The organism is Streptomyces sp. NPDC001594 (genome assembly GCF_042893675.1).
In the GTDB taxonomy this organism is placed as follows: Bacteria; Actinomycetota; Actinomycetes; order Streptomycetales; family Streptomycetaceae; genus Streptomyces.
In genome coordinates, this window is the sequence record NZ_JBIAVB010000027.1 from 1 (window position 1) to 85,186 (window position 85,186).

Annotated in this window: 81 protein-coding genes, 3 pseudogenes and 1 riboswitch; of the genes and pseudogenes, 46 read left to right on the forward strand and 38 right to left on the reverse strand. The window is 72.8% G+C overall.

All coding sequences use genetic code 11. The features are described from left to right. The first annotated feature begins 423 nt into the window (after positions 1-423). Positions 424-951, forward strand: a complete 528-nt coding sequence (locus ACFY0O_RS35575) for a heme-binding protein (RefSeq protein WP_388954710.1) — start codon at positions 424-426, stop codon at positions 949-951. A gap of 10 nt (positions 952-961) precedes the next feature. After that, positions 962-2,377, forward strand: a complete 1,416-nt coding sequence (locus tag ACFY0O_RS35580; RefSeq protein ID WP_388954713.1) for a M1 family metallopeptidase — start codon at positions 962-964, stop codon at positions 2,375-2,377. Here ACFY0O_RS35580 and ACFY0O_RS35585 read toward each other — a convergent pair. Both ACFY0O_RS35585 and ACFY0O_RS35590 read right to left on the reverse strand, forming a co-directional pair. Next, positions 2,374-2,883 (reverse strand): GNAT family N-acetyltransferase, encoded by a 510-nt coding sequence (locus ACFY0O_RS35585; protein WP_358895942.1) that lies wholly within the window; start codon positions 2,881-2,883, stop codon positions 2,374-2,376. The two genes, ACFY0O_RS35580 and ACFY0O_RS35585, sit on opposite strands and share 4 nt — an antisense overlap. A 92-nt stretch (positions 2,884-2,975) precedes the next feature. Continuing rightward, a complete protein-coding gene (locus tag ACFY0O_RS35590) occupies positions 2,976-3,551 on the reverse strand; it encodes a TerD family protein (RefSeq protein WP_045952052.1) in 576 nt (191 codons plus the stop codon). Between the two features lie 174 nt (positions 3,552-3,725). Here ACFY0O_RS35590 and arfB point away from each other — a divergent pair, with 174 nt between their 5' ends. Next, positions 3,726-4,151 (forward strand): alternative ribosome rescue aminoacyl-tRNA hydrolase ArfB, encoded by a 426-nt coding sequence (gene arfB, locus ACFY0O_RS35595; RefSeq protein ID WP_358895944.1) that lies wholly within the window; start codon positions 3,726-3,728, stop codon positions 4,149-4,151. A gap of 56 nt (positions 4,152-4,207) precedes the next feature. Here the strand turns inward: arfB and ACFY0O_RS35600 are convergent, their stop codons facing one another. Beyond that, complete coding sequence (locus tag ACFY0O_RS35600) at positions 4,208-4,789, reverse strand: flavin reductase family protein (protein ID WP_388954717.1); 582 nt, start codon at positions 4,787-4,789, stop codon at positions 4,208-4,210. A gap of 302 nt (positions 4,790-5,091) precedes the next feature. Here ACFY0O_RS35600 and cdgB point away from each other — a divergent pair, with 302 nt between their 5' ends. Both cdgB and ACFY0O_RS35610 read left to right on the forward strand, forming a co-directional pair. Beyond that, positions 5,092-6,825, forward strand: a complete 1,734-nt coding sequence (gene cdgB, locus ACFY0O_RS35605; RefSeq protein ID WP_388954719.1) for a diguanylate cyclase CdgB — start codon at positions 5,092-5,094, stop codon at positions 6,823-6,825. A gap of 68 nt (positions 6,826-6,893) precedes the next feature. Then, on the forward strand, positions 6,894-7,913 hold the full coding sequence (locus ACFY0O_RS35610) for a CBM35 domain-containing protein (protein ID WP_388954721.1): 1,020 nt from the start codon (positions 6,894-6,896) through the stop codon (positions 7,911-7,913). On the opposite strand, the gene ACFY0O_RS35615 is transcribed toward ACFY0O_RS35610, so the two are convergent. The 3 genes from ACFY0O_RS35615 to ACFY0O_RS35625 all read right to left on the reverse strand — a co-directional run bounded on the left by ACFY0O_RS35615 (position 7,914) and on the right by ACFY0O_RS35625 (position 11,055). Next, positions 7,914-8,840 (reverse strand): 1-phosphofructokinase family hexose kinase, encoded by a 927-nt coding sequence (locus ACFY0O_RS35615; protein ID WP_388954723.1) that lies wholly within the window; start codon positions 8,838-8,840, stop codon positions 7,914-7,916. A 104-nt stretch (positions 8,841-8,944) separates the two neighbouring features. Next, entirely contained in the window at positions 8,945-10,096 is a 1,152-nt protein-coding gene (nagA, locus tag ACFY0O_RS35620) for an N-acetylglucosamine-6-phosphate deacetylase (RefSeq protein WP_388954725.1), read from the reverse strand. Beyond that, positions 10,096-11,055 (reverse strand): ROK family protein, encoded by a 960-nt coding sequence (locus ACFY0O_RS35625; RefSeq protein WP_388954876.1) that lies wholly within the window; start codon positions 11,053-11,055, stop codon positions 10,096-10,098. The genes nagA and ACFY0O_RS35625 overlap by 1 nt, the downstream gene beginning before the upstream one ends. A gap of 284 nt (positions 11,056-11,339) precedes the next feature. Between ACFY0O_RS35625 and ACFY0O_RS35630 the strand changes: the two genes are divergently transcribed. The 4 genes and pseudogenes from ACFY0O_RS35630 to ACFY0O_RS35645 all read left to right on the forward strand — a co-directional run. Next, positions 11,340-12,581 carry an extracellular solute-binding protein gene (locus tag ACFY0O_RS35630; protein WP_388954879.1) on the forward strand — a complete coding sequence of 414 codons (1,242 nt, stop codon included), beginning with the start codon at positions 11,340-11,342 and terminating at the stop codon, positions 12,579-12,581. A 192-nt stretch (positions 12,582-12,773) separates the two neighbouring features. Continuing rightward, positions 12,774-13,013, forward strand: coding sequence for a DUF3263 domain-containing protein (locus tag ACFY0O_RS35635; RefSeq protein WP_388954882.1), 240 nt, complete (start codon positions 12,774-12,776; stop codon positions 13,011-13,013). A gap of 56 nt (positions 13,014-13,069) precedes the next feature. Continuing rightward, positions 13,070-13,924 (forward strand): trehalose-phosphatase, encoded by an 855-nt coding sequence (otsB, locus tag ACFY0O_RS35640; RefSeq protein WP_388954727.1) that lies wholly within the window; start codon positions 13,070-13,072, stop codon positions 13,922-13,924. Between the two features lie 49 nt (positions 13,925-13,973). Further along, positions 13,974-14,129: pseudogene (locus ACFY0O_RS35645) on the forward strand (transcriptional regulator); the annotation flags it as partial. A gap of 257 nt (positions 14,130-14,386) precedes the next feature. Here the strand turns inward: ACFY0O_RS35645 and ACFY0O_RS35650 are convergent. Together ACFY0O_RS35650 and ACFY0O_RS35655 are read right to left on the reverse strand one after the other, a co-directional pair. Further along, on the reverse strand, positions 14,387-15,847 hold the full coding sequence (locus ACFY0O_RS35650; RefSeq protein WP_388954730.1) for a trehalose-6-phosphate synthase: 1,461 nt from the start codon (positions 15,845-15,847) through the stop codon (positions 14,387-14,389). A gap of 115 nt (positions 15,848-15,962) precedes the next feature. Next, positions 15,963-16,913 (reverse strand): glucosyl-3-phosphoglycerate synthase, encoded by a 951-nt coding sequence (locus ACFY0O_RS35655; protein ID WP_388954732.1) that lies wholly within the window; start codon positions 16,911-16,913, stop codon positions 15,963-15,965. A 203-nt stretch (positions 16,914-17,116) separates the two neighbouring features. Further along, positions 17,117-17,255: riboswitch (SAM riboswitch) on the forward strand. On the opposite strand from ACFY0O_RS35655, the gene thrC reads away from it, so the two are divergent. From thrC to groL, 4 genes are all read left to right on the forward strand, one after another. Beyond that, on the forward strand, positions 17,249-18,574 hold the full coding sequence (gene thrC, locus ACFY0O_RS35660; RefSeq protein ID WP_388954735.1) for a threonine synthase: 1,326 nt from the start codon (positions 17,249-17,251) through the stop codon (positions 18,572-18,574). Its footprint overlaps the riboswitch before it by 7 nt. A gap of 36 nt (positions 18,575-18,610) precedes the next feature. Beyond that, positions 18,611-18,889 carry a ubiquitin-like small modifier protein 1 gene (locus tag ACFY0O_RS35665; protein ID WP_045950714.1) on the forward strand — a complete coding sequence of 93 codons (279 nt, stop codon included), beginning with the start codon at positions 18,611-18,613 and terminating at the stop codon, positions 18,887-18,889. Positions 18,890-19,283: 394 nt separating this feature from the next. After that, positions 19,284-19,490 (forward strand): cold-shock protein, encoded by a 207-nt coding sequence (locus tag ACFY0O_RS35670; protein ID WP_008743607.1) that lies wholly within the window; start codon positions 19,284-19,286, stop codon positions 19,488-19,490. A 354-nt stretch (positions 19,491-19,844) separates the two neighbouring features. Next, the gene (gene groL, locus ACFY0O_RS35675; protein WP_045950713.1) at positions 19,845-21,464 is read left to right on the forward strand and encodes a chaperonin GroEL; all 1,620 of its coding nucleotides are present in this window, start codon (positions 19,845-19,847) and stop codon (positions 21,462-21,464) included. A 78-nt stretch (positions 21,465-21,542) separates the two neighbouring features. Here the strand turns inward: groL and ACFY0O_RS35680 are convergent, their stop codons facing one another. After that, positions 21,543-22,121, reverse strand: coding sequence for a Uma2 family endonuclease (locus tag ACFY0O_RS35680; RefSeq protein ID WP_388954738.1), 579 nt, complete (start codon positions 22,119-22,121; stop codon positions 21,543-21,545). A gap of 59 nt (positions 22,122-22,180) precedes the next feature. Next, positions 22,181-23,113, reverse strand: coding sequence for a hypothetical protein (locus tag ACFY0O_RS35685; RefSeq protein ID WP_388954741.1), 933 nt, complete (start codon positions 23,111-23,113; stop codon positions 22,181-22,183). A gap of 258 nt (positions 23,114-23,371) precedes the next feature. Here ACFY0O_RS35685 and ACFY0O_RS35690 point away from each other — a divergent pair, with 258 nt between their 5' ends. Genes ACFY0O_RS35690 through ACFY0O_RS35700 form a run of 3 tightly spaced genes read left to right on the forward strand, consistent with a single transcriptional unit; the run spans position 23,372 to position 25,816 of the window. Next, entirely contained in the window at positions 23,372-23,986 is a 615-nt protein-coding gene (locus ACFY0O_RS35690) for a phosphoribosylanthranilate isomerase (RefSeq protein WP_388954744.1), read from the forward strand. Between the two features lie 55 nt (positions 23,987-24,041). After that, the gene (locus ACFY0O_RS35695; protein WP_388954747.1) at positions 24,042-24,782 is read left to right on the forward strand and encodes a beta-glucanase; all 741 of its coding nucleotides are present in this window, start codon (positions 24,042-24,044) and stop codon (positions 24,780-24,782) included. Positions 24,783-24,832: 50 nt separating this feature from the next. Next, a complete protein-coding gene (locus ACFY0O_RS35700; protein WP_388954750.1) occupies positions 24,833-25,816 on the forward strand; it encodes a hypothetical protein in 984 nt (327 codons plus the stop codon). A 7-nt stretch (positions 25,817-25,823) separates the two neighbouring features. On the opposite strand, the gene ACFY0O_RS35705 is transcribed toward ACFY0O_RS35700, so the two are convergent. Both ACFY0O_RS35705 and ACFY0O_RS35710 read right to left on the reverse strand, forming a co-directional pair. Beyond that, positions 25,824-26,078: a DUF397 domain-containing protein gene (locus tag ACFY0O_RS35705; protein ID WP_388954753.1), complete on the reverse strand. Its 255-nt coding sequence runs from the start codon at positions 26,076-26,078 to the stop codon at positions 25,824-25,826. Next, a complete protein-coding gene (locus tag ACFY0O_RS35710) occupies positions 26,062-26,895 on the reverse strand; it encodes a Scr1 family TA system antitoxin-like transcriptional regulator (RefSeq protein WP_388954756.1) in 834 nt (277 codons plus the stop codon). The genes ACFY0O_RS35705 and ACFY0O_RS35710 overlap by 17 nt, the downstream gene beginning before the upstream one ends. Before the next feature lie 115 nt (positions 26,896-27,010). Between ACFY0O_RS35710 and ACFY0O_RS35715 the strand changes: the two genes are divergently transcribed. Then, a complete protein-coding gene (locus ACFY0O_RS35715; RefSeq protein WP_358895965.1) occupies positions 27,011-27,229 on the forward strand; it encodes a hypothetical protein in 219 nt (72 codons plus the stop codon). Then, positions 27,226-27,891, forward strand: coding sequence for a hypothetical protein (locus tag ACFY0O_RS35720; RefSeq protein WP_388954759.1), 666 nt, complete (start codon positions 27,226-27,228; stop codon positions 27,889-27,891). The genes ACFY0O_RS35715 and ACFY0O_RS35720 overlap by 4 nt, the downstream gene beginning before the upstream one ends. Positions 27,892-27,948: 57 nt before the next feature. Here the strand turns inward: ACFY0O_RS35720 and ACFY0O_RS35725 are convergent, their stop codons facing one another. Continuing rightward, the gene (locus tag ACFY0O_RS35725; protein WP_388954761.1) at positions 27,949-28,149 is read right to left on the reverse strand and encodes a hypothetical protein; all 201 of its coding nucleotides are present in this window, start codon (positions 28,147-28,149) and stop codon (positions 27,949-27,951) included. A 137-nt stretch (positions 28,150-28,286) separates the two neighbouring features. On the opposite strand from ACFY0O_RS35725, the gene ACFY0O_RS35730 reads away from it, so the two are divergent. Next, the gene (locus ACFY0O_RS35730; protein ID WP_388954763.1) at positions 28,287-29,687 is read left to right on the forward strand and encodes a hypothetical protein; all 1,401 of its coding nucleotides are present in this window, start codon (positions 28,287-28,289) and stop codon (positions 29,685-29,687) included. A gap of 25 nt (positions 29,688-29,712) precedes the next feature. Here ACFY0O_RS35730 and ACFY0O_RS35735 read toward each other — a convergent pair whose 3' ends face one another. Then, a complete protein-coding gene (locus ACFY0O_RS35735) occupies positions 29,713-31,206 on the reverse strand; it encodes a PTS transporter subunit EIIC (RefSeq protein ID WP_388954765.1) in 1,494 nt (497 codons plus the stop codon). Positions 31,207-31,233: 27 nt separating this feature from the next. Then, positions 31,234-32,157, reverse strand: coding sequence for an N-acetylmuramic acid 6-phosphate etherase (murQ, locus tag ACFY0O_RS35740; protein WP_388954768.1), 924 nt, complete (start codon positions 32,155-32,157; stop codon positions 31,234-31,236). Between the two features lie 208 nt (positions 32,158-32,365). On the opposite strand from murQ, the gene ACFY0O_RS35745 reads away from it, so the two are divergent. After that, positions 32,366-32,743 carry a hypothetical protein gene (locus ACFY0O_RS35745; RefSeq protein ID WP_388954771.1) on the forward strand — a complete coding sequence of 126 codons (378 nt, stop codon included), beginning with the start codon at positions 32,366-32,368 and terminating at the stop codon, positions 32,741-32,743. 7 nt (positions 32,744-32,750) lie between these two features. Beyond that, positions 32,751-33,023, forward strand: a complete 273-nt coding sequence (locus ACFY0O_RS35750; protein ID WP_388954774.1) for a DUF4031 domain-containing protein — start codon at positions 32,751-32,753, stop codon at positions 33,021-33,023. Here the strand turns inward: ACFY0O_RS35750 and ACFY0O_RS35755 are convergent. Next, positions 33,020-34,243: a Cmx/CmrA family chloramphenicol efflux MFS transporter gene (locus ACFY0O_RS35755; protein WP_388954885.1), complete on the reverse strand. Its 1,224-nt coding sequence runs from the start codon at positions 34,241-34,243 to the stop codon at positions 33,020-33,022. The genes ACFY0O_RS35750 and ACFY0O_RS35755 overlap by 4 nt on opposite strands. An 88-nt stretch (positions 34,244-34,331) precedes the next feature. Then, entirely contained in the window at positions 34,332-35,018 is a 687-nt protein-coding gene (locus tag ACFY0O_RS35760; RefSeq protein ID WP_388954777.1) for a hypothetical protein, read from the reverse strand. A 109-nt stretch (positions 35,019-35,127) separates the two neighbouring features. Between ACFY0O_RS35760 and ACFY0O_RS35765 the strand changes: the two genes are divergently transcribed. After that, the gene (locus tag ACFY0O_RS35765; protein WP_388954780.1) at positions 35,128-35,820 is read left to right on the forward strand and encodes a copper homeostasis protein CutC; all 693 of its coding nucleotides are present in this window, start codon (positions 35,128-35,130) and stop codon (positions 35,818-35,820) included. 189 nt (positions 35,821-36,009) lie between these two features. Here the strand turns inward: ACFY0O_RS35765 and ACFY0O_RS35770 are convergent, their stop codons facing one another. Continuing rightward, complete coding sequence (locus ACFY0O_RS35770) at positions 36,010-38,085, reverse strand: HelD family protein (RefSeq protein WP_388954783.1); 2,076 nt, start codon at positions 38,083-38,085, stop codon at positions 36,010-36,012. A gap of 313 nt (positions 38,086-38,398) precedes the next feature. Between ACFY0O_RS35770 and ACFY0O_RS35775 the strand changes: the two genes are divergently transcribed. After that, entirely contained in the window at positions 38,399-38,584 is a 186-nt protein-coding gene (locus ACFY0O_RS35775) for a hypothetical protein (protein ID WP_388954786.1), read from the forward strand. A 66-nt stretch (positions 38,585-38,650) separates the two neighbouring features. Beyond that, positions 38,651-39,550, forward strand: coding sequence for a glycosyltransferase 87 family protein (locus tag ACFY0O_RS35780; protein ID WP_388954789.1), 900 nt, complete (start codon positions 38,651-38,653; stop codon positions 39,548-39,550). On the opposite strand, the gene ACFY0O_RS35785 is transcribed toward ACFY0O_RS35780, so the two are convergent. The 3 genes from ACFY0O_RS35785 to ACFY0O_RS35795 all read right to left on the reverse strand — a co-directional run bounded on the left by ACFY0O_RS35785 (position 39,516) and on the right by ACFY0O_RS35795 (position 44,292). Further along, complete coding sequence (locus ACFY0O_RS35785; RefSeq protein WP_358895981.1) at positions 39,516-41,159, reverse strand: DNA repair helicase XPB; 1,644 nt, start codon at positions 41,157-41,159, stop codon at positions 39,516-39,518. The two genes, ACFY0O_RS35780 and ACFY0O_RS35785, sit on opposite strands and share 35 nt — an antisense overlap. A 104-nt stretch (positions 41,160-41,263) precedes the next feature. Then, a complete protein-coding gene (locus tag ACFY0O_RS35790) occupies positions 41,264-41,866 on the reverse strand; it encodes a DUF4291 domain-containing protein (RefSeq protein WP_388954793.1) in 603 nt (200 codons plus the stop codon). Between the two features lie 47 nt (positions 41,867-41,913). Next, positions 41,914-44,292 carry a helicase C-terminal domain-containing protein gene (locus ACFY0O_RS35795; protein WP_388954887.1) on the reverse strand — a complete coding sequence of 793 codons (2,379 nt, stop codon included), beginning with the start codon at positions 44,290-44,292 and terminating at the stop codon, positions 41,914-41,916. A gap of 233 nt (positions 44,293-44,525) precedes the next feature. Here ACFY0O_RS35795 and ACFY0O_RS35800 point away from each other — a divergent pair, with 233 nt between their 5' ends. Together ACFY0O_RS35800 and ACFY0O_RS35805 are read left to right on the forward strand one after the other, a co-directional pair. Beyond that, complete coding sequence (locus tag ACFY0O_RS35800) at positions 44,526-45,476, forward strand: hypothetical protein (protein WP_388954796.1); 951 nt, start codon at positions 44,526-44,528, stop codon at positions 45,474-45,476. Positions 45,477-45,702: 226 nt separating this feature from the next. Beyond that, positions 45,703-46,338 (forward strand): HAD family hydrolase, encoded by a 636-nt coding sequence (locus ACFY0O_RS35805; RefSeq protein WP_358895984.1) that lies wholly within the window; start codon positions 45,703-45,705, stop codon positions 46,336-46,338. A gap of 21 nt (positions 46,339-46,359) precedes the next feature. On the opposite strand, the gene ACFY0O_RS35810 is transcribed toward ACFY0O_RS35805, so the two are convergent. Next, positions 46,360-46,614: a hypothetical protein gene (locus tag ACFY0O_RS35810; RefSeq protein WP_079429079.1), complete on the reverse strand. Its 255-nt coding sequence runs from the start codon at positions 46,612-46,614 to the stop codon at positions 46,360-46,362. Between the two features lie 177 nt (positions 46,615-46,791). On the opposite strand from ACFY0O_RS35810, the gene ACFY0O_RS35815 reads away from it, so the two are divergent. Continuing rightward, a complete protein-coding gene (locus ACFY0O_RS35815) occupies positions 46,792-47,175 on the forward strand; it encodes a cold-shock protein (protein WP_388954800.1) in 384 nt (127 codons plus the stop codon). Between the two features lie 81 nt (positions 47,176-47,256). Here ACFY0O_RS35815 and ACFY0O_RS35820 read toward each other — a convergent pair whose 3' ends face one another. The 4 genes from ACFY0O_RS35820 to ACFY0O_RS35835 all read right to left on the reverse strand — a co-directional run bounded on the left by ACFY0O_RS35820 (position 47,257) and on the right by ACFY0O_RS35835 (position 50,873). Next, positions 47,257-48,126 carry a 1,4-dihydroxy-6-naphthoate synthase gene (locus ACFY0O_RS35820; protein ID WP_388954803.1) on the reverse strand — a complete coding sequence of 290 codons (870 nt, stop codon included), beginning with the start codon at positions 48,124-48,126 and terminating at the stop codon, positions 47,257-47,259. After that, positions 48,110-48,838, reverse strand: coding sequence for a futalosine hydrolase (locus ACFY0O_RS35825; protein WP_388954806.1), 729 nt, complete (start codon positions 48,836-48,838; stop codon positions 48,110-48,112). The genes ACFY0O_RS35820 and ACFY0O_RS35825 overlap by 17 nt, the downstream gene beginning before the upstream one ends. 20 nt (positions 48,839-48,858) lie before the next feature. Continuing rightward, positions 48,859-49,356, reverse strand: a complete 498-nt coding sequence (locus ACFY0O_RS35830) for a DUF2771 domain-containing protein (protein ID WP_388954809.1) — start codon at positions 49,354-49,356, stop codon at positions 48,859-48,861. A 140-nt stretch (positions 49,357-49,496) separates the two neighbouring features. Next, complete coding sequence (locus ACFY0O_RS35835) at positions 49,497-50,873, reverse strand: MFS transporter (protein WP_388954889.1); 1,377 nt, start codon at positions 50,871-50,873, stop codon at positions 49,497-49,499. A 359-nt stretch (positions 50,874-51,232) separates the two neighbouring features. Here ACFY0O_RS35835 and ACFY0O_RS35840 point away from each other — a divergent pair, with 359 nt between their 5' ends. From ACFY0O_RS35840 to ACFY0O_RS35850, 3 genes are all read left to right on the forward strand, one after another. Continuing rightward, the gene (locus ACFY0O_RS35840; protein WP_388954811.1) at positions 51,233-52,156 is read left to right on the forward strand and encodes a DUF3027 domain-containing protein; all 924 of its coding nucleotides are present in this window, start codon (positions 51,233-51,235) and stop codon (positions 52,154-52,156) included. A gap of 67 nt (positions 52,157-52,223) precedes the next feature. Next, entirely contained in the window at positions 52,224-52,430 is a 207-nt protein-coding gene (locus ACFY0O_RS35845; protein ID WP_388954892.1) for a hypothetical protein, read from the forward strand. 131 nt (positions 52,431-52,561) lie between these two features. Beyond that, positions 52,562-54,097 (forward strand): SPFH domain-containing protein, encoded by a 1,536-nt coding sequence (locus ACFY0O_RS35850; protein ID WP_388954814.1) that lies wholly within the window; start codon positions 52,562-52,564, stop codon positions 54,095-54,097. A gap of 256 nt (positions 54,098-54,353) precedes the next feature. On the opposite strand, the gene ACFY0O_RS35855 is transcribed toward ACFY0O_RS35850, so the two are convergent. Further along, the gene (locus ACFY0O_RS35855) at positions 54,354-55,388 is read right to left on the reverse strand and encodes a WD40 repeat domain-containing protein (protein WP_388954816.1); all 1,035 of its coding nucleotides are present in this window, start codon (positions 55,386-55,388) and stop codon (positions 54,354-54,356) included. 107 nt (positions 55,389-55,495) lie between these two features. On the opposite strand from ACFY0O_RS35855, the gene ACFY0O_RS35860 reads away from it, so the two are divergent. From ACFY0O_RS35860 to ACFY0O_RS35875, 4 genes and pseudogenes are all read left to right on the forward strand, one after another. Continuing rightward, on the forward strand, positions 55,496-56,194 hold the full coding sequence (locus ACFY0O_RS35860; protein WP_388954819.1) for a GDSL-type esterase/lipase family protein: 699 nt from the start codon (positions 55,496-55,498) through the stop codon (positions 56,192-56,194). Between the two features lie 59 nt (positions 56,195-56,253). Continuing rightward, positions 56,254-56,403 (forward strand): annotated as a pseudogene (locus ACFY0O_RS35865) (aldo/keto reductase); the annotation flags it as partial. 211 nt (positions 56,404-56,614) lie between these two features. Continuing rightward, positions 56,615-56,812, forward strand: a pseudogene (locus ACFY0O_RS35870) (ATP-binding protein); the annotation flags it as partial. Positions 56,813-56,863: 51 nt separating this feature from the next. Continuing rightward, a complete protein-coding gene (locus ACFY0O_RS35875) occupies positions 56,864-58,093 on the forward strand; it encodes an ATP-dependent endonuclease (protein ID WP_388954895.1) in 1,230 nt (409 codons plus the stop codon). Positions 58,094-58,171: 78 nt separating this feature from the next. On the opposite strand, the gene ACFY0O_RS35880 is transcribed toward ACFY0O_RS35875, so the two are convergent. Continuing rightward, on the reverse strand, positions 58,172-59,161 hold the full coding sequence (locus tag ACFY0O_RS35880) for an aldo/keto reductase (protein ID WP_388954822.1): 990 nt from the start codon (positions 59,159-59,161) through the stop codon (positions 58,172-58,174). A 168-nt stretch (positions 59,162-59,329) separates the two neighbouring features. Here ACFY0O_RS35880 and ACFY0O_RS35885 point away from each other — a divergent pair, with 168 nt between their 5' ends. The 5 genes from ACFY0O_RS35885 (at position 59,330) to ACFY0O_RS35905 (ending at position 61,958) form a co-directional block, all read left to right on the forward strand. Continuing rightward, positions 59,330-59,536, forward strand: coding sequence for a hypothetical protein (locus tag ACFY0O_RS35885; RefSeq protein WP_388954825.1), 207 nt, complete (start codon positions 59,330-59,332; stop codon positions 59,534-59,536). Next, positions 59,520-60,032, forward strand: coding sequence for a DUF6879 family protein (locus ACFY0O_RS35890; RefSeq protein WP_388954828.1), 513 nt, complete (start codon positions 59,520-59,522; stop codon positions 60,030-60,032). Before ACFY0O_RS35885 ends, ACFY0O_RS35890 begins: the two co-directional genes overlap by 17 nt. Further along, a complete protein-coding gene (locus tag ACFY0O_RS35895) occupies positions 60,029-60,862 on the forward strand; it encodes a helix-turn-helix domain-containing protein (protein ID WP_388954831.1) in 834 nt (277 codons plus the stop codon). The genes ACFY0O_RS35890 and ACFY0O_RS35895 overlap by 4 nt, the downstream gene beginning before the upstream one ends. A 298-nt stretch (positions 60,863-61,160) precedes the next feature. After that, on the forward strand, positions 61,161-61,382 hold the full coding sequence (locus ACFY0O_RS35900) for a hypothetical protein (protein WP_373916381.1): 222 nt from the start codon (positions 61,161-61,163) through the stop codon (positions 61,380-61,382). 114 nt (positions 61,383-61,496) lie between these two features. Continuing rightward, positions 61,497-61,958, forward strand: a complete 462-nt coding sequence (locus tag ACFY0O_RS35905; protein WP_388954898.1) for a DUF2199 domain-containing protein — start codon at positions 61,497-61,499, stop codon at positions 61,956-61,958. A gap of 1,142 nt (positions 61,959-63,100) precedes the next feature. Here the strand turns inward: ACFY0O_RS35905 and ACFY0O_RS35910 are convergent. Beyond that, on the reverse strand, positions 63,101-64,750 hold the full coding sequence (locus ACFY0O_RS35910) for a recombinase family protein (RefSeq protein WP_388954834.1): 1,650 nt from the start codon (positions 64,748-64,750) through the stop codon (positions 63,101-63,103). 71 nt (positions 64,751-64,821) lie between these two features. On the opposite strand from ACFY0O_RS35910, the gene ACFY0O_RS35915 reads away from it, so the two are divergent. Together ACFY0O_RS35915 and ACFY0O_RS35920 are read left to right on the forward strand one after the other, a co-directional pair. Then, positions 64,822-65,685: an aldo/keto reductase gene (locus ACFY0O_RS35915; protein ID WP_388954837.1), complete on the forward strand. Its 864-nt coding sequence runs from the start codon at positions 64,822-64,824 to the stop codon at positions 65,683-65,685. Between the two features lie 182 nt (positions 65,686-65,867). Next, positions 65,868-66,839, forward strand: a complete 972-nt coding sequence (locus tag ACFY0O_RS35920; RefSeq protein ID WP_388954840.1) for an MmcQ/YjbR family DNA-binding protein — start codon at positions 65,868-65,870, stop codon at positions 66,837-66,839. Positions 66,840-66,897: 58 nt separating this feature from the next. On the opposite strand, the gene ACFY0O_RS35925 is transcribed toward ACFY0O_RS35920, so the two are convergent. The 4 genes from ACFY0O_RS35925 to ACFY0O_RS35940 all read right to left on the reverse strand — a co-directional run bounded on the left by ACFY0O_RS35925 (position 66,898) and on the right by ACFY0O_RS35940 (position 71,286). Further along, positions 66,898-67,632 (reverse strand): hypothetical protein, encoded by a 735-nt coding sequence (locus ACFY0O_RS35925; protein WP_388954843.1) that lies wholly within the window; start codon positions 67,630-67,632, stop codon positions 66,898-66,900. Between the two features lie 139 nt (positions 67,633-67,771). Next, positions 67,772-68,332 (reverse strand): RNA 2',3'-cyclic phosphodiesterase, encoded by a 561-nt coding sequence (thpR, locus tag ACFY0O_RS35930; protein WP_388954846.1) that lies wholly within the window; start codon positions 68,330-68,332, stop codon positions 67,772-67,774. Positions 68,333-68,369: 37 nt separating this feature from the next. Beyond that, complete coding sequence (locus ACFY0O_RS35935; protein WP_388954849.1) at positions 68,370-70,823, reverse strand: HAD-IC family P-type ATPase; 2,454 nt, start codon at positions 70,821-70,823, stop codon at positions 68,370-68,372. Positions 70,824-70,974: 151 nt separating this feature from the next. Further along, on the reverse strand, positions 70,975-71,286 hold the full coding sequence (locus ACFY0O_RS35940) for a DUF2530 domain-containing protein (protein ID WP_388954851.1): 312 nt from the start codon (positions 71,284-71,286) through the stop codon (positions 70,975-70,977). 139 nt (positions 71,287-71,425) lie between these two features. Between ACFY0O_RS35940 and ACFY0O_RS35945 the strand changes: the two genes are divergently transcribed. Then, positions 71,426-72,853 (forward strand): NCS2 family permease, encoded by a 1,428-nt coding sequence (locus tag ACFY0O_RS35945; protein WP_388954854.1) that lies wholly within the window; start codon positions 71,426-71,428, stop codon positions 72,851-72,853. On the opposite strand, the gene ACFY0O_RS35950 is transcribed toward ACFY0O_RS35945, so the two are convergent. Beyond that, positions 72,846-73,028: a hypothetical protein gene (locus tag ACFY0O_RS35950; RefSeq protein ID WP_007265601.1), complete on the reverse strand. Its 183-nt coding sequence runs from the start codon at positions 73,026-73,028 to the stop codon at positions 72,846-72,848. The two genes, ACFY0O_RS35945 and ACFY0O_RS35950, sit on opposite strands and share 8 nt — an antisense overlap. 157 nt (positions 73,029-73,185) lie before the next feature. Between ACFY0O_RS35950 and ACFY0O_RS35955 the strand changes: the two genes are divergently transcribed. After that, positions 73,186-73,623, forward strand: coding sequence for a MarR family winged helix-turn-helix transcriptional regulator (locus tag ACFY0O_RS35955; RefSeq protein ID WP_042820695.1), 438 nt, complete (start codon positions 73,186-73,188; stop codon positions 73,621-73,623). 25 nt (positions 73,624-73,648) lie between these two features. Continuing rightward, positions 73,649-75,010, forward strand: coding sequence for an MFS transporter (locus ACFY0O_RS35960; protein WP_388954858.1), 1,362 nt, complete (start codon positions 73,649-73,651; stop codon positions 75,008-75,010). A 29-nt stretch (positions 75,011-75,039) separates the two neighbouring features. Here ACFY0O_RS35960 and ACFY0O_RS35965 read toward each other — a convergent pair whose 3' ends face one another. From ACFY0O_RS35965 to serC, 4 genes are all read right to left on the reverse strand, one after another. Beyond that, on the reverse strand, positions 75,040-78,135 hold the full coding sequence (locus tag ACFY0O_RS35965; protein ID WP_388954900.1) for a sacsin N-terminal ATP-binding-like domain-containing protein: 3,096 nt from the start codon (positions 78,133-78,135) through the stop codon (positions 75,040-75,042). A gap of 94 nt (positions 78,136-78,229) precedes the next feature. Further along, a complete protein-coding gene (locus tag ACFY0O_RS35970; protein WP_388954861.1) occupies positions 78,230-78,853 on the reverse strand; it encodes a class F sortase in 624 nt (207 codons plus the stop codon). Beyond that, entirely contained in the window at positions 78,846-79,643 is a 798-nt protein-coding gene (locus tag ACFY0O_RS35975; RefSeq protein WP_388954864.1) for a hypothetical protein, read from the reverse strand. Before ACFY0O_RS35975 ends, ACFY0O_RS35970 begins: the two co-directional genes overlap by 8 nt. Before the next feature lie 290 nt (positions 79,644-79,933). Continuing rightward, positions 79,934-81,052, reverse strand: coding sequence for a phosphoserine transaminase (gene serC / locus ACFY0O_RS35980; protein WP_388954867.1), 1,119 nt, complete (start codon positions 81,050-81,052; stop codon positions 79,934-79,936). A gap of 96 nt (positions 81,053-81,148) precedes the next feature. Between serC and ACFY0O_RS35985 the strand changes: the two genes are divergently transcribed. Beyond that, positions 81,149-83,935, forward strand: coding sequence for an FAD-binding and (Fe-S)-binding domain-containing protein (locus ACFY0O_RS35985; RefSeq protein ID WP_388954870.1), 2,787 nt, complete (start codon positions 81,149-81,151; stop codon positions 83,933-83,935). Between the two features lie 47 nt (positions 83,936-83,982). Further along, positions 83,983-84,939, forward strand: a complete 957-nt coding sequence (locus tag ACFY0O_RS35990) for a DMT family transporter (RefSeq protein WP_388954873.1) — start codon at positions 83,983-83,985, stop codon at positions 84,937-84,939. The last annotated feature ends 247 nt before the right edge of the window (positions 84,940-85,186 follow it).

The window sequence follows — 85,186 nt, forward strand, 5'->3', positions numbered from 1 at the left end:
GGGGGTGCCGGGGGGCTTTGCCCGGGCGGGGGGGGGGGGGGGGGGGGGGGGGGCGGGGGGGGGGGGGGTGGCCGGGGCGGGGGGGTGGGGGGGGCCCTGGGGGCGGGGGGGGGGGCCGGGGTGGGGTGTCGTCCGGGGCGGGCTTCGATGTTCGGCGCTCCGGGCCGGGTCGGAGTGGTCCGGCGGTGCATGGCGCCGAAGTCATCTCGTTTTGGCCCCGGACGACACCCCACCCCGTCCCCGCCCCCGGCCGGGGGGCCGGGAAGGCCCACGAAACCGGGCGGCTGGCCCTGCCGCATCGGCCGATCGGATGACTCCCGGGTCAACCGGTGTGGTCGGTGGGACGAGCCGGTACGGGGACGGGGTGGGGTGGGGGTGGCGGTGATGGTTGGAGGGAGCCAGTCGAGACCACCAGGAGCAGTGATGAACACCCGTACCCGCGTCCTCACCGGTACCGCCCTCGCCGTCGTTCTCGGCGCCGGGACCTTCGGGGCCGTCAGCGCGAGCGCCACCCCTGCCAAGAAGGACGAGGTCAAGAGCGACAACTTCACCACCTCGACCCACCTGACCGTCGACGCCGCCGCACGCGCCGCGCAGGCCGCGCTGAAGGCCGCCGAGAAGGAGAACCAGAAGGTCACGGTCGCCGTGGTGGACCGCAACGGCAACACCATCGTCACCCTGCGCGGTGACGGTGCGGGCCCGCAGTCGTACGAGTCCGCCCAGCGCAAGGCCTTCACCGCCGTGTCCTGGAACGCCCCGACCTCGGTGCTGGCCGGCCGGCTCGCGCAGGCCCCGAACCTGAAGGACATCCCGGGCACCCTGTTCCTCGCGGGCGGTACCCCGGTGCAGGCCGGCGGTGCGCCCGTCGCCGGTATCGGTGTGGCCGGTGCGCCGAGCGGTGACCTGGACGAGAAGTTCGCCAAGGCCGGTGTCGAGGCCCTGGACAAGTAACCTCGGGCGTGTGGAACTCCGCACGCTCGGCCGCCTCGCCGCCCCCGCCCTCGCCGTCCTGATCGCCCTCACCGCGGGGTGCACGGGGGCGACGGTGCAGGGGCGGCCTGGTGCGTCGGGGCTGCGGGATCCGTATTTTCCGCGGGCGGGCAACGGCGGGTACCAGGTCGAGCACTACGCGCTGGACCTGACGTACGACCCGGCCGGCGGGGAGCTGCGGGGGACGGCGTTGATCACGGCGCGGGCCGAGCAGGGGCTCAGTTCGTTCAACCTCGACTTCAGCGGGATGAAGGTCGAGGGCGTGGACGTGCAGGGTGCGGCGGCGCGCTACAACCGCAGCGGCAACGAGCTGACGGTGCGTCCGGCGAAGGACCTGCGCAAGGGCGAGGTCTTCCGGACCAGGGTCGACTACGGCGGCCGGCCGAAGGCGCTGGTCGATCCGGACGGTTCCAAGGAGGGCTGGATCACGGCCGAGGGCGGGGCCGCGGTCGGTGTCGGCGAGCCGGTGGGGTCGATGGGCTGGTTCCCGGGCAACCACCATCCCAGTGACAAGGCCGCGTACGACGTCACGGTGACCGTTCCGGCCGGGTACGAGGCCGTGTCGAACGGGGAGTTGCTCTCCCGGCGGGACGTCGGGGGCGGGCGGACCGCGTTCGCTTGGCGGAGTGCGGAGCCGATGGCGAGCTATCTGGCGACGGTCGCCGTGGGGAAGTTCAAGGTGACGACCGGGCGGACCGCTTCGGGGGTGTCGGTCTACCAGGCCGTGTCGCCGGGGGAGGAGGAGGCGTCCCGTGCGGTGCTGGCGCGGGTGCCGGAGATGGTGGAGTGGGGGAGTGCGAGGTTCGGGCCGTATCCGTTCGGGACGGTCGGGTCGATCGTGATGCCGGCGCGGTCGCTGGGGTACGCGCTGGAGACGCAGACGAAGCCGGTGTACCCGGGTGCGCCCGACGAGGAGCTGGTGCTGCACGAGCTGGCGCACCAGTGGTTCGGGGATTCGGTGTCGCCGAAGTCCTGGAAGGACATGTGGCTGAACGAGGGGTTCGCCACGTACGCGGAGTGGTTGTGGGCGGAGTCCCACGGGGGTGTGAGCGCGCAGCGGCGGTTCGAGGCGTTCGTGGCCGGGGACACGTCGGTCGACGCTCATGCCGGTGCCGACTGGGCGGCTTTTCCGCCGGCTTCGCCGCCGGGTGCGGAGCACATTTCCGATGAACCGGTCTATTACCGGGGTGCGATGGTGCTGCACCGGATCCGGCAGGAGGTGGGGGACGAGAAGTTCTTCGACCTGCTGCGGGGGTGGGCCGCCGATCACCGCTACGGGAACGTGAGCACGGCCGACTTCACCGCGTACGCGCAGCGGCGTACGGGTGTGGATCTGAAGAAGGTGTGGGACGTCTGGCTTTACGGGGACGCCCGGCCGAAGGGCTAGAGGGGTTTGCGCATCACCAGGCAGGGGCGGCCGTGTTCGCGGTCGTGGGCGTGGCGCAGTGCGGTGTAGCCCTGGGCCTGCCAGAAGGCGAGGGCCGGGGTGTTGTCCTCCAGGACGGCGAGGCGTACGGCGGTGCGCCCCGCGGTGCGGAACCTGTCCTCGACGAGACGGGTGAGGGTGCGGCCGTGGCCCTCGCGGTGTGCGGTGGCGTCGATGAGGAGCAGTCCGATCCACGGGTCGGGGTCGGCGGGGTCGGGGTGGTGGGCGAGGGTGGCGGCGAGGCCGACGAGGCGGCCGGCGGAGCGGGCGAGGAGGACCTCGGCGCCGTCGGGGGCGAGTTCGTCGGCGAGGGCGGTGGCGACCTGTTCGACGGTGATGCGCGTCGGGTCGGGGAAGTCGCCGCTCAACTCGAAGAAGGCGCGGTTGGTCGCGTAGAGGGCGGCGATCTCGGTGAGGACGGGGCCGGGGAGGGCGCCGTCGACGGGGGTGAGGGGCTGGAGGATCACCCGTGGAACGGTAGCGAAGGCGGGCGCGGGCCCTTCCCCGGGACGGCTGGGGAAGGGGCCGCGCGGTGCCCTTGGGCCCTGGGGCCCCTGGGTCAGACGTTGACGCCGAAGTCCTGGGCGATGCCCGTGAGGCCGGAGGCGTAGCCCTGGCCGACGGCACGGAACTTCCACTCGGCGCCGTTGCGGTAGAGCTCGCCGAAGACCATGGCGGTCTCGGTCGCGGCGTCCTCGGAGAGGTCGTAGCGGGCGATCTCGGCGCCGCCGGCCTGGTTGACGACGCGGATGTACGCGTTGCGGACCTGGCCGAAGTTCTGGCTGCGGGAGTCGGCGTCGTAGATGGAGACCGGGAAGACGATCTTGTCGACGCTGGCGGGCAGGCCGGCGAGGTTGACCTTGATGGACTCGTCGTCGCCGGAGCCCTCGCCGGTGCGGTTGTCGCCGGTGTGGACGATGGTCTGGTCCGGGGTGGACTTGTTGTTGAAGAAGACGAAGTGGCCGTCGGAGACGACCTTGCCCGTCGCGTCCACGGCGATGGCGGAGGCGTCGAGGTCGAAGTCGACACCGGTCGTCGTGCGGACGTCCCAGCCGAGGCCGACCGTGACGGCGCTGAGGCCGGGGGCCTCCTTCGAGAGCGAGATGTTGCCGCCCTTGGACAGGCTTACTGCCATGTGACTGGTGTCCTTCCTCGACGTTCCGGGTGCTCGGTCCCGATGTGGGGCCAAGCTACCGCTGCCCTTCATAACGCGGGGAGGGGGCGTGGAGGTTCCAGGGGGGTTCCGCGGGGGTGCCCGGGGCGGGAAATGAGGGTGACGGGGGCGGGGCGGGGGCGGATCATAGGGGGCATGCCTGGTCCCTATGTCATCCGCGGTGCGGTCGTGCTCCCCGAGGCGGAGCTCGCCTGGCGGTTCTCGCGTTCCTCCGGGCCGGGCGGGCAGCACGTGAACACCTCGGACTCGCGGGTGGAGCTGCTGTTCGACGTGGCGGCGACGAAGGCGCTGCCGCAGGTGTGGAAGGACCGCGCGCTGGAGCGGCTCGCCGGGCGGCTGGTGGACGGGGTGCTGACGGTGCGGGCGTCCGAGCACCGGTCGCAGTACCGCAACCGGGAGATGGCGCTGGTGCGGATGGCGGCGGTGCTGGCGGAGGCGACGGCGGCCCCGCCGAAGGTCCGCCGGGCGACGCGGATCCCGCGCGGGATCAACGAGCGGCGGCTGCGGGAGAAGAAGGCGCGCGGCGAGACGAAGCGGGGGCGCAGCTCCCGCGACTGGTAGGCCCGCCCCGCGCCCGTCCCCGCGCCAGCCCCCGCCCCCGCCCCCGTCCCCGCGCCCTACGGCCGCAGGTGGCGGTAGCGGCCGCGGAAGTACGTCAGGGGCTCGGCGTCCGGCGACGGGAACGAGGCCGTCAGGACGTGGCCGATGACCAGCGTGTGGTCGCCCGCCGGGACCCGGGAGCGGGTACGGCACTCCAGGGTGGCCAGGGCCCCCGAGAGCAGCGGGGCCCCCGAGGCGGCGCCGCGTTCGTGCGGGAGGTCGGCGAACAGGAGCCGGTCGCTGATCCGGCCCTTCATCGAGAAGCGGCTCGCGACCTGGAGCTGGCTGTCCGCGAGGACGGAAACCGCCCACAGGGGCTGCTCGGCCAGCAGGTCGTCCATCCGGGAGCCCTCGCGGACGCTGACCAGGACCAGCGGCGGGTCCAGGGACACCGACATGAAGGCGGTGGCGGTCATGCCCACGTCCTCGCCGCGCGGCCCGCCGGCGGTCAGGGGCGGTTCGTGGGCGGTGATCAGGCACACGCCCGCCGCCAGCCGGGACATGGCGGCGCGGAACTCGTCGTTGCTCACCCCCTCAGGATGGGGGGAGAGGGACGCGTCCGGGGCGTAGGGCTGGGGTGCGGGGGTCGTCTTCGGCACGTACCGCACGCTAGTGCGGTCCCCCCGCGCCGCGCATCGGACGCTGGTCCGAGCCGTGTCCCCGCCGTAGGGCCTAGGCCCGGCGTATCGTTTGCGCGAGGGAAGGAGGGGGAAGGTCCTCCGTCCTCAACGCGCCTACGCCACCGCAGTATTCATCTCATGTGACTTGAGTCACAGAGGGCAAGATTTGTTGACCCTGTGTACCTGCCGCACAGCTCACTGTGATTCAGTGGACGGGACACCGCAACGAAACGCCGATGACAAACCTGGAGTTGCTGTCGAGGTCTCGGGGAGAGCGAGCAATGGAGACCGAGTCGGAGCCGTACGTCCGTCTTGCGACCCTGCGGCAGCTGCACCAGGTGGTGGCCGAGCTCAACACGGCCCGGAGCCTGGCGGACACTCTGCAGACCGTCGTGGACGGCATCGTGCGCGGACTCGGCTACGAGCTCGCCTGCGTCAACCTCGTACGCCCTGACGGGGATCTCGTCGTCGCCGCCTTCGCCGGCGACCCCGCCGCCGAAGCCCTGATCACCGGCCGCGTCGGCTCCCGCGCCGCCTGGGAGCGCCGCCTGACCATGGGCGCGGACTGGGACGGCCTGCGCTTCATCCCGCACACCGAGGGCTGGGTCCTGCTGGAGGACGACGTCCCCCAGTGGCACACGGACGGACCCGATCCGCGCTTCGAGGACGAGTGGCACCCCGAGGACCGGCTCTACGCCCCCATGTATGCGACGGGCGGGGAACTCCTGGGTGTCATTTCGGTGGACAGACCGCGCAACGGCCGCCGCCCCGGCGCCTGGGGCCGCGAGGCGCTCCAGATGTACGCCTTCCAGGCGGCCATTGCGATCAGCAACGCGCGCCTGCGCGCGAACATGCAGCGGGCCCTGGTCCGGCTGGAGCGCGAGCAGCAGGCGCTGCGGGCCAGCGAAGAGTCGTTCCGGCAGGCCTTCGAGTACGCCCCCAGCGGCATGGCCATCGCCGAGATGGGCGGCGACCAGCACGGCCGGCTGCTGCGCACCAACGACGCCCTGTGCCGGCTGCTCGGGCGGCCCGCCTCCGTCCTGCGCCGCTACTCCTTCTCCGACCTCGTCCACCCCGAGGACATCGGGACGCTGCTGCGCACCTCCGCCGAGGGCGGCCGGGCCGAGCTGCGGCTGGGGCGGCGTGACGGCACGTACGTGTGGGTGAGCCTGCGCAACTCCGTCGTGGCCGACGCCGCCGACGGGCCCCGGTTCCTGCTGACCCACGTCGAGGACATCGAGGAGCGCAAGCGGCACGAGCTCCAGCTCGCGCACCGCGCCAGCCACGACTCCCTCACCGGCCTGCCCAACAGCGCCGAGCTGCGTGCCCGCCTCGGCGCCCGGCTGTGCCGGCGGCCCCAGTCGGTGCGGGCCGGGGCGGTGGAGGCCCTCGACGCGGCCTTCGAGGGCCGGCCGGAGGGCGTCGGCGCGGGCGTCGGCCCCGGCGAGCACGGCTACGACGGCTACACCGCGCCCGCCGCCACCGCGGGACCGGGCCCGGGGCCGGGGCCCGGCGGCGAGGGCTTCGACTTCCCCGGCGGCTTCCCGGGGCAGCCCGAGGGCCCGTACGACCACCACGTGCACACGGCGGCGCCCGCCTCGGACATCGACGACGGCACCAAGGGGCTCGCGGTCCTCTTCTGCGACCTCGACGGCTTCAAGTCGATCAACGACCGGTTCGGGCACCACACGGGCGACGCCGTCCTGATCGAGGTGGCCCGCCGGCTGACCACGGGCGTCCGGGACGGGGACACGGTGGCCCGGCTCGGCGGGGACGAGTTCGTCGTCCTCGCCGACGGCCTGGGCGCGGCCGACGCCGCCGATCTCGCCGTCCGGCTGCGCAACGCGATCATCCCGCCGATCCGGGTGGACGGGCGGGCCGTGCGCGTCGGGGCGAGTTTCGGCATCGGCTGGGCCAGCTGCGGGATGTCCGCGGACGAGGTGCTGCGCTCCGCCGACCAGCGGATGTACATCGAGAAGAGGTCCCGCTCCAAGGCCCACCGCCGGGCCGGGTGATCGGATCGGCCACCCGTGTGCGCACGTGTTCGGGGTAGGCTCCCGTGGGTCGAAAGGAGTGACCTGCGATGACGACGCCCGCGAACAACGGCCCGCACGGTGGGGCGAACCAGCCCGAGGACGACGACCCGTTCGGCTACCTCTACGCGGACGGCCAGGCCGCCGGAGCCACCCCGCCCGGTCAGGGCGGCGGATACGGCTACCCCGGCCCCGCGGGCGGAGGGCAGCCCGGCGCGCAGCCCGGGGTCCCCCGGACCTCGTACAACCAGGTGCGCACGGTCGGCGAGCGGACGTACGGCGGCCAGCGCGGCGCCGTCCCCCAGCAGCAGCCCCCGCAGGCCTACCAGGCCCAGTACCAGGCCCCCGAGGCCCTCCAGGCCAACGGCTACGGGGTCCCGCAGCAGCCGTCGCCGCCGCAGACGCAGCAGATGAGCCCCGGAGGCGGCCGTGGCCGCGGCAACGGCGGCGGCTCCAGCCGCAAGGGCGTGCTGATCGCGGCGGTCGCCGTGGTGGCCGCGGTCGGCATCGGCATCGGCGCGGCCGTCGTCTTCGGCAAGGACGACGACAAGGGCAAGAAGAACCAGTCCTCCGCGTCCCAGCAGCCGGTCCCGCCGAAGGGCGGCCAGCCCTCGGGCGACACGGGCGGCTCGCCGGAGCCCTCGAAGACCCCGCTGCCCAAGGGCGAGGCCGCCGGTGCCGGCATGGCCCTGACCGGTGGCGCGACCCTGCAGAACACGGTGCAGGGCGCCAAGAGCTCGGGCGGCCAGTACGTCGGCAACTTCAACCAGGCCGGCGCGGCGCTGACCTGGACGCTGGACGTGCCGTCGGCGGCCACCTACAAGCTGAAGATCAGCTACGCGGTGCCGGGCAAGCCCGCGAGCACCACGCTGACCGTCAACGGCGAGCAGCAGAGCCGCCCGATAAACATGAACAACTTCTCCAACGCCAAGCCGGGCGAGTGGGACAAGTGGACCTACACCCACTCCAACGTGGAGCTGAAGAAGGGCACGAACACCGTCAAGATCTCCTGCGAGACGGGCAACCAGTGCGAGATCATCATCGACCAGCTCTGGCTGGAGCCGCTGTAGCTAGGCCGCCGGGACGGCCGTGACCCGCACCGACCCCCGTACCTCCGCGTAGGTGCGGGGGTCGAACTCTCCGGCCGTCGGGGCGTGGACGGTCGCCGTCGACAGGGCCACCGCGCGGGTGAGGCGGTCCGGCCAGGGGAGGTCCTCCGCCAGGGCGGACAGCAGGCCCGCCACCGCCGAGTCGCCCGCGCCCGTCGGGTTGCCGCGCAGGGTGCGGGGCGGGGTGGCCTGCCAGGTGCCGTCCGGGGTGGCGGCCAGGAGGCCCTCGGGGCCCAGGGAGGTGACCACCGCGTGGGCGCCCCGGCGGCGGGCGTCGCGGGTGGCGGGGAGCGGGTCGCGCGAGCCCGTCAGCTCGGCGAGCTCCGCCGCGTTCGGCTTGATGATCTCCGGCCGGGCGGCGACGCCCCGGCGCAGGGCCTCGCCGCTGGTGTCGAGGAGCACGGGGGCGCCGGCCGCGCGGGCGGCCCGGACCAGGGTCGCGTACGCCCCGACCGGCACGCCCGGCGGCAGGCTCCCGCACAGGGCCACCGCGCGGGCACCGGCGGCGAGTTCGGTGTAGCGGGTGAGGAAGGCCGACCATTCGGCGGCCGAGATCTGCGGGCCGGGTTCGTTGAACTGGGTGGTGTCGCCGGTGCTCTCGTCGACGACCGCCAGGGTGCGGCGGGTGGTGCCGGCGCAGGGGACCAGGGCGTCCACCACGCCGGGGGACCCGGCGAGGAGGTCCCGTACGACCGCGCCGGCCGGGCCGCCCGCGAAGCCCGTCGCCGTCACCTCGTGGCCGAGCGCGGCGAGCACCCGGGCCACGTTCAGCCCCTTGCCGCCGGCGCGTTCGGTGACGGCGGTCACCCGGTGGGAGGTGTGCGGCAGCAGTCGCGGCACCCGGTGGGTGACGTCGAGCGCGGTGTTGAGCGTCACGGTGAGGATCATGGCCAGCCCCGGTCTTGGTGTGTGCCGGGATCATGCCAAATGGAGGGCGGCCAGCCCAGTCCTCCGGGCCGGACGCCTCGTGCCGTCGTGGCCGAAAGGCCGGTTCAGCCCAGCGGGCTGACGATCCATTCGCCCCGTCGCATGACGCCCTTGACGTCGAACTCCGCATCCAGGACCACCAGGTCGGCGTACTTGCCGGGCTCCAGCGAGCCCACCTCGTCGTACAGGCCCAGCAGCTTCGCCGGGTTGGCGGAGATCGCCTGCACCACGGACTCGACGGGCAGCCGGTCGACGGTCACCGACCGCTTGAAGGCGGTGTCGAGGGTGAGGGTGGAGCCGGCGATGGAGCCGCCCTCCACGAGCCGGGCGACGCCGCCCTTGACCTCCACCTCCAGCGGGCCCAGGTGATAGGTGCCGTCCCCGAACCCGGCCGCGTCCATCGCGTCGGTGATCAGCGCGACGCGGTCGGCGCCCGCGTGGTGGAAGGCCAGCTCCAGCATCGCCGGGTGCAGGTGGGTGCCGTCGTTGATCAGCTCGACGGTGACCCGCTCGTCCTCCAGCAGCGCCGCGATCGGGCCCGGGGCGCGGTGCTCCAGGCCGGGCATCGCGTTGTACAGGTGGGTGGCGACGGTCGCACCCGCCTCGATGGCCTGGACCGTCTGGTCGTAGGTGGAGTCGGTGTGGCCGACGGCCGCGATGACGCCGTGTTCGGCGAGCAGGCGCACGGAGTCCAGGCCGCCCGGCAGCTCGGTGGCGAGGGTGACCATGCGGGCGGCGCCGTGCGCGGCGTCGACCAGCTTGCGGACCTCGGCCGGGTCGGGGTCGCGCAGCAGGTCCTCCTTGTGCGCGCCCTTGCGGCAGGGGTTGATGAACGGGCCCTCGAAGTGGACGCCGGCGATCTCGCCCTGCTGGGTGAGTTCGGCGAGCAGCGCCGCCCGGCGGGCCAGTTCGTCGAGGTCGCCGGTGACGGTGGAGGCGACGAGGGTGGTGGTGCCGTGCTCGCGGTGGGTGCGGACGCCGGTGAGGACCTCCTCGGCGGTGCCGGAGGTGAAGGAGGCGCCGCCGCCGCCGTGGTTGTGCATGTCCACGAAGCCGGGGACGATCCAGTGGCCGGAGAGGTCCACGCGTGCGGTGTCCTCGTGGGCGCTGCCGGCGATCCGGGCGCCCTCGACGATGACGCGGCCGCCCGCGACGATCCCGGTGGGCAGCACCACCCTGGCGCCGGAGAGAACGGTGCTCTGTGCGCGTCCGGACATCAGGCAGGTACCTCCGTGGCGAGTAGGTCCCAGGCGAGCAGCCCTGCGCCCAGGCATCCGGCGGTGTCCCCGAGGGCGGCCGGAACGATCTCGGGCAGCCGCTGGAACGTCACGCGTTCCCCGACGGCGGTCCGCAGTGGTGTGAACAGGGTTTCCCCGGCCTCGGCGAGCCCGCCGCCGATGATCAGCGTGCTCGGGTCCAGCAGCGTGACGGCGGTGACCAGCCCGTCGGCGAGGGCGCCGATCGCGGCCTGCCAGACCTCCTCGGCCCGGGCGTCGCCGGACTCCACGGCCTTGGCGCAGTCGGCGGCGTCGGCCTCGGGGTCGCCGGAGGCGGCCGCCCAGGCGCGCGAGACGGCGGAGGCGGAGGCGAGGGTCTCCAGGCAGCCGTACTGGCCGCAGCCGCAGGCGGGGCCGCCGGGGCGGACCACGATGTGGCCGATCTCCCCGGCGTAGCCGTGGGCGCCGGCCTCGATTCGGCCGGCGATGCCGATGGCGCCGGCGATGCCCGTGCCGAGGGGGACGAACAGGAAGCGGTCGGCGCCGCGGCCGGCGCCGATGCGGCCCTCGGCGAGCCCGCCCGTGCGGACGTCGTGGCCCAGGGCCACCGGGATGCCGCCCAGGCGTGCGGCGAGCAGCTCCCGCAGGGGTACGTCGCGCCAGCCCAGGTTCGCCGCGTACACGGCGGTGCCGCGCTCGGCGTCGACGATGCCGGGGACCGCGACGCCGGCGGCCGAGGCGGCTGTGCCGAAGCGGTCCCGGCCGAGGTCGAGGAGCTCGGCCGCGAAGTCCAGGATCGTCTCGACGACGGCGTCGGCGCCCCGCTCGCGGCCGGTGGCGCGGCGCGCCTCGTGCAGCAGGGTGCCTCCCCCAGCTACCGCTGGGTGGTGCCCCCAGTCGGCGATGAGGGCGGCCTTCATCCCGGTGCCGCCCACATCGAGGGCGATGACGTGTTTCACGGGTTTCACAGAAGACAGTCTCGCGTGCTCGAAGGGGAAAGGTCTAGTCCATTGGGCGGGATTGTTGAGCGGCCATACAAATCCGGAAGGCGTCCGCGGGCCCCGCTACGAGACGGTTTGGAAACAGTCCGCGCGTGAGGCCGTTCCGGATGTGGAGGAGCCGCCAAAGTGGTGTAGACCTTACGTGGATCGTACGTACAACCTGGGGTGGATCGAGAACTGTGAAGGGCCGTTACCAGAGGCTGGCCGCGACCGGCGCCGCACTGCTGCTCACCGGAGCGGCGCTGACCGGCTGTGGAGCCGTGCCGGGCCTCTCCGGGAACAACGAGGTGACCCTCCGGGTCGTGGCGGCCGACTACGGCGACAATCCGCAGAACTCCTCCACCGGCTACTGGAAGAACCTCGCCACCGCCTTCGAGAAGGACAACCCCGGCGTCAAGGTCGAGGTCAGCGTCTACTCGTGGTCGGAGGTCGACGCCAAGGTCGCCGCGATGGTCAAGGCCGGCAAGGCCCCCGACATCGCCCAGATCGGCGCCTACGCCGACTACGCCGAGGCCGGCAAGCTCTACACCGCCGACGAGCTGCTCTCCGTCAAGACCGAGGCCGACTTCCTCGCCCCGCTCGCCGACGCCGGCAAGGTCCGCCGCGTCCAGTACGGCATGCCCTTCGTCGCCAGCACGCGGCTGCTCTTCTACAACACCAAGCTCCTCGGCGACGCCGGGATCATCCCCAAGGACGGCTCGACCCCCTGGCAGCCCAAGAGCTGGGCCGAGGTCGAGGCGGCGGCGAAGAAGCTCAAGGGCGCGGGCGTCCCCACCCCCTTCGCCCTGCCGCTGGGCCGCGAGGAGGCCCAGGCCGAGACGATGATGTGGCTGCTCTCCGGCGGAGGCGGCTACACCGACAACGAAGAGGCCTACGCGATCGACTCCCCGGAGAACGTCAAGACCTTCGAGTTCCTCCGCGACCGCATGGTCGGCCAGGGCCTCACCGGCCCCGTCGAACCGGGCAAGCTCGACCGCCAGGCCGCCTTCGACGCCTTCACGCGCGGCGAGGTCGGCATGCTCAACGGCCACCCGACGCTGCTGAAGCAGGCCGCCGGGAAGGGCGTGAAGTTCGGCATGGTCGCCATGCCGACCGCCGACGGCACCGACCACTCCACCATGGGCGTCGCGGACTGGGTCATGGCCTTCAAGAACGGGCACAGGAAGGAGGCCGGCAAGTTCCTCGACCAGCTGTACTCGGCGAAGAACGTGACCACCTTCACCAGCCAGTACGACCTCCTGCCCGTCACCACCAGCGGCTACCGCGCCATGGAGTCCGCGCCCGGCGGCCAGGCCACCCAGCTGCGCACCTTCCTCACCGCCCTCCCGAACTCCCGCCTCTACCCGGCGGGCAAGAAGTCCTGGGCCGGGGTCAGCGAGGACATCAAGCAGAACATCGGCAAGGCGGTCCAGCCGGGCGGCCAGCCGGCGAAGGTCCTGGAACAGATAGCGGACTCGGCCCGCAAGGCGGACGGCGAGAAGTAGCCCGCCGGGGCCGTCCGGCCCCGCACCGGACCGGGTGCTGTCGGCGGGGCCGGTTAGTGTGGCGGTATGACGGACGGCGGCCAGACGGGTGAGACGGGCGGGGCGGCGGAGCAGCCGCCCGAGGCCCGCCTGACCGACGCGGAGGCCCGCCTGACCGACGCGGAGGCCCGCCTGACCGACGCGGAGGCCCGCCTGAGCGATGCCGAGGCCCGCCTGAGCGATGCCGAGGCCGCCGTGCTCGCCTACGAGGGCCGCAGCTGGCCCGGCCCCGGCGCCAAGGAGCGCGCGATACGCGAGGGGCTCGGCCTGAGCCCCGTGCGCTACTACCAGCTCCTCAACGCCCTCATGGACGACCCCCGCGCCCTCGCCCACGCCCCCGGCACCGTCAACCGCCTCCGCCGCATCCGCGAGGCCCAGCGGGCCCGGCGGTAGACCCCCGGCGGAGGGGGTCTGGGCGGCGTGGCCGCGACGCCGGTAGGGTCGTCGGCATGGGGAGCCATCCGCACCAGCCGCCGATGCCCGTGCCCGCCACCGCCGCCGGACGCGAGGGACTCGAAGCCCTCCTCCGCGACCCCGGCAGAGCCGTCGTCGCCCTCGACTTCGACGGCACCCTCGCCGACATCGTCCCCGACCCCGACCAGGCCCGCGCGCACCCCGACACCGTCCCCGCGCTGGCCGCACTCGCCCCGCGGGTGGAGGCCGTGGCCGTGGTCACCGGCCGCCCGGCCGGGGTCGCCGTCCGCTACGGGGGCTTCGCCGGGGTCCCCGGCCTGGAGCACCTCGTCGTCCTCGGCCACTACGGGGCCGAGCGGTGGGACGCCGTCACCGGCGTCGTGCACGCCCCCGCCCCACACCCCGGCGTGGCGGCGGTACGGGCCGAGCTGCCAGGCTTCCTCGACGCCATCGGGGCGTGGCGCGGGACCTGGATCGAGGAGAAGGGCCGGGCCCTCGCCGTCCACACCCGCCGGGCCGAGGACCCCGAGGCGGCGTTCGAGGCCCTGCGCGAACCCCTCGCGGAGCTCGCCGCCCGCCACGGCCTGATCGTCGAGCCGGGGCGCGCCGTCCTGGAACTGCGCCCGCCGGGGATGGACAAGGGCGTCGCACTGACCGAGTTCCTCCGGGAACGGGACGCGGGGCCGGTCCTGTACGCGGGCGACGACCTGGGCGACCTCGCGGCGTACTCGGCGGTCGAGAAGCGCCGGGCGGAGGGCCTCCCGGGCCTCCTGCTGTGCAGCGGCTCGGCGGAAGTCCCGGAACTCGCGGCCCGCGCCGACCTGGTCCTCCCGGGCCCGGGCGCGGTGGCGGCGTTCCTGGCCCGCCTGGCGGAGGAGCTGCGCGGCTAGGGGGCCGGGGGCCGCTGTTCCCCGCCGGGGGCTGGCGCGCGGCTGCTGGGGAGCGGTGAAGGAGTTGGAGAGGCTGCGCAAGGTGGCGCCGGGGTGGATGCGCTATCACACCTTGGCCGTGGCGATCGTGTCGGACCTCTGGGCCGGCCCGAACCATCCGCCAGGCCTGAGGCAGTTGGCAGACGTCCTGAGCGTGGCCAACTAAGCGCGCAAGAGTGGGATGTTGCGTCCCCGTAGTCGCCTGCTCACTGACGGGAACCACGTCCCGCACCGACTGCTCCGTCGCCGCCCCGACCATCGCCCCGTCCCGGTCAGCTGCTCGCCACCGCCCGGCGGGAACCGCCCCCCGCCCACCGCCCCGCACCCAGGGAGGCGGGTGGGCAGGCGCCGGGCGGCCGGGACGCCTCGCGGAGGAGATGGCGGGCCCGCGCCCCCGGCGGCGTCCAGTGCCCCGGCCCCGCTTTACTCCCCCAGCGCCTCCAGCTGGGCCGTGAACCAGCTCGTCGGGGGGAGGGCCGTGGCGGCTGCCGCCAGGCGCTTCGTGCGTGCCGCGCGTTCCTCCCCCGGCATCGTCAGGGCCGCGTGCAGGGCCTCGGCCGTCGCCGTGACGTCGTACGGGTTGACCGTCAGGGCGTCCAGGCGGAGCTCCTCGTACGCCCCCGCCCCCGTCGACAGGACCAGGACGCAACCCGCCTCCGACACCACCGGGATCTCCTTGGCGACCAGGTTCATGCCGTCCCGCACCGGGTTGATCAGCGCCACGTCCGCCATCCGGTACGCCGCCAGGGAGCGGGCGAAGTCGTCCTGGACGGAGAGGAGGACCGGCTGCCAGTCCTCCGTCCCGAACTCGGCGTTGATCTCCTCCGCGAGCGCGGCGACCGACGCCGTGTAGGTGCGGTAGACCTCCAGGTCCTGGCGGGACGGGTAGGCCGACGCCAGGTGGACCACCCGGCCGCGCCACTCCGGGTGGGCGGTCAGCAGCTCCCGGTAGGCGAGGAGGCCCCGGAGGATGTTCTTCGACAGCTCCGTGCGGTCCACCCGGACGATCGTCTTCCGATCCCCCACCTCCGCCCGCAGCGCGGCCAGCTTCTCGTCGACCTCCGGCCGGTGGGCCAGGGCGCGCAGGTCGTCTCCGTCCACACCCAGGGGATACTGGCCGACCCCGGTGAAGCGCGTCTCCCCGTACCGGCCGTCTTCCGTCAGCCTGCGGTGGTGCACCCCGCCCTGGTGCTCCTCGCGGGGGACGAAGCCGTCCGCGACCCCGTGCACGTCGTCCACCGTGGCGCAGCTGATGAAGGCGGCGGCCCACGCCGCCGTGTGGAAGCCCAGCTGGTCGGCGCCGAGCATGCCCCACACCAGCCGGCTGCGGATGTCGTCCGGGAGCATGTGCAGCACGTCGGGGGAGGCCCACGGGGTGTGCGTGAAGTGCGCGATCCGCAGGTCGGGGCGCAGCTCCCGCAGGGCCCCCGGGACCAGGGCCAGGTGGTAGTCCTGGACGAGGACGCGGGCGCCCGGCGCGGCCTCCTCGGCCAGGGCTTCGGCGAAGGCCTGGTTGTAGGCGGTGTACGAGTCCCAGCGCCGCCGGAACTCCGCGTCGAAGACGGGCTCGCGGGGGACGTCGTAGAGGTGGTGGTGGGTGAACCAGAGCACCGAGTTCGCGATGCCGTTGTACGCGTCGTCGTACACCGCCGGGTCGATGTCCAGCATCCGCACGCCCGGCTCGGAGATCCCCCGCCGGACCGCTTCGCGGTCGGCGTCGGAGAGGGCCGCGCAGATCCACAGGGCCTCCGGCTGCGCCGCGAGCGCCGCGGACAGGCCGGAGACGAGACCGCCCCCGCCGCGCCGGGCGCTGAGGCTGCCGTCGGCGGCGAGGGCGTACGAGAGCGGGCCGCGGTTGGCGGCGACGAGTACCTGAGAAGCCATGTCGCGAACCTAGCCCGGCGCCTCCTCGCTCAAACGTCCGGGAAATGCCCGATTCGTCACGTGCTGGTCAAGCCGCAGCCCGCCCTCAGCCCAGCCGCAGCCCGTCCGCGGACGCTCACGCCACGCGCCGGACCGCGTACTCCCCTATCTCCAGCATCGGCGGCCGCTCCTCCGTGTCCACGGAGTGGCTGCGCGGAACGAACCCGTCCGGCCCCCTCTCGAACTGGATGAGCTCCGGCCGTACGAGATGGCCGCGCGAGAGCCGCAGCTGCGCGGTGCGGTAGATCGCGGCGGCCATCCGGCCCAGTGCCTGCCCGCTCTGGTGCTTGTGCAGCCGGACCCCGACGTCGACCTGGGCCATCGCGTCGAGTCCGACGGTGTGCAGGGCGTCGACGAGCAGGCCGAGCTCGACCCCGTACCCGACGGGGAAGGGGAGACGTTCCAGCAGGGAGCGGCGTACGGCGTACTCGCCGCCCAGGGGCTGGACGAAGCCGGCCAGCTGCGGCCAGTGGAGGTTGAGCAGCGGGCGGGCCACCAGCTCGGTGACGCGGCCGCCCTGGCCGGGCGCGTCCCCCAGCGGGCGGTCGTACATGGCCTTGACGAACTGCACCTGCGGGTCGGTGAGCAGCGGGCCGACGATGCCGGAGACGAACGCGGACGAGAAGTCGCGCAGGTCGGCGTCGACGAAGCAGACGATCTCGCCGGTGGTGGCCAGCAGCGAGCGCCACAGCACCTCGCCCTTGCCGCGCACGGCGGGCAGCCGGGGCAGGATCTCGTCGCGGTGCACCACCCGGGCGCCGGCCTTGGCCGCGACCTCGGCGGTCCGGTCGGTGGACCCGGAGTCCACGACGACCAGCTCGTCGACCAGCGGCACCGGCAGGCCCTCGATCAGGTCGCGCCGGATCACCCGCACGATCTCCCCGACCGTGGCTTCCTCGTCGAGGGCCGGCAGCACCACGCTCACGGTGGTCCCGGCCGCCCGTTTGCGCTCGAGGAGCTGGTCGAGCGGTCGGTCGGCGGCGGACCAGGAGCGGTCGGCCAGCCAGCGCTCCACCTCATCCAGCACTCTCAGCACTCCCTGGCTACTCGGCGGCGGCATCAGACCCGGCGGTTTTCGGCCGAATCGTGATCCATCTCGCGGTTCGGACGGCTGTCTCAACCCACCGCCCCTTCGGTTACAGTCTTGAACAACGCGAAGGTCCACCGCATGCCGGGGGCCTCGCGACAAACGCACCGGCGCGCCTTCGAGCGCGTGTGCCGGTGCCATACCGCTCATCCAGAGGGGCAGAGGGACACGGCCCGTTGAAGCCCCGGCAACCCTCCAGTCGGTTCTCGCTCGCGCGGGGCCCCGGCTAGGGAAGGTGCCAATTCCGTCTCATGGCGAAGTGCGCCATGGGGAAGATGAGGAGAAAGGGCCTCGCCATCATGGCTGCACAGTCTGTCGCCACCTCTGCCGCTCCGGGATCCGAGACCGCCGGGTCCGTCGACCTCGGCCCCGCCACCGGCCTTTCCTGTCGTGAGTGCGGCACCCGTTTCGAGCTCGGCCCCATCTTCGCCTGCGTCGAGTGTTTCGGTCCGCTGGAGGTGGCGTACGAGCTGCCCGCCGGTGACCCGGAGGCCCTGCGCGCGGCGATCGAGGCCGGCCCGAACAACATCTGGCGGTACGCGCCGCTGCTGCCCGTCCCCGCCGACGTGGCCTCCAAGCCGAGCCTGAACCCGGGCTTCACCAAGCTCGTGGACGCGCAGAACCTGGCCAAGGAGCTGGGCGTCACCGGCAAGCTCTACGTCAAGGACGACTCCGGCAACCCGACGCACTCCTTCAAGGACCGCGTCGTGGCCATCGCCGTCGAGGCCGCCCGCGCGTTCGGCTACACCACCCTCTCCTGCTCCTCCACCGGCAACCTGGCCGGCGCCGTCGGCGCCGCGGCCGCCCGCGCCGGCTTCCGGTCCTGCGTCTTCATCCCGCACGACCTGGAGCAGGGCAAGGTCGTCATGGCCGGTGTCTACGGTGGCGACCTGGTCGGCATCGAGGGCAACTACGACGACGTGAACCGCTTCTGCTCCGAGCTCATCGGCGACCCGCTGGGCGAGGGCTGGGGCTTCGTCAACGTCAACCTGCGCCCGTACTACGGCGAGGGCTCCAAGACGCTCGCCTACGAGATCTGCGAGCAGCTCGGCTGGCAGCTGCCCGACCAGCTCGTCATCCCGATCGCGTCCGGTTCGCAGCTCACGAAGATCGACAAGGGTCTGCAGGAGCTGATCAAGCTCGGCCTGGTCGAGGACAAGCCGTACAGGATCTTCGGCGCCCAGGCCGAGGGCTGCTCCCCGGTGTCCACGGCCTTCAAGGCCGGCCACGACGTGGTGCGCCCGCAGAAGCCGAACACGATCGCCAAGTCCCTGGCCATCGGCAACCCGGCGGACGGCCCGTACGTGCTCGACATCGCCCGCCGCACCGGCGGCTTCGTCGAGGACGTCGACGACGAGCAGGTCGTCGAGGCGATCCGGATCCTGGCGCAGACCGAGGGCATCTTCGCCGAGACCGCGGGCGGCGTGACCGTCGGCGTGACGAAGAAGCTCATCGAGAACGGGGTCCTGGACCCCTCGCTGACCACCGTGGTCCTGAACACCGGTGACGGCCTCAAGACCCTGGAGGCGGTGGCCGGCACCGGCCAGACCGCCACCATCCGCCCGAGCCTGGACGCGTTCCGCGCCGCCGGCCTGGCCTGACCCTTCCCTCGCACTACACGGAAAGGCGGTAGCGCCATGAGCGTCAACGTCCGCATCCCCACCATCCTGCGCACCTACACCGGCGGCGCCGCCGAGGTCCCGGCCGAGGGCGCGACCCTGGCCGAGGTGATCGACTCCCTGGAGGCGAACCACCCGGGCATCGCCGCGCGCGTCCTGGACGACCAGGGCAAGCTGCGCCGCTTCGTGAACGTCTACGTCAACGACGACGACGTGCGCTTCGAGGGCGGCCTGCAGACGGCGACGCCGGACGGCGCGGGCGTCTCGATCATCCCCGCCGTCGCCGGCGGCTGCTGAGCCGTCGCGCGCCCGGAAGTAATCAGAATTGCCCCCTCCGCTAGAAGCGGAGGGGGCAATTCTGCTTGATTGGGCGCGGTAGAGTTGGGGAAGTCCCCTCCGCTGTTCTTGCCCGCCGCATATGAACGGGCTGTATGAGGGTTGACATTGAGTCAACATGCGTGCGCCTTTTGGGGCATTGGTGCGGTTCGTCTGGCCCGACTTGCCCAGGAATACGCCAACTTTTCAGCCCATTTCCACGTTTGCGCGTGTCCAGATTTCTCGTCGGAATGACCTGTTGCAGACAGCAGCGGTGCGGATACATTCAGCCCCGGTCGAGGCGTTCCGGCGCAAGTTCTGACCCGGGTCCGCGAAGTGCGGACCTGCGCAAGGGCCAGTAATAGGGGAGTTAGGCATGGCTCAGGGCACCGTCAAGTGGTTCAACGCGGAGAAGGGCTACGGCTTCATCGCGGTCGACGGTGGCGCGGATGTGTTCGTCCACTACAGCGCCATCCAGATGGACGGGTACCGCACCCTTGAAGAGGGTCAGCGGGTCGAGTTCGAGATCTCGCAGGGCCAGAAGGGTCCGCAGGCTGACATGGTCAAGCTCGCGGCCGGCTGAGTCGAAGCGCGATCGGCCACCGACGCACGCACCAACACGTGAGGGGCCCCCATCCCGGCCGGGATGCGGGCCCCTCACGTATGTCCCGGACCGGTACGGCGCGCACGCCGGCCCGGCATGTCTCGAAGCCGCTTGCACTCGTGGGGGCCGAGTGCTAATCATTGGCGTTAGCACTCTCCGGGTGAGAGTGCTACAAGACGAGGACCGGGCCGGTGAGGCCCGCAGGGTCCGGCGGGAAGGAACCGCCGGGTCGGCAGGCCGTCCGTCGCGGGCGCGGGCGCGGTCCGGAGCAATCCACCCTCCCCTGACGCTTGGCGGCGTGGGGGGAACCCCAGTCCTGGAGGACCACTTCAGATGGCCAAGATCATTTCGTTCAACGAGGAGGCCCGGCGCGGTCTCGAGCGTGGCATGAACCAGCTCGCCGACGCCGTCAAGGTCACCCTTGGCCCCAAGGGTCGCAACGTCGTCCTTGAGAAGAAGTGGGGTGCGCCCACGATCACCAACGACGGCGTCTCCATCGCCAAGGAGATCGAGCTCGAGGACCCGTACGAGAAGATCGGCGCCGAGCTGGTCAAGGAAGTCGCCAAGAAGACGGACGACGTCGCCGGCGACGGTACGACCACCGCCACCGTCCTTGCCCAGGCGCTCGTCCGCGAGGGTCTGCGCAACGTGGCCGCCGGTGCCAACCCGATGGCCCTCAAGCGTGGTATCGAGAAGGCCGTCGAGGCCGTCTCCGCCGCCCTGCTCGCCCAGGCCAAGGATGTCGAGACCAAGGAGCAGATCGCTTCCACGGCCTCCATCTCCGCCGCCGACACCCAGATCGGCGAGCTCATCGCCGAGGCCATGGACAAGGTCGGCAAGGAAGGCGTCATCACCGTCGAGGAGTCCCAGACCTTCGGTCTGGAGCTGGAGCTCACCGAGGGCATGCGCTTCGACAAGGGCTACATCTCGGCGTACTTCGCCACCGACATGGAGCGTATGGAGGCGTCCCTCGACGACCCGTACATCCTGATCGTCAACTCCAAGATCGGCTCGGTCAAGGACCTGCTGCCGCTCCTGGAGAAGGTCATGCAGTCCGGCAAGCCGCTGCTGATCATCGCCGAGGACGTCGAGGGCGAGGCCCTGTCGACCCTGGTCGTCAACAAGATCCGCGGCACCTTCAAGTCCGTCGCCGTCAAGGCCCCGGGCTTCGGCGACCGCCGCAAGGCCATGCTCGGCGACATCGCCATCCTCACGGGCGGCACGGTCATCTCCGAGGAGGTCGGCCTCAAGCTGGAGAACGCCGGTCTCGACCTGCTCGGCCGCGCCCGCAAGGTCGTCATCACCAAGGACGAGACCACCATCGTCGACGGTGCCGGTGACAGCGACCAGGTCCAGGGCCGCGTCAACCAGATCCGCGCCGAGATCGAGAACTCCGACTCGGACTACGACCGCGAGAAGCTCCAGGAGCGCCTCGCGAAGCTGGCCGGCGGCGTGGCCGTCATCAAGGCCGGCGCCGCGACCGAGGTCGAGCTCAAGGAGCGCAAGCACCGCATCGAGGACGCCGTTCGCAACGCGAAGGCGGCCGTCGAGGAGGGCATCGTCGCCGGCGGTGGCGTGGCCCTGCTGCAGGCCTCCTCGGTCTTCGAGAAGCTGGAGCTCACCGGTGACGAGGCGACCGGCGCCAACGCCGTGAAGCTCGCGCTGGAGGCCCCGCTGAAGCAGATCGCCGTCAACGGTGGTCTCGAGGGCGGCGTCGTCGTGGAGAAGGTGCGCAACCTGGCCGTCGGCCACGGTCTGAACGCCGCCACGGGCGAGTACGTCGACATGATCGCCGAGGGCATCATCGACCCGGCGAAGGTCACGCGCTCCGCGCTGCAGAACGCCGCGTCCATCGCCGCGCTGTTCCTGACCACCGAGGCCGTCATCGCCGACAAGCCGGAGAAGGCCGCCGCCGCTCCGGGCGGCATGCCGGGCGGTGACATGGACTTCTGATCGGCCCCGCGCTGATCGGCTGTTCTCGAACGAGGGCGGCACCCCTTCCTTGCGGAGGGGGTGCCGCCCTCGGGCGTTTCAGTGGGCGTAGTCCTTGAGCTCCTCGGTGGTGAGCGGGAACCCGACCGGCTCGGGGAGTGCGAGGGTTCCGCCGTATGGGCAGGAATCCTGCTGGCGGTAGTGTCCGCCTTCCGGCTCGCTGTAGACGGTGAGGGTGTCGCTGTCACGGTCGATCAACAGGAACACGGGAATGCCCGCCTGTGCGTATCCCTCGTGCTTCTCCTGCCTGTCGCGGGCCTCGGTGTCGTGGTCGTGCGACGTGACCTCGACGGCCATCAGGACCCCTGCGGGATCGGACCACTCGCCGTGGCCGGCGAAGTGCCGCTGCGGGGCGAGCACGCCATCGGGCCGGGCGCGGCCGTTGCGGTACTGCTCGGTGCGGAGCCCGCGCTCGCGGTACAAGCGCAGGTCGGGGCGGTGCGCCATGCACTGGTCCGCGACCCACATGATGATCTCGTCGTGGTCGCCGTCAGGCACCGGCTTGACCTCCAGCCTTCCGTTGATGAATTCGAGCGTGACGGTCTCGGGTGCGCGGCTTGCCAGCGTCTCGAAGTCCTTCAGGGACATCTGGGCGTGTGCGGCGGTGCTGGGGGTCATGGCGTCGCCTCCTCGACACCATGGTGCCCGGGTTCGGCGGCGGCGGAGCGGGGGACTGGTCATCGGCGGTTCCCTTCGCGGACGCGGGCCGCGTGGGCGCGGACCTCGGCCGGGGTGAGGGTCGGGGTGAAGACGGGTGGGCGGGGGCTTTGCGGGCGGCAGGCGCGGCAGCGGCCCTCGGTGAAGGCGGTGGGCGGGCCGGGCGCGCGGCATTCGGTGCATTCGGCGCGGACCGGGGGCGTCGCCGGGGCCGGGGCGGGCGGTGCGGCGGGGAGCTTGGCCTCCAGGCGCTTGCGGAGCAGGGCCGCCGGGTGATGGACCACGGGCGGCAGCCCGGCGGTGAGGGCGAGCCGGATGCGGTCGGGGGTGATGCCCCGGTCCAGCCAGGGCACGAGGAGCGGGGCCAGGGCCGTGCAGTCGGCCTTGGAGAGCGCGAGGGCGGGGGCGACGCGGCCGAGCGAGGCGAGGATGCCGTAGGCGGCGGGGCCGGGGTTGGGGCGGGGGTCAGGGGCAGGCCCGGGGCCGGGGGCGGCTGGGGGCGGTGGCTGTGACGGGGCCGGGGTGTGTGGTGGGGGCGGGGGTGCCTGGGGGAGTGGTGGTGGGGCGGTCGGTGCGGGGGAATCCCTCTGGGTGAACCGGGCCCACCAGGCGCCGTCGCGGGCGGTGCGGGAGAAGTAGGTACGGGTGACCCACCGGGTGGCCTCCCCGGGCAGCCGCTGCCGTACGCGGTGCAGGTGCCCGGCGGTGGCCAGCCGGTTGAGGGCGGTGCGCAGTGCGCACTGGCCCCCCAGGGGCAGGACCGCCGCGAGGGTCTTCACGCTGATGTCGGCGCCGTCCGGCAGCCGGTCGAGGTACCCGGCGACGGCCGCCTCCCGGGCCGGGAGGTGCGCGAAGTCGCGGGCGGTGCGGGGCGCTTGCTCCGGGGCGGCGATTTTTCCGTAGCCGGGCTTGGCGAGGGGGTGCGGGGCAGCACTAAGCTGGCTGGCATCCATGGGGATCGTTGTGTCCGATCTCGTTTGGTCAGGCCCTCGTTCGGTGTTGGCGCACCGGCGGGGGCCGAATTCGTTTCCAGCCGCAAGGTAGGGCCTGTTAGCCCTGTGTGGCAAGCCGGTCACGGATCGTCATCTGGCCTGGTATGGCCGCCGGTTGGGGAGGGTGGTGGGTGGTGGGCTCCGCCCACCACCCATTCCACAGACAAAGCGCTCGGACCCTCGGGGCTTGAGCCCCGGGCGGGGTGGTTGACTGGCCGTATGAGCGACGGGAAGAGCGTTTTCGTCAAGATCTGCGGGCTGAAGACGCCTGAGGACGTCGATGTGGCGGTGGAGGCGGGGGCCGACGCCGTCGGGTTCGTCCTCGCCCCGAACAGCCCCCGTACCCTCACCGCCGATCTGGCGCGCGAGCTCGGGGCTCGGGTGCCGGACGGGGTGCTCACCGTCGGGGTGTTCCGGAAGCAGCCGCTGGAGGAAGTGCGCCGGCTCGCGGAGGAGAGCGGCGTACGCGGCGTACAGCTGCACGGTGACGAGCCCGCCGCGTACTACGACGCGCTGCGCGCGCCCGGCCGCACCCTGCTGCGCGCCACCGCCGAGCACGTCGCGCGCTGCGGCGAGTACGGGGAGGACCTGCTGCTGATCGACGCCCCCGACCCCGGCTCCGGCAAGCCCTGGAACTGGGGATCGGCGCAGTTCACCGCCCCTGAAGGGCGCTGGCTGCTGGCCGGGGGGCTGGGTCCCGGCAATGTGGGGGAGGCCGTCGCCGCGACCGGCGCCTGGGGTGTGGACGTCTCCAGCGGGGTCGAGCGGGAGCGCGGCGTGAAGTCCCCCGAGCTGATCCGGGCCTTCATCGAGGCCGCCCGCGCGATCGTATGATTACTCTGAGTGAGAAAGGAGGGGTGTCGGGCCGCACAGTGGGCAGGACACCCTCATGGAATCGGACCACTCCGGATGGCTGCGCCGCCTGACCGGCCGCCTCCTCCCCACGGCGGGCGGCGGGGGCCGGCCGGTGTTCACGCCGCGCGGCGCCCCCGTCCTCACCGCCGACTTCACCTCCACCGCCCAATGGGTGGCGGGCCGCTCCTGGGCCTATCCCGACGGCGGCCCGGTCAACCCGGGCGACAACAAGCTCGACCACCTCACCGCCGACCCCGCCTACAGCCGTGGCGGCACCTTCCGCGCCACCCGCCGCCCCGACGGGAACTGGGACACCGGGCTGCTCACCACCGAGGGCAGCGACCAGGGCTTCATGGTCCGCACCGGTGACGTCCTGGAGGCCCGCGTCCGGCTGCCCACCGAGACGGGCGCCTGGCCCGCGATCTGGACCTGGCGGGACGGCGGCCAGGAGATCGACGTCTTCGAGTACCACCCCGACAACCCGGACCTCCTCGAACTCTCCAACCACGTCCGCGAGGCCCACCGCTACTACCGCGACCCGTCCGTCCGCCCCGGCGCCTGGATCGACCTCAGGGTCGAGTTCGGTAAGCGGTCCGTCGTCTGGTGGGTGGGCGGCACCCGCGCCTTCTCCGACGGGCGGGGCGTGGGACGCGGCTGGCGCGCGTACCTCATCGTCAACCTGTCCGTGTCCGCCGGCAGGTACCACCCGGCGCCGGGCCCGGAGCAGACGGAGATGTCGTACGAGGTGTCGGAGCTGCGGGTCTACCGGCCCTGAGCCCCGGTCTCCCCGGGCGGTGATCGGCGGGGCGGCCGATAATGGGTCGCGTGGACTCGCTCCGCAGGTCGAGCAAGGCGAAGGCGGCCCTGGCGTTCTGGCCCTTCGGCGTACGGGCGGCCGTGCTGCTGGTCCCCGTACTGCTGGTCGTGCTGGCGGGGGCCTGGGGTGCCGCGCGGAACGCGCTGGGCCTGGGGGCCGTGTCGCCGGGGTGGGTGCTGGCCGTCATCGTCGGCCTGAGCGTGCTGCCCGTCCTGCTGGTGGTGCTCAGCGGGGTCGCGTCGAGCGGCGTCGATCCCGGCAGCGTCAAGGCCTCCCTCACGGCGGCGGCCGGGACCCGGCGCGGGCCGGCCGTCCCCCGCAACCTGGCCTCCGACCGGGCCGTGGCCCCGCTGCGGGGGCTGCGCGGCGCCGAGGTGGTGGTCGTGGACCTGGAGGACGGCCACGCCTGGTGGGAGCACCGGTTGTTGCTGCTGTGCGCGGCGGCCGCCCGGCTCGGCCGGCCCCCGGTCGTCGTCTTCACCGCCCAGCGCCAGGGCAGGCCGGGCCAGTTCATCGGCTGGGCCCGCCCGTCCGACCTCCTCGAACGCCTCCAGGACGCCGACCCTGCCTTGCGCAAGGCGTACCTGGAGGCTTCCGGCCAGGCCGCGGGGGTGCGGATGGCCGAGGCGTCGGGGCCGGGGCCGGCGGCGCGGCTGATGAAGGAGCTCGGCCTGGAGGGCATGCGCGACCTGACCCACCCGCCACCGCGCGAGACCCTCAGCCCGTTCCTGGAGGAACAGCTGCTGGCCCGTGCGGTGAGCGGGTTCGACGCCCTGCCCCACGAGCTCGACGTCCCCCAGCTGGAGCAGCTGTTCACCCCGGTCCTACACACGCGGGCGCTGGAGCGCACGGACGGGGACGCGGCCTGGCTGCGCGCGGCCCTGCTGGACGAGGGCGACTACATCGCCTTCACCGACGCGGGCCGCTACACGGGGATCCTGCCGGGCCCCGCCGTCGCCAGGGTCGCCCTACTGGCGCTGCTGCCGCCTTGAGGGCCCGTCAGAGCGCCGCGATGAAGGTCCCCCAGGCCGATGCGCGGAACACGAGGTGCGGGCCGCCCGGGACCTTGGAGTCCCGGACGGGGACGAGGTCGGTGTGGGCGTCGCACACCTCGACGCAGTCCCCGCCGCTGGCTCCGCTGTAGGTGGACTTGCGCCAGGTGGCCATCTCGACGCAGTCGCCGCCACTGCCGCCGCTGTAGCTGGACTTGTGCCAGGCAGCCGTCGCGAGGTCGTACTCAAGCATGCTGGTCATGTTCGTAATCCTCCGCGACCGACTCGATCAAGGCCAGGGACTTACGCGGTGGGAGCGCGTTGGCCATGAGCTGATCGTAGGTCAGGGCGTGGTCGGCGACAGTGGCCGGATCGTCCAACAGCTGGCCTGTTCCCATGGCTTGGATGTAGGCGAGTGGGGGCGCGTCCTCGAACGACATCAGCTTGAGGGAGCCCTCCATGGCGGCGTGCATGCCCGCGCTGAACGGGAGTACCTGAACGATGATCCGGCGCCTGCGGATCAGGGCGGCGATGTGGCGTAGCACCTCGGCCACCACCGCCTTGCTGTCGCCCGCACGACGCAGGACCGTCTCGTCAAGGACGCACCACAACATGGGCGTTGTTGGGTCGGCGAGTACCGCTGCGCGGTCCAGCCGGTTGGCGACCAGCTCATCGATGTCCGACTCCGGCGCCGTCGGAAGCCCGGCGCGGAACATCTCTCGCGCGTAGGCCTCAGTCTGGAGCAGCCCAGGGATCAGCTGGGGCGCGTACTCCCGGATGGCCAGGGCCTCCGCTTCCGCCTCGGCGGCCTCCACGAAGTGGTCGGGGTACTTGGACTTGCCCTGCTTCGCGCAGTTGCGGGCGAAGAAGCCGTTGGTCCCCAGGATCCCGTCTATCGACGCGGCGAGTTCGGGGGTGATGCGGCGCGTGCCCGCCTCCATCTGGCCGACGTACGAGCCGCTGACGAACAGCTTCTCGCCGAGGCCGGCCTGGCTCATGGCGGCGCGTTCGCGGGCTACGCGGAGTTCGGCGCCCAGGAGGGCGCGGGGTGAGGCGGGGTCGAGGTTCTTTCCTGGCATGGCAACTCCCGGTCCAACATCTGCGGTTGATGCGGTGGCCCACCTTGAAGGCTAGCGGGGGTGTCGCCACGCTGTGTAGGGGAGATGAATACTCAGAGTAGAAAGGTGACATGTCATGGTGCTCACGCCCCAGGAGCGGATGCGGGCGGCCGAGGAGGCCGTGCGGCAGTTGAAGGAGTCCCTCGCCGGGGTCGGCGTCACCTTCCCCTCGCTGGACGTGGACGGCGTCTCGGCGGCCGGGTCGTACGGGCTGCCGCTGGTGGACCTCGGCCGCTGCAACCTGGACACCGCGCTCCGGCTGGCCGCCGTCCTGCACGAGCGGACGGGCGCGTGAGCGAGGCGGTGGACGCGGCGCAGTTCGCGTTCGAGCTGGGGTGGCGGCTGCGCGGGCTGGACGCGGCCGTGGGCGGCGGCTGGCGGCGCAAGGGGGCGGGGCTTTGCGTACGGGTGTGGCGGGACGGGGACGCCGGGCCGTGGACCGCCGTCGGGGACGACGGGGAGCGGCGCGAGGCGCGGACGGCCGGGACGGCGGACGAGGCGACCGCGCTCGTGCACGAGGCCTTCGGGCTCACGGCCTGGCGGCCGCAGCCGCCCGCGCCGCCGGGGTGGCACCGGTTCACGCTGGTCCACAGGCCTGTGGGCGAGTGCCCGGCGCCCGACGACCCGCGCTACGCGGGGCTGCGGGCGCGGCCGCCCGAGGGGTGCGTTCCCGAGGAGGCCGCCGGGTGCTTCGCGCTGCGCTGCGAGCGGCCGGGGGCGCGGCTGCTGGACGCGGTCGCCGCGACCTGCGCGGAGGTCGGGGAGGGGTACGGGCTGCTGATGGCGGACCTCGCCGTCGCGCGGGTGGAGGAGTGGGCGGCGGACGGCGCGGACGGCTGGGGCGCGGAGGCCGTCGGCCAGCTGCTCCTGATGGCGGCCGAGCGGGGGCCGAAGCTGGGCTACTCGGTGGAGGACCTGGTCCGCTTCCTGCGGACCGTCGCCGGGCCGGTCCGGTGAGGGCGAGGGGCGACGGGCGCGGGAGCGAGCGGGACGCCGTGCCGGGCCGAGGCGTACTCAGCTGGTGATGCGTTCGCCGTCGTGCTCGCCGCCGACGCAGTTCCACACGCCGGTCGCGGAGTCGTACTGCAGCCTTCCCTGTGTGGCCTCGCACGTCGGTCCCGGGACGGCCGGTAGGGCGGCCTGCGCGACGGGGACTGCGGCGCCGAGGGCGGCCAGGACGAGGGCGGCGGCGAGGGCGAGGATTCGGGCACGCATGGGAGCTCCTGCGGGGGGCGAGTGACACCAACACGTCAACACCAGCCTCCCTCTGCGGCGCGTCGTGCGCACCCTCGGGGGGCGCACAAGGGGGCGCACGAGGGGCGCCGCCCGCGGTAGAGCGGCAGGCTGGTGTTATGGCCAGCACGCCCGAGATCACCGTGAGGGCGCCTGATGACCTGGGCTTCCGCCAGGTTTGGGTAGGCGGCAAGCGCGTGGGCAAGGCCCGGTCCCTCAAGGAACTCCGAAGAATCCTGGACCGTGTCGGGGTGGAACCGGGACACGAGATCAACTGGCGCGGCGGGGACATCGATGCCTGGCCGGATGAGGCCTGGTTGCGACGGGGCCTGTGCCTCTTCGTGGCCGTCGGCCTCCTCGCGACGGCCGTGCCGCTCTTCCAGATCGGAATATCGGACAGCGGCTCCGCGGTGACGTACGGGGGGCGCATCGCGGGACTCAGCGTCCTTGTCGTGGCCTTGGTGGAGGTGGTGGCCGTGGTGGCCGCCGTCGACTACTGGGGAAATCGGCGGTGGCATTACTCGGGGGTGGTCGTTCTGGTCGGAGTCGTGATCACCCTCCTCTGCAGTGCAACCCTCCTTTTGCTGCAGATCGGCGAGCGGTTCACCCGTTACACCGTGATCGGTATGGCGCTCGGTACCTGGTCTCTGCTGGCACTGCTCGGACTTTTCGAATGCGGGGCGTGGAGGGGGCTCCGCATTCCCAGGAAAATCGCGATCGGGGTGGTCGTCTCCATCCTTCTCGCCAGCGCCAATCTGGCGTATGCGCAGATCTATGTCCCCTGGGTGATGACGCCGCTGATCCAGAGCGGGGCCGAGTTCAAGGAGCCGAGCATGGCCAAGGGGGCGGAAAAGGTGTACGTGACGGTCCATCTGTACGTGAAGAACGCCGGTCAGGTGCCCGTCTACGTCCTCGGCAGCATCTACTGGATCCATGGCGTGGCTGCGAGCAAGAAGGCCGACAGCGGGCCTCCCCGAAGCGAGCTGATCTATGCCGGCGACTTCGTCGAGCCGGTCGGCCGGGTGCTGAATCCAGGGGAAGACGTCACCCAGGACGCGGTCATCGAGATACCGGGTACCGATCCTCGTAAATATGACGCGATCAGGGCCCGGACCGAGGTGTACGTGATCAGGAAGGACAGAATGAAGTTGCCCTCGGCCTACGTGCGTTCCAGGACGGGTGAGAAGGAGCTCAGGAAGGACTACCAGAAGGGGGATCCCGCCCCCGCCAAGTACAGGTACCAGTCCGGGATATCGAACAGCAGCGAAATCCTGAACGTGACCCGCGGCCCGCAGCGCGTCACCCTGTGGCGGGTGGGCGGTGAGAATCCGCTCGTCGTCGTGGACGTGTCGCCGCCGGACAAGCGGCTCGTGTACGACCCCCGCAATCCCATCGCGAACGAAGAGGCCAGTGAGCGGTACGGTCTCTCGCAGGTGCGCGGCGCCGTGGCGGAGATGCCCTACCGGGAGCTCCTGGAAAAGGCCGGCGCCACCGAGAAGGGCGCGAGCCCGGTCCGGTGACTCAGGCGCGCACCCGTCGAGGCCGTCAGGTCAAGGCCGGTTCCGTCGTGGGTCCCGGGTGGGCCGTGGGCGTGGGCTGTGGGTCGGCGTTCAGCTCGTCCAGCATCCGGCGGGTGAAGCCGAAGAAGTACGTGGCCGCGAAACCCGTCAGGTAGCCCGTCAGCAGGCCGCCCGCGTACACGGCGAGGGTCGCGGCCGGTCCGGCGGTGCCGTCCAGCAGCGGGAACAGGGCCCAGCCCGAGGGGCCGATGGCGGTGGCGCCGAAGGCCATGCCCAGCTGGTTGAACAGGCCGATGAACGCCCCGCCCGCCGCGCCGCCCGCGCAGGCGGTGACGAAGGGGCGGCCCAGCGGCAGCGAGACCCCGTAGATCAGCGGCTCGCCGACGCCGAGGAGCCCGGCCGGGAGCGCGGACCTGATGGTGGCGCGCAGCGAGAGGTTGTGCGGGAGGCGGCAGTAGACGGCCAGGGCCGCGCCGACCTGGCCCGCGCCGGCCATCGCGAGGATCGGCAGCAGGACGGTGTGCCCGGACTGCTGGATGAGGGTGGTGTGGAGGGGGATCAGGGCCTGGTGCAGGCCGAGCATCACCAGGGGGAGGAACAGCCCGCCCATGACCAGGCCGGCGACGGCGCCGCCGGTGGCCAGCAGTCGGTCGGCGAGGGTGCCGATGCCGGTGGAGAGGGCGCCCGCGACGGTCATCAGGCCGTAGAGGGTGACCAGGCCGGGGACGAGCACGGTGAGGGTGGGGGTGAGCAGCACGTCCAGGGCCTGGGGGACCCGGCGGCGGCACCACCGTTCGACGCGGACCGCGAGGAGGGCGGCGGCGAGGGCGCCGAGGACCCCGCCCTGGCCGGGGGAGAGGTGCTGCCCGAAGGCGTCGACCTTGGCGACGCCGGGGAAGACGACGACGGCGGCGACGGCCCCGCCGAGGACGGGCGTGCCGCCGAACTCCTTGGCGGTGTTGTGGCCGACGAACACGGCGATCAGGGACATGAACCCGGAGCCGATCGCGGCCAGCGCCGGCACCAGGGCGGGGAACGCGCCGAGGTTGGCGAGGAGCCCGCCGAGGCCGGCGACGATCCCGCATCCGATGAGGGCGGGGATCAGCGGGACGAAGACGTTCGCGATCCGGCGCAGGAACCGCTTGAACGGGGTGGCGTTGCGGGCCGTGCGGGCGTCCTTCAGGGCCGCGCCCCGGGCGGCGAGCTCCTGAGCGGTGACGGGCGGCCGTGCGGGCGGAGCCGTACGCCCTTCGGCGACGAGGGCCTCGAACGCGGGGGTGACCCGGGCGACGGCGCCCGGCCCGAGCACGATCTGGCAGGTGGCCTCGTCCTCGACCAGGCCGAGGACGCCGGGGACGGCGCGCAGGGCGGGGACGTCGACGAGGGTGCGGTCGTGCAGGCCGAGCCGCAGGCGGGTCATGCAGTGCGCGACGGAGCCGATGTTGTCCGGGCCGCCGACCAGCGGCAGGATGGCGGCGGCGGTGGCGCGGTTTTTGTCGCGGTTCTCGTCAGGGGACATGCGGTCGCCTTGTGGTGTGTGGGGGGATCAGCGGGCGGCGGCGAGGGCCTCGCGCAGGTGGCCGTGCGCGGCGGTGAGCAGGGTGGCGGCGGTGGGGCCGTCGACTCCGCCGAGGAGGACCAGGATCGCGTTCTTGACCTCGCCGCCGGTGGCGGTGAGCGCGGCCTCGATCTCTGCGTCGGGTGCGCCGGTGGCCAGGGCGACGATGCGGCGGGAGCGGGCGCGCAGCTTCTCGTTGGTGGCGCGGACGTCGACCATGAGGTTCCCGTACGTCTTGCCGAGGCGGATCATGGTGACCGTCGAGATCAGGTTCAGTACGAGCTTCTGCGCGGTGCCGGCCTTCAGCCGGGTGGAGCCGGTGAGCAGCTCGGGGCCGACGACCACCTCGATGCCGTGCGCGGCGGCGGCGGCGAGGGCGGAGCCGGCGTTGCAGGAGAGCCCGACGGTGAGGGCGCCGCGGCTGCGGGCGAAGGTGACGGCGCCGATCGCGTACGGGGTGCGGCCGGAGGCGGAGACGCCGATGACGGTGTCTTCGGCGGTCAGGGCGAGGGCGGCGAGGTCCTCGGCGGCCAGCTCGGCCGAGTCCTCGGCGCCCTCGACGGCCTGGAGCATGGCGCCGGGGCCGCCCGCGATCAGGCCGACGACCTGGGCGGGGTCGGTGTTGAAGGTGGGCGGGCATTCGCTGGCGTCGAGGACGCCGAGCCGGCCGGCGGTGCCGGCGCCCGCGTAGACGAGCCGGCCGCCGCGGGCCATCCGTGCGGCGACGGCGTCGACGACGGCGGCGATGGGCTCCAGCTGCGCGGCGACGGCGGTGGGGACGGTGGCGTCCTCGGCGTTCATCAGCCGGGCGATCTCGAGGGTGGGGAGCCGGTCGATGTCCGCCAGCTCGGGGCGGAAGGCCTCGGTGGTGAGGGTGTCGAGCTGGGCGCGGAGGTCGGCGTACGCGGTCATGGCGGGCTCCTGCGGGCGGTGGCTCTGCGTGGTTCCGGGGTGGCTGGCTCTGGGGTGCTCTGGGGTCGTTCCGTGCCGGTTTCGGCGGGGCCGGGGCTTTCCGGTGTCAGCCATGGTGGCACCGGGAGGGGACCGGGGGCGGTGCGCCGGGCCGGGCGCGGCAGGCACACCCTCCCCTTTTGCGGGGGTGAGGGGTCAGAATGAGCCCATGGACCACGCGACCCCCCTGGAACAGGCGCTGCATGTCGCCCGTGCTCTGGTTCTCGCCGATCTCGCCGCCGGTGAGGTCGCCGATGCCGATGTCGTCTCCCTCGTCGAGGACTCGGTCACGCACCGCCGGTGGTGGGTGGAGCAGTGGCCGGAGGGGGTCAACTATCTCTCCGGACTCGTCGCGCAGGACGTGAAGGACGCCCTGCTGGAGAAGTACGGGCGCTGGCCGCTGTGCCCGGTGTGCGAGCACGGGGAGCCGCACGCGCTGGACGTGGAGCCGGAGCTGGGCCCCGATCCGCACTGGGTGTGCACGGAGGCCGGGGTGAGGGTGGCGGCGGTGGGCGGTCTCGGCCCCGTCTTCCATCCGGGCCGGTGAGCCGCCCGTGACGGTGTACATAGACCCGCCGGTCTGGCCGGGACACGGGCGCCTGTGGTCGCACATGGTCAGCGACGTCTCGTACGAGGAGCTGCACGCCTTCGCGGCCGGCATCGGCTGCCCGCCGCGCGCTTTCGAACGGGACCACTACGACGTGCCGTCGCACCGGTACGCGGACGCGGTGGGCGCGGGGGCGGTGGAGATCGGCAGCAAGGAGCTGGTCCGGCGGCTCACGGAGGCGGGCCTGCGGCGCCCGAAGGGCCGCCCGGCGGCGTCCTAGCGGGGGCTGGACGTGGCTTCGGCCGCGCGCGGGTCGGCGGTCGAACCGGTCACCAGACGGGTCGCGTGGGCCCGCGTGCGGCGGTCGATGCGTAGGGCGAGCAGGGTCAGGGCGATGGCGGTGAGGGTCATGGCCGCGCCCGCCCAGGCGGTGGCGGCGTAGCCGTGGCCGGCGTCGATGACCGTGCCGCCGAGCCAGGGGCCGCCCGTGTTGCCGAGGTTGAACGCGGCGGTGGTGGTGGCCGCGGCGAGGGTGGGGGCGGTGCCGGCGACGTTGAACATGCGGGCGTTGAGCGCCGGGGCGGTGAAGAACGCCGAGACGCCGAGCAGGAAGGACAGGGCCACGGCCGCCAGCTGCACGGAGGCCAGCAGGGCGAGGGCCGTGAGGAAGGCGGTGGAGGCGGTGATGCCCCAGATCATCACCGTGAAGAGGCGGCCGTCGGCGATCCGGCCGCCGACGGTGGTGCCGACCAGCGCGCCGACGCCGAAGAGGGCGAGGACCCACGGCACCCACGCCGAGCCCAGTCCGGCCGTGTCGGTGAGCAGCGGGGACAGGTAGCTGAAGGCGCAGAACACGCCGCCCGCGGCGAGCGCGGTGACGGCGACGGCCAGCCACACCTGGCGGTCCGCGTAGATGCCCAGCTCGCGGCGCAGGCGCGGCCGCTCGGTGGGCAGCGGGATCTTCGGGATGAGGACGAGGATCCCGGCGAGGGCTACGGCGGAGGCGGCGCCGACCGACCAGAACGCCGAGCGCCAGCCGAACTGCTCGCCGAGGAAGGCGCCGGCGGGGACGCCGAGGACGTTGGCGATGGAAAGGCCGCCGATCATGACGGACATGGCGCGGGCCCGCTGGTCGGTGCGGACCATGGCGATGGCGACGGCCGCGCCGACCGCCCAGAAGCCGGCGCAGGCGAGGGCCGAGACCACGCGGGAGGCGAAGAGGAACCCGTACGAGGGGGCCAGCGCGCCCGCGACCTGACCGAGGCCGAAGAGGCTGATGAGGGCGACGAGGGTGGTGCGGCGCGGGAGGCGCAGGGTGGCGACGGCCAGCAGCGGGGCCCCGATGACCATGCCGATCGCGAAGGCGGATATCAGCAGGCCGGCCCGCGGGATGGAGACGTGCATGTCCTCGGCGATGGGCGGCAGGAGCCCGGACAGCATGAACTCGCTGGTGCCGAGCGCGAAGACGGACAGGCCGAGGACGTAGACGGCGACGGGCATGCGGGAGGGGGCGTTCGCTGAGGTCGGGGGCATGTCTTTGACGAACCGGGGCGGGCCGGGCGGAATTCCCCGGCGGCGGGGGCGTCCGTCAGGTCCCGGGGCGCGGGTCTCGGGTCGGGGTGGTGAGCTCGGCCAGTTCCGTGGCCAGGTTGCGGCGGGCGGGGGCCTCCCAGTGGGCGGCGCCGTAGGGGGTGCGGAAGAGGCGGGGCAGGTCGAGGAGCTGGCGCAGGACGGCGGCCCGGCCGGTGCGGAAGGCCTCGTCGGGGACGAAGGCGTACTCGGCGCGGACGGCGGCGGCGTAGGCGGCGTAGGCGTCGGGGTTGCCGGGGTCGCCCGCGAGGACGGCGAGGTCGGCGTCGCAGAGGGCCTCGCCGTTGGTGTCGCCGGGGGCGGGGTCGTGGGTGACGGTCAGCCGGACCAGGCGGGCCACCTCGGCGGTGCGGGCGGGGCCGACGCCGAGTTCGGGGAGGGCGCGTTCGGCGAGGGCGGCGCTGCGCTCCTCGTTCTCGGAGCGGTCGGGGCGGTAGACGGCGTCGTGGAACCAGGCGGCGAGCTCGACGGCGGTGGGGTCGGCGGCGTGCGGGGCGAGCACGTCGACGCGTGCGAGGACGTCGGCGAGGTGGGCGGTGGTGTGGTAGCGGCGCTGGGGCTCCGCCCAGGCGGCGAGGAGGCGGTCGGCGTACGGGGCGGGGTCCTGGTCGGCGCCCGCCGCGGCGGCGGTGGCGGCCCAGCGGCGGCGCAGGGCGGCGGTGTCGTCGTCCGTGTGGGTGTCCATGCGGACATTGTGGGGGTGGCGTGATCGTGCTGGTGGTGGGTGGGTCGGGGACCGTACCCTTGATATTGGACTAGACCTATTTTCCCTATGTTCCGAAGGATGGGATCACATGAGCAACCGTGCGCTCCTGGAGGTGATCGCCCTCGACGCGGAGGACGCGGTCGCCGCCCAGGCGGGTGGGGCGGACCGACTCGAACTGGTCACCGACATGGCGGCCGACGGGCTCACCCCGTCGCGCGAGACCTTCGCGGCGATCAGGGCGGCGGTCGACATCCCGCTGCGCGTGATGCTCCGTCTGACGGACGGGTTCGCGGCGGGTGACGTCGCCGGGCTGGCCAGGGCGGCGCGGGAGCTGCGGGCGGAGGGGGCGGAGGAGTTCGTCCTCGGCTTCCTCCACCCGGACGGCCGCCCCGACCTGGCGGCGGTCGAGGCCGTCCTGGCGGAGCTCGACGGCTGCCGTTGGACCTTCCACCGCGCGATCGACCGCGCGGCGGACCGGGACGGGCTGCGCAAGGCGCTGGCCGACCTGCCGGGGCTGGACACGTACCTGACGGCCGGCGCGGCGGCCGGGGTCCCGGACGGGCTGGGCGTCCTGATCGCGGAAGCCGCGGCGGGCCGGCGCGGCGAGCCGGGGTACGGGCCGCGGATCCTGGTCGGGGGAGGGCTGACGCTGTCGCACGTACCGGTGCTGCGGGAGGCGGGCATCGACGGCTTCCACATCGGCGGCGCGGCCCGTCCCTCCGGGTGGGCCCGCCCGGTCTCCGCGGCGGCCGTCGCGGAGTGGCGGGCGGCGCTGGGGTAGGCGGGGGCCTGCGGGTGCCGGGTGCGGGTGCCGCTGCGCGGAGCCTGTCCCCGCCCCGCCCCTTCTCCGTTTCTCCCCCAGCTACCGCTGGGAGGTGCCCCCAGGGGCTCCGCCCCAGACCCCGCGCCTCAAACGCCGGCGGGGCTGGCATTTCGCGCAGCGAAATCCAGACCTCGCCCCGCGCAGCGGCTACGCCAGGGCCTCCGGCAAGGGGGTGGCGTGGAGGGCCGTGAGGCCTGAGACGGCTCGGGTGAGGCAGACGTACAGGCGCCGCAGCCCCGTGCGTTCGTCCGGCTCGCCGTCCACGACCGCCGCCGGCTCGTCCAGCACGACGTAGTCGTACTCCAGGCCCTTGGCGAGGGACGCCGGAACCAGCGTGAGCCGGGACTCGGCCGTCGTCTCCTCGCCGGGCGACAGGTACGCCAGCCCCGCCGCCCCCAGCGCCTCCGCCAGCACCGGGATCCGCGCGTCGGCCGCGATCAGCCCGACCGAGCCCTCGTGCGCGAGGAAGTCCCGGCAGGCGCCGATCACGTCCGCCACCAGCTCGTCCGGGGCCGACGCGGACACCGTCAGCGAACCGGGCGTCTCACGCACCGACGACACCGCCGCCAGCCCCGGCGCGATCTCCGGCAGCAGCCGCGACGCGTACGCGATCACCTCGCGCGGTACGCGGAAGCCCGCCGTCAGCTCCTCCAGCACCGCCTCCGGCTTCCCCAGGTGCCCCAGCGCCTCCGCCCAGCTGCGCGTGGCCCACGGGGTGGTGCCCTGCGCGAGGTCGCCGAGGACCGTCGCCGAGCCCGTCGTGCAGCGCCGACCCACCGCCCGGTACTGCATCGGCGACAGGTCCTGCGCCTCGTCGACGACGACGTGCCCGAGCGAGTGCGTCCGCTCCACCAGGTCCGCCGCCTCGTCGATCAGCACCAGGTCCGCCGCCGACCACTTCGCCGACTTCACGCTCCGGTACGGCTTCTGCCACAGCAGCAGCTTCTGCTCGTCCTCCGAGAGCACCCCCTCGGCGTGCTCCGCCAGGAACTCCGGGTCGGACAGGAGGCGCAGGACCAGCTTCGCCGGTTCGACCGCCGGCCAGACCGCCTTGACCGCCGCCTTCACCGCCGCGTTGCGCGCCACCGCGTCCTGCACCCGGTCGTCGGGCGCCTCGCCCGCCTGCTCCATGCGCACGAGGACGGCGTGCGCGATCCGCTGCGGCAGCGCGTCGCGCGCGGCGCCGTAGCGGATGTCGCGGTTCTGGAGCTCGGTGACGATCTCCTCCAGCTCGTACGCCGGCACCCGCCAGCGGCGCGAACCGCGGACCACCATCAGCGGCTCGGCGGGCGCGCTGACGTGGGAGCGGACCGCGCGGCGCAGCACCTCCGCCATCCGGGCGTCGCCCTTGACCACGGCCGTCGCGGCGGCGTCGGTGCCGCGCACCTCCAGGCCGGGCCGGGCGACGAGGTCGTCGACGGTGGCCTGCTGGACCTCCAGCTCGCCCAGGGCCGGCAGGACCTGCTCGATGTAGTGCAGGAAGGAACGGTTCGGCCCGATGACGAGCGTGCCGGTGCGGGCGAGCCGCTCGCGGTGCGCGTACAGCAGGTACGCGACCCGGTGCAGGCCGACGGCGGTCTTCCCGGTGCCGGGACCGCCCTGGACGCACACCGAGCCGGACAGGCCGGCGCGGACGATCTCGTCCTGCTCCGGCTGGATCGTGGCCACGATGTCGCGCATCGGACCGACGCGGGGGCGCTCGATCTCCTGCTGGAGCAGCTTGCTGACGGCGGCCGCCTCGCCGGGGTCGGAGAGGTGCTCGTCCTCGTAGGCGGTGAGGTCGCCGCCGGTGTATCCGAAGCGGCGGCGCAGGGCGACGTCCTGCGGGTCGGCCTTCGAGGCGCGGTAGAACGGCTGGGAGACGGGCGCGCGCCAGTCGATGACCATCGGGTCGCCGTCGGCGTCGTGGACGTGGCGGCGGCCGATGTAGAACTGCTCGCCGCCCGCGCCCTCGGCGAGGTCGGCGCCCGGGGCGTGGAGGTAGTCGAGGCGGCCGAAGAACAGCGGGGTGTGGGAGAGGTCGGCCAGGGCCTTGATGCGGTCGTCGATCTGCGCCTGGAGGACGACGGCGTTGACCCAGTTCGCGGTGACGTCGCGGATGTCGAGGGCCTCGACGTCCTCGCGCATCGCGCGCAGGGCGGCGCGGGAGGCGGCCAGGTGGGCCCGCTCACGGCCGAGGAGGCCGGCGGTGTCGGGGGTGGTGTCGGGGGCGTGCGCGGGCACGGGACTGCCTCCAGCGGCTTTCGGTGCGGAACAGAAACCCACCGGTTTCCGGCCGGCGGGCGGCTCTCCCCGGTACGGCGGCGGGAGGCGGCAAGAGCGGAGATTCTAGTCAGCGGGCGGCGGGTGGCGCGAATGGATTTACGGGACGAAGGTCCCGGGCCGCCGGTACCCCCGAACGGGTGTCATACCCGGGAGTGTCAGACCTTCGGCAGAGCCCTAGGGGAAGCCATGGGACGTGAGGAGGAGCCGGGGGCCGCTGAGGTTGGCTCTCCAGACCGATGTGCGGGGCGGCGGGAAAACGCACCATGGATCCATGAGCACCGCAACCTCCACCCCGATCGAGGGCGGCCGCCCCAGCGGCGCCACCGCCACCGCCTCCCACCACCCCCGCCACCGCGTCGGCGGCGCCCTGCGCGCCGTGAGGGTCTTCGCGGCCGCCGTCGTGAGCGTCGCCGTCCTCGGCGAGTACTCCGAGGACGCGGGCGTCATACGCCGCTGACCTGCGGTCACGCGCGTGTGGCCGGATCCCGGCGGGGGTCCGTGCTGATCCACTAGGGTCTCGCGCGTGACCCGCAGCCCCGCTCCCGACCGCTCGCCGTCGCCCTTCGCCGGCATGCTGGTCACCGGGGCGCTCCTCGCCCTCGGCGTCCTGTGCGTGGCCCTGCGGGTCCCGACCGCCGACGCCCTCCTCAGCGGGTTCTCCGCCGCCGACTGGCACCCGCCCGCCGGCTATCCGCCCTTCGCCGCGATCCTGTTCACGCCCGCCGCCTGGCTGCCGGCCGGCGTGCTGAAGGCCGTCCTCGTCCTCGGGAACGGCGGCCTGCTCGCCCTGCTGGTCCTGCTCTCCTGCCGGCTCGCGGGAGTACGGGCCCGGCCGGGCGCCGTCCTGGCCGCCACCATCGCCGGGCTGTGGCTGGAGCCGCTGTTCCAGAGCCCGCTGCCCGGCCAGATCAACCTGGCCCTGGCCTGCCTGGCCCTGTGGGACCTGGGCCGGCCGCGCGCCGCCCTCGGCAAGGGCTTCGCGCTGGGCACCGCCGCCGGGATCACCCTGACCCCGGCGGTGCTCATGCCGTACCTGCTGCTCACCGGGCGGGTCCGGGCCGGGCTGACCGCCCTGGCCGGCTTCACCGGCACCGCCCTGCTCGGCGCCCTCGTCCTCCCGGAGGCCTCCGCCCACTTCTGGGCCCACCACCCGCCCACGGCCGACGGGGCCCCGCTGCTGCACTGGCGGCACCTGTGGGTGTGGGCAGCCCCGCCGCTCACCGCCCTCGCGGCGAGGACGGCGGCCGCCCTCCGGCGCCGGCGCCACCGCCACCGCACGACGGCGGCCCCGAACCCCGCGCCGATCCCCGCGCCGATCCCCGCTCCGATCCCCGCCCCGAGACCGCCCCTGGGGCGGGAGACGGCGGCGGAGGAGGACGGCGCCCCGGTCAGTCGCCCGCGAGCAGCTCGTCGGCGTCCATGATCCGGTAGGCGTAGCCCTGCTCCGCCAGGAAGCGCTGGCGGTGGGCGGCGAAGTCCTGGTCGATCGTGTCGCGCGCCACGACCGAGTAGAACCGCGCCTCGTGCCCGTCCGCCTTCGGCCGCAGCACCCGGCCCAGGCGCTGCGCCTCCTCCTGCCGGGACCCGAAGGTGCCCGACACCTGGATGGCGACGGTGGCCTCGGGCAGGTCGATGGAGAAGTTCGCGACCTTCGAGACGACCAGCACGTTGATCTCGCCCTCACGGAAGGCGTCGAAGAGCTTCTCGCGCTGCGCGTTGGAGGTCTCGCCCTTGATGACGGGCGCGTCCAGGTGCTCGCCCAGCTCGTCCAGCTGGTCGATGTACTGCCCGATGACCAGCGTCTGCTCGCCCCGGTGCTTGCGCACCAGCGCCTCGGTGACCTTCCGCTTCGTCGCGGTCGTCGCGCAGAAGCGGTACTTCTCCTCCGTCTCGGCCGTCGCGTACGCCAGCCGCTCCGACTCGGTCAGGTTCACCCGCACCTCGACGCAGTCCGCCGGGGCGATGTAGCCCTGCGCCTCGATCTCCTTCCACGGGGCGTCGAACCGCTTCGGCCCGATCAGCGAGAACACGTCCGACTCCCGGCCGTCCTCCCGCACCAGCGTCGCCGTCAGCCCGAGGCGGCGGCGGGCCTGGAGGTCGGCGGTGAACTTGAAGACGGGCGCCGGCAGCAGGTGCACCTCGTCGTAGAGGATCAGCCCCCAGTCCCGCGAGTCGAACAGCTCCAGGTGCGGATAGACGCCCTTCCGCTTCGTGGTCAGGACCTGGTAGGTGGCGATGGTGACGGGCCGGATCTCCTTGCGCGTCCCCGAGTACTCGCCGATCTCCTCCTCCGTCAGCGAGGTCCGCTTCACCAGCTCGTGCTTCCACTGCCGCGCCGAGACCGTGTTCGTCACCAGGATCAGCGTGGTCGCCTTGGCCTTCGCCATCGCCCCGGCACCGACCAGCGTCTTCCCGGCCCCGCAGGGCAGCACGACCACGCCCGACCCGCCGTGCCAGAACCCCTCCACGGCCTGCGCCTGGTACGGGCGCAGCGCCCAGCCGTTCTCCTCCAGCTCGATCGGGTGCGCCTCGCCGTCCACGTACCCGGCGAGGTCCTCGGCCGGCCAGCCCAGCTTGAGCAGCGTCTGCTTGATCTGCCCGCGCTCCGACGGGTGCACCGCCACCGTGTCGGCGTCGAGCCGCGCCCCGACCAGCGGCGCGATCCGCTTCGACCGCAGGATCTCCTCCAGCACGGGCCGGTCCGTGCTGGTCAGCACCAGCCCGTGGACGGGGTGCTTGGAGAGGGTCAGCCGCCCGTAGCGGGCCATCGTCTCGGCCACGTCGACGAGCAGCGCGTGCGGGACGGGATAGCGGGAGAACTCCACGAGCGCGTCCACGACCTGCTCGGCGTCGTGCCCGGCGGCCCGCGCGTTCCACAGCCCCAGCGGGGTGATCCGGTACGTGTGGATGTGCTCGGGGGCCCGCTCCAGCTCGGCGAAGGGTGCGATGGCCCGGCGGGCGGCACCGGCGAGCTCGTGGTCGACCTCCAGGAGGAGAGTTTTGTCGCTCTGGACGATGAGAGGCCCGTTCACGCCTGTCCCTTTCCGGCGGGGTGGCGGCCGCCCGGGCGCGGGCGGCCAAACCTCCAGTCTGCCGCATCCCGCCGCGGGTGTGGGCGTCCTGCCGGGCCGTTCGGCTACGCGCCCAGGTGGGGCAGCGGGCCCGACGGGTACGGGGTCTCCACCGGGAGCAGGGCGCGGGCCGCGTCCGTGTCGCCGGCGCGCAGCAGGCCGTGGATCTCGCGGGCCAGCGGGGTGACGTCGCGGATCGAGACCGTCCACTCGTCGGCGTAAGCCCGCGACGCCGGGCCCGACAGGCCCAGCTGGAGGGAGCGGTGGGGCAGCGGGTTCAGGCCGAGGTCGCGCTCCGGGTCCCACTGGACGCGGACCGGGGAGCGGGACAGGGTCTTCTTCCAGTCCGCGCGGTCGGTGTGCACGCGCGGCACGTAGTGCGACAGGCAGGCCCGCGCCAGGGCCCCGTCGAAGCCCTCGCGGCTGATCTCGACGGCCAGCACGGTCTCCTGGCCCTCCTTCGTGGCCCAGCCGCAGCGGTACATCATCCACAGGAACGACGGCTTGATCCACGTCATCCGCTCCCGGTTCCAGGCCGGCGGGAAGCGGCCGTCGCGGGCCGCCGGGAGGCCCAGGGCGGGGGAGTACGCCTGGTACACCGTCACGGTGGTGGCGGTGTGCGCGGCGCGGATCTGGCGGGTGGGGACGGGGTCCGGGACTTCCTGCATCGGCCCAGGGTGCGGGCCGCGCACCCGGGCCCGCCAGGCATTTTCGGCTACACCTGGTCCTCCGCCAGTTCCGCCACCCCCGTGATCCGGTGCAGGGGGTACGTGCGCACCTCGTCCGCCGTGTGGTCGTAGCCGGTGACGAAGCCGCCCTCCACCCGCACGGGTGCGATGACCCGCTGGCTCGCCGCGCCCTCGGCGTTGACGTACCCGATCCACACCGCCGACCCGGTCAGCGCCGCCGCCTGCACCGTCGCCAGGGTCTCCGCCGCGCTGGTGCGCGGCAGTTCGCCCGGCCCCGGGGCGGCCGACTGCCCGGCCGGCTCCTTGCGGACCGCCGTCGCCGCCAGGTCACCCGCCCGGACCGCCCGGACGGCCGCGCCCAGCAGCGTCGCGTCCGGCACGGGCGGCCCGTCCGGCACCGGCACCGGCGCCGTGCGCTCCGGGGTGCGGTACGCGGCCGCCCGCGCCACCAGCACGTCGCCCGTACGGGACTCCGCCGCCGGGGCATAGCCCATCGCCCGCAGCCCGTCGAGCAGCGCCCCCGGCTCCGCCTGCGCCGCCAGCACCGTCGGCGCGAGCCGGCGCAGCCCCAGGCCCGCCGAACGCTTGTCGGCCAGGATCTCGCCCAGCATGGCGTCGTCGTCGCAGCGCACGTACGAGGAGGCCGCGCCGACCCGCAGGTGCCCGTGCCGCCGCGCCACGTCGTCGATCAGGTACGCCAGCGGCTGCGGGACCGGGGTGCGGCTGTGCTCGGCGAGGAAGGCGTGCAGGTCGGAGGCGGTCTGGCCGGAGTCCAGGGCCCGGCGCACCGAACCCGGAGTGAACCGGTAGACCGTCGCCCCGCCCTTGGACTCCACGTCCGCCAGCACCGCCAGCACGTCGCCCAGCGGCCGCCGCAGCGGACCCGGCGCCACCGCCGTCAGGTCCGCCTGGAGCAGGACGTGGTCCACCGGCTCCGGCAGCAGCGGCGCCAGCAGCGGCGCCGGGTCGCGGCCCTCCAGCAGGGCCCGGCCGAACACGCTGAGCGCGCCCCGGCCGGTGACGCCCAGCACCTCCGCGTCGTGCAGGGTCCAGTGCGCGAGCCGGGCGCGCAGGTCGCTCGTGCCGCGCTCGGGCCGCTCCCACGCGAGCCGCTCCAGCAGCGCGTCCGGGTCGGGGGAGCCGCCCTCGGGCAGCGCGGCGAGGAGTTCGAGGACCCGGCGGCGCACCTCGGGCGCGGGCGAACGGTCCAGGTCGGGGCCGAGCACCGACAGGGTGCGGCCCTTGGCGTCCTGCTCGCCGACCAGCCCCGGCGTGCGGGTGGCGGCCAGCCAGGCCGAGGCCAGCGCCGACCAGCGTGCGGCGGGCGGCAGTTCGCGCCAGTCGTCGAAGGCGGGGGTGGGCGCGTACCGCTCGTCGGCCGCGCCGTCACTGGCCACCAGCCCGGCCGCGTAGGCGAGTTCGATCCAGAACGCCGCCGCCTGCTCGGTGGTGTCCAGCGTCGACGCCGCCCGCTTCAGGTCGCGCACGGCCAGCCCGCCCGCCCGCAGCACCAGCGGACCGGCGTGCTCCCAGGACTTCACCAGCTCCTCGACGGTGGCCAGCGCCGCCAGCGCCTGCCCGGCGGCGTTCGCGTCCACAAGCTGTGGACGGTGCTCGCGGTGCGCGCCGACCGGCGGCGCGACCGGCGCCGTCTCCCGGTGCGCGAGCCCGCCCCGCAGGTGCAGCGCCACCTCGCGCGGCAGCACGACCGTCCGCGCCGAGGCCGGCAGCAGCAGCCCCCGGTCCCGCAGCCAGCGCACGGGCGGCGCCGGGTTCGGCGTCACCTCCCCGTACGGCGGCCCCCACACCAGGCGCCCCAGCACCTGGTGCGCCTCCGCCGGGGCCTCGTCCAGCAGCGCCGACATCCGCTCCGGGTCGGTGAACAGCCCGGTCAGGGCCGCCACCGCCGAGACGGGGTCGTGGGTCGGGGGCAGCCCCACGGCCGCCACGATCTCCTGGACCCGGGTCGGCGACATCCCCGCCGTGGCCTCCGCGACGGTCGGCCCCAGCCCCGTCGGGGAGGGCCGCTGCGCCGAGGGGGCGAGCAGCTCCCGGGCGGTGCGGACCAGGCGCAGCCGGTCGTCGTCCCCCCACACCAGCGCCTGGTCGCGCAGGGTCCCCAGAGCCCGGGGGAGGGCGTCGCGGGCCGCCCGGCCCTCGGCGTCCCCGCCACCGGTCCCGGTCAGCAGCTCCTCCAGCACCGGGTACGGGCACGGGTCGGGGGCCACCGCGAGGGCCTCCGCCGTCTGCAGGGCGAACCGGTCGAGGCGGTCCAGCGCCCGCACGACGGAGGCCCGGGTACCGGCGCGGGTGGCCAGCTGCGTGATGTCGCCGGGCACCGGGTTCAGCAGGTCGGGGCGGGCGTGCAGCAGCGCGGCGAGCGCCGCGTCGTCCCGGCCGCGCAGCGCCTCCGCGAGGGAGCGGGGCGGGGTGGGGGCGCCGGTGCCGGGCGGAGCTTCCGTCGTGGCGTGCGCGGTGCCCCGCTGCGTGTGCGTCGCGGCGCTTCCCTGCGGACTTCCCTCGGGCACGGTGCTCGCCTCCTGGTCACGTCGGCCGGTCGTCGGCCGGTCCCCATCCGGGCAACGGTATCCGCTGCGCCGACGGCCGCTCCACGCCCGCACGCGCTACCTTCTGGGGCGTGGGGATCGAGAGCGACCATCTGGTCTACGAATACCTGAGCCGGGTCGGGGACTTGGCGCAGCAGCGGCAGCTGTCGTCGGGGGACCGGATGCGGCTCGTGTCGGGGCTGCGCGACGAGATCGACCGGCGGCGCGCCCGCTTCGACCCGGAGACCCCGGAGGCGGTGCGGGCCGTCCTGCGGCGCCTCGGCACGCCGGAGGAGGTGCTGGACGCGGTGGCCGCCACCGCCGACCCCGTCCCCCCGGCCGCCGTCGCCCCGGTCTCGGTACCGCGCCAGCGCGGCAACCGCCGCCGTCCGGGGGTGAAGCGGGCCGCCCCTTCCGGTGTTCCCGAGCCGCGGAACGTGCCGCCGCACCTGGCGGGGCTGGACGAGCTGGGCGGCCCGTCCGCGGACCACGGCGAACCCGACTGGTGGCGGCTCCCGGCCGCCGGGCGCGGGCCGCAGGTCGAGGGCTTCGCGGGCGGCATCGAGATCCCCGAGCTGCTGGGGCGCGCCGAGGAGGACCCCGCGCCCGAAGCCGCCCCGCCGGCCGCGCCGGGCGGCCTGCTGGCGTACCTCCGGCAGCGCGGGAAGAGCTCGCAGCCGCCGGCCGCGGAGGGGGCCGCGGGGGCGCGCCCGCGCCCGCACGGCTTCCTCCTGCTGGCGGCGCTGCTGCTGGCCGCGGGGGCGCTGACGGGGTACTGGCCGCTGCTCGGGGCGGGCGCGGTGGTGGCGTACGTGTCCCGGGTGCTCGGTCCGCAGGAGCGCAAGTGGGTGATCCTGGGCGTGCCCGCCGCGGTCTTCACCGCGGCGATGCTGTGGCTGTGGGGCCGCGCCACGGGCCGCTGGGGCGACCCCCTCCCGCAGACGCAGCTGGGCCCGGCCTTCCAGTCCATGTGGCCCACCCTGGCCCGCACAGCGAGCGCCACCCTGGCGGCGTACCTGGGCTGGCGCAGCAGGCGCAGGTAGGGGGGCGGGGCGGGGGAGGGCGGGGTCCCGGCCTCCCCCGCCCGGCCTGCCGGACCGGTTCCGCCCGAGGGAAGGCGGCTGCTTCCCGCCCCTCCCCACCCTCCGCACGGCGAAGGCTTGGTCTAAAAATGGGGCAAGAGCTGACATTCCGCCAAATAACGTTATCCGATAAGCCAACCTCCGCTTAGCCTCACGTGGTTCGCTGGAGTCTCGGCACAATGGCGCTATGACCTCCCACATCCCCCCACAGCTCACCGTCGGGTTCGACCTCGACATGACGCTCATCGACTCCCGCCCCGGCATCCACGCCGCCTGGTCGGCGCTCGCCGCGAAGACCGGGGCGTTCATCGACGCCGACCTGGCCATCACGCGTCTCGGGCCCCCGCTGGAGGAGGAGCTGGCGTACTGGTTCCCCGAGGAGCAGATCCCCGCGATGCGGGACCTCTACCGGGAGATGTACCCCGACCACGCCATCGAGCCGACGCCCGCGATGGCCGGGGCCCGTGAGGCCGTCAAGGCCGTCCAGGCGCTCGGCGGGCGGGCCATCGTGGTGACGGCGAAGAACGAGCCCAACGCCCGCCAGCACCTCGAGCACCTCGGGATAGAGGCCGACGCCGTCATCGGGTGGCTCTGGGCCGAGGGCAAGGCCAAGGCGCTGCGCGAGTACGGCGCGCAGGTCTACGTCGGCGACCACATCGGCGACGTGCGCGGCGCCCGGACGGCCGGGGCGGTGTCGGTGGCGGTGGCGACCGGGCCGTGCGCGGCGGAGGAGCTGCGCGAGGCCGGGGCCGACGTGGTGCTGGACGACCTCACCGCGCTGCCGCAGTGGCTGGCGGAGTTCGCCCGCACCCTCTCGGCCTGAGGAGGCGTCAGGCGTCAGGCGTCAGGCGGCCTGGGACGCCCGGGCCGCCCGGCGCTGGGCCGCCGCCGAGCGGAGCACGCCGGCGGCGGAGATCGCGAAGCCGACGCCCATGAGCATGCACACCGCCCACGCGTACGACGGGAACGGGTCGGTGCCCAGGAACAGCGGGGCGATCGTCACGAGGGTCGCCACGGCGCCCACGATGAAGACGATGCCGCCGGCCTTGACCAGCCCGTCGCCGGGGCGTGCTTCGTCGGGGTGAGGAGTAACAGTCACCCCACCAGGGTAGTTCCCTGGCCGAAGCGGTCCAGCGCGAAGGACCGGGGAACGTCTTGCCACCCGTTTCAGGACCATTAGCCTGGAGGAGGCGGGTCGAAGGACCCGCTGTACTGCTATCCGGAGCCGTTCACCTCGGCAAACCGGACCCGACGAGCACAAGGACAGAGGACGGACGTGCCTACCGGCAAGGTCAAGTGGTTCAACAGCGAGAAGGGCTTCGGCTTTCTCTCCCGAGACGACGGCGGAGACGTCTTCGTGCACTCGTCGGTGCTCCCCGATGGGGTCGAGGCGCTCAAGCCCGGGCAGCGCGTGGAGTTCGGTGTCGTCGCGGGGCAGCGCGGTGACCAGGCGCTTTCGGTGGTCGTGCTGGAGCCGACGCCGTCCGTGGCGGCCGCGCAGCGGCGCAAGCCCGACGAGCTCGCCTCGATCGTGCAGGACCTGACGACCCTGCTGGAGAACATCACCCCGATGCTCGAGCGCGGCCGCTACCCCGACAAGGTGCACGGCGCGAAGATCGCCGGCCTGCTGCGGGCGGTGGCCGACCAGCTGGACGTCTGATCGTCGGATCGTTTCCTCACGCGTAGCCCGGTGCCCCGCCGCTCGTCCGAGCCGCGGGGCGCCGTCGTGTGCGGGGAGCGCCTACGGGAAGCTCAGCGCGTCCGGGGCGATGGCCGGCACCAGGCCTTCGGCAGCGGCCCTGGTCAGCAGCCCGCGCACGGCCGCGTAGCCGGCGTCGCCCAGGTCGGCGGTGAACTCGTTCACGTACAGCCCGATGTGCTGGTCGGCGACCTTCGGGTCCAGTTCCTGCGCGTGCGCCCGTACGTAGGGCCGGGAGGCCTCGGGGTCCTCCCAGGCCATCCGCACCGACGTACGGGCCGCCTCGGCCAGCGCGCGCAGGGTGTCGGCGCCCAGGGACCGCTTGGCGATGATCGCGCCGAGCGGGATCGGCAGGCCGGTGGTGGACTCCCAGTGCTCGCCCATGTCGGCCAGGCAGTGCAGCCCGTACTCCTGATAGGTGAACCGGGCCTCGTGGATGACGAGCCCGGCGTCGACCCGGCCGTCGCGCACCGCCGGCATGATCTCGTGGAAGGGCAGCACGACGACCTCGCCGACCCCGGCGGGCAGCACGTCCGCCGCCCACAGCCGGAACAGCAGGTACGCGGTGGAGCGCTCGCTCGGTACCGCGACCGTCCTGCCCGTCAGGTCCAGGCCGGGCTCGCGGGTGAGGACGAGGGGGCCGCAGCCGCGTCCCAGGGCGCCGCCGCAGGGCAGCAGGGCGTACTCCTCCAGCACCCACGGCAGTACCGCGTACGACACCTTCAGCACGTCCAGCTCGCCGCGCTCGGCCATGCCGTTGGTGACGTCGATGTCGGCGAAGGTCACGTCGAGGGCGGGCGCCCCCGGGACGCGGCCGTGCGCCCACGCGTCGAAGACGAAGGTGTCGTTCGGGCAGGGGGAATAGGCGATGTCGAGCGTGCTCAGGGGGGTGTGGTCAGCGGTCGCGGTCATGGCGTTCTCCCCAGGTGACGAGTACGGGTCCCAGCGCGCGGAACCCGTCGGCGAGGGCGGCCAGCGCGTCCCCGATCCGCCAGGCGGCCCGGTCGCGCGGCCCGACGGCGTTGGACACGGCGCGGATCTCCAGCACCGGCAGCCCGTGCGCGGCGGCCGCCTCCGCCACCCCGAAGCCCTCCATGGCCTCGGCGCCGGCGAGCGGGTGCCGGGCGGCGAGCTCGGCGGCGCGGGCGGCGCTGCCGGTGACGGTGGAGACGGTGAGGACGGGCGCGAGCAGCGCCCCGGTGGCCTCGGCGGCCCGGGCGGCCAGCTCGGCGGGCGGAAGGTGCACGCTGCGGCCGAAGCCGAGCTCCTGCACGGGGACGAAGCCGTCGGGGGTCTCGGCCCCCAGGTCGGCGGCGACGAGCGCGTCGGCGACCACGAGCGAGCCGGGCGGGGCGGCGGGCGCGAACCCGCCGCCGATGCCGGCGGAGATGACGAGCGAGTAGTCGGCCAGCGCGAGGGCGGTGGCCGTGGCGGCCGCGGCGGAGGCCGGGCCGACCCCGCCGACGAGCACGTCGGCGGCGAGGCCGGGCAGGTCCCGGCGGGTGATGAGGTACCCCCCGGGCAGGGTGCGCGGTTCGGGTGTGACCGGGTCCTGATGAGGGGTGAGCCCGGAGGCCGCGGAGTCGGCCTCCGCGGCCACGGCGGTCACGATCAGCGCGCGCACGCTGTTGCGCCTGCCGCTTGTTACTTCTTGAGCTTGAGCTTGAAGGACCAGACGGCGAGGGGCTTGCCGTCCTCGCCGACCTGGACGAAGCTCAGCATCTTCGACTGGGGCGCCTCGCCCTGGCCGCCGGTCGCGAAGACGTCGGCGCCCGCGAAGCTGCGGTAGGTGTTCGCGGAGGGCTCGGTGATCGGCTGGCCGTCGAGGACCGCCTGCCACTTCTTGCCGTCCTCGACGACCTTCGGCTCGACGCCGAGGCGCAGCGTGTCGCCGCGGCCGTACTCGATGGTCTTGGCGTTCTTCTTGCCGGTGAGGCACTCCTGGACCTTGTCCATGGAGAGGTCCTTGCCGTCGGAGCGGCACTCGGCCTCGGCGGACACCGACGAGCTGCCGACGGTCACGGTCGCGAGCGGCGTCGGCTTGTCGCTGTCGCAGGCGGACAGGAGGAGGAGGCCGGCGGACACGGCTCCGAGGGCCGCGACGCTGCGGCGGGCCCTACCCGGGAAAAGCGGTGCGGTCATGAGCCGAAGGCTATCGGGCCGGTGGGCCGCGCCGCCGCACGGGGGGTGTACGGCGGCGTGGCCCTGCCCTCCGCCGGGGGCTCCGCCCCCGGACCCCCGCGCCTCAAACGCCGGCGGGGCTGGATTTCGCCGCCCCGCCCCTACGCCACCCGGGTGCGGGTGGAGCCACGGGGGTGGCGGGTGGTGAGGAAGCCGCGCAGGGCCACCGCGGTGCCCAGGGCGACGACCGCCGAGGCGACCGCCATCCCAAGGACCCCGTTCAGCGGCAGGGCGATGCCGATGCCGCCCCCCACCACCCACGCCATCTGCAGCAGCGTCTCCGAGCGGGCGAAGGCCGACGTGCGGACGGCCTCCGGGACGTCGCGCTGGATCATCGCGTCCAGCGACAGCTTCGCCAGCGCCTGGCAGAAGCCCGCCGTGCCGGCCAGGACCGCCATGAACGGGCCGCTGAAGACCAGGGCCGAGAGGATCGCCACGCCCAGCGTGGCGGACAGGACGGCGGCCACGATCGCCTCCGGGGCGCGGGCCCGCAGCCACGCCCCCACCGCCGTCCCGCACGCGTTGCCCACGCCCGCGGAGGCGCCCACGATGCCGAGGGACACCGCCGCGCTCTGGCCGCCCAGCGGCTGCTCGCGCAGCAGGAACGCCAGGAAGAAGATCAGGAACCCGGACAGCACCCGCATCGCCGCGTTCGCGAGGAGCCCGCAGAGCACCGGACGGCTCACCGTGCGCAGCCCGGGCCGTTTCGAGTGGGCCTCGTGGGTGGAGAGGCGGGCCCGGCGTTCGCCCTTGGCGTCGTCCACCTTGTGCGGCAGCTGGAACGCCGCGAACGTCCCCCACACGAAGATCGCGCAGGCCCCGTACAGCGGCCACGGCGGCCCGAGCGCGTGCAGTCCGGCCCCCACCGGCGCCGCCGCGCCCGTCGCGAGGAGGCCGGCGAGGGTGACCCGGGAGTTGGCCTTCACGAGGGAGAACCCGGGCGGCAGGAGGCGCGGGACCACCGCGCTGCGGACGACTCCGTACGCCTTCGACGCCACCAGGACGCCCAGGGCCGCCGGGTACAGCTCCAGCCCGCCCGTCGCCACCGCGCCCGACATCGTCAGCGCGAGCAGCGCCCGCGTCAGCATCGCGCCCGCCATCGCCGCCCGCCGCCCGTGCGGCAGCCGGTCCAGCAGGGGGCCGATGACGGGGGCCAGCAGGGTGAAGGGGGCCATGGTGATGGCCAGGTACAGGGCCACCCGTCCGCGTGCCTCGTCCGTGGGAACGGAGAAGAAGACGGTGGAGGCGAGCGCGACCGTGATCATGACGTCGCCGGCGCCGTTGATCGCGTGCAGTTCGATCAGCCGGCCGAGCCCCGATTCCCCGGCGCCGTGGGCGTGCGTGACGCGCCGGATCCCGCGTGCCGTACCGGTGAACGGGAGGTGCAGGGCACGCCCGACCGCCCGGCCGGCCCGCCTGGCCGGTCCCGAGCCGTCTGCGGACGACCGTACGGGAGCCACTTGGACATAGTGCCCCAGAGCGCCCCCCGGGACCCGCCCCGGCGCGTCCGGGCGGGACGAGGGGGTGGTCCGGCGGGTCGTCCGGGGGTCGCCCGGGGGGCGCCGATGTCCGCGAATCGGACCTCGCATGTGGGCCGAAGCCGTCGGAGGAGGTAGCGTGCGTAGCGCGCCACCGGCGGTTGCTCTTGGCCGCGCGCCTCTTCGCGATCCCGCAGAATGGATCACATGGGGTGCGCCCGAGGCCGATCGGGGCGCGGACGTCGACGCGGCCCACTGGTCCGCTCCGCCCGCGCTACGTACGGACGAGACCGTTGGGTCGTTGTGGACGACAGTACGGACGGCGCACTCGTGAGACGGCGTAGGAGAGAACGAGACCTGTGAGTGCTGCGACGACGCGAAGCCGTACCCCGCGTACCCCCGCCCCCGACCGCCTGTGCGCCGAGGCCGTGGAGCTCGCCCGCGAGGCGGCCGAGGAGGCCGCCTACCCCGGTGTGGTGGGCGAGCACGTCTCGGTCGTAGCGGAGGGTGACCGGGTCGTCACGCACTTCTTCGAGTGCAAGGAAGCGGGCTACCGCGGCTGGCGCTGGGCCGTCACGGTCACCCGTGCGTCGCGCGCCAAGAACGTCACCCTGGACGAAACGGTGCTGCTGCCGGGTGACGACGCGCTGCTCGCGCCCGAGTGGGTGCCGTGGAGCGAGCGGCTGCGTCCGGGCGACATGGGTCCGGGCGACCTGCTCCCGACGGAGGCGGACGACCTGAGGCTGGAGCCCGGGTACACCGGCGAGGACGTGCCGCCGCCGAACTCGCTGGTCTCGCCGGAGATGGCCGAGCTGGTGGAGGCGGAGGACGCCGACGTCACCGACCGGGCGGTCGTGCCGGCGCGCGGGTCGATCACGGCCGTCGCCGAAGAGCTGGGGATGCGGCGTGCGCGGGTGCTGTCCCGGTACGGGCTGCACACGGCCGCCGACCGCTGGGACGAGGCCTTCGGGTCGAAGACGCCGATGGCGCAGGCGGCGCCGGCGTCGTGCGTGTCGTGCGGCTTCCTGGTGGCCATCGGAGGGTCGCTGGGGCAGGCCTTCGGGGTGTGCGCGAACGAGTTCGGGCCGGCGGACGGGCGGCTGGTGTCGCTGTCGTACGGCTGCGGGGGGCACTCGGAGGCGGCGGTGATGCCGAAGCCGCCGAAGCCGGCGGAGCCGGTGCTGGACTCGATGGCGATCGACGAGTTCCCGCTGCGGCCGGCCGCCGACACGGGGTCGGTGCCCGTGGCGGGCCTGCCGTCCGAGGACCTCGGGCACTCGTAGCCGTCGCGCTGCCGCCGCGGGGGCCTGCTCCGCGGCGCGGTGACGCCGTACGCTCGGCCCCATGGACATGGTGGGGATGACCGGGCGGGTGACCGGGCTCGTCGGGCCGGGGCTGGTCGGGGAGGTCATCGTGCGCGTCCGGGGCGGCGCCGAGCACTTCCTCGCGTACCCCGCCCCGGGGGAGAGCGCGCGGATCGCGGTCGGGGCGGTGGTCACCGTCGTGGAGTACCAGGCGCCGCGCACCGTCTACGTGATGGCCGTGTACGAGGGCTGAGGGCCGGTCGCCGTCGCCCCTCGTATCAAGATGGCGACAAGAATGATCCAGCCACTTCTCCAGCACCCCCGCGCAGGCGCACACTCACCCCCGTCGGTGCCGAACGGCGCCGCGCTAAGGGGGCGTTGCCGATGGCTATCGGCGTCGTGGCGGGAGTGGTTCTCGCCGCAATCATTGCCTTGATCGGCCTGTTCAAGCTCATGTGGCGGGTGGCCGAACCGAACGAGGCGCTCGTCATCTCCGGGTCCACGCACAAGACCGAGGGCATCGGCGAGGGCATGGGCTTCCGGATCGTCACCGGCCGGGGCACGCTCGTCCTGCCCGGTGTGCAGGCGGTGCGCAAGCTGTCGCTGGACCTCAACGAGACGCAGCTGAACGTGGACTGCGTGACCCACCAGGGGATCCCGCTGCGGGTCAAGGGCGTCGTGATCTTCAAGATCGGCGACGACTACGTGTCCATCGCCAACGCCGCGCGCCGTTTCCTCGACCAGCAGAAGATGATGCCCGAGCGGGTGCACATCGTCTTCGCCGGCCATCTGCGGTCCATCGTCGGTGGTCTGACGGTCGAGGACATGATCCGCGACCGGGAGAAGCTGACCGGGCAGACCCGGGCGGCCTGCGGGACCGAGATGGAGAAGCTCGGGCTGATCGTGGACTCGCTGCAGATCCACGAGATCGAGGACCCGACGGGGTACATCAAGAACCTCGCGATGCCGCACGCGGCCGCCGTGCAGCGCGACGCGCGCATCGCCCAGGCCGAGGCGAACCGGCTGGCGACGGAGGCCGAGCAGACGGCCTTCGCCCGGATGGCCGAGGCAACCCGGGACAGCGAGATCCTCCAGGCCGGCTACCAGGCCGAACGGGACAAGGCCGCGGCCACCGCCCGGCAGGCGGGCCCGCTGTCCGAGGCGGCCGCCCGCCAGGAGGTCGTCGTGCAGGAGACCCGGGTCGCGGAGCTGGAGGCGCACCGGCGGGAGCAGCAGCTCCAGGCCGACGTGCGCAAGCCCGCGGACGCGGCGGCGTACCAGACGAGGACGCTCGCCGAGGCGGAGCGCGACGCCCGCATCTCGGCGGCGCAGGCCAAGGCGAAGGAGACCGAGCTGGCGGCCGCCGCCGAGGCGACCCGGGTCAAGACGGCCGCGGCCGCCGAGGCCCAGGCCACCGAGGCGCGCGGGCACGCGGCGGCCACCGCGACCCGGGTCGGCGGTGAGGCGGAGGCGGCGGCCACCCAGGCCAAGGGCCTCGCGGCGGCCGAGTCGGCGCGGGCGAACGGTCTCGCGCAGGCGGAGGCGGCCAAGGCCAAGGGTCTGGCGGAGGCCGAGGCGATCAAGGCGCGGGCGGCGGCGCTGGCGGAGAACCAGGAGGCCGTGGTCGCCCAGCAGCTCGCGGAGAACTGGCCGGCGATCGTCCAGGCGGGCGCGGGTGCCTTCGGCAACGTCGAGCACATGGTGCTGCTGAACGGGGCCGAGGGGATGTCGGAGATGTTCGCGAAGGCCCTGACGATGGGCGGCACGGGGCTGGGCGTGGCCCGGCAGCTGCTGGCCTCGATGGCCGATCGGCAGAAGGGCGAGGGGGGCGGGGAGGCGCAGGCCCCCGCCGCCGCCCCCGTGAACGGCACGGCCCCCGGCGGCCGCACCCGGATCCCCCTCGACGAGGACCGCACCTGACCGACGTCAGGCGCCGGCGCCGGCCGGTTGTACGCGCGGCCTACGCGGGGCCCGTCGGCCCCGCGTACGCCGCCGCGCGGCCGTCGGTCGCCTCGGGCGGCCGGGGCCGTCCGGCGGGTTTGGGCGGTGTGTGCGGGGCCCGCGGCCTCGCGTGCGCGGCGCCCACGGCCGTCGGTCCGGCGGGCGACGGCTGGGGAGGCCTGGGCCGTCCGGCGTTACGCGCGCGGGGGTGGTCGGGTTCGTGTTCGCGGGGCCGTCAGGGCTTCGGGCGGCGGCGCAGGGTGCGTTTGGCCGCCAGGGTCAGGGCCGTGGCGGCCGCGAGGAGCAGGGCGGCCTTCGTGAAGCCGCCGCCCTGCCCGTCCGACGGGCCCTTCTGCCCGGCCGGGCCGGCGGCCGGCGGGCGGGCGGAAGGGGCCGAGGGGGGCGGGGTGGTGGCGGGGGCCACGGGGACGGCCACCACGCGGCTGTTCACGCCCTCCGCCCCGAACAGCAGCGTCCGCCCGTCCGGGGAGTACGTCACCGACTCCGCCTGCCCCTGCCAGGGCGCGTCCACCCGCTCGCCCTCCCCGCGCGGGCGGCCGTCCTGCCACGGGTACGTCCGCGCCGTGAAGTAGCCGCGCAGCGTCAGCCGGGTGCCGTCCGGGGAGAACGCCCCGTCCGTCACCCACGGCACCTCCGCGATCCGCCGGAAGACGTTGCGCCCGTCCGGGGACAGCGTCTCCGGGCCCTCGTACAGGCCGCCGCCCTTCTCGTTCTTGCTCGCGATGTACACCCGGCCCGTCACCGGATGCACCATCAGCGCCTCCGCGTTGCGCGGCCCGTCCGCGTACACCGCCGTGAACTGCTCGGCCGTGACCGTCGCGTCGCGCAGCTCCTTCGGCTCCGGGAAGCGGTAGATCCACACGTGGTCCCAGGTGCCGTCCCGGTTGTCCCCGATGTCACCGACGTAGAGGTTCCCGTCCGGGCCCAGCGAGATGGCCTCCACGTCGCGCGGGGTGCCGATGCCGCCCATCGTGATCCGGGCCACCGTCTTCCCCGTCGCCGAGTCCACCGCGTACACGTACGGGCCGTCGTCGCTGTCGTTGTGGGTCCAGTAGACGCCCGGGTGGATCCGGCTGGCCGCCAGCCCGCTCGACTCCGTGATCCGCGGATCGGTGATCGTGAACCCGGACGCCGTGGGCGCCGGGCTGCCGGCCGGGGCGGCACCGTTGGCCGCCGCGGGGCCCGCGAGCAGCAGGCCCAGGGCGAGGGCGGCGGGAACGGCGGTCGTCGGGGCGGTCGGCAGGCGCATCCCCCCAGCCTGCCAGCCCCCGCCCCGTCAGGGGCCGTGCCCGCCCCCGCCCCCGGCGTGTCCGGCATCACAGGGGTGCGCGCCACCCGATCCGCGATGATGACCGGATGCGTTTCATGTTCGTCGGCGATTCCATGACCATCGGACGCGCCGGCGACTTCACCTGGCGCTACCGGATGTGGCAGCACCTGCGCGCCACCCTGGGCGACGGCTCCTTCGAGATCGTCGGCCCGCGCAGCGCGCTGTACGACACGGCCGGCGACCCCGCGGCCGGCGACGACTACGCCGCCCCGGACTTCCCCGCGGCCGCCCGCCGCCACCTGGCCGGCTGGGGCGAGGGCTGGCAGCACATGGCCCCGCTGATCGGGCCCGCCGTCCGCGAGAGCGGGGCCGACGTGCTGCTCGTCTCCCTCGGCCTGATCGACCTCGGCTTCTACACGAACGCCGAGCAGACCGCCGAGAACGTCCGCGCGTTCATCGCGGCCGCCCGGGCGGCCCGCCCCGGCGTCCGGATGGTGTTCCTGCCGGTCATACCCAACGTCCGCGCCGAGGCGGACGCCCCCTTCGCCGCCGAGGTCGTCCGGTTCAACGAGCTCCTCGCCAAGACCGTCGCCGACCTCGGCGACGCCGCCTCGCCGGTGCTCCTGGCCGCGCGCCCGCAGGCGTACGACATCCACCGCGACACCTACGACGGCACCCACCCCAACGCCTCCGGCGAGCACCGGCTGGCCGGGGAGTTCGCGGCCGTCCTCCACCAGGCCTGGGGCATCGGCGGCCCCTACCGTCCGGCGGCGGACGACGCGTAACGCGCCCCGGGGGCGGGGGTCTTGCTTCGAGGACACTCCAAGCCATTGACTTGGTCCCCATGAAGTACACGCAGCTCGGACGCACCGGCCTCAAGGTCAGCCGACTCGTACTCGGCACGATGAACTTCGGTCCGCAGACCGACGAACCCACCAGTCACACCATCATGGACGCCGCCCTCGACGCGGGCGTCAACTTCTTCGACACCGCCAAGCAGGCATTTTGATGCCCGTGCCGAGTGACCCTCAGGCGTAGGCAGGCCGCGGCAATCTCACGGCTTGCCGCTATGTCCTTGAGAGCAGCATGGCTTGCAAGCCTCTAATCAGAGCACGCACACCCTATGCCCCAACGCGTGGACAACCTAGGGTGAGACGCCGGGTCGATGGAGTTCTATCCGGGGACCACGCCTTGAGGGGGGCAGGATGGGTGACGCGCGAATTTCGACCACCATTTCTCCGCTTACCAGTGACTGGAACACGGATCGCTACTCTGAAAAGGGTTGGCCTCAATTCCTAGACTCCGTCACTATAGCCGGGCTTCGCGGCTGGGCAGGGGAAACGGTCGAGTTTCGATTCCCGGTAACGGCAATCGCCGGAGAAAATGGAGCCGGTAAGAGTACCGTACTCAAGGCGGCCGCAGCCGCTTACCGTGCCCCGGATAAACTTTCCGAGATGCGCACCTTCTACCCGGATGACTTCTTCCCTAACACTCCATGGGAGCGCGTAGAGAAGGTGAGCCTCCTTTATCAATTCCATCTCGGCGTGTCCGTCAGTGCATTGAATCTCCGAAAGCCGAGCAAGCGGTGGCGCGGCATGCCGGACCGGGTCGGTCGCCCTGTATTCTTCCTTGACATTAGTCGCATTCAGCCGATCGACACTCTGATCGGATACGGAAAGATCGCGAAGCAGTCAACCTTTCGCGGAAATGAAACAGAGTTCTCTGACGCCGACAGGAACACCCTGGCGAGGATCATGAACAAGTCGTACACTGCCGGCAAAATGGCGACGTACGAGCAGAAGCAGATTGGAATTCTCTCAACGGCCGAGGGGGAGTACTCCAATTTTCACCAGGGTGCCGGTGAGGACACTACGACAGATCTCGTAACGCTGCTACGCGCGGCACCGCGCAACTCGCTCGTGATCATCGACGAGATCGAGTCGTCACTCCACCCCAGAGCGCAACGTCGTCTCATGGCAGAACTGTTCTCCATAGCGCGCAGTCAGAGAATTCAGTTCATCCTCTCCACTCATTCGCCGTACGTGTTGGAGCAACTGCCGACCGAAGCGCGGGTCTATATTCAGCTGGAGCGCGGCGGAACCCGGGATGTAATCTATGGCGTTACCCCGGATTTTGCCATGTCGCTGATGGATGATGTAGACCATGCCGAGTTGACTCTTTACTGCGAAGACAGGGAGGCGGTGGTCATGATCGACGCCCTACTGTCCGTCGAGCACCCCGACCTCCGGAGACGGATTTCCATCACCCCTGTAGGGCCTGCTAGTACAGTGAAAACCCTCGGTCGTCTTTCTCTCGAAGAAAAGCTTCCCGGGAAATCAATCGGCGTACTCGATGGCGATCAACAGTCAGCGCCCGGATGCGTGAAGATGCCGGGAATTATCGCGCCCGAACGGGAAGTGTTTGAGAACTCAGACGAAGACTACTGGGATGTCGTTGCGCAAAGACTGGGAGTCCGAACCGGTGACCTGCTGGACGCGGTCGAAGATGCCAGGCGACTTGAGAATCATCACGCATGGTCTCGGCGGATCGCTGAGGATCTAGGCCCCCGTGTTCGCACAGATCGGGTATGGGAGGATGCGGTATCCGTGTGGGCGCAGCAAGTCGTGGATAGCGCTGCCCGAACGGAGTTTGCGAAGTATATCCTTAGCCGCCTTGATGGCTGATTCGGTCGGCTTCCTCGCTTGAGTTGTGCGTGCTGCCGTAGCCAGCCGTTGGGCTACGGCAGCACATACCTCTATCCGTCACCAGGCGAAGGCCTCCGGGGACGGTCCCGGCCCGGGGAAGATCTCATCCAGCCCGGCCAGCACCTCTTCGCTCAGCTCCAGCTCCAGCGCCCGCAGGGCGCTCTCCAACTGCTCGGCGGTGCGCGGGCCGACGATGGGGCCCGTCACTCCGGGCCGGGTGAGCAGCCAGGCCAGGGCGGCCTCGCCGGGCTCCAGGCCGTGCTTGTCGAGCAGGTCCTCGTACGCCTGCACCTGCGCCCGTACCGTGCTGTTGGCCAGCGCGTCCGCGGACCGGCCGGAGGCGCGCCGGCCGCCCTCGACCTCCTTCTTGATGACCCCGCCCAGCAGCCCGCCGTGCAGCGGGGACCACGGGATGACCCCGAGGCCGTACTCCTGGGCCGCCGGGATGACCTCCATCTCGGCCCGCCGCTCGGCGAGGTTGTAGAGGCACTGCTCACTGACCAGGCCGACCATCCCGCGCCGGGCGGCCGTCTCGTTGGCCTGGGCGATCTTGTAGCCGGGGAAGTTGGAGGAGCCCGCGTAGAGGATCTTGCCCTGCTGGATGAGCACGTCCACGGCCTGCCAGATCTCCTCGAAGGGGGTCCGGCGGTCGATGTGGTGGAACTGGTAGACGTCGATGTGGTCGGTCTGGAGCCGCTTGAGGCTGGCCTCGACGGCCCGGCGGATGTTCAGCGCCGACAGCCGGTCCTCGTTGGGCCAGGTCTCGCCCTCGCGGGACATGGACCCGTAGACCTTGGTGGCCAGGACCGTCTTCTCGCGGCGGCCACCACCCCCGGCGAACCAAGTGCCGATGATCTCCTCGGTGCGCCCCTTGTTCTCACCCCACCCATACACGTTGGCCGTGTCCACGAAATTCAGACCTGCGTCGAGGGCGGCGTCCATGATTCCGTGGCTGGTCGGTTCGTCTGTCTGCGGACCGAAGTTCATCGTGCCGAGGACGAGTCGGCTGACCTTGAGTCCGGTGCGTCCGAGCTGCGTGTACTTCATGGGACCCAAGCCAACTGCTTCGAGTCCACTCAAGGCAAGAGCGGCCCGCGCAGCCCTCGATTTATGCGACAACGCGCATAGTCGCGTTGATGCATAGACGGCTGACCACTGCGCTCCGTACGGTCTTGGTGGCCGGCCCTGACCAGGGCCGCGAACCAGGGGGTTCACATGGCTCGTGAGGAACTGACTCGACTCACCGGCAACGGAAACGGCGAATGCGGACAGGGCGACTGCCCCAACGTGTACCGCACTGCCTCCGGCTCCTTCATCGTGCAGGGAGACCTGTCCGATGCCTTCACACCGCCCGGCGGCGAGGGGCTCGTCGAGATCCCTGAGAGCGTCTTGAGGGAGGCCGTACGTGCTCTTGGATGGTGATGAGTGGCAGTCCAAGTTCCGCGACTTCAAGAGCGAGGCATGGCGGCTTGAGACCCTCTCCCAGTACCTGGTCCCGCAGGAGGCGGAGGAGTTTGCTGCCTTCAGGAACGGTGCGCGGTTCCAAGGGCCCTACGAGGACTCCTGGACGGCTCTGATTCGCAGGCACTCCGCTGCCGGGGGATGCGTCGGACGGGTGCACATTGTGTGCCGCCCGCTCTCGGACTACCTGCGCTTCGAGTTCGAGCGGTACTACCGACACCAGGCACCTGTCGGGGAAGACATCCGCATCCTTGATGTGACCAACCGGCCGAACCCGCTGCCGGACGTCCAGGACTTCTGGATGTTCGACCGCTCCACGGTCGTGCTGATGCACTACGAGGAGGATGGACGGCAGATCTCCCGCGAACTGTACGAAGGTGATCCCGCCCCCTTCATCGAGTACCAGCGCATCGCAGTGGAAGCGTCCGTCCCGTTCCTGGAGTACGTACGCGCGTGACGTTCGAGCCTGAGCGGATGGGCCAGTCCAGCCGGGAGCTGGCCGACAAGCTCCGCGACCTGCGCAAGCGGTCTGGGCTCTCCGGAGCCCGGATCGCGGCGCGCTGCAACATGTCCCAGTCCAAGATCAGCCGGATCGAGAACGGCAAGGTCCGGCCGTCGTTGGTGGACGTAGAGCAGATCCTGAGAGCGATCGACGCACCGACCGAGCTCGTCGCGGAAGTCTCTGCCCTGGCACGCATGGCGAACACCGACTGGCAGGACGCCCGGTCACTCCGGCGCAAGGGCCTGGACAAGAAGCAGTTCGAACTCGCCGGCCTGGAGACGGCCAGCACCGATCTCCGGTACTTCCTCCTGTCGATGATCACCGGCCTGCTCTCGACCCCCGAATACATCCGCGCCAGCCTGGCGCACATCCCCGGCGACCACTCGAAGGCCGTGGCGAAGAAGCTGGAGCGACAGGAGGTCCTCTACGACCGCTCGAAGCGGTTCACGTTCATCCTCACCGAGCAGGCCGTGCGCTGGCCGCTGGTACCGCCGGATGCGCTGGCCGTGCAGATCGACCGGCTGGTCTCATTGACGCACCTCCCCAACCTGCGCTTGGGCGTCATCCCTCTCGGTCCGGCGACGGCTCCGGCCCCGCTGAACACCTTCACCGTGTATGACGACCGCATAGCGACGGTCGAAGTGTCCACGGGCGTCCTGGTCCTGCGCGATCCGAGAGTCGTACGCGCCCACCTTCAGGAGTTCGCTGTTTACGAGGATCTGGCCCTCTTCGGGGATGGCGCCCGGGAGCACCTCACCTCGTGGTCCGCGAGCTGCCGTCGTTGATCTTTAGTCCACAACGCGAATGAAGCTGTGGAGCGGTCGCTTCTCCGGGAAACGATGACGTGCCGTCGAGCAGAAGTGATCCCTGGAAGGCATACGCCATGAGCAGAGCGCAGACGACCATGTCGGGGCCGATGCACCTGTCGCTGCCGAACATGCCGCCGAAACCGGCGGACGAGTGTGGGGTGTGCAGGGCCTTGGCCGCGCAGCGGCAGGAGGCTCGGAGCCGGGGCGATCTGTCGGCGGTGACCGATGCGGACGTAGAGCTCCGTAACCACCCGCACCGAGATCGGAGGCCGTGATGACGCGCTCGGTCCTGCGGTACGTGGAACACCGCATCAGCCGTCACCCGGGGACGGACGTGACCTTCGAGGCCGAGTGCCTGCGCTGCGACTGGCAGGCGCCAGCCTCGGACGACGGAGCAGCGGTGGACATCGAGTGCATGAGCCACACAGGCCGCACGGGACACCAAGGTTTCCGCCGCTGGTGCACGTCCTTCGCGTGGGTCGAGCGCACGGGATAGTCCACGGTCGCATCGTGGGAGGCCGTGCTTCGCGGCGAAGCTAGGCTCCCGCGCATGACGAATGATCTCGGTTACACCTGCTCATGCTGCGGCGAGTACCACGCGGAGCTTCCGATGGGCTACAGCACCACAGCTCCCGACGTCTGGGACGAGAGCTTCGAGGGCCGGCCCGACAGCCTGCTCTCCTCGGACCAGTGCGTCATCAACGCCGAGCACTACTTCGTCAGGGGTCTGATCGAGATACCGGTCATCGGCAGCGATGAGGTGTTCTCGTGGGGGGTCTGGGTTTCGCTCAGCCGGGACAACTTCTCCCAGGCTGCCGACATGTGGAACACGCCGGGACGCGAAGCGGAGAAGCCGTACTTCGGCTGGCTCACCACCGAGCTTCCGATCTACTCGACCAGCACCATCAACCTGAAGACGAACGCTCACACCCGCCCGGTCGGCCAGCGCCCCTACATCGAACTCGAACCCACCGACCACCCCCTCGCAGTCGAGCAGCGCACCGGCATCACTCTCGACCGCGTACGTCAGATTGCCGAAGTCGTCCTCCATGGCAACGGCGAGAACGGCTGACCGACAAAGCTGTTCGGGTCGGCGGCGAAGGGGTGGGGTATGACCCCCTGAGCCTGACAAGGCAGACCGCCACGTCTTGGCAGTTGAGATCCTGCCACGGTTCCCAAGGCCGTCAGACAATGGCGAAGGGAGGCGACTGCGAAGAACATGCAGGTCAAGCCACCGCACCCCATCCGACCGTTGGCCAGGAGGCTGCACAAGAGTGCAGCCCTTTGAGCTCATCTTTCGAGGCTTCGCTCTTTTGGGGGCGCGCAGCACCCCATCTGGGTAGCTTTCTGGCCTTCGTCTTTGGGGCCCCTGCGGGGCCGTTCTGTCGAAGCAGGCTCGGGCGACGGCGGCCTGACGGCCGCCCTTGCCTCTGCCGCTGAGGGCGCTGCCGCGCCTCGCTCCCCTTCGCCGCTGCTCAGCATGACGCTTTGTGCTGTCGGCCCCAGGGGCCGCACTGTGAGGCCAAATAGATAAGAGAGGCAGCGTGCGTTCCCGCAGCTCAGAAGCGTTTCAGGTACACGTGAGGCGTGTGTGCGCTACACGCGGGAGCGGTGCCTATCGGTCTTGGTGGATGCGGCACGGGACCGGGGCGCCCTTCCTCTTCTGGAAGAGGTGAGGAGGGGCAACGAGGCAAGCGGCCCCGGATCGCGGTGACACGAGGTCCAGCCGTTTCGCTCGGATGACGGCATTGGTTGCGCTCTGGTCCGACAGGGGTTGGTCCTCTTTGCCCAGCAGGGCAGCCAACTTCCCCGGACCGAAGCTCGCGTGGCCCTGGCAGTCGGCCCACCCGAGGGCGGCGAAGTGGACGCGGTAGGCGAGCTGGTGCCGGGAGTCCCGGGCCATGCGCCTGTACTCGTGCTGGGAGACTCCGCCCCAAGGGCGGCCGGTGCCGAAGTGGATGGCCACTGAGCGCGGCTCCTTCCTGTGCGGCGCATGGGTGCGCCAGTTACCCCCGCCTGATGGCGGGACATGTGCCTCCCTTTCATCGCGGGGGTGGACCAGCCACGGCCGGGATAGTCCTCACAGGGTGCCCGGGGCTTCTGACCCGGACTCGGTCTCGTGCAGTCGGGAGCGACGGCGGCGACCTGGCAGGAATCCTACAGAGCAGAGGAGGGCCCGTAGCGGGGCCCTCCTGTCGTCCAAGGAGTAGACGGTCAGCTCTCGCTGTGCACCGCCGCCAAGTCCCGGACCCGGCGCTTGAAGTCCATCGGGATCAAGACCTGCACGCGGCCCTTCCCTTCCTGCCACATGCCGTCATGTCCCTCCGGTGACATGGCTTGCACAGCGGTCAGGGGCGGCCGCTTCTCGGCGTGGATGACCGCCCTGACTCCGGCTGCCCGAAGTTCCTTGCCCTTCTCGTGCTGGGTCGACAGATTTGCCCAGCGCTCGCGGTAGGTCTCATTCGTCGGGATCTCGTCCCAGCCGTCCGGCCGGGTGGGCTGGGCCATGAGCTGTTCCCGTCGTGCGTCCAGTCGTTTGTACGTCTCCCGGTACTCCTGCTTGCCCAGCTCACTGGAGTAGAGACCGGCTTCGCGGTCCTCTCGCAGCTCGGCCAGCGCGCGGTTCACCTCCTCGATGTCCCGTGTGAAGTCGACGCCCGGGCGGAAGACCTTCCGGACGATCTCGACATCGCCGGCCGCGCGCAGGAAGACCTCCTCGACGGCTCCCTCCAGCACATGAGCCGCAATGCCCTTGCTGCCCGTAGGGCAGGGCTTGTGCGTGGTCCGGGACGCACAGCGGTAGTACGGCCAGTTCCGACCCGGGCCGAGGTACGCCGGTTCTCCGCAGGTGCAGAAGGCGACCCTGAGCATGGGGGAGCCGCCCTTCCTGTTGCCGTTGCGCTTGCTGGTGTTCTCGTCCAGCTTCTTGTTCGCCAGTTCCCACTCCTCCTGGGTGATCAGCGGCTCCGCACGCTGGAGAGGACGCCCTTCCGCGTCACGGACGACGCGGGTTCGCTTCGTCTTCTGGCCGTCGATGACAACTTCCTCCGTCACCTCCATCTGACCGAGAACGTTCAGGGAGCGCACCACCTTGGCGGTGTTCGCGGCGGTCCACCGGCCGCCCTTCGGAGGCTTGCCGTTCCTGATCAGCTGAGCGTCGAGCGATGTCGGGGTTTTGGTCGGGTCTTCGTTGAGCCACTGGGCGATGCTGTTCGCCGACTCGCCCTCGATAAGCCGGCGGACGATTTCGCGCAGCGTCCCGGCGGTGTCCGTTCCGTAGTCGTCCAGGACCAGCCGCCAGCCGTCACCGGTGTCCTGCTTCTCCGCCCGGTAGCCGTACGGGATCCGACCACCGCGCCAGCGCCCCTCCTTCACCAAGTGGTTGTACGAGGACTTCGCCCGGGCCTTGATGGCTTCGAGCTCCCCCTCCGCGAAGGAAGCGATCAGGCTGAACAGCAGCTTGCCCATCTGCGTGTTCAGGTTGATCCCGTCCTCGACGGTGGCGACCTCTTTGCCGTGCTTCTCGCACCACTCCACGAGCGTGTGCACGTGGAGCACACGCCGGGAGAGGCGGTCTAGCTTCAGCGCGCAGATGATGTCGTACTCGTCGGCCCGGGACTCCTCCAGTGCGATCCGGTGCTCGATCGAGCTGACCTCCTTGCCGATAGTGGACGGCAGCCACTTGCCGAACTCCGGGCGCTTCCAGGGCTCGACACCGCCGGATACGTCGATGTCCTCGACCCATCCGACGACGACGTGCCCTTCCTGGTCGGCCCATCGTTGAACCGATCGGCGCTGACGCTCCGGCGATGTGGTCTCGTCCGACACCTTCGACAGGCGGACCACTCCCAGGACTCTTGCCACTTGCTCTCCCCATCCCCTGTGGTGCTTGGGGATCGACGCTAGGGCCCCTGCGGGCGTGGCGTCAAAGTGGATTGTTTGGTACCGCCAACGTCTACGGCTGGGGCGACAACAAGGGCCGTACCGAGGAGATCATCGGCACCTGGTTCGCCCAGGGCGGCGGCCGCCGCGACAAGACCGTCCTCGCCACCAAGCTCTACGCCTCCATGGCCCCGGAGGACCAGCCCTGGCCCAACTTCGACCGGCTCTCCGCCCTCAACATCCGCCGTGCCGTGGACGCCAGCCTCAAGCGGCTGCAGACCGACCACATCGACGTCTACCAGTTCCACCACGTCGACCGGCAGACCCCCTTCGAGGAGATCTGGCAGGCCATCGAGGTCCTGGTCCAGCAGGGCAAGATCCTCTACGCCGGCTCCTCCAACTTCCCCGGCTGGAAGATCGCCCAGGCCAACGAGACCGCCGCGCGCACCGGCCGGCTCGGCCTGGTCAGCGAGCAGTGCCTCTACAACCTGGCCGAACGCCGCGCCGAGATGGAGGTCATCCCGGCCGCGCAGGAGTACGGGCTCGGCGTCATCCCGTGGTCGCCGCTGCACGGCGGGCTGCTCGGCGGGGCCATCCGCAAGCAGGCCGCCGGCGCGTCCGAGGGGCGCAGCGCCTCCGGCCGTACCGCGGACGCCCTCGCCGACCCCGCCGTACGGGCGCAGGTGCAGGCGTACGAGGACCTGCTGGACAAGCACGGTCTGGAGCCCGGCGAAACGGCCCTGGCCTGGCTGCTGACCCGGCCCGGGGTCACCGGCCCGATCGTCGGCCCGCGCACGGCCGAGCAGCTGGCGTCCGCGCTGCGGGCGGTGGAGCTGGAGCTGTCGCAGGAGGTCCTCGACGGACTGGACGAGATCTTCCCCGGTCCGGGCCCGTCGCCGGAGGCCTTCGCCTGGTAGGCGCCGGTCCGGCGGGGCGGCCGCGGGGCGGTGCTACTGGCCGACCGCGGCCGCCACGGCGACGACGACGAACATCAGCACGAGCACACCGGCCATGACACGGTTTCTGGTCTTCGGGTCCACCCGTCGAGACTAACGCGAAGGCGCCCGGCGCCCGTGCCGGGGGCTGCGAGACTTCCGTCATGGTCACAGTCGACGACGTACGGCGCCTCGCGCTCGCGCTGCCGCGCACCGAGGAACACCTCGTCCGCGACCGGGTGAAGTTCCGGATCGGGCGGATCGTCTACCTCGCGCTCTCGCGGGACGAGTCGGAGCTGGGCTTCGCCTTCCCCAAGGAGGAGCGGGCCGCGCTGGTCGCCGCCGAGCCGCACAAGTTCCTCCTGCCGGGCGCCGGCGACCTGCGCTACCACTGGGTCGAGGCGCGGATGGCGGCCCTCGACGCGGCGGAGCTGGCGGAACTGGTCACCGAAGCCTGGCGGATGTGCGTACCGGCGAAGGTGGCCCGCGCCCATCTGGAGGGCGGTGTGCCGCCCGCGCCCGGGCTGGACCGGCTGCGGGCGGCGGCCGGGGTGTTCGGGGCGTTCCCCGGGGTGGACCGCAGTTGGCTCGCGCTGCGCGCGGACACCGCGCCGGGGCTGGACCTGTCCGGCGCCGCGCACCGGGCGGCCCTGCACCGCTGGCTCAACTCCTGGGGGTGCCGGATCCGCTACCCGCGCGAGGGGGAACCGGATCTGTTCGGGGAGGGGCTGGAGCGGTGGTGGTCCCGGCACGGGGGGCTGCCCGGGACCCGGCTGGCGGCCCTGTCGGACCGGGAGATCGCCCGGCTGGCCGCCGGGTACGGGGAGCTGGCCGCGCTGCCCGTCGGGCGCCGGACCCTCGGGCCGACGGCCGCCGCCAAGGCGCTGTTCGCGCTGCGGCCGGAGACGGTGATGCCCTGGGACGCGGCCATCGCGCAGCGCCTGTGGGGGGCCCGGGACGAGGCGGCCTTCGCCCGGCACCTGACGGCCGGCCGGGCCTGGGCGCGGGCGGCGCTCGCGGAGAGCGGCGGCCTGGACGAGGCCGCGCTGGCGGCGGAGCTGGGCCGGCCGGGGCTGCCGCTGGCCAAGCTGCTGGACGAGTACCTCTACGTGACGATCACCCACCAGGGGGCCTGAGGGCGTGCGCGGCGGTGCCGCTCCCGCGGGGCGGGGGCGGCACCGGGGCGGCCGTGTGTCAGGCCTTGCCCTTGAGGTTCGAGACCAGCTGGTTGGTCAGCTTGGTCGCGCCCGCCAGACCCTTGTCGCCGTTGCCGCTGACCAGCACGGTCACCACGGAGTGGCCGACGCGTGCGGCCACCAGGGTGGTGCCGCCCACCCATGCGGGGCTGGTCTCGGTGATGACCCAGGCGCCGTCGCCCACACCGGCGAGGGGCTTCTCGGTGATGGTCACCTTGGCGTGGGTCTGATCGTCGGTGTAGCTCGGGCAGGCCTTGGAGAGCATGCCCAGCGCGCCGAGGACGGTGGTGGAGGTGGTGCCCTGGTAGACGTCGATCTCCTGGGCGTACTCCTCGGAGCTGTTCTTGTTGATGTAGGCGTCCTGAGCGAACGAGACACCGTCGATGCCGGTGATGCCCGTCCACGCGGTCCCGCCGAGCTTGGTGCAGTCGGGGGTGGGCACCTCGGCGGCGACCGGCGGCCGGTATCCGGGGCCGCTGTCGCGGGCGTCCGCGGGGTCGGCGGCGTAGCCGGACGGGAAGAAGGAGGCGGGGGCGAGCGCGGCCTTGAGCTGCGTGCCCGTCAGGAGTCCCTTGTTGGGGCCGTCGGTGGCCGGTGCGCCGGCGGGGGCCGAGGGGGCGGCGGCCTTGACGGCGGCCTTGGCGGCCTCCTTGGGGATGAGGGAGCAGCCGGTGAGCGCGAGCGGGAGGACCGCGACGGCGGCGAGGGTGGCGACGGGGGATATGTGACGCACGGTGTGGTTCGACCTCGATGTCAGTGACAGGACTCGCGCATCACATCGGGCTGCCGTCGGCGCGGCAAGGGTTTAGCGGATCCTTTGCCTCCGGATGTGAAATCCTTTCCCAAAACCCTGCATGAGTGCCCGAATAGTGCTAATGGCCGGTCAGGGGCCAGGCGCCGACGACCTCGTAGCGCGGCTGCTCGCCGGGCACCCCGGAGACGGGCAGGTCGCTGCGGACGAGGCTGAGCGTGTCGACCTCCCAGGGCGTGCCCTCGAAGCCGGAGAGGGCGTCCAGGCAGGGCCGTAGGTCGGCGCCGTCGTGGCGGGCGCGGGCGAGGGTGAGGTGCGGGGTGTAGCGGCGGTGCTGCTCCATCGGGATCCCGGCCCGCCGGGCCGCGGCATCGGCCCGCTCGGCGAGCAGCCGCAGCGCGTCGAGCCCGCCGGCGGCGCCGATCCACAGGGCGCGGCGGCCGAAGTGTCCGGAGCCGTGGAGGCGGAGCCGGAAGGGGGCGGTGCGGGCCGCGGCCCGGGCCAGGCGGGTGCGCAGTTCGGGGAGGAGGTCGTCGTGGACCTCGCCCATGAAGGCGAGGGTGAAGTGCCAGCCGGCTTCGTCGGTCCAGCGGAGGTCCTCGGCGTCGGGCACCGCCCGGACCGCGTCCCGCAGTTCGGCGACGGCGTCGGTACTCGGCAGCACGGCGGCGAACAGCCTCATGGCCCCGACGATAGCCGCTCGCGCGGGAGCCGCAGGGTCATGCCGGGAAGCGGTGGTCGATCCAGCGGAAGGCGGCTTCGATGGCGCAGGCCGCCGCGGCCGCGATCGCGACGGCGATCCACGGCATCGTGACCCCCTCCAGCTTCAGCTGGAAGAAGTGCTGGAGCCAGGGGACGACCAGGACCACGAGGAAGGCGAAGCCCATCGCGCCCACCAGTGCCACCCGCCACCACGTGTACGGCCGGGCGATGATCGCCAGGACCCACAGCGAGGTCAGGAACAGCGTCAGCGTCGCCGCGCTGGTCTCCGCCGTCAGGGAGTCGGGGCCGCTGTAGTGGGCCCGGGCGATCAGGTACGAGGTGAAGGTGGCCACCGCCGCGACCGCCCCGCCGGGGATGGCGTAGCGCATGACCCGCCGCACGAAGTGCGGCCGCGCCCGTTCCTTGTTCGGCGCCAGGGCCAGGAAGAACGCGGGGACGCCGATGGTGAGGGTGGACAGCAGGGTGAGGTGGCGCGGCAGGAAGGGGTATTCGACCTGGGAGCAGACCACCAGGATCGCCAGCAGCACCGAGTAGACCGTCTTGACGAGGAACAGGGTCGCCACGCGCGTGATGTTGCCGATGACCCGGCGGCCCTCGGCGACCACCGACGGCAGGGTGGAGAAGCTGTTGTTGAGGAGGACGATCTGCGCGACCGCCCGGGTGGCCTCGGAGCCCGAGCCCATGGAGACGCCGATGTCGGCGTCCTTGAGGGCGAGCACGTCGTTGACCCCGTCGCCGGTCATGGCGACGGTGTGGCCGCGGGACTGGAGGGCGCCGACCATGTCCCGCTTCTGCTGCGGGGTGACCCGGCCGAAGACGGCGTTGCCGTCGAGGACTTCGGCCATCTCGTCCCGTTCGGCGGGCAGGTGGCGGGCGTCGACGGTGTCGGCGGCTCCGGGCAGGCCCAGCTTGCCGGCGACGGCGCCGACCGAGACGGCGTTGTCGCCGGAGATGACCTTCGCCTTGACGTCCTGCTCGTCGAAGTAGCGCAGGGTGTCGGCGGCGTCGGGCCGCAGCCGCTGTTCGAGGACGACGAGGGCGGTGGGCTTGACCCCGCTGGCCACGGCCGGGTCGTCGAGCTCACGGGCCGAGCGGGCCAGCAGCAGGACCCGCAGCCCCTGTTCGTTGAGGCCCTCGATCTCATCCAGCGCCGGGTCGCCGCTGGGCAGGAGCACGTCGGGGGCGCCGAGCAGCCAGGTGTTGTTCTCGCCGTCGCCCTCGCTGAAGCTGGCGCCGCTGTACTTGCGGGCGGAGGAGAAGGGCAGGGACTCCGTGCAGCGCCAGTCGGCGCTGTCGGGGTAGGCGTCGATGATGGCCTGGAGGCTGGCGTTGGGGCGGGGGTCGGACTCGCCGAGGGCGCCGAGCACCTTCTCGACGTACCCGGGCTCCGCGCCGCCGAGCGGGCGCAGCTCGGTGACGTCCATGCCGCCCTCGGTGAGGGTGCCGGTCTTGTCGAGGCAGACGACGTCGACGCGGGCGAGGCCCTCGATGGCGGGCAGCTCCTGGACCAGGCACTGCTTGCGCCCCAGCCGGATCACGCCGACGGCGAAGGCGACGGAGGTGAGGAGGACCAGGCCCTCGGGGATCATCGGGACGATGCCGCCGACGGTGCGGGCGATGGCGCCCTTGAGGTTGTCGTCCTTGACGACGAGCTGGCTGATGATCAGGCCGATCGAGGTCGGGATCATCATCCAGGTGACGTACTTGAGGATGGTGGAGATGCCGCTGCGCAGCTCGGAGTGGACGAGGGTGAAGCGGGAGGCCTCTTCGGCGAGCTGGGCGGCGTAGGCCTCGCGGCCGACCTTGGTGGCGGTGAAGGCGCCGCCGCCGGCGACGACGAAGGAGCCGGACATGACCTGGTCGCCGGGCTTCTTCAGGACGGGGTCGGCCTCGCCGGTCAGGAGGGACTCGTCGATCTCCAGGCCGTCGGCCTCGCCGACCACTCCGTCGACGACGACCTTGTCGCCGGGGCCCAACTCGATGACGTCCGACAGGACGATCTCGGAGGTGGAGATCTCGGCGGTGGTGCCGTCGCGGCGCACGCTCGGTTTGGCCTCGCCGATGACGGCGAGCCCGTCGAGGGTCTTCTTGGCTCGCAGTTCCTGGATGATGCCGATGCCGGTGTTGGCGACGATCACGAAGCCGAAGAGGCTGTCCTGGATCGGCGCGACGCACAGCATGATCACCCACAGGACGCCGATGATGGCGTTGAAGCGGGTGAAGACGTTGGCGCGGACGATGTCGGCGGTGGAGCGCGAGGAGCGCAGGGGCACGTCGTTGACGTCGCCGCGCGCGACGCGTTCGGCGACCTCGGCGGTGGTCAGGCCGCCCGGCTTGAAGCGGGGGGCGGGGGGTTTCACCGGGTGGACGGGGTCCAGCTCGGCTCCCGCGTCGATGGCGGCGCCGGGCCGCTCGGGCCCGTCATGGTCGATCCTCGCCGACTGGGTCATGTTTTCGACGGTAAAGGGCGTTCCGCCCCTCCACCCGCCGAGCAGGGGGAAGATCCGACTTCAGGATGACCGGAATCGTCCCCTGGTCGATCTCGTGCGGCGGCGCTCGGCGCCGCCCGACGCCCCGCGCCGGCTCCGGCCCCGCGCCGGCCTAGGCCCCGTGGCCCGCCTGGTCGGACGGGCCGGCCTGCTGCCCGGCTTCGGCCCGGGCCGCCTCCTGTGCCGCGTGAGCCTTGAGGGCGGCGTCGCGGCCGCGGACGTACCAGATGCCGATCAGGCCGAGGCCGCCGCCGGCCGCGCAGGTCCACAGCCACCACAGCAGCTGGTGGTCGGCGAACCAGCCGTAGAAGGGCAGCTGGACGACGAACATGGCGAACCAGAGGATCGTTCCGCCGGTGATGGTGGCGACAACCGGCCCCTCCAGGGGCTCGGGCGCCTCGTGCGTAGGGGTCCACTTCGCCATGGGGACCAGTCTAGGTGGCCGGATTCGGGGTCTACGCGCGCAGATGGACTGGCGTCCGTTCATGTGTTCATACTGAAACGGTTTGCCTACGGCCGGAATCCTTCGTAGGAACCCCTAATTCGACCCCTTTGAGGACCGCATGAGCACCTCGGCACCCGCCGCGGCCCCCACCGGCGGCCTGGACCGCTTCTTCAAGATCTCGGAACGCGGTTCCACCGTGGCCCGCGAGGTCCGGGGCGGCTTCGCGACCTTCTTCGCGATGGCCTACATCATCGTGCTGAACCCGATCATCCTCGGCAGCGCCAAGGACATGTACGGGCACCAGCTCGACGGCGGTCAGCTGGTCACCGCCACCGTCCTGACGGCCGCCTTCTCCACCCTCCTCATGGGTGTCATCGGCAACGTCCCGATCGCCCTGGCCGCCGGCCTCGGCGTCAACACCGTCGTCGCCCTCCAGCTCGCCCCCCGGATGAGCTGGCCCGACGCCATGGGCATGGTGGTCCTGGCCGGCTTCGTCGTGATGCTGCTGGTCGCCACCGGCCTGCGCGAGCGGGTCATGAACGCCGTCCCGCTCGGCCTGCGCAAGGGCATCGCGATCGGCATCGGCCTGTTCATCATGCTGATCGGCCTGGTCGACTCCGGCTTCGTCACCCGCATCCCGGACGCCGCCCACACCACGGTCCCGCTCCAGCTCGGCGGCAACGGCCACCTGCACGGCTGGCCCGTCCTGATCTTCGTCATCGGCGTGCTGCTCACCATCGCGCTGATGATCCGCAAGACCCCCGGCGCCATCCTGATCTCCATCGTCGCCATGACCGTCGTCGCGGTCGCGGTGCAGCTGATCGCCGACCTGCCGGACCTCGCCTGGGGCCTGACCGTCCCGCAGTGGCCGGGCAACCCGGTGGCCGCGCCCGACTTCGGGCTGGTCGGCCAGGTCAGCCTCTTCGGCGGCTTCGACAAGGTCGGCGTGCTCACCGGCATCCTCTTCGTCTTCACCGTCCTGCTGTCCTGCTTCTTCGACGCGATGGGCACCATCCTCGGCGTCGGCGACGAGGCCAAGCTGACCAAGCCCGACGGCACCTTCCCCGGCATCAACCGGGTCCTGCTGATCGACGGCCTGGCCGTCGCCTCCGGCGGCGCCACCTCGTCCTCCGCCACCACCTGCTTCGTGGAGTCCACCGCGGGCGTCGGCGAGGGCGCCCGTACGGGCCTGGCCAACGTGGTCACCGGCGGCCTGTTCGCGGTCTCGCTGTTCCTGACCCCGCTCGCCACGATGGTCCCCTCGCAGGCCGCCACCCCCGCCCTCGTCGCGGTCGGCTTCCTGATCCTGGCCGGCTCGGTCCGGGACATCGACTGGAGCGACTTCACCATCGCCGTGCCCGCCTTCATGGCCATGGTGATGATGCCGTTCACGTACTCGATCACCAACGGCATCGGCATCGGCTTCGTGAGCTTCTGCGTGCTGCGCCTCGCGACCGGCCGGGGCCGCGACGTCCCGGCCGCCATGTACGCCGTCTCGGCGGTCTTCGTCTTCTACTACGCGATGCCGGCGCTCGGCCTCACGTGAGCCCGTAGAACTTCTCCGTCTCGTCGACGGCGGCCTTGAACCGCTCGTCGAAGTCATCGCGAATGAGCGTCCGGACGACATAGTCCTGGACGCTCATTCCGCGTTTGGCGGCGTGGTGCCTCAGCCGCTCCAGCAGCTCCCCGTCTATGCGCATGCTCAGCACATGTGTCCCCATGCCGAAAGGGTCGGGCCACGGGGTGCGCGCGTGCGCCCCTTTCCGCGCCGGACTCACCCGTACGAGTGATCCGGCCGGATCCGTTTCCCGGACCCCTCCCCGCCCCGTCCGCCACCCCCTGTGTTCGTTAGCCAGAGTAATGAGTTATTCTAAGTACATGCCCGACCTCTCCCATGGCGACGACGCTGCCGCCGTGAACGACCTGCGCTCCGCCGTGATGCGGCTGGGCCGACGCCTGAAGCACCAGCGCGTCGACGAATCGCTGAGCCCGACCGAGATGTCGGTCCTCGGCACCCTCGCCCGCTGCGGCCAGGCCACCCCCGGTGAGCTCGCCCGCAAGGAGCACGTCCAGCCGCCCTCGATGACACGCATCGTCGCGTTGCTGGAGGCCAAGGGACTGGTCAGGCTGGAACCGCACCCCGACGACCGCCGCCAGAAGGTGGTCAGCCAGACGGAGGAGGCCGAGGCGATGCTCGAAGAGAGCCGCCGCAAGCGCAACGCCTTCCTGGCCGGGCTCGCCGCAGAGCTCACCGAGGACGAATGGGCCAAGCTCCGCGCCGCCGCCCCCGTCCTGGAGAAGCTCGCGCACCTATAGGAACGACGCCAGGAGGCGAACGCTTTTGAGTACCGGAACCGGAGGGAACTCCGCACCCGGCCACCTACCCACCCCCCAGACCCCGAGCGGCAACAGAGGACCGGGCACCCGCTCGAACTCGATGTTCAGCTCGCTCAGGGTCCGGAACTACCGGCTCTTCGCCGCGGGCCAGGCCGTGTCGAACACGGGCACCTGGATGCAGCGCATCGCGCAGGACTGGCTGGTCCTCTCCCTGACCGGCTCCGCGTCCGCCGTGGGCGTGACCATCGCCCTGCAGTTCCTGCCGATGCTGCTGTTCGGCCTCTACGGAGGCGTCCTCGCGGACCGGCTCCCCAAGCGGCCGCTACTGATCGCCACCCAGATCGCGATGGGCCTGACCGGCGTCGCGCTCGCCGCCCTCACCCTGGCCGGCCACGTCCAGGTGTGGCACGTCTACCTCGCCGCGTTCCTGCTCGGCCTGGTCACCGTCGTGGACAACCCGGCCCGGCAGACCTTCGTCTCCGAGATGGTCGGCCCCGCGCAGGTCGCCAACGCCGTCAGCCTGAACTCCGCGAACTTCCAGTCCGCGCGGCTGGTCGGCCCGGCGATCGCCGGCGTGCTCATCACCGCCGTCGGCTCCGGCTGGGCCTTCCTGCTGAACGGGCTGTCCTTCGCGGCGCCGATCGCCGCGCTGCTGATGATGCGCACCCGCGAGCTCTACGTGGTCGAGCCGCGGCCGCGCGCCAAGGGACAGCTGCGGGAGGGCCTGCGCTACGTCGCCGGGCGGCCCGACCTGGTCTGGCCGATCGTCCTGGTCGGCTTCATCGGCACCTTCGGGTTCAACTTCCCGATCTGGCTGTCGGCTTTCGTCGACGACGTCTTCCACGCGGACGCCGGTACGTACGGCCTGTTCAACACCCTGATCGCGGCCGGCTCCCTGGCGGGCGCCCTGCTCGCCGCCCGGCGCGGCAACACCCGGCTGCGGGTGCTGGTCACCGCGGCGGTGCTGTTCTCCGCCCTGCTGCTGGTGACGGCGTTCGCCCCCGGCTTCTGGCTGTTCGCGGCGCTGCTCGTGCCGGTCGGGATGTTCGGGCTGACGGTGAACGTCGTGGCGAACTCCAGCGTCCAGATGGCCACCGACCCCGCGATGCGGGGCCGGGTGATGGCCCTCTACATGATGGTCTTCACCGGCGGCACCCCCGTCGGCGCCCCGCTCGTCGGCTGGATCACCGACACCTACGGGGCCCGGCTCGGCATGGCCGCGGGCGGCCTGGTCTCCCTCGCGGCCGCGGTGGCCGTCGGCCTGATCCTGCGCCGCGTCGGCAACCTCCGCCTGCGCGTCGGCCGCCACGGCCTCACGTTCGTCCCGGCGGCGGCCCCGCAGCGCGAGCTGGCCCCGGCCGCGTAGGCCGGGGCCCCCGGGGGCCCCTGGTCGAACTAGTCGAACCACCTGTCCCGCGCGAGTTCCGCCGTGCGGGACGGGTCCTCCAGGAGGGCCGCGACCTCGAAGCGGCGGGGCCACTGGGACGCCGCCCATGCCAGGCCCGCCGCCACGCCCTCCAGGGTGGCCGCGTGCAGCACCCCGTCCGGGGTCAGCCGCCAGTCCAGCTCCGTGCCGCCCGCCACCAGCTCCTCGTGCTCCACGTACACCGTCGGGGCCGAGGGGCCCAGCAGCACCCGTACCGCGTCCGGGACCTCGTGCTCCTCGCCCGGCGTGGTCACCTCCGCCGGAACGCTCTGCGACAGCCGCCGCACCTGGAACAGCTCCGCCAGGTCCGCCGCCCGGGAGGGGGCCACCGGCAGCAGCGGCAGGCCCTCCGTCAGCGGCAGCAGGTCGGGGGCGTCACAGACGACCGCCTCGGCCGCGTCCACCACGACCACCTCCCCGTCCACCACCGCCCGCAGCTCGTCCGGGAGCGTCACCTGCTCCGGGTCCAGCTCGGCCAGCGCCCCGTACAGCCCGTGCAGCTGCCGGCCCGACACCTCGCGGTCGGGGTCGGCGAGCCGGCCCAGCAGCTCGGCCGCGCCGCCCGGCTCCTCCAGCAGGGCGCGCACCGAGGTGCGTACGCCGAGTGCGCGCAGCACCTGCTCGTCCTCGAAGCCGGTCGCGTCCGCCGGGGCGTACAGCCCGGCCAGCAGCGGGTCGCCACCCGCCGCGCGCAGGCCCGCCGGGCGGCGGCCGTCGAGCACCGGGTGGTCGCGCAGCCACCAGGCGGTGTACGGGCGCACCGACTGCGTGGTGCCGTCGGGGAGCAGGACCCGCACCGGCTGGGTGAGGGCGTCGCGCAGCGGGGGCTGGGCGAGCATCGCCAGGGCCTGGGGCCAGCGGTCGTCGTCGACGAGGTCGAGGTCGCGCACGGCGATCAGCTCGGTGGCGACGGGCGGGACGGGGGAGTCGGGGAACTGGTCGAGGATGTCCTCGCACCACACGTCGACCGCGTCGAGCAGTCCCGCGTCGTCGGGCTCGGCGTAGTCCCCGTCGCGGGGCTCCAGCTCGTCCGGGTCGAGGACCACGTCGGTGGCGCGGACCAGCTGGAAGGTGGTCAGCACCCCGCAGGCGGCCAGGGTGGCGGCGTCCCAGCGGGCGGCGAGCTCCGGGTCCAGGTACGGGATCTCGTCCTCGCGGACGACGGAGGCGAGCGGGCTGCCGGCGAGGAGGAGTTCCCCGGCCGGGGTCGGTTCGCCGTCCTCGTCGGGCAGGGCCAGGGCGCCCAGCCACGGTTCGTCGCCGGGGGCCAGGCCGGCCTCGCGGACCAGGGTCAGGACGATCTCGGCGAGCTCGTCGGCGTCGGGGGCGTCGGAGTCCTCGTCCCAGATCTCGCCGGCGTCGAGCGAGGCGGCCACGGCGGCGCGGATCTGCGGGGTGGTCAGGACGGCGCGGGCGGTGGCGGGGAGGGCGCCGAGCTTCTCCAGCAGCGGGTGCGCGGCGTCCGGGTGGGCCACCTTGAGCCCGAGGCGGGCCAGGTCGGCGGGGGTGTCGGGGCCGGGCAGCAGGATGTGGCGCGGGCCGATGGCGGTGCGGCCGTCGGCGAGCGGGACGGGCAGCCCGGACAGCCGGTCCGGGTCGACCCCTGCGAGGGTGTCGTAGAGGCTGTGCCACCACTGCGGGGTGCGCTCGATGCCGGCGATCCGCTCGATGGCGTCGCCGAGCGGGAGCCGGCCCACGCCCAGGGTGCGCAGTTCGGGCCGCCGCTCCAGTCCGGCGGGCAGCAGGGTCGGGAGGACCTCGGCGAGGACCCGTACGGTGTCGGCTCCGGCGCCCTCGACCACTTCGGCCTCGAAGGGGCGCAGCCGGGTCAGCTCCTCGGACGGGGCGGCCGGGGCGAGGAAGCCGGTGCGGGGCAGGCGCCGCAGGACGGCGGCGCGCAGGGCGCCGTCGAGTTCGCCCTGGCCGAGGGGGCCGGGGACGAGGTCGACGAGGGCGGGGGTCACCGGGTCCCAGGCGGCGAGGAGTTCGGCGTAGGCGTCGGCGGCGCGCTCCACGAGGAAGTCGGTGAGCGGGCCGGGTGCGTGGTGGCGGCGGGAGGTGTCCATCGGCAGGGAGGCGATGAGCAGGGCCGGGATGCCGAGGGGTTCGTCGGTGGGGGTGGGGGCGTGGACGACGGGTGCGGTGCGGGGGCGTTCGGGGGCGCCCTCGGCGTCGACGGGGACGGCCCAGGTGATGCTCCAGGCGGGCCGCAGCCGTTCCTCCACGGGCCGGTCGGCGAGGAGTGCGCGGTCGATGGGGCCGCCGGCGCGGACGGTGCGCCAGCGGTGGGTGCCGGAGGCGGAGTCCTCGATGACGGTGTAGGGGCCGTCGGTGTGCCGGTAGAGGGTGCGGGTGCCGCCGCCAGGGGTGTCGACGACGACCTCGGTCAGCCCGGGGAGGGTGAGCAGGAGGGCGTCGTCGACCCCGTCCAGCAGGCGTTCGGCGAGGTCGGCGGCGGCCGCGTCGCGCAGCGGGAGGACGACGACGGTGTCGTAGCCGTCGGGGGCGGTGCCCTCGGCGGGCAGCGGCAGGCGCAGCAGCGGGACGTGGCCGTCGCGGCGGCGCAGTTCGTCGCCGAGGCCGGGGCTGAAGTGGGCGGCCTCGCGGGCCATTTCGCGGGCTTCGGCCAGCGACCAGCGCACGCCCCCGTGGCGGCCGAGGACGGCGGGCTCGTCGGAGACGGCGAGGACGGCGGCGAAGCCGACGCCGAACCGGCCGACGGTGTCGGCGGCGGAGGCGCCCTCGCGCTTGGCGGAGGCGCGCAGGGTGCTCAGCGACTCCACGCCCGTCGCGTCCAGCGGGGCACCGGTGTTGGCGACGGCCAGCACGCCGTGGCCGGCTTCGCCGGGGACGGCGGGGTGCAGGGTGAGCCGCAGCCGGCCGGGGACGCGGCCGCGGGCGGCGGCGTCGGAGGCGTTCTGCGCCAGTTCGATCGCGAGCCGGTCGCGGTAGCCACCGAGCGCCAGGTCCTCTTCGGCGTTGGCGTCCTCACGGAACCGGGCGGGCCCGGCGGCCCATGCGTCCAGCACCGTGCGCCGCAGCCGGGCGGTGCTGAAGGGGTCCATGCCGTTCGGTGCCGCCGTCACTCGCACGTTCACGCCGCTGCCTCCACACCTTGTGCTGCCTCCACGTACTGCTGTGAAGGTATCGCGTGGGCGGCTAGCTCTTGTCCGTGAGGTGGGCGAACACGACGACGTTGGAGTCCCAGTGGCGGTCGGCGGTGAGGTTTCCGCCGCAGGTGATCAGGCGGAGTTCGGCCCTGCCGTGGGTGTCGCCGTAGACCTTGGAGGTCGGGAAGGCGTCCTTCTGGAAGGTGTCGACGGCGTCGACGGTGAAGACGGCGGTGGTGCCGTCGGTGCGGTGGACGTCGATCTCCCCGCCCTCGGCGATGTCCTTGAGCCGGAAGAAGACGGCCTGCGGGGCCTGCGGGGTGTCCTTGTGGCCGACGATCGCGGCGGCGCCGGGTTCGCCGGGGGTGGGGCCCTCCTGGTACCAGGCGGCGTCCTGGGGCTTGGCGAAGTCGGGTTCGCGCATGGCGCCTTGGGGGTCGAGGCCGACGGCGTCGAGGGGGGCGTCGATGCGCAGGGAGGGGACGGCGATCCGGTCGGGCACGGAGGGCGGGAGGGCGGAGACGGCGGCGGCGTCGGCCGGGGCGTGCCGGTGGGTGCCGTCGCCGGCGGCGCAGCCCGGGACGAGGGCGGCGGCGAGGGCCGCAGCCCCCGCCAGGGCGGCGGCGCGGTGCGCGCGGCCGCCCCGGCGGCGGGAGGGGGCGCACTCAGGCATCGGCGGGGGCCTGGCCGGTGTTGACGGAGCCCTTGGGCGTCTTGTGCTCGCCGGGGGTCAGCGGCCTGAGGGGCCGCACGGCGGGGGTGCCCTTGGCCTCGACGGAGAACTTCACGGTGTCGAACTTCTTGCCGCCCGCGAAGGCCTCGATGCCGTAGGAGCCGGTCTGCACGTTCCGGGCGACGGTCGCGGTGCCGGTGAAGGTGCCCTTGCCGTCGTTCTCGAGGTCGACGCGGCCGCCGGTGAAGGCGGCGGACTTCACGTAGGCGTCCTTCTCGGAGGTCTTCACGGTGACGACGACGTTCTCGCCGGGCCGGCCGAAGTCGGCGGACAGCCGGAGGGTGGAGGGCGCGGGGGTGGGCTCGGGCTTGGGGGAGCCGGCCTTGACCGTCAGCCGGCCGGTGGCCTGGAGCTTGGCGCCGTCGGGGCCGGTGCCGGTGAGGGCGACGCCGTAACCGCCGTCCTTGACGCCGGCCACGGTGGCGGTGCCGGTCCAGGTGCCGGCGTCCTTGCCGGGGGAGAGCCTGACGGCGCCGAGCGCGGCGGAGGACACGGCCAGGTTCGTGGACCCGGCGGGGGCGGTGACGGTGACGCTGACCGCGTCGCCGGGCTTCACGGGCGAGCTCGGGACCGTCACGGACGCCTTGGCGGCGGGGGTGCTCGCGGAAGCGGAGGGGGAGGGGGACGGGGCGTCGGCGGCGAAGGCGGTGGTGGTGGTGCCGCCGCCGACGGCCAGCGCCGAGGCGAGGGCCATCGACGACAGGGTGCGTACGGTGCGGGGCTTGCGCATGGGATCTCCTCCTGAACGGACAGCCGGGATTTTCCCGACACACCAGACATGAGGGACATTCCATCCGCTTGGTTGCGGCCGCGACGGGCGGCCGGGGAGCCCCCCGCCGAAGGTCCCGGGTGGTGAACGCGCAGGCGGCGGGGCTGGTGAGGGTGGTCCGTTTGCGCGCTCTTTGCCCCGATTTTTGGGACCAAGGTCCCGACGCAGCGCCCCCCCGTAACGGGAAGAGCCCCCGGCGCCTGGGCGGCGCAGGGGGCTCCCCGCGTGTCAGCGGGCGGACACCGCCGGGATCAGAGGCGCTCGATCACGTAGTCGATGCACACCGTCAGCGCCTGCACGTCCGCCGGGTCGATCGCCGGGAACATCGCGACGCGCAGCTGGTTGCGGCCCAGCTTGCGGTACGGCTCGGTGTCCACGATGCCGTTGGCGCGCAGCGCCTTCGCCACCGCCGCCGCGTCGATCTCGTCGTCGAAGTCGATCGTGCCGATGACCGCCGAGCGCTTGTCGGCGTCCTGCACGAACGGGCTCGCGTACTTCGACGCCTCCGCCCAGCCGTACAGGTTGGCCGCGCTGGCCGCCGTGCGGGAGGTGGTGAACTCCAGGCCGCCCTGGCCGTTCATCCACTCCAGCTGCTGGTCCAGCAGGAAGAGGGTGGCCAGCGCCGGGGTGTTGTACGTCTGGTTCTTCAGCGAGTTGTCGATCGCCGTCGGCAGCGAGAAGAACTCCGGGATGTGCCGGCCCGACGCGTGCACGCGCGCGGCGCGCTCCAGGGCGGCCGGGGAGAACGCGGCCAGCCACAGGCCGCCGTCCGAGGCGAAGGACTTCTGCGGGGCGAAGTAGTAGACGTCGGTCTCGGTGATGTCCACGGGCAGACCGCCCGCACCCGAGGTCGCGTCCACCAGGACGAGCGAACCGGCGTCGGCGCCCGCGACGCGCTTGATCGGCGCCGCCACACCCGTCGAGGTCTCGTTGTGCGTGTACGCGTACACGTCCACACCCGCCTCCGCCACCGGCTCGGGGTGCGTGCCCGGCTCGGAGGAGATGACGGACGGCTCGTCCAGCCACGGCGCCAGCTTCGCGGCCTTGGCGAACTTGGACGAGAACTCGCCGAAGGTCAGGTGCTGGGACTTCCGCTCGATGAGACCGGCCGTCGCGATGTCCCAGAAGGCGGTGGAGCCGCCGTTGCCCAGGATCACCTCGTAGCCCTCGGGGAGGGAGAAGAGGTCCCGGAGGCCCTGGCGCACCGAGCCGACCAGGTTCTTGACCGGGGCCTGGCGGTGGGAGGTACCGAGCAGGGAGTTACCGGTGGCGGCGAGGGCGTCCAGCGCCTCGGTCCGCACCTTGGAGGGGCCCGCGCCGAAGCGTCCGTCGGCGGGCTTGATGTCAGCGGGAATCTGGATCTCAGCCACGTGCGGAGCGTATCGGGTCCCGGACCGGCCGTCGGAAGCGCGTCCACCCGGTGAGACACCCGAGGGTGATGTGCGGCTGATGGGTAGATGTGGCCCGTGACGTCTCCTGGGGAACTCGAACGGACATTGCGGGCCGAGCTGCGCGGGGAGGTGGATTTCGGGGCGGCCGCACGGGCCCTGGTGACCATGGACGCCTCCAACTACCGGCGCGTGCCCGTCGGCGTCGTCGCCCCGCGCGACGCCGAGGACGTGGCGGCGGCCCTGCGGGTGTGCGCCGACGCCGGCGTCCCCGTCGTCCCCCGCGGTGGCGGCACCTCCATCGCCGGCCAGGCCACCGGCACCGGCGTGGTCCTCGACCTCACCCGGCACATGAACGCCCTGCTCTCCCTGGACCCGGCCGCCCGCACCGCCGTCGTCCAGCCCGGACTCGTCCTCGACCGACTCCGGGAGGCCGCCCGCCCGCACGGCCTGACCTTCGGCCCCGACCCGTCCACCCACTCCCGCTGCACCCTCGGCGGAATGATCGGCAACAACGCCTGCGGAGCCCACTCCGTCGCCTGGGGGACCACCGCCGACAACGTCGCCGAGCTGTCGGTGACCGCGTACGGGGGCGCCGCCCACCGGCTCGCGGACGGCTGGTCCGGCGCCCCGCCCGGCCTGCGGGAACTGGTCGCCGCGAACCTGGCCGTGCTGCGCACCGGCATGGCCGGCGGCTTCTCCCGCCGCATCTCCGGCTACGGCGGCCTCGACGCCCTCCTCCCCGAACGCGGCGTACGGCTCGCCAAGGCCTTCTGCGGCAGCGAAGGCACCCTCGGGGTGGTCACCGAGGCCGTGGTGCGCCTCGTGGAACTCCCGCCCGCGCCCGCCCTCGCCGTCCTCGGCTACCCCGACGAGAGCGCCGCCGCCGACGCGGCCGCCGGGCTCCTCGCGTACGGGCCGCTGACGGTGGAGGGCATGGCCCGGGACCTCGTCCCCGACACCGCCGCCCTGCCCCGGGGCGGAGCCTGGCTGTTCATCGAGACCCGGGACGAGGGGGCCGCGCGCGGCCTCGTCCGGGCCGCCGACGCCCTCGACGCGGTGGTGGTCGCGGACCCGGCGGCGCAGCGGGCGCTGTGGCGCATCCGCGAGGACGCCGCCGGCACCGCGACGCGCACGCCCGAAGGGGGGATGGCCTGGCCCGGCTGGGAGGACTGCGCCGTCCCCCCGGCCCGGCTCGGCGCCTACCTGCGCGAGTTCCGCGCCCTGCTCGCCGCGCACGGGCTGCGCGGGACTCCGTACGGGCACTTCGGCGAAGGCTGCGTCCACGTCCGCATCGACTTCGACCTGGCCTCCACGGCCGGGGTGTCCCGCTACCGCGCCTTCTCCGGCGACCTCGCCGACCTGGTCGTCGCCCACGGCGGCTCCCTGTCGGGGGAACACGGCGACGGCCAAGCCCGCGCGGAGCTGCTGCCGCGCATGTACCCGCCCGAGGTGATCGGCCTCTTCGCCGCCTACAAGGACCTCTGGGACCCGGCCGGCGGCATGAACCCCGGCATGCTCGTCCGCCCGGCCCGCCTTGACGAGAACCTCCGCTTCGAGGTCCTGCCCCCGACCCCCTTCGCGCAGGAGGTCGCCCGCTGCGTGGGCGTCGCGAAGTGCCGCACCGAGGAGACCGGCGGCCCGGCGGTGATGTGCCCCTCCTACCGGGCCACGGGGGAGGAGCGGCACTCCACGCGCGGCCGCGCCCGGCTCCTCCACGAGATGCTCGCGGGGGAGATCGTCCGCGACGGGTGGCGCTCGCCGGAGGTCGCCGAAGCCCTCGACCTCTGCCTGGGCTGCAAGGGCTGCCGCAGCGACTGCCCCGTCGGCGTCGACATGGCCGCCTACAAGTCGGAGTTCCTCCACCACCACTGGCGGGGCCGCCCCCGCCCCCTGTCCCACTACCTCCTGGGCGGCCTGCCGACCTGGCTCCGGCTGATCGCCCGGCTGCGGGCGGCCCGACTGGTCAACGCGGCGGGGAAGGTGCTCCGGGTGCCGGGGCTGGCCCGGGAGCGGAACCTCCCCGAGGTGGCGGAAACCCCGTTCACCCGCTCGTGGCGCCCCCACGGGCCGACCGCCGGCCCTACGGCGGCCGACGGCGTCCGGGCCCCGAGGGCGACACCGCCCCGGGTGACCCTCTGGCCGGACACCTTCACCAACCACCTCGCCCCCGCCGCCGCCCACGCGGCCGTCCGGGTACTGGAGGACGCGGGCCTCCCCGTCACCCTCCCCACCGGCCCGGTCTGCTGCGCCCTGACCTACGTCTCCACCGGCCGCCTCGCCCGCGCCCGCAAGGTCCTGCGCCGCACCCTCGACGTCCTCGACACCTTCGACACCCTCGGCGACACCCGTCCCGACGGGCCCGTCCTCGTCCTGGAACCCAGCTGCGCCGCCGCCCTGCGCACCGACCTCCCGGCCCTCCTCCCCGACGACCCCCGGGCCCACCGCCTCGCGGCGGCCGTCCGCACCTTCGCCGAGACCCTCGAGGAGCACGCCCCCCACTGGACCCCGCCCCGCCTGGACCGGCCCGTCGCCGGCCAGACCCACTGCCACCAGCACGCCGTGCTCGGCGAAACCGCCGACCGGCGGCTGCGCGACCGCGCCGGCCTCACCGGGGAGCTCAGCGGCGGCTGCTGCGGCCTCGCGGGCAACTTCGGCTTCGAGCCCGGCCACCACGCCGTCTCCGTCGCCTGCGCGGAGGAACAGCTGCTCCCCTCCCTCCGGGACGCCGCCCCCGGCACCGCCGTCCTGGCGGACGGCTACTCCTGCCGCACCCAGATCGCCCAGCTCTCCGGCCACCGCGCCCGCCACCTCGCGGAACTCCTGGCGGAGGCGCTCCCCCCGGAGCCCGGGCAGTCGATGTAAGAGAGAACACGGAAGCACGACCCTTACCCACCCCTTAATCTGGATAAATGCCCGCAGCCTCGCCCTCCCCCGCGACAACCCCCGCAACCCCCGCAACGCCCACGCCCCCCGCCCGGCCCGCCACCCGTGCCACCGCCCGCCTCAAGGGCGGCCTGGGCGGCCGCTTCGGCCCGGTGGCACTCGTCATCGCGGCCGGGATCTCGGTGCAGTTCGGGGCCGCGCTCGCGGTCATGATCATGCCGAGGGCGGGCGCGGCCGGCGTGGTCACGCTGCGCCTGGCGGCCGCCGCCCTGGTGCTCCTGCTGATCTGCCGGCCCAAGGTGCGGGGCTACACGCGCTCCGACTGGGGCACGGTCGTCGCCTTCGGCGTGGCCATGGCGGGCATGAACGGCCTCTTCTACCAGTCCATCGACCGCATTCCCCTGGGCCCGGCGGTCACCCTGGAGGTCCTGGGCCCGCTGGCCCTCTCGGTACTGGTCTCCCGCCGCCTGGTGAACCTCCTGTGGGCCGGCCTGGCCCTGGCCGGCGTGGCCCTGCTCTCCGCCCACGGCGGCGGCGGCCTCGGCTTCGGCTCCCTCGACCCGCTCGGCGCGGCCTTCGCGGTGGGCGCGGGGGCGATGTGGGCGGCGTACATCGTCTTCAGCGCCCGCACCGGCCGCCGCTTCCCCCAGGCGGACGGCCTGGCCCTGGCGATGGCGGTGGCGGCGGTGATCTCCCTCCCCCTGGGCGTGGCCCAGTCGGGCTCCGCCCTCCTGGCCCCGACCACCCTGGCCCTGGGCCTCGGCGTGGCGGTGCTCTCGTCGGTGCTCCCCTACACGCTGGAACTCCTGGCCCTGCGCCGCCTCCCGGCGCCGACGTTCGCCATCCTGATGAGCCTGGAGCCGGCCATCGCGGCCACGGCGGGCTTCCTGATCCTCCACCAGGCCCTCTCCCTGCTGGACGCCCTGGCGATCGCCCTGGTCATCGCAGCGAGCATGGGCGCGGTCCGAGCCCAGAGGACCTGACCTGGGGCCGGGCCGACGTCTGCCGCCCCCCTCGCGGCGGAACCAGCCCGGGCCGGGACTGAACAGCCGGACGGAACGGGGCATGGTCGGGCCCCACTCAGCGGTCTCAGGGCAGGGTTGGGGGTTTCCCGGCAGTCCTTGTCTTTCCGGGGCGGGACGGGCTGTCAAGGGTGGCCGAAGGCCATCGCGCAGCGACGCGACGAAGGAGCGCCCTTGACAGGCCGGCCCGAACCGGAAGGACAGTGGG

Excerpts from the sequence above, each read along its gene's own strand:
- ACFY0O_RS35755 (WP_388954885.1), bottom strand. The coding sequence starts at position 34,243 with ATGCCCGTCGCCGTCTACGTCCTCGGCCTGTCCGTCTTCGCGCTCGGC.
- ACFY0O_RS35695 (WP_388954747.1), top strand. The coding sequence starts at position 24,042 with ATGGAATCGGACCACTCCGGATGGCTGCGCCGCCTGACCGGCCGCCTC.
- thpR (WP_388954846.1), bottom strand. The coding sequence starts at position 68,332 with ATGAGGCTGTTCGCCGCCGTGCTGCCGAGTACCGACGCCGTCGCCGAA.
- ACFY0O_RS35615 (WP_388954723.1), bottom strand. The coding sequence starts at position 8,840 with ATGATCCTCACCGTGACGCTCAACACCGCGCTCGACGTCACCCACCGG.
- ACFY0O_RS35875 (WP_388954895.1), top strand. The coding sequence starts at position 56,864 with ATGCGCACCTTCTACCCGGATGACTTCTTCCCTAACACTCCATGGGAG.
- ACFY0O_RS35935 (WP_388954849.1), bottom strand. The coding sequence starts at position 70,823 with ATGACCCAGTCGGCGAGGATCGACCATGACGGGCCCGAGCGGCCCGGC.
- ACFY0O_RS35710 (WP_388954756.1), bottom strand. The coding sequence starts at position 26,895 with ATGCCAGGAAAGAACCTCGACCCCGCCTCACCCCGCGCCCTCCTGGGC.
- ACFY0O_RS35805 (WP_358895984.1), top strand. The coding sequence starts at position 45,703 with ATGACCTCCCACATCCCCCCACAGCTCACCGTCGGGTTCGACCTCGAC.
- murQ (WP_388954768.1), bottom strand. The coding sequence starts at position 32,157 with ATGACCGCGTACGCCGACCTCCGCGCCCAGCTCGACACCCTCACCACC.
- ACFY0O_RS35955 (WP_042820695.1), top strand. The coding sequence starts at position 73,186 with ATGCCCGACCTCTCCCATGGCGACGACGCTGCCGCCGTGAACGACCTG.
- ACFY0O_RS35975 (WP_388954864.1), bottom strand. The coding sequence starts at position 79,643 with ATGCGCAAGCCCCGCACCGTACGCACCCTGTCGTCGATGGCCCTCGCC.
- ACFY0O_RS35950 (WP_007265601.1), bottom strand. The coding sequence starts at position 73,028 with ATGGGGACACATGTGCTGAGCATGCGCATAGACGGGGAGCTGCTGGAG.
- ACFY0O_RS35820 (WP_388954803.1), bottom strand. The coding sequence starts at position 48,126 with ATGACCGCGACCGCTGACCACACCCCCCTGAGCACGCTCGACATCGCC.
- ACFY0O_RS35855 (WP_388954816.1), bottom strand. The coding sequence starts at position 55,388 with ATGCGCCTGCCGACCGCCCCGACGACCGCCGTTCCCGCCGCCCTCGCC.
- ACFY0O_RS35590 (WP_045952052.1), bottom strand. The coding sequence starts at position 3,551 with ATGGCAGTAAGCCTGTCCAAGGGCGGCAACATCTCGCTCTCGAAGGAG.
- ACFY0O_RS35845 (WP_388954892.1), top strand. The coding sequence starts at position 52,224 with ATGGTGGGGATGACCGGGCGGGTGACCGGGCTCGTCGGGCCGGGGCTG.
- ACFY0O_RS35690 (WP_388954744.1), top strand. The coding sequence starts at position 23,372 with ATGAGCGACGGGAAGAGCGTTTTCGTCAAGATCTGCGGGCTGAAGACG.
- ACFY0O_RS35945 (WP_388954854.1), top strand. The coding sequence starts at position 71,426 with ATGAGCACCTCGGCACCCGCCGCGGCCCCCACCGGCGGCCTGGACCGC.
- thrC (WP_388954735.1), top strand. The coding sequence starts at position 17,249 with ATGAGGAGAAAGGGCCTCGCCATCATGGCTGCACAGTCTGTCGCCACC.
- groL (WP_045950713.1), top strand. The coding sequence starts at position 19,845 with ATGGCCAAGATCATTTCGTTCAACGAGGAGGCCCGGCGCGGTCTCGAG.
- ACFY0O_RS35650 (WP_388954730.1), bottom strand. The coding sequence starts at position 15,847 with ATGGCTTCTCAGGTACTCGTCGCCGCCAACCGCGGCCCGCTCTCGTAC.
- cdgB (WP_388954719.1), top strand. The coding sequence starts at position 5,092 with ATGGAGACCGAGTCGGAGCCGTACGTCCGTCTTGCGACCCTGCGGCAG.
- ACFY0O_RS35760 (WP_388954777.1), bottom strand. The coding sequence starts at position 35,018 with ATGGACACCCACACGGACGACGACACCGCCGCCCTGCGCCGCCGCTGG.
- ACFY0O_RS35715 (WP_358895965.1), top strand. The coding sequence starts at position 27,011 with ATGGTGCTCACGCCCCAGGAGCGGATGCGGGCGGCCGAGGAGGCCGTG.
- ACFY0O_RS35705 (WP_388954753.1), bottom strand. The coding sequence starts at position 26,078 with ATGACCAGCATGCTTGAGTACGACCTCGCGACGGCTGCCTGGCACAAG.
- ACFY0O_RS35885 (WP_388954825.1), top strand. The coding sequence starts at position 59,330 with ATGGCTCGTGAGGAACTGACTCGACTCACCGGCAACGGAAACGGCGAA.
- ACFY0O_RS35730 (WP_388954763.1), top strand. The coding sequence starts at position 28,287 with ATGGCCAGCACGCCCGAGATCACCGTGAGGGCGCCTGATGACCTGGGC.
- arfB (WP_358895944.1), top strand. The coding sequence starts at position 3,726 with ATGCCTGGTCCCTATGTCATCCGCGGTGCGGTCGTGCTCCCCGAGGCG.
- nagA (WP_388954725.1), bottom strand. The coding sequence starts at position 10,096 with ATGTCCGGACGCGCACAGAGCACCGTTCTCTCCGGCGCCAGGGTGGTG.
- ACFY0O_RS35725 (WP_388954761.1), bottom strand. The coding sequence starts at position 28,149 with ATGCGTGCCCGAATCCTCGCCCTCGCCGCCGCCCTCGTCCTGGCCGCC.
- ACFY0O_RS35680 (WP_388954738.1), bottom strand. The coding sequence starts at position 22,121 with ATGACCCCCAGCACCGCCGCACACGCCCAGATGTCCCTGAAGGACTTC.
- ACFY0O_RS35850 (WP_388954814.1), top strand. The coding sequence starts at position 52,562 with ATGGCTATCGGCGTCGTGGCGGGAGTGGTTCTCGCCGCAATCATTGCC.
- ACFY0O_RS35745 (WP_388954771.1), top strand. The coding sequence starts at position 32,366 with ATGGACCACGCGACCCCCCTGGAACAGGCGCTGCATGTCGCCCGTGCT.
- ACFY0O_RS35665 (WP_045950714.1), top strand. The coding sequence starts at position 18,611 with ATGAGCGTCAACGTCCGCATCCCCACCATCCTGCGCACCTACACCGGC.
- ACFY0O_RS35830 (WP_388954809.1), bottom strand. The coding sequence starts at position 49,356 with ATGACCGCACCGCTTTTCCCGGGTAGGGCCCGCCGCAGCGTCGCGGCC.
- ACFY0O_RS35965 (WP_388954900.1), bottom strand. The coding sequence starts at position 78,135 with ATGGACCCCTTCAGCACCGCCCGGCTGCGGCGCACGGTGCTGGACGCA.
- otsB (WP_388954727.1), top strand. The coding sequence starts at position 13,070 with ATGGGGAGCCATCCGCACCAGCCGCCGATGCCCGTGCCCGCCACCGCC.
- ACFY0O_RS35735 (WP_388954765.1), bottom strand. The coding sequence starts at position 31,206 with ATGTCCCCTGACGAGAACCGCGACAAAAACCGCGCCACCGCCGCCGCC.
- ACFY0O_RS35765 (WP_388954780.1), top strand. The coding sequence starts at position 35,128 with ATGAGCAACCGTGCGCTCCTGGAGGTGATCGCCCTCGACGCGGAGGAC.
- ACFY0O_RS35900 (WP_373916381.1), top strand. The coding sequence starts at position 61,161 with ATGACGCGCTCGGTCCTGCGGTACGTGGAACACCGCATCAGCCGTCAC.
- ACFY0O_RS35880 (WP_388954822.1), bottom strand. The coding sequence starts at position 59,161 with ATGAAGTACACGCAGCTCGGACGCACCGGACTCAAGGTCAGCCGACTC.
- ACFY0O_RS35610 (WP_388954721.1), top strand. The coding sequence starts at position 6,894 with ATGACGACGCCCGCGAACAACGGCCCGCACGGTGGGGCGAACCAGCCC.
- ACFY0O_RS35905 (WP_388954898.1), top strand. The coding sequence starts at position 61,497 with ATGGGCTACAGCACCACAGCTCCCGACGTCTGGGACGAGAGCTTCGAG.
- ACFY0O_RS35575 (WP_388954710.1), top strand. The coding sequence starts at position 424 with ATGAACACCCGTACCCGCGTCCTCACCGGTACCGCCCTCGCCGTCGTT.
- ACFY0O_RS35670 (WP_008743607.1), top strand. The coding sequence starts at position 19,284 with ATGGCTCAGGGCACCGTCAAGTGGTTCAACGCGGAGAAGGGCTACGGC.
- ACFY0O_RS35940 (WP_388954851.1), bottom strand. The coding sequence starts at position 71,286 with ATGGCGAAGTGGACCCCTACGCACGAGGCGCCCGAGCCCCTGGAGGGG.
- ACFY0O_RS35860 (WP_388954819.1), top strand. The coding sequence starts at position 55,496 with ATGCGTTTCATGTTCGTCGGCGATTCCATGACCATCGGACGCGCCGGC.
- ACFY0O_RS35685 (WP_388954741.1), bottom strand. The coding sequence starts at position 23,113 with ATGGATGCCAGCCAGCTTAGTGCTGCCCCGCACCCCCTCGCCAAGCCC.
- ACFY0O_RS35990 (WP_388954873.1), top strand. The coding sequence starts at position 83,983 with ATGCCCGCAGCCTCGCCCTCCCCCGCGACAACCCCCGCAACCCCCGCA.
- ACFY0O_RS35970 (WP_388954861.1), bottom strand. The coding sequence starts at position 78,853 with ATGCCTGAGTGCGCCCCCTCCCGCCGCCGGGGCGGCCGCGCGCACCGC.
- ACFY0O_RS35775 (WP_388954786.1), top strand. The coding sequence starts at position 38,399 with ATGAGCACCGCAACCTCCACCCCGATCGAGGGCGGCCGCCCCAGCGGC.
- ACFY0O_RS35790 (WP_388954793.1), bottom strand. The coding sequence starts at position 41,866 with ATGCAGGAAGTCCCGGACCCCGTCCCCACCCGCCAGATCCGCGCCGCG.
- ACFY0O_RS35920 (WP_388954840.1), top strand. The coding sequence starts at position 65,868 with ATGGTCACAGTCGACGACGTACGGCGCCTCGCGCTCGCGCTGCCGCGC.